The 111152-nt window shown below is 60.1% G+C and carries 116 protein-coding genes, 4 tRNA genes and 4 pseudogenes (1 of these 124 running past the window's edge); 71 read left to right on the forward strand and 53 right to left on the reverse strand.

Going from position 1 to position 111152, the window contains the following annotated elements; translation table 11 throughout:
- The 6 genes and pseudogenes from C8K44_RS18705 to C8K44_RS18730 all read right to left on the reverse strand — a co-directional run.
- A pseudogene (locus C8K44_RS18705) lies at nt 1–231 on the reverse strand (hypothetical protein); the annotation flags it as partial.
- Between the two features lie 805 nt (nt 232–1036).
- Nucleotides 1037–4822 carry a vitamin B12-dependent ribonucleotide reductase gene (locus C8K44_RS18710; protein WP_109577299.1) on the reverse strand — a complete coding sequence of 1262 codons (3786 nt, stop codon included), beginning with the start codon at nt 4820–4822 and terminating at the stop codon, nt 1037–1039.
- Between the two features lie 632 nt (nt 4823–5454).
- On the reverse strand, nt 5455–5946 hold the full coding sequence (locus C8K44_RS18715) for an NUDIX hydrolase (protein WP_109577300.1): 492 nt from the start codon (nt 5944–5946) through the stop codon (nt 5455–5457).
- A gap of 143 nt (nt 5947–6089) precedes the next feature.
- Nucleotides 6090–6587, reverse strand: coding sequence for a xanthine phosphoribosyltransferase (gpt, locus tag C8K44_RS18720; protein WP_109577301.1), 498 nt, complete (start codon nt 6585–6587; stop codon nt 6090–6092).
- A 116-nt stretch (nt 6588–6703) separates the two neighbouring features.
- Nucleotides 6704–7543 (reverse strand): universal stress protein, encoded by an 840-nt coding sequence (locus C8K44_RS18725; RefSeq protein ID WP_109577302.1) that lies wholly within the window; start codon nt 7541–7543, stop codon nt 6704–6706.
- 122 nt (nt 7544–7665) lie between these two features.
- Nucleotides 7666–8406, reverse strand: coding sequence for a competence/damage-inducible protein A (locus C8K44_RS18730; RefSeq protein ID WP_109577303.1), 741 nt, complete (start codon nt 8404–8406; stop codon nt 7666–7668).
- A gap of 183 nt (nt 8407–8589) precedes the next feature.
- Here C8K44_RS18730 and wrbA point away from each other — a divergent pair, with 183 nt between their 5' ends.
- Nucleotides 8590–9219, forward strand: a complete 630-nt coding sequence (gene wrbA / locus C8K44_RS18735; RefSeq protein WP_067961485.1) for an NAD(P)H:quinone oxidoreductase type IV — start codon at nt 8590–8592, stop codon at nt 9217–9219.
- A 120-nt stretch (nt 9220–9339) separates the two neighbouring features.
- Nucleotides 9340–10335 (forward strand): alpha/beta hydrolase, encoded by a 996-nt coding sequence (locus C8K44_RS18740; RefSeq protein ID WP_109577438.1) that lies wholly within the window; start codon nt 9340–9342, stop codon nt 10333–10335.
- Between the two features lie 49 nt (nt 10336–10384).
- On the opposite strand, the gene C8K44_RS18745 is transcribed toward C8K44_RS18740, so the two are convergent.
- From C8K44_RS18745 to C8K44_RS18765, 5 genes and pseudogenes are all read right to left on the reverse strand, one after another.
- Nucleotides 10385–10624, reverse strand: a complete 240-nt coding sequence (locus C8K44_RS18745) for a DUF2188 domain-containing protein (protein ID WP_109577439.1) — start codon at nt 10622–10624, stop codon at nt 10385–10387.
- Nucleotides 10625–11125: 501 nt separating this feature from the next.
- Nucleotides 11126–11734: pseudogene (locus C8K44_RS18750) on the reverse strand (transporter); the annotation flags it as partial.
- Between the two features lie 15 nt (nt 11735–11749).
- Nucleotides 11750–12079, reverse strand: coding sequence for a hypothetical protein (locus C8K44_RS18755; protein WP_109577305.1), 330 nt, complete (start codon nt 12077–12079; stop codon nt 11750–11752).
- Between the two features lie 263 nt (nt 12080–12342).
- A tRNA-Leu gene (locus tag C8K44_RS18760) sits at nt 12343–12427 on the reverse strand.
- 69 nt (nt 12428–12496) lie between these two features.
- On the reverse strand, nt 12497–12724 hold the full coding sequence (locus tag C8K44_RS18765) for a hypothetical protein (protein WP_146203966.1): 228 nt from the start codon (nt 12722–12724) through the stop codon (nt 12497–12499).
- A 197-nt stretch (nt 12725–12921) separates the two neighbouring features.
- Here C8K44_RS18765 and ade point away from each other — a divergent pair, with 197 nt between their 5' ends.
- Nucleotides 12922–14733 (forward strand): adenine deaminase, encoded by a 1812-nt coding sequence (gene ade / locus C8K44_RS18770; protein ID WP_109577307.1) that lies wholly within the window; start codon nt 12922–12924, stop codon nt 14731–14733.
- Nucleotides 14734–14808: 75 nt separating this feature from the next.
- On the opposite strand, the gene C8K44_RS18775 is transcribed toward ade, so the two are convergent.
- Together C8K44_RS18775 and C8K44_RS18780 are read right to left on the reverse strand one after the other, a co-directional pair.
- Complete coding sequence (locus C8K44_RS18775; RefSeq protein WP_109577308.1) at nt 14809–15888, reverse strand: alpha/beta hydrolase; 1080 nt, start codon at nt 15886–15888, stop codon at nt 14809–14811.
- A gap of 179 nt (nt 15889–16067) precedes the next feature.
- Nucleotides 16068–17525 carry a TrkH family potassium uptake protein gene (locus C8K44_RS18780; protein ID WP_109577309.1) on the reverse strand — a complete coding sequence of 486 codons (1458 nt, stop codon included), beginning with the start codon at nt 17523–17525 and terminating at the stop codon, nt 16068–16070.
- A 153-nt stretch (nt 17526–17678) separates the two neighbouring features.
- Between C8K44_RS18780 and ilvA the strand changes: the two genes are divergently transcribed.
- Together ilvA and C8K44_RS18790 are read left to right on the forward strand one after the other, a co-directional pair.
- On the forward strand, nt 17679–18935 hold the full coding sequence (gene ilvA / locus C8K44_RS18785; protein ID WP_109577310.1) for a threonine ammonia-lyase IlvA: 1257 nt from the start codon (nt 17679–17681) through the stop codon (nt 18933–18935).
- Nucleotides 18932–19471 carry a DUF1697 domain-containing protein gene (locus C8K44_RS18790; RefSeq protein ID WP_109577311.1) on the forward strand — a complete coding sequence of 180 codons (540 nt, stop codon included), beginning with the start codon at nt 18932–18934 and terminating at the stop codon, nt 19469–19471. Before ilvA ends, C8K44_RS18790 begins: the two co-directional genes overlap by 4 nt.
- Before the next feature lie 3 nt (nt 19472–19474).
- Here C8K44_RS18790 and gloA read toward each other — a convergent pair whose 3' ends face one another.
- Nucleotides 19475–19915 (reverse strand): lactoylglutathione lyase, encoded by a 441-nt coding sequence (gene gloA / locus C8K44_RS18795; RefSeq protein ID WP_109577312.1) that lies wholly within the window; start codon nt 19913–19915, stop codon nt 19475–19477.
- A gap of 249 nt (nt 19916–20164) precedes the next feature.
- On the opposite strand from gloA, the gene C8K44_RS18800 reads away from it, so the two are divergent.
- From C8K44_RS18800 to C8K44_RS18810, 3 genes are all read left to right on the forward strand, one after another.
- Complete coding sequence (locus C8K44_RS18800) at nt 20165–20737, forward strand: cold-shock protein (RefSeq protein WP_348626338.1); 573 nt, start codon at nt 20165–20167, stop codon at nt 20735–20737.
- Between the two features lie 155 nt (nt 20738–20892).
- The gene (locus C8K44_RS18805; RefSeq protein ID WP_109577314.1) at nt 20893–21408 is read left to right on the forward strand and encodes a DUF192 domain-containing protein; all 516 of its coding nucleotides are present in this window, start codon (nt 20893–20895) and stop codon (nt 21406–21408) included.
- A gap of 42 nt (nt 21409–21450) precedes the next feature.
- On the forward strand, nt 21451–22221 hold the full coding sequence (locus C8K44_RS18810; RefSeq protein ID WP_199227146.1) for an alpha/beta hydrolase: 771 nt from the start codon (nt 21451–21453) through the stop codon (nt 22219–22221).
- Between the two features lie 22 nt (nt 22222–22243).
- On the opposite strand, the gene C8K44_RS18815 is transcribed toward C8K44_RS18810, so the two are convergent.
- Complete coding sequence (locus C8K44_RS18815) at nt 22244–22834, reverse strand: hypothetical protein (protein ID WP_109577316.1); 591 nt, start codon at nt 22832–22834, stop codon at nt 22244–22246.
- A 1-nt stretch (nt 22835) separates the two neighbouring features.
- Nucleotides 22836–23618: an enoyl-CoA hydratase-related protein gene (locus C8K44_RS18820; protein ID WP_109577317.1), complete on the reverse strand. Its 783-nt coding sequence runs from the start codon at nt 23616–23618 to the stop codon at nt 22836–22838.
- Between the two features lie 130 nt (nt 23619–23748).
- Here C8K44_RS18820 and cysE point away from each other — a divergent pair, with 130 nt between their 5' ends.
- Together cysE and C8K44_RS18830 are read left to right on the forward strand one after the other, a co-directional pair.
- A complete protein-coding gene (gene cysE / locus C8K44_RS18825; RefSeq protein WP_109577318.1) occupies nt 23749–24597 on the forward strand; it encodes a serine O-acetyltransferase in 849 nt (282 codons plus the stop codon).
- A 238-nt stretch (nt 24598–24835) separates the two neighbouring features.
- Nucleotides 24836–25039, forward strand: a complete 204-nt coding sequence (locus C8K44_RS18830; protein ID WP_109577319.1) for a DUF3126 family protein — start codon at nt 24836–24838, stop codon at nt 25037–25039.
- 39 nt (nt 25040–25078) lie between these two features.
- Here C8K44_RS18830 and C8K44_RS18835 read toward each other — a convergent pair whose 3' ends face one another.
- Nucleotides 25079–25804, reverse strand: coding sequence for a hypothetical protein (locus C8K44_RS18835; RefSeq protein ID WP_109577320.1), 726 nt, complete (start codon nt 25802–25804; stop codon nt 25079–25081).
- Nucleotides 25805–26011: 207 nt separating this feature from the next.
- Between C8K44_RS18835 and C8K44_RS18840 the strand changes: the two genes are divergently transcribed.
- The gene (locus tag C8K44_RS18840) at nt 26012–26545 is read left to right on the forward strand and encodes a gamma carbonic anhydrase family protein (RefSeq protein WP_109577321.1); all 534 of its coding nucleotides are present in this window, start codon (nt 26012–26014) and stop codon (nt 26543–26545) included.
- Between the two features lie 363 nt (nt 26546–26908).
- Here the strand turns inward: C8K44_RS18840 and C8K44_RS18845 are convergent, their stop codons facing one another.
- The 3 genes from C8K44_RS18845 to C8K44_RS18855 all read right to left on the reverse strand — a co-directional run bounded on the left by C8K44_RS18845 (nt 26909) and on the right by C8K44_RS18855 (nt 29306).
- Nucleotides 26909–27427, reverse strand: coding sequence for a transglutaminase-like cysteine peptidase (locus C8K44_RS18845; RefSeq protein ID WP_245417554.1), 519 nt, complete (start codon nt 27425–27427; stop codon nt 26909–26911).
- A 509-nt stretch (nt 27428–27936) separates the two neighbouring features.
- Nucleotides 27937–28554: a PilZ domain-containing protein gene (locus tag C8K44_RS18850; RefSeq protein ID WP_109577323.1), complete on the reverse strand. Its 618-nt coding sequence runs from the start codon at nt 28552–28554 to the stop codon at nt 27937–27939.
- Nucleotides 28555–28667: 113 nt separating this feature from the next.
- Nucleotides 28668–29306, reverse strand: a complete 639-nt coding sequence (locus C8K44_RS18855; RefSeq protein WP_109577440.1) for a PAS domain-containing protein — start codon at nt 29304–29306, stop codon at nt 28668–28670.
- Nucleotides 29307–29683: 377 nt separating this feature from the next.
- Between C8K44_RS18855 and C8K44_RS18860 the strand changes: the two genes are divergently transcribed.
- The gene (locus tag C8K44_RS18860; RefSeq protein WP_109577324.1) at nt 29684–30415 is read left to right on the forward strand and encodes a rhomboid family intramembrane serine protease; all 732 of its coding nucleotides are present in this window, start codon (nt 29684–29686) and stop codon (nt 30413–30415) included.
- Between the two features lie 100 nt (nt 30416–30515).
- Nucleotides 30516–30947, forward strand: coding sequence for a CBS domain-containing protein (locus tag C8K44_RS18865; RefSeq protein WP_109577325.1), 432 nt, complete (start codon nt 30516–30518; stop codon nt 30945–30947).
- Between the two features lie 102 nt (nt 30948–31049).
- On the opposite strand, the gene C8K44_RS18870 is transcribed toward C8K44_RS18865, so the two are convergent.
- Nucleotides 31050–31307: a YjhX family toxin gene (locus C8K44_RS18870; RefSeq protein ID WP_109577326.1), complete on the reverse strand. Its 258-nt coding sequence runs from the start codon at nt 31305–31307 to the stop codon at nt 31050–31052.
- 341 nt (nt 31308–31648) lie between these two features.
- On the opposite strand from C8K44_RS18870, the gene gatB reads away from it, so the two are divergent.
- Complete coding sequence (gatB, locus tag C8K44_RS18875; RefSeq protein ID WP_109577327.1) at nt 31649–33151, forward strand: Asp-tRNA(Asn)/Glu-tRNA(Gln) amidotransferase subunit GatB; 1503 nt, start codon at nt 31649–31651, stop codon at nt 33149–33151.
- A gap of 4 nt (nt 33152–33155) precedes the next feature.
- Complete coding sequence (locus C8K44_RS18880) at nt 33156–33647, forward strand: GNAT family N-acetyltransferase (RefSeq protein WP_109577441.1); 492 nt, start codon at nt 33156–33158, stop codon at nt 33645–33647.
- 9 nt (nt 33648–33656) lie between these two features.
- On the opposite strand, the gene panC is transcribed toward C8K44_RS18880, so the two are convergent.
- From panC to C8K44_RS18900, 4 genes are all read right to left on the reverse strand, one after another.
- Nucleotides 33657–34502 (reverse strand): pantoate--beta-alanine ligase, encoded by an 846-nt coding sequence (gene panC, locus C8K44_RS18885; RefSeq protein WP_109577328.1) that lies wholly within the window; start codon nt 34500–34502, stop codon nt 33657–33659.
- Nucleotides 34499–35329 (reverse strand): 3-methyl-2-oxobutanoate hydroxymethyltransferase, encoded by an 831-nt coding sequence (panB, locus tag C8K44_RS18890; RefSeq protein WP_109577329.1) that lies wholly within the window; start codon nt 35327–35329, stop codon nt 34499–34501. Before panB ends, panC begins: the two co-directional genes overlap by 4 nt.
- A 135-nt stretch (nt 35330–35464) precedes the next feature.
- Nucleotides 35465–35938 (reverse strand): hypothetical protein, encoded by a 474-nt coding sequence (locus C8K44_RS18895; RefSeq protein ID WP_245417543.1) that lies wholly within the window; start codon nt 35936–35938, stop codon nt 35465–35467.
- An 85-nt stretch (nt 35939–36023) separates the two neighbouring features.
- Nucleotides 36024–36194, reverse strand: coding sequence for an LPXTG cell wall anchor domain-containing protein (locus C8K44_RS18900; protein ID WP_245417544.1), 171 nt, complete (start codon nt 36192–36194; stop codon nt 36024–36026).
- Between the two features lie 254 nt (nt 36195–36448).
- Between C8K44_RS18900 and C8K44_RS18905 the strand changes: the two genes are divergently transcribed.
- The 4 genes from C8K44_RS18905 to C8K44_RS18920 all read left to right on the forward strand — a co-directional run bounded on the left by C8K44_RS18905 (nt 36449) and on the right by C8K44_RS18920 (nt 38920).
- Nucleotides 36449–36847 (forward strand): NADH:ubiquinone oxidoreductase subunit NDUFA12, encoded by a 399-nt coding sequence (locus C8K44_RS18905; protein ID WP_109577332.1) that lies wholly within the window; start codon nt 36449–36451, stop codon nt 36845–36847.
- A 228-nt stretch (nt 36848–37075) separates the two neighbouring features.
- Nucleotides 37076–37591, forward strand: a complete 516-nt coding sequence (locus C8K44_RS18910) for a DUF2155 domain-containing protein (RefSeq protein WP_245417545.1) — start codon at nt 37076–37078, stop codon at nt 37589–37591.
- Nucleotides 37592–37659: 68 nt separating this feature from the next.
- The gene (locus C8K44_RS18915; RefSeq protein WP_109577333.1) at nt 37660–38037 is read left to right on the forward strand and encodes a hypothetical protein; all 378 of its coding nucleotides are present in this window, start codon (nt 37660–37662) and stop codon (nt 38035–38037) included.
- A 307-nt stretch (nt 38038–38344) separates the two neighbouring features.
- The gene (locus tag C8K44_RS18920) at nt 38345–38920 is read left to right on the forward strand and encodes a class I SAM-dependent methyltransferase (RefSeq protein ID WP_245417546.1); all 576 of its coding nucleotides are present in this window, start codon (nt 38345–38347) and stop codon (nt 38918–38920) included.
- A 19-nt stretch (nt 38921–38939) separates the two neighbouring features.
- On the opposite strand, the gene aat is transcribed toward C8K44_RS18920, so the two are convergent.
- The 6 genes from aat to C8K44_RS18950 form a co-directional block, all read right to left on the reverse strand.
- Nucleotides 38940–39557, reverse strand: a complete 618-nt coding sequence (gene aat / locus C8K44_RS18925) for a leucyl/phenylalanyl-tRNA--protein transferase (protein ID WP_109577335.1) — start codon at nt 39555–39557, stop codon at nt 38940–38942.
- A 12-nt stretch (nt 39558–39569) separates the two neighbouring features.
- On the reverse strand, nt 39570–40913 hold the full coding sequence (gene accC, locus C8K44_RS18930; RefSeq protein ID WP_109577336.1) for an acetyl-CoA carboxylase biotin carboxylase subunit: 1344 nt from the start codon (nt 40911–40913) through the stop codon (nt 39570–39572).
- Between the two features lie 17 nt (nt 40914–40930).
- Complete coding sequence (gene accB, locus C8K44_RS18935) at nt 40931–41398, reverse strand: acetyl-CoA carboxylase biotin carboxyl carrier protein (RefSeq protein WP_109577337.1); 468 nt, start codon at nt 41396–41398, stop codon at nt 40931–40933.
- Between the two features lie 29 nt (nt 41399–41427).
- Nucleotides 41428–41862, reverse strand: coding sequence for a type II 3-dehydroquinate dehydratase (gene aroQ, locus C8K44_RS18940; RefSeq protein ID WP_109577338.1), 435 nt, complete (start codon nt 41860–41862; stop codon nt 41428–41430).
- Between the two features lie 131 nt (nt 41863–41993).
- On the reverse strand, nt 41994–42812 hold the full coding sequence (locus tag C8K44_RS18945) for a DsbA family protein (protein WP_109577339.1): 819 nt from the start codon (nt 42810–42812) through the stop codon (nt 41994–41996).
- A gap of 49 nt (nt 42813–42861) precedes the next feature.
- Complete coding sequence (locus C8K44_RS18950; RefSeq protein ID WP_109577340.1) at nt 42862–44262, reverse strand: M48 family metalloprotease; 1401 nt, start codon at nt 44260–44262, stop codon at nt 42862–42864.
- A gap of 137 nt (nt 44263–44399) precedes the next feature.
- Here C8K44_RS18950 and C8K44_RS18955 point away from each other — a divergent pair, with 137 nt between their 5' ends.
- The gene (locus C8K44_RS18955; protein WP_109577442.1) at nt 44400–45548 is read left to right on the forward strand and encodes an aminotransferase class I/II-fold pyridoxal phosphate-dependent enzyme; all 1149 of its coding nucleotides are present in this window, start codon (nt 44400–44402) and stop codon (nt 45546–45548) included.
- Nucleotides 45549–45666: 118 nt separating this feature from the next.
- Here C8K44_RS18955 and C8K44_RS18960 read toward each other — a convergent pair whose 3' ends face one another.
- From C8K44_RS18960 to C8K44_RS18990, 6 genes and pseudogenes are all read right to left on the reverse strand, one after another.
- Nucleotides 45667–47343, reverse strand: a complete 1677-nt coding sequence (locus C8K44_RS18960; RefSeq protein WP_109577341.1) for a S8 family serine peptidase — start codon at nt 47341–47343, stop codon at nt 45667–45669.
- Nucleotides 47344–47353: 10 nt separating this feature from the next.
- The gene (locus tag C8K44_RS18965; RefSeq protein WP_199227147.1) at nt 47354–48127 is read right to left on the reverse strand and encodes a phospholipid phosphatase; all 774 of its coding nucleotides are present in this window, start codon (nt 48125–48127) and stop codon (nt 47354–47356) included.
- A gap of 1187 nt (nt 48128–49314) precedes the next feature.
- A complete protein-coding gene (locus C8K44_RS18975) occupies nt 49315–49551 on the reverse strand; it encodes a DUF1344 domain-containing protein (RefSeq protein ID WP_109577343.1) in 237 nt (78 codons plus the stop codon).
- Nucleotides 49552–49985: 434 nt separating this feature from the next.
- Nucleotides 49986–50807: an alpha/beta fold hydrolase gene (locus tag C8K44_RS18980; protein ID WP_109577344.1), complete on the reverse strand. Its 822-nt coding sequence runs from the start codon at nt 50805–50807 to the stop codon at nt 49986–49988.
- Nucleotides 50788–50943: pseudogene (locus C8K44_RS28200) on the reverse strand (DUF1127 domain-containing protein); the annotation flags it as partial. The gene C8K44_RS18980 and the pseudogene C8K44_RS28200, both read right to left, overlap by 20 nt.
- Nucleotides 50944–51161: 218 nt before the next feature.
- A complete protein-coding gene (locus C8K44_RS18990; protein ID WP_109577346.1) occupies nt 51162–51527 on the reverse strand; it encodes a hypothetical protein in 366 nt (121 codons plus the stop codon).
- Between the two features lie 349 nt (nt 51528–51876).
- On the opposite strand from C8K44_RS18990, the gene C8K44_RS18995 reads away from it, so the two are divergent.
- The 3 genes from C8K44_RS18995 to C8K44_RS19005 all read left to right on the forward strand — a co-directional run bounded on the left by C8K44_RS18995 (nt 51877) and on the right by C8K44_RS19005 (nt 56425).
- The gene (locus tag C8K44_RS18995; protein ID WP_109577347.1) at nt 51877–54120 is read left to right on the forward strand and encodes an ATP-binding protein; all 2244 of its coding nucleotides are present in this window, start codon (nt 51877–51879) and stop codon (nt 54118–54120) included.
- Nucleotides 54121–54176: 56 nt separating this feature from the next.
- Entirely contained in the window at nt 54177–54881 is a 705-nt protein-coding gene (locus C8K44_RS19000; RefSeq protein WP_109577348.1) for a response regulator transcription factor, read from the forward strand.
- A gap of 311 nt (nt 54882–55192) precedes the next feature.
- Complete coding sequence (locus tag C8K44_RS19005) at nt 55193–56425, forward strand: site-specific integrase (protein ID WP_109577349.1); 1233 nt, start codon at nt 55193–55195, stop codon at nt 56423–56425.
- Here C8K44_RS19005 and C8K44_RS19010 read toward each other — a convergent pair.
- Nucleotides 56371–56937, reverse strand: a complete 567-nt coding sequence (locus tag C8K44_RS19010; protein WP_109577350.1) for a hypothetical protein — start codon at nt 56935–56937, stop codon at nt 56371–56373. The genes C8K44_RS19005 and C8K44_RS19010 overlap by 55 nt on opposite strands.
- 124 nt (nt 56938–57061) lie before the next feature.
- On the opposite strand from C8K44_RS19010, the gene C8K44_RS19015 reads away from it, so the two are divergent.
- Nucleotides 57062–57268 (forward strand): AlpA family phage regulatory protein, encoded by a 207-nt coding sequence (locus C8K44_RS19015; RefSeq protein ID WP_109577351.1) that lies wholly within the window; start codon nt 57062–57064, stop codon nt 57266–57268.
- Nucleotides 57269–57278: 10 nt separating this feature from the next.
- On the opposite strand, the gene C8K44_RS19020 is transcribed toward C8K44_RS19015, so the two are convergent.
- Nucleotides 57279–57473: a hypothetical protein gene (locus tag C8K44_RS19020; protein WP_109577352.1), complete on the reverse strand. Its 195-nt coding sequence runs from the start codon at nt 57471–57473 to the stop codon at nt 57279–57281.
- 443 nt (nt 57474–57916) lie between these two features.
- Here C8K44_RS19020 and C8K44_RS19030 point away from each other — a divergent pair, with 443 nt between their 5' ends.
- The 4 genes from C8K44_RS19030 to C8K44_RS19040 all read left to right on the forward strand — a co-directional run bounded on the left by C8K44_RS19030 (nt 57917) and on the right by C8K44_RS19040 (nt 62818).
- Complete coding sequence (locus C8K44_RS19030; RefSeq protein ID WP_109577354.1) at nt 57917–58294, forward strand: hypothetical protein; 378 nt, start codon at nt 57917–57919, stop codon at nt 58292–58294.
- Between the two features lie 244 nt (nt 58295–58538).
- Complete coding sequence (locus tag C8K44_RS19035; RefSeq protein ID WP_109577355.1) at nt 58539–60899, forward strand: bifunctional DNA primase/polymerase; 2361 nt, start codon at nt 58539–58541, stop codon at nt 60897–60899.
- Between the two features lie 406 nt (nt 60900–61305).
- Nucleotides 61306–61452: a hypothetical protein gene (locus C8K44_RS27550; protein ID WP_158282761.1), complete on the forward strand. Its 147-nt coding sequence runs from the start codon at nt 61306–61308 to the stop codon at nt 61450–61452.
- Nucleotides 61442–62818 (forward strand): hypothetical protein, encoded by a 1377-nt coding sequence (locus C8K44_RS19040; protein ID WP_146203967.1) that lies wholly within the window; start codon nt 61442–61444, stop codon nt 62816–62818. Before C8K44_RS27550 ends, C8K44_RS19040 begins: the two co-directional genes overlap by 11 nt.
- 269 nt (nt 62819–63087) lie before the next feature.
- Here the strand turns inward: C8K44_RS19040 and C8K44_RS19045 are convergent, their stop codons facing one another.
- Nucleotides 63088–63813, reverse strand: coding sequence for a hypothetical protein (locus C8K44_RS19045; RefSeq protein ID WP_109577357.1), 726 nt, complete (start codon nt 63811–63813; stop codon nt 63088–63090).
- A gap of 503 nt (nt 63814–64316) precedes the next feature.
- Here C8K44_RS19045 and C8K44_RS19055 point away from each other — a divergent pair.
- From C8K44_RS19055 to C8K44_RS19115, 13 genes are all read left to right on the forward strand, one after another.
- Complete coding sequence (locus C8K44_RS19055; protein WP_109577359.1) at nt 64317–64787, forward strand: P27 family phage terminase small subunit; 471 nt, start codon at nt 64317–64319, stop codon at nt 64785–64787.
- 29 nt (nt 64788–64816) lie between these two features.
- On the forward strand, nt 64817–66403 hold the full coding sequence (locus C8K44_RS19060) for a terminase TerL endonuclease subunit (RefSeq protein ID WP_245417548.1): 1587 nt from the start codon (nt 64817–64819) through the stop codon (nt 66401–66403).
- 13 nt (nt 66404–66416) lie between these two features.
- On the forward strand, nt 66417–67691 hold the full coding sequence (locus tag C8K44_RS19065; protein ID WP_199227141.1) for a phage portal protein: 1275 nt from the start codon (nt 66417–66419) through the stop codon (nt 67689–67691).
- On the forward strand, nt 67678–68568 hold the full coding sequence (locus tag C8K44_RS19070; RefSeq protein ID WP_109577360.1) for a head maturation protease, ClpP-related: 891 nt from the start codon (nt 67678–67680) through the stop codon (nt 68566–68568). Before C8K44_RS19065 ends, C8K44_RS19070 begins: the two co-directional genes overlap by 14 nt.
- Nucleotides 68555–69775 carry a phage major capsid protein gene (locus C8K44_RS19075; protein ID WP_109577361.1) on the forward strand — a complete coding sequence of 407 codons (1221 nt, stop codon included), beginning with the start codon at nt 68555–68557 and terminating at the stop codon, nt 69773–69775. The genes C8K44_RS19070 and C8K44_RS19075 overlap by 14 nt, the downstream gene beginning before the upstream one ends.
- Nucleotides 69776–69825: 50 nt before the next feature.
- Nucleotides 69826–69999: a hypothetical protein gene (locus tag C8K44_RS27555; RefSeq protein ID WP_158282762.1), complete on the forward strand. Its 174-nt coding sequence runs from the start codon at nt 69826–69828 to the stop codon at nt 69997–69999.
- Nucleotides 70000–70002: 3 nt separating this feature from the next.
- The gene (locus C8K44_RS19085) at nt 70003–70281 is read left to right on the forward strand and encodes a head-tail connector protein (RefSeq protein ID WP_109577363.1); all 279 of its coding nucleotides are present in this window, start codon (nt 70003–70005) and stop codon (nt 70279–70281) included.
- 2 nt (nt 70282–70283) lie between these two features.
- Complete coding sequence (locus C8K44_RS19090; RefSeq protein WP_109577364.1) at nt 70284–70541, forward strand: hypothetical protein; 258 nt, start codon at nt 70284–70286, stop codon at nt 70539–70541.
- Between the two features lie 194 nt (nt 70542–70735).
- The gene (locus tag C8K44_RS19095) at nt 70736–71092 is read left to right on the forward strand and encodes a head-tail adaptor protein (RefSeq protein ID WP_109577365.1); all 357 of its coding nucleotides are present in this window, start codon (nt 70736–70738) and stop codon (nt 71090–71092) included.
- Complete coding sequence (locus C8K44_RS19100) at nt 71089–71553, forward strand: HK97-gp10 family putative phage morphogenesis protein (RefSeq protein ID WP_199227142.1); 465 nt, start codon at nt 71089–71091, stop codon at nt 71551–71553. The genes C8K44_RS19095 and C8K44_RS19100 overlap by 4 nt, the downstream gene beginning before the upstream one ends.
- 2 nt (nt 71554–71555) lie before the next feature.
- Nucleotides 71556–71972, forward strand: a complete 417-nt coding sequence (locus C8K44_RS19105; RefSeq protein ID WP_109577366.1) for a DUF3168 domain-containing protein — start codon at nt 71556–71558, stop codon at nt 71970–71972.
- A 36-nt stretch (nt 71973–72008) separates the two neighbouring features.
- On the forward strand, nt 72009–72449 hold the full coding sequence (locus tag C8K44_RS19110) for a phage tail tube protein (RefSeq protein WP_109577367.1): 441 nt from the start codon (nt 72009–72011) through the stop codon (nt 72447–72449).
- The gene (locus C8K44_RS19115; protein WP_109577368.1) at nt 72449–72808 is read left to right on the forward strand and encodes a GTA-gp10 family protein; all 360 of its coding nucleotides are present in this window, start codon (nt 72449–72451) and stop codon (nt 72806–72808) included. Before C8K44_RS19110 ends, C8K44_RS19115 begins: the two co-directional genes overlap by 1 nt.
- Before the next feature lie 202 nt (nt 72809–73010).
- Here the strand turns inward: C8K44_RS19115 and C8K44_RS19125 are convergent, their stop codons facing one another.
- A complete protein-coding gene (locus C8K44_RS19125) occupies nt 73011–73262 on the reverse strand; it encodes a hypothetical protein (protein WP_146203968.1) in 252 nt (83 codons plus the stop codon).
- 112 nt (nt 73263–73374) lie between these two features.
- Here C8K44_RS19125 and C8K44_RS19130 point away from each other — a divergent pair, with 112 nt between their 5' ends.
- On the forward strand, nt 73375–75762 hold the full coding sequence (locus tag C8K44_RS19130) for a tape measure protein (RefSeq protein WP_109577371.1): 2388 nt from the start codon (nt 73375–73377) through the stop codon (nt 75760–75762).
- 94 nt (nt 75763–75856) lie between these two features.
- On the opposite strand, the gene C8K44_RS19135 is transcribed toward C8K44_RS19130, so the two are convergent.
- Nucleotides 75857–76087 carry a hypothetical protein gene (locus C8K44_RS19135; RefSeq protein ID WP_109577372.1) on the reverse strand — a complete coding sequence of 77 codons (231 nt, stop codon included), beginning with the start codon at nt 76085–76087 and terminating at the stop codon, nt 75857–75859.
- Nucleotides 76088–76135: 48 nt separating this feature from the next.
- On the opposite strand from C8K44_RS19135, the gene C8K44_RS19140 reads away from it, so the two are divergent.
- Nucleotides 76136–76744, forward strand: coding sequence for a hypothetical protein (locus C8K44_RS19140; protein ID WP_109577373.1), 609 nt, complete (start codon nt 76136–76138; stop codon nt 76742–76744).
- 1 nt (nt 76745) lies between these two features.
- Here C8K44_RS19140 and C8K44_RS27745 read toward each other — a convergent pair whose 3' ends face one another.
- Complete coding sequence (locus C8K44_RS27745; protein WP_199227143.1) at nt 76746–76892, reverse strand: hypothetical protein; 147 nt, start codon at nt 76890–76892, stop codon at nt 76746–76748.
- A gap of 81 nt (nt 76893–76973) precedes the next feature.
- Here C8K44_RS27745 and C8K44_RS19145 point away from each other — a divergent pair, with 81 nt between their 5' ends.
- The 7 genes from C8K44_RS19145 (at nt 76974) to C8K44_RS19175 (ending at nt 84189) form a co-directional block, all read left to right on the forward strand.
- Entirely contained in the window at nt 76974–77639 is a 666-nt protein-coding gene (locus tag C8K44_RS19145; protein WP_109577374.1) for a hypothetical protein, read from the forward strand.
- On the forward strand, nt 77639–78058 hold the full coding sequence (locus C8K44_RS19150; protein ID WP_245417549.1) for a GNAT family N-acetyltransferase: 420 nt from the start codon (nt 77639–77641) through the stop codon (nt 78056–78058). Before C8K44_RS19145 ends, C8K44_RS19150 begins: the two co-directional genes overlap by 1 nt.
- Nucleotides 78059–78126: 68 nt before the next feature.
- Nucleotides 78127–80613 (forward strand): phage tail protein, encoded by a 2487-nt coding sequence (locus C8K44_RS19155; protein ID WP_109577376.1) that lies wholly within the window; start codon nt 78127–78129, stop codon nt 80611–80613.
- Nucleotides 80614–81027, forward strand: a complete 414-nt coding sequence (locus C8K44_RS19160) for a hypothetical protein (RefSeq protein WP_109577377.1) — start codon at nt 80614–80616, stop codon at nt 81025–81027. It begins immediately after the preceding gene.
- The gene (locus C8K44_RS19165) at nt 81024–81941 is read left to right on the forward strand and encodes a hypothetical protein (RefSeq protein WP_109577378.1); all 918 of its coding nucleotides are present in this window, start codon (nt 81024–81026) and stop codon (nt 81939–81941) included. The genes C8K44_RS19160 and C8K44_RS19165 overlap by 4 nt, the downstream gene beginning before the upstream one ends.
- A 23-nt stretch (nt 81942–81964) precedes the next feature.
- Entirely contained in the window at nt 81965–83794 is a 1830-nt protein-coding gene (locus C8K44_RS19170) for a carbohydrate-binding protein (protein ID WP_109577379.1), read from the forward strand.
- 77 nt (nt 83795–83871) lie between these two features.
- Nucleotides 83872–84189, forward strand: coding sequence for a hypothetical protein (locus tag C8K44_RS19175; protein ID WP_109577380.1), 318 nt, complete (start codon nt 83872–83874; stop codon nt 84187–84189).
- On the opposite strand, the gene C8K44_RS19180 is transcribed toward C8K44_RS19175, so the two are convergent.
- Nucleotides 84186–84869 carry a methyltransferase domain-containing protein gene (locus C8K44_RS19180; protein ID WP_109577381.1) on the reverse strand — a complete coding sequence of 228 codons (684 nt, stop codon included), beginning with the start codon at nt 84867–84869 and terminating at the stop codon, nt 84186–84188. The genes C8K44_RS19175 and C8K44_RS19180 overlap by 4 nt on opposite strands.
- A 37-nt stretch (nt 84870–84906) precedes the next feature.
- The gene (locus C8K44_RS27335) at nt 84907–85209 is read right to left on the reverse strand and encodes an NAD-glutamate dehydrogenase (RefSeq protein WP_146203969.1); all 303 of its coding nucleotides are present in this window, start codon (nt 85207–85209) and stop codon (nt 84907–84909) included.
- Nucleotides 85210–85290: 81 nt separating this feature from the next.
- On the opposite strand from C8K44_RS27335, the gene C8K44_RS19185 reads away from it, so the two are divergent.
- The 3 genes from C8K44_RS19185 (at nt 85291) to C8K44_RS19195 (ending at nt 86753) form a co-directional block, all read left to right on the forward strand.
- A complete protein-coding gene (locus tag C8K44_RS19185; RefSeq protein WP_109577382.1) occupies nt 85291–86091 on the forward strand; it encodes a glycoside hydrolase family 108 protein in 801 nt (266 codons plus the stop codon).
- A gap of 156 nt (nt 86092–86247) precedes the next feature.
- Nucleotides 86248–86445 (forward strand): hypothetical protein, encoded by a 198-nt coding sequence (locus tag C8K44_RS19190; protein ID WP_109577383.1) that lies wholly within the window; start codon nt 86248–86250, stop codon nt 86443–86445.
- Nucleotides 86442–86753, forward strand: coding sequence for a hypothetical protein (locus C8K44_RS19195; RefSeq protein WP_109577447.1), 312 nt, complete (start codon nt 86442–86444; stop codon nt 86751–86753). Before C8K44_RS19190 ends, C8K44_RS19195 begins: the two co-directional genes overlap by 4 nt.
- A 1160-nt stretch (nt 86754–87913) precedes the next feature.
- Here C8K44_RS19195 and C8K44_RS19210 read toward each other — a convergent pair.
- Nucleotides 87914–88924 carry a YdcF family protein gene (locus tag C8K44_RS19210; protein WP_245417550.1) on the reverse strand — a complete coding sequence of 337 codons (1011 nt, stop codon included), beginning with the start codon at nt 88922–88924 and terminating at the stop codon, nt 87914–87916.
- Between the two features lie 265 nt (nt 88925–89189).
- On the reverse strand, nt 89190–89978 hold the full coding sequence (locus C8K44_RS19215; protein ID WP_348626337.1) for an SOS response-associated peptidase: 789 nt from the start codon (nt 89976–89978) through the stop codon (nt 89190–89192).
- A gap of 394 nt (nt 89979–90372) precedes the next feature.
- Here C8K44_RS19215 and C8K44_RS19220 point away from each other — a divergent pair, with 394 nt between their 5' ends.
- The 4 genes from C8K44_RS19220 (at nt 90373) to C8K44_RS19235 (ending at nt 93619) form a co-directional block, all read left to right on the forward strand.
- Nucleotides 90373–90636 carry a hypothetical protein gene (locus tag C8K44_RS19220; protein WP_109577387.1) on the forward strand — a complete coding sequence of 88 codons (264 nt, stop codon included), beginning with the start codon at nt 90373–90375 and terminating at the stop codon, nt 90634–90636.
- 119 nt (nt 90637–90755) lie between these two features.
- A complete protein-coding gene (locus C8K44_RS19225; RefSeq protein ID WP_109577388.1) occupies nt 90756–91355 on the forward strand; it encodes a hypothetical protein in 600 nt (199 codons plus the stop codon).
- A 320-nt stretch (nt 91356–91675) separates the two neighbouring features.
- Nucleotides 91676–92794: a hypothetical protein gene (locus tag C8K44_RS19230; protein WP_109577389.1), complete on the forward strand. Its 1119-nt coding sequence runs from the start codon at nt 91676–91678 to the stop codon at nt 92792–92794.
- A 96-nt stretch (nt 92795–92890) separates the two neighbouring features.
- A complete protein-coding gene (locus C8K44_RS19235) occupies nt 92891–93619 on the forward strand; it encodes an Abi-alpha family protein (protein ID WP_109577390.1) in 729 nt (242 codons plus the stop codon).
- Between the two features lie 34 nt (nt 93620–93653).
- Here C8K44_RS19235 and C8K44_RS19240 read toward each other — a convergent pair.
- A pseudogene (locus C8K44_RS19240) lies at nt 93654–93884 on the reverse strand (helix-turn-helix transcriptional regulator); the annotation flags it as partial.
- A gap of 103 nt (nt 93885–93987) precedes the next feature.
- Here C8K44_RS19240 and C8K44_RS19245 point away from each other — a divergent pair.
- Nucleotides 93988–94338 carry a hypothetical protein gene (locus C8K44_RS19245; protein WP_146203970.1) on the forward strand — a complete coding sequence of 117 codons (351 nt, stop codon included), beginning with the start codon at nt 93988–93990 and terminating at the stop codon, nt 94336–94338.
- A gap of 7 nt (nt 94339–94345) precedes the next feature.
- A tRNA-OTHER gene (locus C8K44_RS27560) sits at nt 94346–94423 on the forward strand.
- A 165-nt stretch (nt 94424–94588) separates the two neighbouring features.
- Here the strand turns inward: C8K44_RS27560 and C8K44_RS19250 are convergent.
- Nucleotides 94589–94663, reverse strand: a tRNA-Asn gene (locus C8K44_RS19250).
- 200 nt (nt 94664–94863) lie between these two features.
- Here C8K44_RS19250 and C8K44_RS19255 point away from each other — a divergent pair.
- The 7 genes from C8K44_RS19255 to C8K44_RS19280 all read left to right on the forward strand — a co-directional run bounded on the left by C8K44_RS19255 (nt 94864) and on the right by C8K44_RS19280 (nt 101823).
- Nucleotides 94864–95127: a hypothetical protein gene (locus tag C8K44_RS19255; RefSeq protein WP_109577393.1), complete on the forward strand. Its 264-nt coding sequence runs from the start codon at nt 94864–94866 to the stop codon at nt 95125–95127.
- A gap of 249 nt (nt 95128–95376) precedes the next feature.
- A tRNA-Cys gene (locus tag C8K44_RS19260) sits at nt 95377–95450 on the forward strand.
- A gap of 82 nt (nt 95451–95532) precedes the next feature.
- Nucleotides 95533–96207 (forward strand): protein-L-isoaspartate O-methyltransferase, encoded by a 675-nt coding sequence (locus C8K44_RS19265; RefSeq protein ID WP_109577394.1) that lies wholly within the window; start codon nt 95533–95535, stop codon nt 96205–96207.
- Nucleotides 96208–96375: 168 nt separating this feature from the next.
- The gene (locus C8K44_RS19270; RefSeq protein WP_109577448.1) at nt 96376–97752 is read left to right on the forward strand and encodes a TolC family outer membrane protein; all 1377 of its coding nucleotides are present in this window, start codon (nt 96376–96378) and stop codon (nt 97750–97752) included.
- Between the two features lie 266 nt (nt 97753–98018).
- Entirely contained in the window at nt 98019–98744 is a 726-nt protein-coding gene (locus tag C8K44_RS19275; RefSeq protein WP_245417551.1) for a DUF2497 domain-containing protein, read from the forward strand.
- Between the two features lie 57 nt (nt 98745–98801).
- Complete coding sequence (locus C8K44_RS27565) at nt 98802–98975, forward strand: hypothetical protein (protein WP_158282763.1); 174 nt, start codon at nt 98802–98804, stop codon at nt 98973–98975.
- A 64-nt stretch (nt 98976–99039) separates the two neighbouring features.
- Nucleotides 99040–101823 (forward strand): valine--tRNA ligase, encoded by a 2784-nt coding sequence (locus tag C8K44_RS19280; protein WP_109577396.1) that lies wholly within the window; start codon nt 99040–99042, stop codon nt 101821–101823.
- Between the two features lie 11 nt (nt 101824–101834).
- On the opposite strand, the gene C8K44_RS27340 is transcribed toward C8K44_RS19280, so the two are convergent.
- The gene (locus C8K44_RS27340; RefSeq protein WP_146203971.1) at nt 101835–102143 is read right to left on the reverse strand and encodes a hypothetical protein; all 309 of its coding nucleotides are present in this window, start codon (nt 102141–102143) and stop codon (nt 101835–101837) included.
- 44 nt (nt 102144–102187) lie between these two features.
- On the opposite strand from C8K44_RS27340, the gene C8K44_RS19285 reads away from it, so the two are divergent.
- Together C8K44_RS19285 and C8K44_RS19290 are read left to right on the forward strand one after the other, a co-directional pair.
- Entirely contained in the window at nt 102188–103447 is a 1260-nt protein-coding gene (locus tag C8K44_RS19285; protein ID WP_109577397.1) for an outer membrane protein transport protein, read from the forward strand.
- A 730-nt stretch (nt 103448–104177) separates the two neighbouring features.
- Nucleotides 104178–104996: a tetratricopeptide repeat protein gene (locus C8K44_RS19290; RefSeq protein ID WP_109577449.1), complete on the forward strand. Its 819-nt coding sequence runs from the start codon at nt 104178–104180 to the stop codon at nt 104994–104996.
- A gap of 127 nt (nt 104997–105123) precedes the next feature.
- On the opposite strand, the gene xth is transcribed toward C8K44_RS19290, so the two are convergent.
- Complete coding sequence (xth, locus tag C8K44_RS19295; protein ID WP_109577398.1) at nt 105124–105915, reverse strand: exodeoxyribonuclease III; 792 nt, start codon at nt 105913–105915, stop codon at nt 105124–105126.
- 138 nt (nt 105916–106053) lie between these two features.
- Between xth and C8K44_RS19300 the strand changes: the two genes are divergently transcribed.
- Nucleotides 106054–107538: a nucleobase:cation symporter-2 family protein gene (locus C8K44_RS19300; RefSeq protein WP_109577399.1), complete on the forward strand. Its 1485-nt coding sequence runs from the start codon at nt 106054–106056 to the stop codon at nt 107536–107538.
- A 52-nt stretch (nt 107539–107590) separates the two neighbouring features.
- On the opposite strand, the gene C8K44_RS19305 is transcribed toward C8K44_RS19300, so the two are convergent.
- A complete protein-coding gene (locus tag C8K44_RS19305; RefSeq protein ID WP_109577400.1) occupies nt 107591–107974 on the reverse strand; it encodes a VOC family protein in 384 nt (127 codons plus the stop codon).
- A gap of 2 nt (nt 107975–107976) precedes the next feature.
- On the reverse strand, nt 107977–108324 hold the full coding sequence (erpA, locus tag C8K44_RS19310; RefSeq protein WP_109577401.1) for an iron-sulfur cluster insertion protein ErpA: 348 nt from the start codon (nt 108322–108324) through the stop codon (nt 107977–107979).
- 70 nt (nt 108325–108394) lie between these two features.
- Here erpA and C8K44_RS19315 point away from each other — a divergent pair, with 70 nt between their 5' ends.
- Nucleotides 108395–109615: a deoxyguanosinetriphosphate triphosphohydrolase gene (locus C8K44_RS19315; RefSeq protein ID WP_109577402.1), complete on the forward strand. Its 1221-nt coding sequence runs from the start codon at nt 108395–108397 to the stop codon at nt 109613–109615.
- A 62-nt stretch (nt 109616–109677) separates the two neighbouring features.
- A protein-coding gene (gene argS, locus C8K44_RS19320) for an arginine--tRNA ligase (RefSeq protein ID WP_109577403.1) crosses the window boundary here: on the forward strand, nt 109678–111152 show its 5' portion. 283 nt of this gene lie beyond the right edge of the window; the window shows 1475 of its 1758 coding nt (coding positions 1–1475); its start codon is at nt 109678–109680; the stop codon falls past the right edge of the window.

The raw sequence follows: 111152 nt of genomic DNA on the forward strand, positions 1-111152 counted from the left end.
GTCGGAGAACTTCCTGAAATAGTTCAGACCGACAGCATTCGCCTTCAGCGCTGCGGACAGTGTGTGGACGTTGTCGACTAACGGACGGCCCCAGAGCGCCACCTGGATTCCGGCGGCATAGGCCTTCTCCTCCTCGATCTGCTCGATGGACATTTTATCCGGAGCATTCTGCGCCGACGCCATCGGGACCAAGGCCAAAACAGCGGCTACCAACAGATACGCATGCTTCATGACTTCGCGGCCTCCTACTCGGTGCATATTTCTGCGGCTCGCCGACAAGGACTCCCGCGCTGCTGGCCGCTGCGAATTGCGGTTTACCCTGCCCACCTTTGGGTAATTTGGGAAGTACGCAACATTTAATTGGCGGCGGTTTGCGCTGCCTCAGCCGCCGACATTGCCAATCGAGGAAGGTCCCGGCCGACGTACGCCTTTTTTGGTACTCCACGGCAGGAGTCCGGCAATCTGGCTCCGCAATGGCGAACTGGAAGTTAACCCCTGCGAATATATGACATTCGGGGCTGTCCGGCCCATGGCTAAACACGGTGTATTGCGGCTTGATGAAAGCGTTCGCCGTCACCTTGTTGTTAAACTGACACCGAAGCCGAAGGGGATCGAATAATCGCTTCCAGGTTAACGTTCCAGATCGACGTCGAGCGAAGGTCGAACCCATCCTTGAGGTTGTTGCTAATGATCGGCTGGACCGTGGCAACTGAAGGTCGATGGCGCTGTCATCGCCACCGGTGAGCAGGACACTGGACCGGCTTCCAGCAGGTCGCAGACGAGACCTTCGACGTCGGTGTCGATACCCGAAGCGAAATCAACGACAAGGACTATCAGCTGCCGTTCCCCTTCACTGGAAAGATCGACACCAAGGCTGCTGCCGTCTTAGAATCAAAAGACCCGAGGCAAGGCGCTCGGGTCTTTTTTCTCAGTGGAGGTCGGGACAAACCTCGTTACTTTTTACAGTTTGAGGCAATCTTTGGTAATTTCTGACCAAACTATGCGTCCGCTCACATCATCACCGATCAGATACTCCTCACGAACACCCTGACGTCGCACCGCAGGTGTCGCACTTCTCGCAGGTACCGTTGCGCACCATGGTGAAGTTCTGGCACTCCGAGCAGGAATTGCCGGTGTAGCCCTGCAGCATCGACTTGGCGCGGCGGTCGGCGGCGACCTTCTTGGCGTCCGCCGCTTCCTGGGCCGCGGCGTCGGTGAACAGCGAGGTGGTGACCGTCGTTTCCTCACTGGTCTGTTCGACCGTGATTTCCTCGGCCAGTTCCTTGGCGCGCTCTTCATAGTCGCGCTTGTAGGCGGTGGACGCTTCAGCCGAAATCGCAGCCTTTGGCGCGAGCGACAGCACGTTGGAGCCGGAGAAGGCGGTCACGGGCGTAGTACGTGCCGGGCTTGCCGCAGCCGAACCCTTGGGATCGTTGCCGGTCACGCCGGAGACGACCTTGAGCGGGGAGGCGCCGCGGGTCAGGCCCTTGGAGAAGGGCAGGGCCTTGCCTTCGGTGATGCCCTTGCCGAGCGCCGTCTTGTCGAAATCCGACTGGTCGACATGGGCCAGGTCGTGGCGGCCGAGATAGGAAACGGCGAGCTCGCGGAAGACATAGTCGAGGATCGAGGTGGCGTTCTTGATCGCATCGTTGCCGACGACCATGCCGGCCGGCTCGAACTTGGTGAAGGTGAAGGCCTCGACATATTCGTCGAGCGGCACGCCGTACTGCAGGCCGAGCGAGATCGAGATGGCGAAGTTGTTCATCATCGCGCGGAAGGCAGCACCTTCCTTGTGCATGTCGATGAAGATCTCGCCGAGGCGGCCATCGTCGAACTCTCCGGTGCGCAGATAGACCTTGTGGCCGCCGACGACGGCCTTTTGGGTGTAGCCCTTGCGGCGGTTCGGCAGCTTTTCACGCTCGCGGTAGAGGCGCTCGATGACACGCTCGACGATCTTTTCGGTGACCTGCACCGCCTTGGCGGCGGCGGGGGCTGCGATCAAAGCCTCGACGGCGTCGTCTTCATACTCGTCCTCATCCGATATGAGCGAGGCGTTCAGCGGCTGCGACAGCTTGGAGCCGTCGCGGTAGAGCGCGTTGGCCTTGAGCGCCAGCTTCCACGACAGCATGTAGGCGCTCTTGCAGTCCTCGACCGTCGCCTCATTGGGCATGTTGATGGTCTTGGAGATGGCACCCGAGATGAAGGGCTGGGCGGCCGCCATCATGCGGATGTGGCTTTCGACCGAGAGATAACGCTTGCCGATCTTGCCGCACGGATTGGCGCAGTCGAACACGGCGAGGTGTTCTTCTTTCAGGAATGGTGCTCCCTCGAGAGTCATCGCACCGCAGACATGGATGTTGGCGGCTTCGATGTCGCGCTTGGAGAAGCCGAGTGCGGGCAGCATCTCGAACGAGAAGTCGTTGAGCTGTGCGTCGGTGAGACCGAGCACGTCCTTGCAGAAGTCTTCGCCGAGCGTCCACTTGTTGAAGACGAACTTGATGTCGAAGGCGCTCTTGAGGGCGGCGTTCAGCGCCTCGACCTTCTCGTCGGTGAAGCCCTTCGCCTTCAGCGAGCCGGGGTTCACACCCGGTGCCTGGTTGAGGTTGCCGTGGCCGACGGCATAGGCCTCGATCTCGGCGATCTGGGCCTCGCTGTAGCCTAGCGTGCGCAGCGCTTCGGGCACGGCGCGGTTGATGATCTTGAAGTAGCCGCCGCCGGCGAGCTTCTTGAACTTCACCAGTGCGAAGTCAGGCTCGATGCCGGTGGTATCGCAATCCATGACCAGGCCGATCGTGCCGGTCGGCGCAATGACCGTTGCCTGGGCGTTGCGGTAGCCATGCTTCTCGCCGAGCTCGATGGCACGGTCCCAGGCAGCGCGGGCATGCGTCACCAGTTCGGGCTGCTTGAGGTCGGAAGCGACCAGCGGCACCGGGTGGACCGACAGCTTTTCGTAGCCGCCCTTGTCGCCATAGGCGGCACGGCGATGATTGCGCATGACGCGCAGCATGTTCGACGCATTGCGGTCGTAGTCGGCGAAGGCGCCGAGTTCGGAGGCCATCTCTGCCGAGGTGGCATAAGCCACGCCGGTCATGATCGCCGTCAGCGCGCCGCCGATGGCGCGGCCTTCGTCGGAGTCATAAGGAATGCCAGAGGTCATCAGCAGGCCGCCGATATTGGCGTAGCCGAGGCCCAGCGTACGGTATTCGTAGGACAGCTTGGCGATTTCCTTGGACGGGAACTGCGCCATCATCACCGAGATTTCGAGCACGACGGTCCACAGGCGCACGGTGTGCTCGTAGGCCGCGATGTCGATGGTGCCGTCGGTGTTGCGGTAGGGCAGAAGGTTGATCGACGCCAGGTTGCAGGCGGTGTCGTCGAGGAACATGTATTCCGAGCACGGGTTCGAGGCGCGGATCGCGCCAGCCGAGGCGCAGGTGTGCCAGTCGTTCATCGTGGTGTTGAAGTGCAGGCCCGGATCGGCCGACGCCCAGGCGGCGTAGCCGATCTTTTCCCACAGGTCGCGTGCCTTGAGCGTCTTCAGAACCTTGCCATCCTTGCGGGCGGTCAGGTGCCAGTCGCTGTCCTGCTCGACAGCGCGCAGGAAGTCGTCCTTGAGCGAGACCGAATTGTTGGAGTTCTGACCCGAAACGGTGAGGTAGGCCTCCGAATCCCAATCGGTGTCGTAGGTCTTGAAATCGATCGAGGTGTAGCCTTGCTTGGCGAACTGGATGACGCGGTAGATGTAGTTCTCCGGCACCGAGTTCTTCTTGGCGGCCTTGATCTCGCGCTTGAGCGCGGTGTTGATCGCCGGGTCGAAGCAATCGTCGTCCTGGCCTTCGCAGTTGACGCAGGCCGCCATGATCTTGGCGAGGTGCTGCTTGACGATCTTGGAGCCGGTGACGAGAGCCGCGACCTTCTGCTCTTCCTTCACCTTCCAGTCGATATAGGATTCGATATCGGGATGGTCGACGTCGACGACGACCATCTTGGCCGCGCGGCGCGTGGTGCCGCCCGACTTGATGGCGCCCGCCGCACGGTCGCCGATCTTGAGGAAGCTCATCAGTCCCGACGACTTGCCGCCACCCGACAGCTTTTCGCCTTCGCCGCGCAGATGCGAGAAGTTGGAGCCGGTGCCCGAGCCGTATTTGAACAGGCGCGCCTCGCGCACCCACAGATCCATGATGCCACCCTCGTTGACGAGGTCGTCGGCGACCGACTGGATGAAGCAGGCGTGCGGCTGGGGGTGTTCGTAAGACGACTTCGACTTGGTCAGCTTGCCGGTGAAGGGATCGACATAGAAATGGCCCTGGCCGGGGCCGTCAATGCCATAGGCCCAGTGCAGGCCGGTGTTGAACCACTGCGGCGAGTTCGGCGCGACGCGCTGGGTGGCGAGCATGTAGGACAACTCGTCCTTGAAGGCGCGGGCGTCGTCCTCGGACTTGAAGTAGCCGCCCTTCCAGCCCCAGTAGGTCCAGGTGCCGGCGAGACGGTCGAACACCTGGCGGGCGTCGATCTCGGAGCCGTAGCGCTCGCTTTCGGGCAGCTTTTCGAGTTCGGCCTCATCGGCGACAGAGCGCCACAGGAAGGAAGGAACATCGTTTTCCTCGACCTTCTTCAGGCGGGCGGGCACACCAGCCTTGCGGAAGTACTTCTGCGCCAGAATGTCGGCCGCGACCTGGGAAAACTGCGCGGGCACGTCGATGTTGTCGAGCCGGAAGACTACCGAGCCATCCGGATTCTTGATCTCGGAGAGGGCCTTGCGGAATTCGATCTCCGCATAGGCCGATTGTCCATCCTTGGTGAAACGCCGCTCGATGCGCATCGGTCGATTTCCTTTTGTCTATATATAGCGTCTTTCGCGGGAAATTTCCCGTTGCTTGTGCGAAAGACGCAAGCCCGTTTGACCCGGCTGCCTGGACGGCCGGTTGCCTTTTCCCGAGCTAGCCGCCGCTTGCGTGGGAAACCTCCAGGTAGAGGTGTCTTCCTTCAAGCCTGCGGCCCATCCCGGGCCCGTCGAACTGAAACTTTGATGGCGACTCCCTCGATGAGGGACAACTCACACTATCTAGCGTCCAATCTGCCTGCAAACACTAAATATAGTATTAACAGAACATTTCCGCCAGTCCCCAATTTCTACCCGCAAACCCCTTGGACACTTCGGAATCGCACGCGACAGCGCCCCGCCTGGCAGGTGCAAATGCGAGCGAGAACTCACTAAATCTGGAGAAAAGGACCGGCCTCAAAACATTCCGGTCACGTGCTCTACAAGCGCGCTTGAGTCATAAAAAGCGACTCGGGGGGGAAGGTCAAGAATTCGTTTATGCAGATTTTGTGACCCCAACATCTTGTGTGTCACTTATGTGGATAACGGGGAGAACCGGTTTCGAAAACGAAGCCGGCGACCAACTAAACGGGCTCGAAAAAAACGCAGCCAGCCGGCCGCGCCTGATGCGCTCAGGCTGCGATTTTTCCCTGGGCCACGCCGAAAGACGAGATCAGCCGGCAAAGATCGGGTTCATTGACCATGCGCGAGGCTTCGTTGGGCGACACCCACTTGCGCGTGCGCTGGCGCCGCTCTTTCCATTTTTCGGCGACCTTGCGCACCTCGAGGGGGTAGACAAGCACCTCGCAAGCGACTTGTTCGCCGCTTGAAAGTTCCTTGAGATAGAAATAGCGGCCGGCTTCGCGGGTATCGACGGAGCCGCTAAGGCCGGCTTCCTCGCTCGCCTCGCGCGCCGCGGTCTCGCACAATCGTTCGGATGTTTCCGGCCAGCCCTTGGGCAGAACCCAGCGACCGGTGTCGCGACTGGTGATGAGCATGATTTCGATGCCGGCGGAGGTTCGGTGCCAGGGCAGCGCGGCAACCTGAAGCCTGCAGGCCGGCGCACCGAACAGTCGGCGCAGCCGTTCGACAAGATGGCTGTGGTAGACGGGTTTCATCAGCATCGGCAGGCCCTACCTGAATTGTAGAATCATGCGCCGTATCGCGAAGTGTACGGTTAATTCTCCGTAACAAAAGTAAATAGACTCCTAACGAAAACGCCCAGCTTGAGGGCTGGGCGTTGGTGACGTCGGAGGAAGAAGAGCGATCAGCCTTTGTGGTCGTCGGCGATCGGCTTCTGGTAGGTGAAACCGAGATCCCAGGGGAAATAGATCCAGGTGTCCTGGGAGACTTCGGTGACGAAGGTGTCGACCAGCGGCCGGCCCTTGGGTTTGGCGTAGACTGTGGCGAAATGCGCCTTGGGCATCACCGCGCGAACGATGGCCGCCGTCTTGCCGGTATCGGTAAGGTCATCGACGATCAGAACGTTTTCGCCTTCGCCTTCGAGCAGGGTCGGGGTGATCTCCTTGAGAACCTGCAATTGACCCTGCGAGGTGTAGTCGTGGTAAGACGCGATGCAGATCGTTTCAATCAGTCGGATCCCGAGCTCGCGCGAGATGATGGCCGCCGGCACGAGGCCGCCGCGGGTGATGCACACGATCGCCTTCCACTGCGGATTGACGCCGGCGAGACGCCAGGCGAGCGCGCGGGCATCGCGGTGGAATTGGTCCCAGGATACGGGAAAGGCTTTTTCGGGAAGAGACATGTGACGCGCACTCCGGCTCGGCGCGCCAGACGGCGCGGATATAAGGGAATGCAGGCGGAATTAGCCGGAAAGCCCCGTCCTTGGCAAGGGCGGGGCGAGGAGTTTCGCGGGCTTCATCAACGCGACAGCAAGATCGCGACGTCGCCGGCCTGCAGGACGCTGCGGGTGACGCCGCCAAACAGGAACTCGCGCAGCCACGAATGGCTGTAGGCGCCCATCACCAGAAGGTCGGCACCGGTTTCGACAACCTTGTTGTGAATGACCGCATCGACGGTATGGCCGCGGGACTCCTCGACGCTGACCGAAACCTTGGCGCCATGGCGCGCGAAAGCGGCCGCGATCTCAGCGCCGGCGGCGTCGATGCTTTGGGCCGCTGTCTCGATCGGGTCGATGACGAGGATTTCGGTGGAATCCGCCTCGAGGATGAAGGGCAGGGCGTCGAAGGCGGCGCGTGCCGCCTCGCGGCTGCCGTTCCAGGCAACGAGGATGCGGCGAAATGTCGAGATCAGAGGAGCAGAATGTGGCACCACCAATACCGGCCGGCCGGCCTCGTAGATCAGGGAGTCGATGTCGGCCGCGACCGAATCCTTGGCGTCGGGAGCGCCTTGGCCAACGATGACGATGTCCGCGCAGCGCGCACTTTCGACGCCGGAAAGGGCGCTGTCGCCGGAAAAGCTCTCGAAACTGCGCCATTCGAACGATACGCCGGCTCCCTCGATGCGGCCGAGGAAGGCCTTTTGAACCTTTTCGGCGCGCTCCTTGCAAAGATCGGCGTTGGCCTGGATGAACTCGGTGTCGGGGAAGCCTACGGCGGTGGTGTAGGGCATCGCCAGCGCTTCGGCGTGAACACCTATGAGGTGGCTTTCGTGCCGGTCGGCAAAGGGGATCGCCACATCGAGAACCCGGGCGACGTCGCGCTCGCTCTGGATGATGACGACGATTGTCTTGAATGGCATGGCGTCCTCCTTGGCGCGAGCCGAAATGCGCTCAGCAAAGAAACACTATCATGCCCGCTCTTGTTCCAATGTGACTTGGATCGAGGAGTTGGAATCATCGATTTTGGATCGGGTGTTTGGGTTCAGGCCGCTTTTGCTATGTCCGCAAGCATTGATTCGATGGCAACACGCGCGACATCCATGGCTTCCTGCGAGCGCGAGCGCACGACAAGTTCGGTCCAGAACGTGCCGTCGAGATATTTCGGATAAGAACCGATGATCGTGTCAGGGTGCGCTTCCTGGATTTCGGCGAGTGGGCCGCCGATGGTGCCTTCGCCATAGGGGCACTGCACGGTCGTCGACAAAAGCTTGGTGCCGGTTTTCAGCGTCGGCATGACATTGTCGAGCATTGCCTGGAAGATCGAGGGTACGCCGGCCATGACGTGGACGTTGCCGATGCGGAAGCCAGGTGCGACCGAAACAGGGTTTTCGATGAGTTCGGCACCGCGTGGCATGCGCGCCATGCGCTTGCGTGCCTCGGAGAACTCGATGCCGCGCGAGGCATAGTTGGCCTCAAGCATGGCATAGGCACGGGGTTCGTATTCGCACGGCACGCCGAACGCCTTGGAGATCGAGTCGGCGGTGATGTCGTCATGCGTCGGGCCAATGCCGCCAGTGGTGAAGACATAATCGTAGCGCGCGCGCACCGCGTTGACGGCGGCGGCGATCTCGTCTTCGTCGTCGGCCACGATGCGCACTTCCCTGAGGTCGATGCCCGAGGCAGTCATCATGTCGGCGAGGTGGCCGATGTTTTTGTCGTTGGTTCGGCCAGACAGGATCTCGTCGCCGATGACGACCATTGCTGCGGTGACGATTTCGGCCATTTCGAAAGCTCCATTGTGGGCCTCCGTCAGATAGCGCCGGCAGGCTTGGCGAGCAATAGTCGCCGATCTGTGAACGATGCGTCACGCATTGCAGTGCTTTCATTGAACGGGCTTTGCATTACATCTCTCCCAGACGCCAACCCAAGATGGCGCCGCGAGATTTTCCCGATTTGGAGCGATGAAATGGCTAAGATTCTTGTCCTGTACTATTCCAGTTGGGGCCACATGGAGCAGATGGCCAAGGCCGCTGCCGAAGGTGCGCGCGCCGCTGGCGCCGACGTGACCATCAAGCGCGTCCCTGAACTCGTTCCCGAGGCTGTCGCCAAGGCCGCCTATTACAAGCTCGACCAGGAAGCACCGATCGCCGATCCGCTTGAACTGGCCGACTATGACGGCATCATCATCGGCACCGCCACCCGCTATGGCACCATGGCTTCGCAGATGAAGAACTTCCTCGACCAGACCGGCCCGCTCTGGGCCAAGGGCGCTTTGCTCGACAAGGTCGGCTCGGTGATGGTTTCGACCGCGACCCAGCACGGTGGCGCTGAACTGGCGCTGATCAACGCCCAGATCCACTTGCAGCACCACGGCATGGTTATCGTGCCGCTGTCTTATGCCTACCAGGGCCAGATGGGCAACGACGTGGTCCGCGGCGGCGCACCTTACGGCATGACCACCACCTCCGATGGTGACGGCTCGCGCCAGCCTTCGGCGCAGGAGCTCGAAGGCGCCCACTTCCAGGGCAAGCGCGTGGCCGAGATTGCCATTCGCCTGCACGGCAAGGGCTCGAATGCTGTGAAAGAAGTCGCCTAACAGGCTTCAACTAAAGTGATTTTAGCAACGGGCGGTCGAAAGGCCGCCCGTTTTGTGTTTCGTGGGCTTTGTCGAGGCGCCGCAGGCGGCTAAGCTGCTGCGGTGTTCGGCGGAGGTTCGATGGCGACGGCATTCACGGTTTTGGGCTGGGTCGCCAGCATTGCCTTCCTGGCTGTGGCATTGGTCGTCGGCTATTTCGTGCTGGCGACAAGCCGTATCGCGAAGGAAGCCGAACGCGCGGTTCCGGCTTCGGGCAGATTTCTCGAATTTGGCCGCCATCGCATCCACTACGTCGATCAGGGGCAGGGCAGGCCGATCGTCTTCCTTCATGGGCTCGGCGGACAACTGCACCATTTCAGCGGCACGCTGTTTTCGCGGCTGGACGGTGAGTTCAGGCTGATAGCACTTGATCGGCCGGGTTCGGGCTACTCGTCGCGACCGTCTGATTTCGCGGGCAGCCTGCGCGAGCAAGCCGAGGTCGTGTACCGCGTCATCAAGAAACTGGGGTTGGAAAAGCCGCTGGTCGTCGGCCATTCGCTCGGTGGGGCGGTGGCGCTGACGCTGGCGCTGGAACACCCCGAAGCTATGTCCGGTCTGGTCTTGCTATCGCCCTTGACCCATCTCGAAGATGAGTTGCGGCCGGAATTCAGGTCGCTTTACGTCCGCTCAGCGCTTCTGCGTCGCCTCATGGCGCAGACCGTGTGGGTGCCTACATCCCTCAAATATGCCCCGCAGACGCTAGGCTTCGTTTTCGGGCCGCAAGAGCCGACGAAGGATTATGGCACCGTCGGCGGCGGGCTCGCCGGACTTCGGCGTAGCCACATCTATGCGACTTCGGCCGATCTCGTGGCGATCGAGCGCGATCTCGGCGACGTAGAGGCGCGTTACGAAGAGATCGCCGTGCCTGTGGGCGTGCTCTTTGGCACGTCCGACCGTGTCATCGACTATCGACTAAACGGCCAGTCGCTCACCGGCCGTATCCGAAATATGGAACTCGATCTGGTCGACGGTCTCGGGCATATGCCGCAGTTCATCGAGCCGGATCGGGTCGCAGCGTTGATCGTGCGCACGGCAGCAAAGGCCTTCGCATTGTCCGCACGGACGCCGATGCAATAGCTACAACACCGATCGAGATTGCGGTCGCAAACACCGCGCCCGAACCGCTCTATTCGGAAACTTCGGTATCGGGACGGTCGTCGCCCTTGGCAAGTTCGTCATGCCAGCGGCCTTCGCTGTCCTCATACTGGATACCATCGGTCGAGCCGGACACCCGCTGTTCTGCGGCGGCAGTTTCGGCGGCGCGAAGAGCATGATCGTGGGTGGGAAAGGTCTCGGAGAACGTGTCACCGACCTTGTACGCCCAACCACCGTCGTGCTGGACGACTTCATAGACGAGCTTTGCCATGATCTCCCTCACGGATGATGAGATGTCGTTGGCCACCAGCACTTCTGCATCCATCGCAGCCTATGCGGGCTGCCCGGCGCGTCCTCGACGGCGGTCATGCCGGCTCAAACGTTGCCGGGCGCAATTGGTTGCATCGCGCGGCTAAGATCGTCTGCTCTGTCGGGTCTGGTTGTGCGATGTCAGGCCGGAACTATGAAGAGCACGATCCATGCCCCGCATATCGCGACTGCGAGCCCATAACAGGCGTTACGGTGTTTTTCCCAAAAGTTTGGTGCACGTTCCCAATTGTACTGCATACCCAACTCCCCACTTTCACTCCCGCCACCCCGGTAAATTTGTATTGCACTCAGGAGCAGGCTTCAATTTTCAGGCGTGGGGTTGACGTGGCGAAAAACACGTGGTTGTGGCAAAATTACCACGAATCACAGGGTTTGGTCGCATGGCACCCGTGCCAGCGGGCAAAATTGCCCGCTTTGGGGCGCATCCGATGGGTATTCGGGGTCAGAACTTACCTGCAACGTCGAAAAAGACCGCATCGCCCTTCATGCGGTTCTCGACGTCAACCTCGTGAACCCATTTTAGGTTGAGGTCGAGCTCGGTGTTTTCTCCGAACTTGGCCTTGTAGCGCACAAGTGGCCCCAGCCCAATCGAACGTCCCTTGAAGCCGTCGTGGGCATCGGCGAACGTGCCCCGATCGTCCTCGAATTGATACAGAAAGCCTGCGACCGCGCCCAGGGCAAAATTCTCGGTCAAGTTCTTCGTGACGGCGAGATCGAGGTGGGCCGTCGCGCCGCTATAGTAATCGGTGGCAGTGTTCTTGGTGTTGATGTCGATACCTAGATTGGCCGAGAGGTCGAGGCCGTGCTCCGGTACCAGATAGGTAAACGCAACCGCAGGCGTGAAGGTCCAGTAGTTCAGGCCGACGAAGGCTAGGGCCCCCTTCTCCCATTCTCCGGTGGGCGCGGTTACCGTTAGCGAGGTCGAGAAAAACGTATTCATGGCGTCGTTGTGCCAGCCGAGCAAGATCGGCGCGAAGGCGATGTCGCCCAACCCGGCCACTTCGTCGACTGAAGCCAGGGGACCGACATCGGCCTCGGCGCGGACCCAGCCGACAGGGACAGCACCCTAGACGGCGTAGGTCCAGTTGCCGGGCAGATCCTGTTTGGGAACGTAGATCCCCGCCAGTGCGGTGGTCCAGATGTCGGCCTTCAGGCCGACGGCGACCTGATTGTCGCCAAACGGCACGTTGCCGCCCGCATTGCCGTGATAATAGACATTGGCGATGTCAAAATACGCTCCCGGGACGGGTGGCACGATCCCGGCACCGGGGCGGGCATAGGCACCCGGTATGTAGCGGCCGGCAACGGCCTCGGTGGCATATGCCTGCTGAGTGGACGGGATGGCTGCAGCCAAAACGGACGCTGCCGCGAGCACCCATGGGAACGGTCTGGTCATACTTTGTCCCTCTCCAGCTGCGACCGGCACATCGCGGATGTGTCCGGAATTCCCCGATAGTGAGAGTAGCACGGCTTGCCGCGCCAAGACATTTCTTCCGATTCCGCTGGGTTTGTCGACTTGCCCATGAGCCTCAGGGCCGGTACGCCAGCGCGGCGCCTGTCATTGCAACCTGCTCATTTTCAAAGGCCTGCCTTGAGCCAGCGAGTCCCAAAAGGTGGCCGAAGGCGTGGCGCCTTGTTGATAACGTAATGATTTCAATGTGGTGCGGACGGCGGGGATCGAACCCGCATAGCCGAGGCTGAGGGATTTTAAGTCCCTTGCGTCTACCAGTTTCGCCACGTCCGCTCGCGCCGACTGGTAAAGCAGCCGGGCAAGATTGCAAGTCCCGTCAAGCGCTTGAAATGAAAGCCGTGCCTATGCCTTGCCTGGCTCATCGGGCGAGGAGCTTGCCTGGCTGGTGTCGAGTGGCAACAGTGGCGATTCGGCGGTCGCGGGCTTCGCAGTCTTTCGAGCCGCCTTTCGGACAGGCTTTTTCGGTGCGTCCTTGGCCACGACCTTTGGTGCCGCCGCATCGGCCGCTGCCTTGGCAGGTGTCGGTTTTGCCGCGACCGTGGTTGTCTTTTCGGTGAATTTGATTGCCATCAGGTCCGCCATTCAACAGCGCCGCGAGTCGCGGCTTTGATTCTGCATACACCATTTGGCCGGAGAGGGGCGGCGAAGCGGGGTATCACTTGAACAGCGCTGCCAAGGTGTGGAAAAATCCTTCCGCCTAGCAAGCCCCTGTATTCCGCCGTCGCTTCCGCTACAGTTGCGATAGAGAATTCAGGAATCCCCCAGACATGCCCAGCAAAACCAATTTCGCCAAGACGCTTCCATGGACCGAGACCGCGCCGCTTCTGGTCGACGTCGCCATGGGGCGACGGCCGGCCGATCTCGTCATCCGCAACGGTCGCTGGGTGAACGTGCATTCGGGCGAGATCATTGCCGGCACGGATGTCGCCATCGTTGCCGGGCGCTTCGCCTATTGCGGGCCCAACGCCAGCCACGCCATCGGCCAGGGCACCAAGGTCGTTGACGCCGGCGGGCGCTACCTCGTGCCCGGCCTGTGCGACGCTCACATGCATGTCGAGAGCGGCATGGTGACGGTCACCGAGTTTTGCCGCGCGGTGATCCCGCACGGCACGACTTCGATGTTCATCGACCCGCACGAGATCGCCAACGTGCTTGGCCTGCCCGGCGTCAGGCTGATGCATGACGAGGCACTTGCCATGCCGATCAACGTGCATGTGCAGATGCCGTCCTGCGTGCCGTCGGCGCCTGGGCTGGAGAATGCCGGTGCCGCGCTGACGGTCGAGGACGTCGCCGAGGCGATGACCTGGGAGAACATCATCGGCTTGGGCGAGGTCATGAATTTCCCCGGCGTCGCCGCCAACAATCCGGTCATGTCGGGCGAGATCGCCGAGACGGTGAAGGCCGGCAAGACGGTGGGCGGGCACTACGCCTCACGCGATCTCGGCCTGCCGTTCCACGGTTATGTCGCCGGCGGCCCAGAGGACGACCACGAGGGCACGCGTGCCGAGGACGCCATCGCCCGCGTCCGCCAGGGCATGAAGGCTATGCTGCGGCTCGGCTCGGCGTGGTACGACGTCGCCAGCCAGATCAAGGCGGTGACCGAGCAGGGCATCGACCCACGCAGCTTCATCCTGTGCACCGACGACAGCCATTCCGGCACTTTGGTGCATGAGGGGCATATGGACCGCGTCGTGCGCCACGCCATCCAGCAGGGCCTGAAGCCGGTGACGGCGATCCAGATGGCAACGATCAACACCGCCCAGCATTTCCGCATCGAGCGCGAACTCGGCTCGATCACACCGGGCCGGCTGGCCGACGTGCTGATCGTCTCGGATCTCGCCGAACTCAAGATCGACGAGGTTTATGCGCGGGGCGTGCGGGTGGCCAAGGCTGGCAAGCTCGACATCGACATCCCGGCCTATGCCTATCCCACCGAAGCGAAGAAGACGGTGAAACTGGGCAAGAAGCTCAAGGCAGCCGATTTCGACATCAAGGCACCCGAAGGCGCAAACGAGGTGCGCGTGCGTGTCATCGGCGTCATCGAAAACCAGGCGCCGACGCGCGCGCTGGAGGCCGATCTTGCCGTCGAGGACGGGCTGGTCGTCATGGATCGCCGCAACGACGTCTGCCAGATCGCACTTGTCGAGCGCCATCGCGGCACCGGTGCCGTGACCAACGCCTTTGTCTCAGGCTTCGGCTACATGAAGGACTGTGCGCTGGCCTCGACGGTGGCGCATGACAGCCACCACATGATTGTGGTCGGCACCAACAAGGCCGACATGGCACTCGCCTCCAACAGGCTCGGGCAGGTGGGCGGGGGCGTGGTGCTTTTTTCCGGAGGCAAGGAACTGGCGCTGGTCGAAATGCCGATCGCCGGCCTGATGTCGGACGAACGCGCCGAGATCGTCGCCGCCAAGGCCGACAAGCTGGTCCAGGCCATGCGCGACATGGGCTGCAGCCTCAACAATGCCTACATGCAGCACTCGCTGCTGGCGCTGGTGGTCATTCCCGAACTCAGGATTTCCGACGTCGGGCTCGTCGACGTCAGGACTTTCGAAAAGGTCGATCTTTTTCTCTAGGTCGGATCGCGGACCGTTCGGCTAGCAAAAAGGGCGGCCGAGGGCGCCCTTTGTTGTTTCTCCAGGCAAGCGGCCTTACTGCAGCCCGCCGCCGAGATTGTTGATGCGGTCGGTGACCTCGCGGTCGCTGGCAAATCCGTCGTCGGCGCGCAGGCGCTGGCCGAGCAGCTTCACCATTTGCGGGTTGTCGGCGAACTTGGTGTGGTTGAACGAGTCGCCGCTCTTGGCATCCGACAGGTCGACAACGATCACGCCATATTCGGCAAGATCCGCGGCGTTCTTGTAGTCGCCAAGGCGCGGCTTGGAGCCGGCCAGGATGCCCGACAGCTTGAGCGCACGGTCGTCGCCCGAAGTCATCAGGAAGAACGGCTTGGTCGGCTTGCCGTAGCGGCGCATCTGGCTCTTGAATACGTCGACATCGATGTCGGGCGAGGCGAGCACGACGTCGCCGAGCTTGCCGCCAAGGTCGCGGTCGCCGGTCAGCGCCAGCTGGCGCAGCGCTTCCATGGTCACCCAGGTGCCCATCGAATGCGCCACGATGTCGATGCGGCGGGCGCCCGACTGGGCAAGCATGCGCAAGGTCACCTCAAGCTGGTCGCGAGCGGCGGCGGCGCTTTCCTTGTCGTAGACATAGTCGGTCGTGCTGCCGCCTGAAGCCCAGGAAAACAGCACCGGCGTGCCGGTGTAGCCTGAGTCATGCGCGATCTGGGTGGCGCGGTAGACGCCGGCATCGAAGGACGTGTTGTAGCCGTGCACGAACAGCATGGCCCGGCCGCCGCGCGCGGCGATGTCGGCACTGAGCGCCCTGGAAAATTCCGGCTGCGTTGCGTAGCCGGTCGCGTTGGTTGCGGTGAAGTACTTGGTCGGATCGGGATCCTTGCGATTGCGCAGTTCGATCTGGCCGGTCTTGTGGGTCTTCGGCACGGTGACGTCGACGCGCGCGAAATTGAGCGTCGCCGAGCGGTCGCGATCGAAGACCTGCTTGTCGTCAACGGCGCGCTCGCGGGTGGAGGCGACGAAGATCGCGTGGTTGCCGGCGATTTCCGAGACGGGGACATTCACCACCGCGCCCGTCAACAGCGCGCCGGACGGCTGCCCGATGCAACCGGACAGCAGGAGGGCAGCGATGGCTATGCAGAACTTCGACGAAGACAATTTTTGATCTCTCTGACGGGCAAGGCGTACAGCGTGCCATCCTCGGGAGGGCCTGATAGTGGCGGAAGTAAGTCGGGTCCAGCCGAAAAAGACAGGGCGGGCGGACATCGCTGGCCGAGTGTTGCCGGAATGCCAAAATTGTGGCGGAAACAAGGACTTCCGCACCTGAGTTCACAAAGTTAGCGGCCCCAGAAAGTTGGCGTGAAGATCACCAGGACGGCGAGGATTTCAAGGCGCCCGAGCAGCATCGCAGCCGAGCAGATCCACTTGGCGGCATCGGGTAGCGAGGAAAAGTTACCCATCGGCCCGATGACCGGGCCAAGACCTGGACCGACATTGGTGAGCGATGTCAGCGAGCCGGTGACCGCAGTGATGAAGTCGAGGCCGGTGGCACTCAGCAACACAATGGTGATCGCCCACAGCACCATGAAAGAGGCGATGAAGAGCACAACGGCGCTTTGCATGTCAGGCGCGATGGTGCGGTCGCCGTAACGCACCGGTGTCACCGTGTTGGGGTAGATCAGGCGGCGCAGACCGTTCGACAGGAGCTCGAACAAGACAAGGAAGCGATAGGCCTTGATGCCGCCGGTGGTCGAGCCCGAGCAGCCGCCGAGGAACGTGGCGACGAAGATGCAGCCAATGGCAAACGGCCCCCACAGGCTGTAGTCGTCGCTGGCAAAACCTGCGGTGGTGATGATCGACATCAGATTGAAGGTCGAATGGGTAAGTGCGGTGAAGAAGGGCATGCCCATGCTGACGCGGAGATAGACCGCCACAGCCACCGCAAAGACAATGCAGTAGCCGGCATAAACGCGGATCTGCGGATCGCGCAGTGCGTCGAGCCGTCCGCGCACGGCAAACAGGATCATGATCGAAAACGGCAAGCCGCCGATGAACATGAAGACGATGCCGGTCCATAGGATAGCGGGGTTGTTGGCATAGCGCAGAAACGAGGTGTCGTGGGTCGAGAATCCGCCGGTGGCGACCGTCGACATGGCGTGGTTGATGGCGTGGAAGCCATCCATGCCGGCCGCCGTGTAGGAGATGGTGCAGGCCACGACCAGCACCGTGTAGATGCCGATCAGGCTGACGGTGAAGGTCTGGAAGCGTTCGAACGGGCGGTCCTCGATGTCGGAGGATTCGATCTTGAAATAGGACACGCCGCCGATGTTGAGGAACGGCAACAGGAAGAGGCCCAGCGCGATGACGCCCAGGCCGCCCATGAAGCTGAGCAGCGAGCGCCAGATCAGGATGCCGGGCGGTGCAGTGTCGAGGCCGTTGATGACGGTTGAGCCGGTGGTGGTGACGCCGGACACCGATTCGAAGAAGGCGTCGGTGATGCCGAGATGCAGCGACGAGGTCATAAACGGAACCGCACCGGCGATCGCCAGGGTGATCCACAAGAAGTTGACCAAAAGGAAGCCGAAGCGGGTATTGGCTGGCGGTACACGCCCTTGAGTTGCGAGCGCTACCGCCAACGCCAGGCCGCCCATGAACATGGCCGTGAAGGCGAAGGACCGCCAGTCGTCATTGCCATAGTAGAGGTCGACGGCCGCCGGGATGAGCATGGCTACGGACAGGTAGATGGCAAAGACGGCCGCGATATGGATCGCAGCACGAACGGCAATTCTGTTCACCGAGACAGGTCCCCAATAAGTATCGCGGCGAGCCAATAAGCCGGTTTGTAGCTGACGGCGAGAGCCGACAGTGGCTTCGCTGCGCTGAATATGCAATAGCGCGGTGGCGCGGGCCACAGCATTTGCCCGGTCGATTTCAGGAGTGCCCAAGCCATGACCAGTTTTGCCGAAAGGGTTTCGCTGGCAGCCAAGGTGGTGCGGCAACTGTTTCCCGAGACACCGCTGCAGGAGAACGATTATCTTTCCCGCAAGACTGGCGCGCGCGTGCTTCTCAAGCGCGAAGACCTGACGCCGGTGCGCTCCTACAAGATTCGCGGCGCGTTGAACTTCTTTCGCAAGACCCTTGCGGCCGGCAACAAGGCCGAGCTCTTCGTCTGTGCTTCGGCCGGTAACCACGCCCAGGGGTTTGCCTTCGTTTGTCGCCATTTCGGCAAGAAGGGCGTGGTGTTCATGCCTGTGACGACGCCGCAGCAGAAGATCGACAAGACCAGGCTGTTTGGCGGTGAGTTCGTCGAGATCAAGCTGGTCGGCGATTTCTTCGACGATTGCTACCGTGCGGCGCTCGAATTTGCCGAAAGCTCAGGCGGACACATGGTTCCACCCTTCGACCACAAGGACATCATCGAAGGCCAGGCGACGGTTGCCCTTGAGATCATGGCGCAGATGCCTGGTGGCAAGGCTCCCGACATGGTGCTTTTGCCCGTCGGCGGCGGCGGATTGTCGGCCGGTGTCACACGCTACTTTGCCGAAACCGGCAGCTCATCGCGTTTCGTCTTCTGCGAGCCGGCCGGCGCCCCCAGCCTGCGCGACAGCCTCGCCACCGGCAAACGCGTGAAACTCACCAAGGTCGACAACTTTGTCGATGGCGCAGCGGTTGCCGAGATCGGGCGCGAGCCGCTGCGTCTGCTCAAGGAATTTGCTTCCGACACGGTCAAGCTGGTGCCCGAAAACCGGCTCTGCGCCACCATGATCGAGATGCTCAATGTCGAGGGCGTGGTGCTGGAGCCCGCAGGCGCGCTGGCGATCGACGCGCTCAAGGATTTTTCCAAGAAAGAGCTGAAGGGCAAGACGGTGGTTGCGGTGGTGTCGGGAGGCAACTTCGACTTCGAGCGCCTGCCCGATGTCAAGGAGCGCGCCCTGCGCTTTGAGGGGCTGAAGAAGTATTTCATCATCCGTTTCCCTCAGAGGCCCGGCGCGCTTCGCGACTTCCTCGAGCTATTGGGACCCGAGGACGACATCACCCGGTTCGAGTACCTCAAGAAGTCGGCCCGCAATTTCGGTTCGGTGCTGATCGGCATCGAGACCAAGGACCGGCGCAATTTCGACCTGCTCAGGGCGCGCTTCGATGTCGAAGGTGTGCAGTATCAGGACATCACCGACAACGAGACGCTGGGCGGCTTCATCATATGAACGTCTTCGTTGCGCTGTTTTCAGGCATCAATGTTGGCGGCAACCGCATCGTCAAGATGGCCGAACTCAGGGCGTTCTTCGAGGAACTCGGTTTTGCCAATGTCGAAAGCTATATCCAGAGCGGCAATGTGGTGTTCAAGGCAGATGCCGCCGATGTCGTGGCGCTGACCGCAACGATCGAAGCGGCCTTCGAAAAGCGCTGGGGCTTCCATTCGCGCATCGTGGTGCGCGATCTCGGCTGGTACGAGAGGCTGGTGACGGAAAATCCCTATCCCGAAGTGGCGGACGACCACAAGAAACTGCACGCCTATGCGCTGGAGCGCGCACCCGCCGTGGCTGAGATCGCGCCGCTGAGCGAGCGCAACTCCGGTCCCGAGCGCTTTGAAGTCAAGGGCGACATCCTTTATCTCCACGCGCCGGACGGGCTGGGCAGTTCGAAATTCGCGGAAATTCTGCCGCGCACGCTCAAGGTGCCGGGCACGGCGCGCAACTGGCGCACCGTGCTGACTTTGCTGGAGATGGCTAGAAAGGCCTGAGGGCTACCAGCTGCCGGTGTTCGGCATCGACAGCCATGGTTCTGCCGGTGCCTTGCGCTCACCCTTCTGCAGCAGCTCGATCGAGATGCCGTCGGGGGACTTGATGAAGGCCATGTTGCCGTCGCGCGGCGGGCGGTTGATGGTGACACCCTTGTTCATCAGGTCCTGGCAGGTGGCGTAGATGTCGTCGACCTCATAGGCGAGGTGGCCGAAATTGCGGCCGCCCTGATAGTCTTCCGTGTCCCAGTTGAAGGTCAGTTCGAGCAGCGGCGTCTGTCGCTCGGTGCCCGCGCCCACGTCTTCGGAGGCGGCGAGGAAGATCAGCGTATAGCGGCCCTTCTCGTTGGTGGAGCGACGAACCTCCTTCATGCCGAACTTGTTGCAATAGAAGTCCAAAGAGGCGTCGACGTCTTTGACGCGGACCATGGTGTGGAGATAGCGCATCGCTGTTCCTCTGATGTTTTAGGGATGTCGCGCCGATACATAGGGCGGCCGGCGCGCTCTCGGCAACCGCTGCAACCACTTTTCTGCGGAACTGGTGTGAAGCTTGTGCCTATCTCGGGGCCAAGTCGAAAAATGACTGGCCGGCCCTTGCGTAAGTCCAAAGTGGAAGTGTTAATCTAATCTCAAGAATCAGTAATGGCGTTTGCAAGGAAAGGGGGCGTTCTGATGGGGGAAAAGGCCTCTCTCTTGATGCACAACGGCTCTGGCCGTGATGCACTCGAACATGGCGACAGCAGTGGCGATGCCGGTTTGGTCGAGATTTCCGGCGCCATTAAATGGTTCGACGTGGCCAAGGGCTACGGCTTCATTCTTCCCGACAGCGGTGTTGGAAGCGACGTGCTGCTGCATGTTACCTGCCTGCGACGTGACGGTTTCCAGACAGCGCTCGAAGGTGCGCGCGTCGTTTGCCTGGTCAAGCAGGGCGACCGCGGCCTGCAGGCTTTTCGTGTGCTCTCCATCGACAATTCGACCGCCGTGCATCCCGCCGAAATGCAGGAACAGCGCACCCATGTCGCGGTGACGGCGGAGAGTGGTCTCGAGCGCGCGCTGGTCAAGTGGTTCAACCGCACCAAGGGCTTTGGTTTCCTGACGCGCGGCGAAGGCACCGAGGACATTTTTGTCCACATGGAAACGCTGCGCCGCTTCGGCGTGACCGAGCTTCGGCCCGGGCAGGTGGTGCTGGTTCGTTTCGGCAAAGGCGACAAAGGCCTTATGGCTGCCGAAATTCATCCCGATCTAGGGACCTTGCCGGTCTCGCACTAAAGGTTTCAGGTGAGGCCGGCCTGCAAATGGCGGCTTCCTGCGCTTCCGGTACTCACGTACCCGAATGTACGCTCCGTTCCGGTTCTCGGAATCCTCCATTTTCGGCTCGGCCTGACCAGAAACCCCAACACGCCCCTGATGTGGCAAGGGATTTTATGACCTTACGCAGAGTTTTGATCGCCGGAGCGCTCGGTGCTGCATTGCTTGCGGGGCCGGCTTTTGTCGTTTCGTTGGCCGTATCTTCCGCGAGCGTCGCGCAAGAAGCGATGGCCTTGCCCGTCGATGCCGAGCCGTTGATCGCGGTGACGGCCAAGAGGGATGTGCCGTTCCGCATCGAGATTGCCGACGAGCCGGGCGAGCGCGCCATGGGACTGATGTTCCGCAAGGACCTTGCCGACGATCAGGGCATGCTTTTCGTGTTCGAACAGACCCAGCCGGTCGGTTTCTGGATGAAGAACACGCCGCTGCCGCTCGACCTGGTTTTTGCCGGGCCTGACGGCAAGGTGCTGGACGTGCTGCCGGGCACGCCATTTTCCGAAGCGGTCATAGCACCCGAAGAGCCGGCGCGTTTCGTGCTTGAACTCAAGGCGGGAACCGCGGCCAAGACGGGAATCGCCAGGGGCGTCATGCTCAAGCACAGGGCGATCGCAGCGGTAGCCGGCAACCCCTGAGACGCGGCCTCGGGCCAAAGACCATTCGGAGCGACGATGGCTATCGATCACTTTTCCCATGAAGGTTTCGACCTGGCGTTCCTCGACCTGCCGCCGACAGGTGCGGGAAGCGGCGAGCCGGTCTTGATGATCCATGGCTTTGCATCCAGCCACTTCGTCAACTGGGTGTCGCCGGGCTGGTTCAAGACGCTGACCGAGGCGGGCTATCGCGCCATCGCCTTTGACCACCGTGGCCATGGCGGCTCGACCAAGAGTTATGACGAGGCCGACTATACGCCGAGCAAGATGGCAAGCGATGCACTTGCGCTGCTCGACCATCTGGGCATCGAGCGCGCCCACGTCATGGGCTATTCGATGGGCGCTCGCGTCTCAGCATTTTTGGCGCTGGAAGCGCCCGACCGCGTGGCGACCTTGGTGTTTGGCGGGCTCGGCATCGGCATGGTCGACGGCGTAGGCGACTGGGATCCGATCGCCTCGGCCCTCCTGGCTGAAGACCCCGAGACGATCACGCAGCCGCGTGCGCGGATGTTCCGCGCATTCGCCGACCAGACGCGCAGCGACAGGCGGGCGCTTGCGGCCTGCATTTCCACTTCTCGCGAACTGGTGACGGACAACGACATCCGCCGGATCACGCAGCCGACCTTGGTGGCCGTCGGCACCAAGGACGATATAGCCGGCTCGCCGAGCGAACTCGCCCGGCTGATGCCGCATGGCGAAAGCTTCGACATCGAAGGCCGCGACCACATGCTGGCCGTTGGTGACAAGGCCTTCAAGAAGCGCGTGCTCGAGTTTCTGGCCGAACATCCGATCTGAGCGTGGTCGATCTTCTCGTCACCTATTCGGAAATGACGGCGAGCGAGCGTTCCATGTTGGCCCGGGCCTGGGTTTCGAAGCGCTTGGCAAAAATGGCGGTGTGAAAGATTCGCGGCCGCGAGAGGAAATTACGCAGCACTGCACCGCGTCCGGCGCGCCAGTCGGGGTCGCTCACCCAGCTATATTCGCGCCTGACGGCGTCCTCGTAGGCGTCGAAGGTTTTTGCAGGCGCGCCGAGGATCGAAAGATCCATGTCGAGCAGCAAGGCAGCGTCATTCCTCGCGGCCGCATCGTCGAAGGCGGGGACCTCATGCATGGCCGTCGCCTCGATCATTTTTACGATGCGGGCAAGGCGAGGGGCGTCGACCAGAGCTTGGAGCCTTTCGGCGGCGAGGGCGGCACTTAGTGCTTCGTTGTCCTTGCGGCGGCTGTCGTAGACCGCATCATGGAACCAGATGGCAGCCTCGACAGCCTCGGGGTCGCTCAACTGGGCGTGGTATTCTTGTGCGAGCGCCAACAGCGCCTCGATGTGGCGTATGCCGTGATAATGGCGGTCTTGAGCCTGATAAAGCTTGGTCAGTTCAGCCTTTGTGCCTTCGTCGATCAAGGACATCTTAGCGTCCTTTGAATGCCGGTTCGCGCCGATCGGCAAATGCGGCGCGGCCCTCGGCATAGTCGTCGCTGAGGAAGGTGGCATCACCGGCCGCCTGGGCAAGAGCGGCCTCGGCCGGATCGTGGCTCAGCGCGGAACGAATGGCGGCCTTGGAGGCGCGCACCGACAATGGCGCATTCCCGGCGATTGTCCTGGCGATCTCGTCGATGCGGGCGTCGAGGCGTTCGGTTTCCACGATTTCGAGCAGGAAACCGGCTGAAAGAGCGGCCTTGGCGTCGATGCGGCCGGCTGTGTAGGTGAGATAACGCGCCATCTGCTCACCGGCTGCCCAGACGATGTCGCCCATCGCATCTTGCGGATAGGCAAGGCCGAGACGCGCCGCTGGCACGGCGAATTGGGCGTCCGGCGTCGCGATGCGCAGATCACAGGCAGCAGCGAGCCCAAATCCACCGCCGAAACAGATGCCCCTGATCGCGGCTATGACAGGAACTGTCGCGTTGCGCAGTGCTGCGAACGCAGCCGAATTGGTTGCTTCGTAGGTGCGTGCGCTCTCGGCGTCGCCGCGCAAGGTGTCGAACTCGCCAATGTCGGCGCCGGCGGAGAAATCCTGGCCCGCGCCGCGCAGGACGATGACCCTGGTGTCGAGACCTGCCGCCAGACGGCTGACATGACCGGCAAGATCGACCCACATTGCCTGGGTGACCGCGTTCTTGCGCGCCGGACGGTTGATGACGATGGTCGCCACGCCATCTGCCACGGTGACCAGCAAGGGTTCAGTTTCCATGACGCCTTGAATATCCGCGAACCAAATCCACTTGAACGAGCACTAAGGAAAATTGAGTTCAATCGTGCTAGCATGTGGCTTATATGTGCCGCGCGGGATTGTACAAGCCGGCACTGAACGGAGACCGTCGATGAACACCATATCCGCTGCGCGCCACGGCTCGCTGAAGCCGGTCGATCCGATCTGGCAGTCGGTGCGCGACGAAGCGGCAGACGCTGTGGCAGGTGACCCGCTGCTGGCGGCTTTCCTTTATGCCACGATCCTCAATCAGGACACGCTGGAAGAAGCCGTGATCCACCGCCTGGCCGAGAGGCTGGCGCATCAGGATCTTGGTGCCGATCTCATCCGCCAGACATTCTACGCCATGCTTGAAGATCGTCCGGATTGGAGCGACACCGTTCGAACGGACATCCAGGCCTATTACGACCGGGACCCGGCCTGCGACCGCTATCTGATGCCGGTGCTCTATTTCAAGGGCTTCCACGCCATCCAGACACACCGTCTGGCGCATTGGCTGTTGAACCGTGGTCGCAAGGATTTCGCGCTCTATTTGCAGAGCCGGTCGTCGTCGGTCTTCCAGACCGACATCAACCCGGCCGCGCGCATGGGCAAGGGCATTTTTATCGACCATGCCACCGGGCTGGTGGTTGGCGAAACCGCCGTCATCGAAGACGATGTCTCGATCCTGCACAATGTGACGCTGGGAGGCACGGGCAAAGCTGGCGGCGACCGTCATCCGAAGATCCGTTACGGCGTGCTGATCGGCGCCGGCGCCAAGATCCTCGGCAACATCGAGGTCGGCCATTGCTCCAAGATCGCCGCCGGTTCTGTGGTGCTGTCGCCTGTGCCGCACAACAAGACGGTGGCCGGGGTTCCGGCGCGCGTCGTTGGCGAAACCGGCTGCGACCGTCCGTCGAGCCAGATGGACCAGTTGCTGCCGTCGCAGACCATGGATCACGTCGTCAGCTTCGATATTTGAAGTCGACAAGTGCCGGTATCCACGTGATCGGGGGGCGGCGCGAATTGCACGGGGTAAGCCGAGCCTTGCCTTTACATGGCCATGCTTGGCATGTCAGAAGCGCGTCTCTAAGCGCATCGGGCCGAAAAATCGGGTCTGATTTTCGGACAAGTACGATGCGCAGTCATTGCAATGTGGAGCGTTCCGAGCGCGTCGGAATGGACGAACGGCGCTCCTAGCCACAAGCCGGAGAAAACAGTTGAAGCCGGAAGAAATCAGAAAACTCGACGCCTATTTCAAGCGCCAGTTCCAGAACCCCAACCTTCAGGTCAAGGCGCGTCCGCGCAAGAACGACTCGGCCGAAGTCTATATCGGCGACGAGTTCCTCGGCATCGTTTTCAAGGACGAGGACGACGGCGACTACAATTTCTCGATGGCGATTCTCGACGTCGATCTGGCCTGATCTCGATCGGTCCTGACGCCGCGCGCTAGGCGCGTGGCGTCACTTGACGTGCAGCATGGCATTCGTCTTGGCGACAACCGCCCGATCCAGTTCACGCCACTCTCCCAAAAGCTCTCTAGGAAATCTGTAGGTCAGGCTCAGATCCTTGCCGACAAAGACGTCGCGCTCGCAAGGTGCAAGCGATTCCTCGGCCTCGATGCCACTGAGGCAGCGGGCGACAAAAGTCGGCTCCCCGGCACGCGCGGCAACCGCGAGCACCTCGTTGAGGTATCCCGAATTTTCCCTGAAACCGAACAGGGTCATCCCCTCGGGCCCCGGAATCCCCGGCTTGACCGTCAACGCATTGTAGATCGGCGCCAGGCGCCCGCTCATGTCGCGCGTCATCATGCGTGGCTCAAGGCCCAGGAAAATGATGCGCTTGCTGCCTTCGGTGTTGTTGAAGGCTGAACGGGCGGCCTCGCTGTAGCCGTCCAACTCTGGCCAGCGCAGATAGAGGTCGAGCCGGTTGGCGACGCCGTCGCGGCGGGCCTTTTCGAAGCGGATCATGTTGGAAGGTGCTGCAATGACGTCGTTGCCGATGACGACTTCATGCGGTTTGACGTCGTCGGTATAGCCGGCAAGTGCAATATTGTGCCCAAACCAGCGGCCGCCGACGCTGATTGCCACCGAAAGCACCGCAAGTACGGCGACGCCGTAGAAGGCCTTCTTCAGCATGGAAGAATCGACAACGTCAAAGCCGGAGCTGTCAGTCGCCTCTTGCTTCATCTGTTGTCTCCAGGGTCGCCGGCCGCTCGAAACTTTGTCGAGCCTTGGGGTTTCCACGATCGCCGTGCGCTGCGTAGAGACCCACCTGCGGGCCGTTATCTGGTCGACATTGCTCCTGCATGGTTAATGGCGAGTTAAAGATGCGCCGTACTTGCCTAGAGGGCAGTTGCTTCATAGTTTGCGCGCGACTTGCACAGGGAGGAAACAATGCCGCTTTACGCCCTCGACGGAGTTGAGCCACAGTTTGAGGATCGCGACAGCGCATGGATTGCACCAGACGCCGCCGTGATTGGCGACGTCAGGATCGGACGCGATGTCGGCGTCTGGTTTGGGGCAGCGATTCGTGGCGACCGCGAGCCGATCACCATAGGCGCGCGCTCCAATGTCCAGGAGCACACGGTCATGCACACGGATCCCGGTTTTCCTCTGACCATCGGCGAGGGCTGCACCATCGGCCACCGGGCGATCCTGCATGGCTGCACGGTTGGCGACAATTCGCTGATCGGCATGGGAGCGATCGTGCTCAACGGCGCCAGGATCGGCAAGAACTGCCTTGTCGGTGCCGGCGCGCTGGTGACCGAAGGCAAGGAGTTTCCCGACAATTCGCTGATCGTCGGCTCACCCGCCAAGGTGGTTCGAACCCTTGATGAGGCAGCTTCCGAACGGCTGCGCAAATCGGCGGCGGATTATGTCGCCAACCAGCGGCGCTTCGGCGCGGGGCTCAAGAAGATCGCGGACTAGGCGAAATAGCCCGCCGCAAAAGGCTGCCGCGATCAAGAGCGCGAAGCCAAGTTTTTGAAGCGTCTTTGTGCCTCGGCCTGCCACGTCGAGCGCGCTTGCGCCGGACGGAAATTCATCCAGCGACCTCAGGCGTTTCTTGAACTTGACCACGAGCCGCCGGACATCGCAAGTCACCATGGATTTTCCTGGAAAGGCGGAGCCGGCCCGGGACTTGGGCCGGCTCCTAGAACCCGGTCGTTGGGGACGGGGAGGGTGGGGACGCGACCGGGCTTTCTCGGTGATGCATGGCCTGCGAAAGGTCATGCATCGTTTCAAAGTGTTTCTGCATCCTGTGCGCCCAGGGAGAGCGCGGCGCTGCCAAGGTTAGCGAACGGACGCGACTGCGTCGGCGCGACCGTCGTTGATGCCGATCCAGACGCCCGAATTCTGCTCCGACTGGCGCTTGAGGTAGGTGTATTCGGTCTCGTTCCAGGCCAGAACCCGCGTGTCGAGATTGTCGAGAATGTACTCGCCGAGGGTGGTGCGCACGGTCAGAACGGCGTGGCCTTCACCATTGGTCTGGCGCACGACGGTGATCAGCAGGCTGCCCGCAGGCACGCCGAGCTGCATCAACTGGCGCCGCTTTTCCATGGCATAGTCTTCGCAGTCGCCAACACCGTTGTCGGGATAGGACCAGTATTCTTCCTGGCCCCACGCTTCCATGTCGGTGCGCGGTGCCACGGCGGTGTTGACCTCGTCGTTGATGGCGATCATCGCCTTCCACAGCGTGCGGGTCAGTTCGACCGGAGCCCTGCTGGCGGTCTTTTCGTTGCATTCGATCGGCGAGCGCTTGCACAGCTCATAGTGGCCGATGGGCTGCGTGGTGCGGCCGTTGGTCTTCATGACGGCAGGAGCGGCAAGGGCGCTGCCCAAGGTGCCAGCCTGAAGTGCCGCAGCCAGAACCAACAGCCATCCCCGACGCTTGATCATTTTGTAGTCTCCTTGTTGAGGGAGACAATGACAGGCGCGGATTTATTTCACGCAAAGTAGCGAAGTAGATGTTGAGTAAAAACAAGAGAGAACTCTCGTAAACAAAGAATAGAATAATAATAAAACTTGCAGAAGATTTGATTACAATTTTACCGATGTGGGGCTGTTCCGGATGGGTTGGCGTGTCGCAGCCGAGGGGGGCAAGCTGCCGGGGCGTGTCAGAAACAGCCCTACGGATGGCAGCTGTACTGCATTGCTCCGCCGCTTGCCGCTGCGGTTCATTGCAAGGTGTGCTGGTTTGGGGCGGTGCTGGCCCTTGCCCGCGCCCTCCGCTCCTTGTGGCCAGCCGCAGCGCTGAAAGCCCGGTCTTCCAGGGGAAGCCGGGCCTGACGGGCAGCGTCGGAGGATATGCGGCCGCCTGGCTAGGTGCGCGGGCGGTTGAACTCGGTATCGAGCGAGTCGGGGCGCTGAACGACGGCGAATTCGACCGCGACACCGTCTTCGAAGTGTCGCACGACCTGGCCGCGCATGGTGCCGAGCGTGACCTGCACGCCGATCGCCGGCTTAACCTCGATCTCGATGGCGGCGCCCGAAAGCGACAGATCTATGATCCGGCAGGGATATTGCCGGCCGTCGATGAGTTGCAAGACGTTGATCGGGTTGCGCGGAGCGACACGCTCGTGGCGGCGATCTTCCGGCAAGTCGAGTTCATGCTTGTTGGCGAGCCAGGTGAGCTGGGCCGCCAGCTTGTCCTTCTTGCGCTCGGAAGCGATGACCGTCATGGCAAAGCCGTCCGGCAAGGTGCGGGTGATGACGCCTTCGATGCGGCCGATATGATCGATGTAGGCGATCACCTTTTCACCGGCGGCACCCGAGCGATCAGTACGGAACGCCACGTTGCCGGGCGACATGTCGACGACCTGGCCGGCATGCTCGGTGCGATCCTCAAGCATGAATCGGCCGTAAATCTTCACACGGACGCGCTGGAAGTTGCGCCGTTCCGCCCGTGACGGCGCGTAGTCGATCGCCGCTGGCCTCATGCTACCCTCTTATCTGTCAGCTCCCTACGAACCCCATCGGGGAGCAGCGGAAAAATACCGCCAAAGAGGTTAACAAAACGCGTAAACGCTGCCGTTGCTTGAGGGCTGGGACGCTATTCGTCGCGCCCGCCTTCGAGAACGAAGAGGTGGCGAATGCGCCGTGCGCCATCGAGCGGGTTCGTCCCGCCATCCAGCGTTGAATCACTCGGTGCGAGCGAAGGCACTGTGACTGCCGGGCGGTTCCTGAGGAACATCGGTTCAAGGTCGGGATCGACCACACGCACATTGTCTATCGTGGCATCGTTGAGCGGATCGGAGCCAAGCCAGAACGGACGCTCGACACTCGACAGTACGCCAAGGCAACGCGGATTTTCGACGCCGCCGTCGAGCGGCAAGAGCAACATTTCGAAGGTTGTTGCCCGCCGGCTGGCGGTAAAACCCTCGAAATTGATGACAACCACGGATTTCTGCTGAAACACGCCATAGGCGAGGCGGGCCATCAGGCGTTGATCCTTCTGGCGCCACAGCGAGGGGAACGAAAACCCCTTGAGCTCGCGGCCGAAGGTGGCGCAAAGCCGCGTGCCGGCGAGACGGAAGACCGCTTCGCCGCGGGTATCGCGCTCGAGAATGAAAGTGTCGGCAAGCAGTGCCTTGATCTCGGCGGGCTCGATGTCCGTGCGTCTGGGCGCGGGCCGGCCGTCGCGAAGGCGGTTCCAATATTGGAACAGTGCCAGCGATCCTTTCTGTTTCATATTGCTCCGCTCCGAGCGCTTCTGTGCCTGATGTGCCATCGTCGGACAGAATCGCTTCAATCTTGAGGACTACATGAAATGCGGAGCAGGACGCGTGCCAGTCTCAGTAACAGTTGTTAACGGATCGGGGACGTTAAGGTTAACAAAGGGTTTACGTTGCCGCCTGCCATGATCCGTGGCACGTTCAACTCACTCCAGAAGTGGCCGCATAGCTGCGGCCTGCAGCACTTCAGTCAGAGTTTTTTTGGGGACGGGCAGGGGGGCTCGACCAGCCGTCCGGGGGAAACCCTGGACGGCTTTCTTTTTTGCGCTTTCAGCCACGCTGTTCTAGATGGGGTCCGGGCGTCTTCCGCCCGCCACAACCGGATCAGAGGCGCATGAGCGAACCAGCAAGCCCCCGCGACGAGAGTGAAATCGTCGATACAGAGCCGCAGCGCCGCGAGCCCGTGTTCAACCTGCCGCCAATTGTCGTTGCGATCATCGGTGCTTGCGTTTTCATCCATTTGGCGCGCGAATATGTGCTCAGCCCCGATCAGGATTTCGCGCTGCTCGTTCGTGCCGCCTTCATCCCCATTCAATACTCCGGGCAGTATCATCTCGACATCTGGGCCTTCACCAGTCCGCTGACCTATGCCTTTCTACATGGCGGTTTCGCCCATCTCTTCATCAACATGGTGTGGCTCGCGGCATTCGGTTCGCCGCTGGCCAACCGGCTCGGCGTATTGCGGTTCTCATTGTTTTTCGCCGTCACTTCGCTTGCCGCGGTCGCGCTGCATTACATCTTGCATTCGATGGACCAGGCGCCACTGGTTGGCGCTTCAGGCGCGATTTCAGGCATGATGGGAGCGGCCGCGCGCTTCAGCTTCCAGATCGACCGCTCGCAAGGCAAGCCGGCCTTCGCGGGTGCGCCGCTGCCGATCCGCGACGTCTTCCGCTCGCGCACTGCGATGACCTTCCTGGGCGTGTGGATGGTCATCAACCTGGTGACCGGGATGGTCGGGTTTACCCCCGGCGTGGACAACCAGATCGCCTGGGAAGCCCATATCGGCGGTTTCCTTGCCGGGTTTTTGGGGATCAGGTTCTTCGACCGCCGGAACGAATTCGCCTGAGCGCGTTTTACTTGAAAAGCTGCCTAATGCAGCGCACGATGCATTTGGCCCGAGGGCCTTGTGGAGTGAATTGACTGGTCGATAGCAGCAGGAGAACCCGATGACAGTGAAGGCAATTCTTGAGAAGAAGGGCCACGACGTTTTTACCATTGGGCCCAATGTGCAGCTGTCGGAAGCGGTTCGGATTCTTGCCGAACACCGCATTGGTGCGCTTGTCGTCACCAATGGCGACCGCAAGATCGTGGGCATCCTGTCTGAACGCGACGTGGTTCGCATCATCGGCAAGGACGGCGGTGCCGCGCTCGAAAAAACGGTGCGCGAGGTGATGACTCCCAAGGTCAAGATCTGCAACGAAAACCACACGGTCAACCAGGTCATGGAAATCATGACCAACGGCCGATTCCGGCACCTGCCTGTCGAGCGCGACGGCTATCTCTATGGCATCGTGTCGATCGGCGACGTCGTCAAGCGTCGCATCGAAGATGTCGAGCGCGAAGCCGAGGAGATCAAGGCCTACATCGCCACCGCCTGAACGACAGGCGAGACGCCGGACCCGCAAGCACATTGATCCGAAAATCGGCGTCGATTTTCGAAAGTTTGATCCCCTGCTCTGCCACGGATCCGGCGTTGGTCGCTATCGGTTGTCGAGTTCAGGTCGCACCAGTTTCAGGCCGACCCTGGTGATGCGGTACGGCCCGCCTTGCGACGAGGCGACTGCCTTCCTTCGCCTTAGCTTCCTGAAAAGCTCGAGATCGAAAGCCGGATATTGCCAACCCTCGCGGGTAAGGCACATCACGGCTTCAATCTTGTTGTTATCGTCTTTTTCGATTTCGATGCGCCCGCCCTGGGCGAGCAGGTGCAGAATGCGCTGCTCTATGCGCGATATGTTCATTGCTGGATGAGTCCTGGAAAACCAGGCCGAACAGCCTAAAGACCGAACAGCCAAAACAAAAAGCCGCAGCTGCGATTGCGCACAGCACGGGGTTTTAGGTTTTCACACCCCGCCTTCAGGAGAAGGTCGGGGCTTTAGCGGGACTCAGACAAGTTAAACATCCACACTCCATCGGGATGGGAGCCTTATAAGGCAGCCTTTTCGAAAGTGCCAGAGATCGCGGCTAGAGCGCGCATTTCCAACGCGACGGTTGCAACAACGCAACGATTGATCTAGCGAAACGGAACGATTTGTCGTTCGCCGCAAGGCGACAAAACAGACACGGACGTATTCGGATTACCATGACCCTCATCGACACCCGCACGCCCGACGCCAAGCGCCTCATCCCCGGTGCCACCGGTGACTGGGAAGTCATCATCGGCCTCGAGGTTCATGCCCAGGTAACGTCGGAAGCAAAGCTGTTCTCCGGCGCCTCGACCGCCTTCGGCGCCGAGCCCAATGCCAATGTCAGCCTTGTCGACGCGGCGATGCCCGGCATGCTTCCCGTCATCAACGAGGAATGCGTCAAGCAGGCGATCCGTACCGGTCTCGGCCTCAAGGCGCAGATCAACCACAAGTCCGTGTTCGACCGGAAGAACTATTTTTATCCCGATCTGCCGCAGGGCTACCAGATTTCGCAGTTCAAGCAGCCGATCGTCGGCGAGGGCAAGATCACCATTTCGGTCGGCCCCGACCGCAAGGGCGAGTTCGAGGACATCGAAGTCGGCATCGAACGCCTGCATCTTGAACAGGATGCCGGCAAGTCGATCCACGACCAGCATCCGACAATGTCTTATGTCGACCTCAACCGCTCGGGCGTGGCGCTGATGGAGATCGTCTCCAAGCCTGACATGCGCTCGGCGGACGAGGCCAAGGCCTACGTCACCAAACTGCGCACCATCGTGCGCTATCTCGGCACCTGCGACGGCAACATGGACGAAGGATCGATGCGCGCCGACGTCAACGTCTCCGTGCGCCGTCCCGGCGGCGAGTTCGGCACGCGTTGCGAGATCAAGAACGTCAATTCAATCCGTTTCGTTGGCCAGGCCATCGAATACGAGGCGCGGCGCCAGATCGCGATCATCGAGGACGGCGGCACAATCGACCAGGAGACCCGGCTGTTCGACCCGAACAAGGGCGAGACGCGCGCAATGCGCTCGAAGGAAGAGGCGCACGACTACCGCTACTTCCCCGATCCGGACCTGCTGCCGCTTGAATTCGACCAGGCCTATGTCGATGAGCTGGCAAAGTACCTGCCGGAACTGCCAGACGACAAGAAGGCGCGGCTGGTCAACAGCCTCGGCCTGTCGGTCTATGACGCCTCGATCCTGGTCTCGGAAAAGGCGGTCGCCGATTATTTCGAGAAGGTGGCCGCTGGCCGCGACGGCAAGCTTGCCGCAAACTGGGTCATCAACGACCTGCTGGGCGCCTTGAACAAGGCCGGCAAGGACATTGAAAACGCTCCTGTAACGCCCGATCAGCTTGGCGCCGTGATCGACCTGATCAAGGAAGGCACGATCTCCGGCAAGATCGCCAAGGACCTGTTCGAGATCGTCTGGAACGAGGGCGGCAACCCGCGCGAGCTGGTCGAAAGCCGAGGCATGAAGCAGGTGACCGACACCGGCGCCATCGAAAAGGCCGTCGACGACGTCATTGCCGCCAACCCCGACAAGGCCGAGCAGGCCCGCGCCAAGCCGACCATGGCTGGCTGGTTCGTCGGTCAGGTGATGAAGACGACGGGTGGCAAGGCCAACCCGCAGGCCGTCAACGACCTGGTCAAGGCCAAGCTCGGCATCGAGGAGTAAAGTGGTGTTTGTCCGTACGGCGAGCGAACGCGACCTTGAAAACATCAAGGCGCTGCTAGCCGAAACGTGGCATGCGACCTATGACGCCATCTACGGCATCGAGCGGGTCAATGAGATTACCACGGAATGGCATTCGCTGTCCGCGCTCAAGGCGCGGCTGACCCGGCCCAATTCGGAATTCCTCGTGGCCGACGACGGCAAGAAGATTTCCGGAATGGCATTTGCAGCCGCAACCAGCGGCTCAAAGATCGTTGTGCTCTACCAGCTTTACGTGCGCCCTGAGAATCAGGGCGCCGGCATCGGCCGCATGCTGCTCGACGAGATCGAGCAGAGCTTTCCCGAAGCCCATTCGATTCGCCTCGAGGTCGAAGAGGCGAACGCTCAGGCGCTGGGCTTTTATCTCGCCAATGGCTTTGTGAAGTCTGGCGCCGACCCGGACCCTGAGGCCGAGCAGGCGGGGGTATCTTCGCTGGTTCTGGAAAAGCCCCTGGGCTGAAGCTGCAGCCTAACTGGCGGCTATCTCGACATTGTCGATCAGACGCGTCTTGCCCAGGCGAGCCGCGACCAGCACGCGGCCGTCGCTATTCATCTGCCACGGGGCGAGCGTGAGGCTTTCGCGCGCCTCGACATAGTCGACCGTATCAAAACCGGCGTCGAGAATCGCCTTGCGAGCGTCGGCCATTGTGGCCTTTTCCTCGGCACCCGCTTGCAGTGACGAAGCAGCCTTGCGCAGCACCTTGTTGAGTTGCTGGGCTATCGCGAGTTCGGCGGGGCTGAGATAGGCGTTGCGCGACGACATGGCGAGGCCCTCGGCATCGCGGACTGTCGGCGAACCCAGAACGTCGACCGGCAGGTCGAGATCGCGACACAGCTTCTTGACGACGCAGAGCTGCTGGTAATCCTTTTCTCCGAACACGGCGAGATCGGGCGCCACCTGGATGAACAGCTTGGCGACAACTGTGGCGACACCGTCGAAAAAGGCCGGGCGGAAGGCCGTTTCAAGCCCGGCGGAGGGCCCGCCGACTGCAATCGAGGTGGCAAAACCCTTCGGATAGACCTCGTCGACACCGGGCGTGAAGGCAAGGTGGACGCCGGCTGCCGCCAGACGGGCGAGATCCTGAGCCAGCTGGCGGGGATATTTGTCCAGGTCTTCGGTCGGCGCGAACTGGCGCGGATTAACGAATATCGAAACGACGCAGCGGTCGGCACGCTCAAGGGCGGCGCGCATCAGCGAAATGTGGCCGTCATGCAGGGCACCCATGGTCGGCACCAGCGCGACCTTCAGGCCCTCGGCGCGCCATGCCTGCACTTGCGCGCGGAGCGTGGCAATGGTTTCGACGATAATGGTCATGCCTTGTCCTTGTTCAGGGAAAACAGGTGCTCGGGACCGGGGAAAGCGCGGCTGCGGACGTCACGTGCGTAATCCGCCGCGGCTTTGGAGACCGTGTCGCGCAAGAATGCGTATTCCTTCACGAATTTAGGCACGCGGTCGACTGTGAGGCCAATGGCGTCGTCGATGACCAGGATCTGGCCATCGCAGGCGGCACTGGCGCCGATGCCGATGGTCGGAATGGCGATGCGCCGGGTGATTTCCGCAGCCACCGGCTCTACGGTGCCTTCGATGACGACCGAAAACGCGCCGGCTGCTTCGACAGCCCTGGCGTCGGCGTAGAGCGCTTCTGCATTGGCCTCGGAGCGGCCCTTGATCTTGTAGCCGCCTTCTTTTTCGACCGACTGCGGCAATAGCCCGATATGGCCCATGACGGGAATGCCTGCGGCAACGATGGCAGCGATCTGGGCAGCGATGGCGACACCGCCTTCAAGCTTGACCGCATCGCAGCCGGTTTCACGCATGATGCGCTTGGCACAAGCGACGGCGTTTTCGACCGTGTCCTCGTAGCTGCCGGCCGGCATGTCGACGACGACGCAGGCGCGGGCCGATCCACGCATTACCGCCTGGCCATGCGCGATCATCATGTCCATGGTCGCACCGAGCGTGTTTGCATGACCGTGCAGCACCATGGCGACGCTGTCGCCGACGAGCAAAAGGTCGACATGAGGGTCGAGCAGGCGGGCGATGGGGTAGGTGTAAGCGGTCAGACAGGCGATGGGCTCGCCACGCTTGCGGGCCAACAGCTCGTCGGGCGTGATGCGGCCGGCAGGCGCGTCAAAAGCCATGTCTTTTCCTCCCTCGACCGGTTCCGGCCTAAGCCAGTCCGAGAGCCCGAGTTGGGCCAGAGTCCATTAGGGACCGGCTAAGAATTTTGCAAGTGCGAGATGAAGGCGTGAGCAAGTGCGAGATCACATCGTCCATCAGGACGAGAGGCGCGCTGCCTCTTCTTGCGCGAGGCGGTGGATGTAGACGGCAAATTCAGGATCTTCGCCGGGCAGCAGCTGGGGCAGGGCGTTACGAAAATCTTCGCGCCGACACCATTCGCGCATGAAATCCTCCCACGACGCCCAGTGGCGTTTCTTGCGCTCCGGCATGTCAGGTTCGTGGGCGACGAGATAGGCGCGTTCGAACAGCGCGATCAGGATCGAAAACATGCCCATAAGCCGATCGCGCTGCTCATCGTTGAGATCAACCGTCGCATTTGCCGACTGGAGCCTGAGGTCTGAGTGGTTGAGCGACAGCTTGAGGAAGTTCGTATAGCCGTCGGCGAGCATCTGGTAGATCTCTTCTTCTTCGTTGATCCGCTGCTTGCGCTGCTCGAAGACGAAGACAAAAATGGCGAGCGGCAGGCCGAAGATCGTGACCAGCATGCTCAGCATTTCAAGGGTTTGCATGAAGGGCATCGTCTATGCGGCCGCGGTTGGCGTGCGTCCGCTTTCCGAACTTGACCTTCGGCAAAGGACTGTCCTCATCCAGACCTCAGAGCTGTCCGCCTTGATTGCGACGGGCGATCTTGGCCAGCAGCAGGCCAAGGCCCACCGCCAGGACCACGATGCCTAGGATGATCAACCAGCTAGATCCAGATCTGTAGCCTTCGGCAGCTACCAGGAAGCCAATGATGATTGCGATCAGACCTGTGAGTTTGTTCATCAAAGGATGAACTCTTTCCCCGCTTACGGCCATGTCGAACCTCCGCGCCAGTAGTGGAGCTACAGCCTGACGCCAGAGTACAGTGCTGGACCGTGCGCGTCGAGTTCCCGCTGACAGCCGGGCAACTCTTGCAAGCTGTCACTGATTGCCTGCCAAACGTCGCATACCCCAAGATTGGGCGTCTAAAGCCTTGCCTTCGGCACGGCCTGACGCCATAAGCAGGAGACTTTCGACGCGCCTGCCGCGAGGATCCGATGAAGAAATTCCTTGTTCAATTTTTCACCTGGTGGAACGGCCAGACCCTTGGCACGCGTTTCCACACCTGGCGCAAGGGCACCAAGGTGGGCCAGGACGAATTCGGCAACGTCTACTATGAAGGCGGCAAGGACTCCGAGGGGCGCACGCGCCGCTGGGTCATCTACAATGGCGTTTCGGAAGCTTCGATGATTCCGCCCGGCTGGCACGGCTGGATGCATCATCGCGTCGATGTAGCGCCGCCGAGCGACAACTACATTCCGCGCGACTGGCAAAAGCCGCATCAGCCGAACCTGACCGGTACCGGCGGCGCTTACCGTCCGAAGGGCTCGGTGCTTGGCAACACGCATCGTCCGCAGGTCACCGGCGACTATGACGCGTGGACGCCTGGCGCATAAATCAGCTCATCGGCGCGGACATTTGTCGCCACAATTGGCGGCTAACTCCTTGCCCATAGGCACCAGGCGATTAGCCTTGGCGCGTGGGAATCACCGGGTGCACAACGCTCCGGGCGCAACGGCGGTAATGACTGCATGACATTTTTTGGCCGGTATCCCTCGAGCGGACGATCGAAGGCAAAAGCTCTGCTTGCCACGGTTGCGCTGTGTGCAGGGCTTGGCCATGCGATGGCCCAGGACAGCATAGAGCGGCTTCCGCTCGATCAACAGGTCGAGCAAGGCGACGATCTTCCGGCAATCGATGTACAGCCGTTGCCTGGCGAAGCGCAGCCGGTTCCAGGCGAAGCCCAGCCGGTCCCGAGCGAAGCACAGCCTGCGCCGCAAGTCGCGCCTAAGCCTCAGCGCATCAAGAATCCGATCGCGGAGTTCGCCGGCATCGACAAGATCACCGGCCGTATCATCACCTTCGACGTCTATGTCGACGAAACGGTGCAGTTCGGTGCCCTGCAGGTAACGCCGCGCGTCTGCTACTCGCGGCCTCAAAACGAGGAACCCAAGACGGATTCCTTCGTCGAGGTCGACGAGATAACGCTCGACCGCAAGATCAGGCGCATCTTCACCGGCTGGATGTTTGCCGAAAGCCCGGGCCTTAACGCCGTCGAGCATGCCGTCTATGACGTCTGGCTGAAGGCATGCAAGCAGAAGTCGGACGTGCCGGCACCGGAAGCCGCCAAGACAAACTGATCTTTGTCGGAACCGCATCGACCTCATGGCGTTTGTCGTTGTGAACAACGCCAGCGGAGGATGCTGCGGTGACCATCAATCGTGACGAACTTCTCGAACTCGAACGGGAATTCTGGACCGGCAATCAGGCGTTCTTCGCCGAAAACGCCGACAGGGAGTGCCTCGTCGCGTTTCCCGATATGGCCGGCGTGATGAGCAACGCAGAGATTGCCGCGACCGCCACGAAACCGAACCGCTGGCGGAACCTGGAAATGAAGCTGCAAGGCATCGTCGAGCCGGGCAGCGACATCGTCATGCTGACTTACCAAGCCAAGGCAATCCGCGACAATGGCGAGCCTTACTCAGCCCTCGTCAGTTCAGGCTATGTGCACCGTTTGCAGGGCTGGAAGATGATGTTCCACGCGCATACGCCGACCAGGCCGGAGGCCAGCAAGGCCAGTAGCTAGTAGCGGTGGTCTCATAAGCTTTCCCTGCAGCAATCGCATCGCAAGTCGCGGCCCGCATCCTCCAAATGAGCTCGGGAAAACATTGTAGCCGCCCAGATTAACCATCATGACACAATGTTCACCCAGTCCATTAATCTTCTGTTAACCAGAAATACGAATGGACCGTGGAGAATTGTAATTGATTTCGAACGAGCAGATCATAGACGCCGCAGTAGCAACGCGTGATCCGTATGCCGACAGCAACAGTCTTGAGTTCAGATTCAGGTCTCGACGCTTTGTCAAAATACGTCAAATCATCGAGGATATCTTGGGCGAGCGCGGCCAGGCTCACATCCTCGACATCGGCGGGACCGAGACATACTGGCTGATCGGGCGCGATTTCCTCCGTCAGAACAGGAGCAGGATCAAGATTACGCTGGTCAATACCGAGCCCGAGAACGTCAAGGACGAAATGATGTTCACGGCACTCATCGGCGACGGAGCCGACCCTCGGCTGTTTGCCGGCAGCCAATTCGATCTCGTGCATTCGAACTCGGTGATCGAGCATGTCGGCAGTTGGGACCGGATGTGCGCCTTCGCGGAGAACACCAAGCGACTGTCTTCGCGCTATTATGTCCAGACGCCGAATTATTGGTTCCCCTACGAGCCACATTTCCGCTTTCCCGGCTTCCAGTACCTGCCGGAAAAAGTCCGTGTTGCACTCATCATGCGCTATTCGCTCGGGTTCTTCAGACGGATTGACGACGTCGCAGAGGCCCGCGATATCATCCATCATCATCAGTTGATCTCAACGAGGCAGATGCGGGAACTTTTCAGCGACGCCGAGGTCAGCCACGAGAAGGTGCTCGGCCTCAACAAGTCGATCATCGCAGCCAGGGCGTAGCAGCTAGACCAAGACGGTTTCAGGGTGCGAAAGTAGCTTCGCCGATTAGAGCCTTGGCCAGCATCTTTTCGTATTTGTCGCGTGGGACATCGACCGCGCCGAACCGTTTCAGGTGGTCGGTGGTGAATTGCGTGTCGAGCAAAAGGAAACCACGCTGCTTGAGCCGCTCGACCAGATGGACGAGGCAGACCTTCGAAGCGTCTGTCTCGCGCGAAAACATGCTTTCGCCGAAGAAGCAGCGGCCCAATGACACGCCGTAGAGGCCGCCTGCCAGTTTGCCGTCGCGCCACGCCTCGACCGAATGGGCGTGGCCGATACGGTGCAGGTGGGTGTAGGCTTCACGAATCGGCGCGTTGATCCAGGTCGACAGGCGCCCCGCGCGCCGCTCGGCGCACGCGTCGATGACTTCTTCAAAATCGCTGTCGAATCGGATTTCGAAATGGCCTTGCCGCATCTTCTTGGCAAGGCTGTGGGGCACATGGAAGGTGTCGAAGGGGATGATACCGCGTGTCTCGGGTCGGACCCAGAAGACCTCCGGATCCGACGCACTCTCTGCCATGGGAAACACGCCCGACGCATAGGCCTTCAGCAGAAGGTCCGTGGGTATGGTGTAGCCGGGCGCATAAGGACGGGTCATGCGACCCCCAGTCTACTCGCCTTTCGCGAGGTGTTTTTCCAGCCAGTGAATATCGTAGTCGCCATTTGCAATGTCGGGGTTGCCGACGAGATCACGAAACAGCGGCAACGTCGTCTTGATACCATCTACCACAAATTCGTCGAGTGCGCGGCGCAGACGCATCATGCATTCGACGCGGTTGCGTCCGTGCACGATGAGCTTGCCGATCAGGCTGTCGTAGTAGGGCGGGATCTTGTAGCCGGAATAGACGCCCGAATCGACGCGGATGCCCAAGCCGCCGGGTGTGTGGAAATGCGTGATCGTGCCGGGCGAGGGCACAAACGTACGGGGATCCTCGGCGTTGATACGGCATTCGATGGCGTGGCCATGGAAGCGGATGTCATCCTGAGTGACTGACAGCCCGCCGCCAGAGGCAACGCGGATTTGCTCATGCACGAGGTCGATGCCGGTGATCGCTTCAGTGATCGTGTGCTCCACCTGAAGACGGGTGTTCATTTCGATGAAATAGAACTCGCCGTTCTCGTAGAGGAACTCGATCGTGCCAGCACCGGAATAGCCGAGATTGGCCACGGCGTTGGCGCAGATGTCGCCGATGCGCGAGCGCTCTTCGGCATTGAGGGCCGGCGAATTGGCTTCTTCCCAGACCTTCTGGTGGCGGCGCTGCAGCGAGCAGTCGCGCTCGCCGAGATGGACGCCCTTGCCGGCACCGTCGCCAAAAATCTGGACTTCGATGTGGCGCGGCTTCTGGAGATATTTTTCGATGTAGACGGCATCGTCGCCAAAGGCAGCACCGGCCTCCGAGCGTGCCGTGGCAAGCGCGATCTCAAGGTCTGCCTCGGTGAGTGCGACCTTCATGCCGCGGCCGCCGCCGCCGGCGGAAGCCTTGATGATGACCGGGTATCCAATCTCGGCGGCGACGCGCTTGGCTTCCTTTTCGTCGCTGACGGCACCTTCCGAGCCTGGAACGACCGGAATGCCCAGGCGCTTGGCGGTGCGCTTGGCTTCGATCTTGTCGCCCATGATGCGGATATGGTCACCCGAGGGGCCAATGAAGGTGATGTTGTGAGCGGCCAGGATGTCGGCGAACTTGGCGTTCTCCGACAGGAAGCCGTATCCGGGGTGGACGGCGTCCGCTCCGGTGATCTCGCAGGCCGCGACGATCTGGTGGATGTTGAGATAGCTGTCGCGTGACGGCGGTGGGCCAATGCAGACGCTTTCGTCCGCAAGGCGCACGTGCATGGCGTCAGCGTCGGCGGTGGAGTGCACGGCAACCGTCTGGATGCCGAGCTCCTTGGCCGCGCGCAGCACTCTGAGGGCGATTTCGCCGCGATTGGCGATCAGGATTTTCTGAAACATGCGCGCAGCCTTCCGGCTTACTCGACGACGACGAGCGGCATGCCGTATTCGACAGGCTGCGCGTCTTCGATCAGGATCGCCGTAACCGTGCCGGAGCGTGGCGCGGGAATCTGGTTCATCGTCTTCATGGCTTCGATGATCAGCAGGGTCTGGCCTTCCTTGACCACCGAACCGACCTCAACGAACGGCTTCGCGTCGGGCGAAGGCGCCAGATAGGCGGTGCCCACCATTGGCGAGGGCACGGCGTTCTTGGAAATGTCGATGACCGCGGGAGCCGCGACCGCTGCGACCGGCGTCGAGTTCACAGCCATAGGTGCGGCCATGACAGGTGCGGCAACCGCATGCACGGCCTGCGCCTGGCGCGACACGCGCACCTTCAAGTCGCCGAGTTCGACTTCGATCTCGGTCAGGTTGGTGTCGTTCAGAATTCCTGCGAGGTCGCGGACGAGCTGTTGGTCAACACCATCGGTCTTCTTCGTCGCCATGTTTAAGCCTTTTCTCTTCCTGTTTCCGGTCAGAGCCGGGCGGCCAGCGCCTGAAGCGCCAGCGTATATCCGAGCGGCCCGAAGCCGCAGATCATGCCCACCGCCACCGGTGCCACCATCGATTTATGGCGGAACGGCTCGCGGGCGTGGATGTTGGAAAGGTGCACCTCGGCGACCGGTAGCGGCGAGACGGCACGAATGGCGTCCTGCAGCGCGATCGAGGTGTGGGTATAGGCGCCAGCATTCAAGATGATGCCGACAGCCTTTTCGCCCGCCTCGTGAATCCAGTCGACCAGGTCGCCTTCATGGTTCGATTGGCGGAAGTCCACCGCGAGCCCAAGCGAAGCGGCTGCTGTCTGGCAGTCGGCCTCGATGTCGGCCAAGGTCTTGCCGCCATAAATCCCGGGCTCGCGTTTGCCCAGCATGTTAAGGTTCGGACCGTTGAGGACGAAAACTGTTTTCAATGTACAGACCCTTCCACCCGCCAGATCCTTTCTGGCGCGGCGGACCCTCTATAATTGGCATAAGCCGTCGCGAAAAGAGCGCAAGCGACTTCTTGCGCTGTCCACAACGGCTCGCGCTGAACAATCGTTGTTCAGCAGGTGGAATCAGCCTGGCAGGCCTTGGCCGCGGCGATCTTCTCGGCGAGCACATCCTGGCCGAGCGCACCGAAGACGACTTCGTTGCCGACGACATAGGATGGGGTGCCGCTGATCTGCAGCCGGTTTGCAAGCTCATAAGTACGGTTGAAGGCTTCGGCGATCGCCGGATCGTTCATCGCTTCGCGCAGTTTGGCTTCGTTCGCACCGAGCTCAAGCGCGATCTTGATGGCATTGTCTTCGCCGGCGCGGCCTTCGCCGCCGAGCAGCTTGTCATGGAATTCGCCGTACTTTTCCGGCATCAGCTTGCGGAAGGCCATCGAAACGACATGGGCCTTCTGGGAATCCGGTCCGAGGATTGGGAATTCCTTGAGCACGAAACGCAGGTCGGGATTGGCCTTGGTCAGGGCGTGCATGTCGGCCTGGGCGCGCTTGCAGTAGCCGCAATTGTAGTCGTAGAACTCGACGATGGTGGTCTTGCCGTCGGGGTTGCCGACAATGCCGTCGAAAGCCGAGTTGAAGAGCTCGTCCTTGCTCTGCTTGATCACCTCGACATGGGCGACGCGCTGCTCTTCCTTCTGCTTGGCTTCGAGCGCGCCTTGCATTTCGAGCAGCAGCTCGGGATTGTCGAGCAGGTATTCACGCACGATGGTCTCAATCTGCTTCTTGTCGAGGCCAGCGGCGGCAGCGACCGCGGCCGGCTGCTTGGCGCTTTCGGCATGGGCCGTTCCGGGAGTGCCCGAGATGTAGCCTGCAGCCAGCATCGCAAAAGCGACAGCGATGCCAGTTGTGGCGAGAAGAATTGCTTTTTTCATAGTCTCAAACTCCAGCCCTTTTGGCTATGTCGCTGCCTGCGGTGCAAGGTTACTTCTTCTTGCCCGGCTGCTTGTAATTGATGATGTCCTGGGCACGCACCCAACCCGGCGAGCCGCGCTGCAGCTTCATTTGCGCGCGCATCGCGAAGATCTTGGCGTCCTGGTAGGCGCCGCTGTAATAATGGCCGTCGGCGGTTGCAAGGTCAGCATCGGCGACATCGCCGAGCATGCCATAGGCCTGCGCCAGATAGCGGTAACCGGAAGCGTTCTCGCGGTCACGGTCGAGACCCTTGCGTACTTCGACCACCGCCTTCTTGAGCGCGTCGGGTGTGCCGATAGCGAGATAGGCCTGGCCGAGAGCGATTGGCAGTATTCCCGAGTTGGCCGGGTCCAGTCGAACTGCGGTGGAATAGGCTTCCGCCGCCGCAGCCGGCTTGTTCGATTTCATCAGGATGTCGCCGCGCAATTCGTAAAAATAGGCGTTCTTGGGTTGCGACTTGATCAGCGCGTCGGTCTTGCTGAGAGCTGAACGCAAATCGCCGAACAGATAGGTTGCCTGCGCATCGCCATAGCGGCTGGCGAGCCCACCTGGGTCCTTGCGCAGCAGCCGCGACGCGGCGGCCTGGCCTTGTGTGTAGACGGCGATCTTTACGCGCGCCATGTCGTGACGCAGCTGCAGTGCTTCGGGATCGGTCTTGTCGAAGTAGGGGCTTTGATGCGCCAGCGTTTCCAGGTTGGCGATGCGATCGCGCGGCATCGGGTGGCTGACCTGATAGGGGTCGATCCGCGCGCCCGACAGCGAAAGTGCCGATTGGAAGCGCTGGAAGGTCTTCAGCATGCCTTGCGCCGACTGGCCGGTGGCATTGAGATAGGTGATCGCGGACCGGTCGGCGGTGGCTTCTTCCGAGCGCTGGTAGCCAAGCAGGCTGCGCCGGGCCATTTCCGAACCGCCCGCAATGACGCCGGCGCCTGCGGCACCCATGCCTTTGGTGTCGGTCGCAGCCCCCGCAATCATCGCGCCCGCCCCGAGCAATCCCGCCACGATGGCCATGGTCTGCGCGCGTGCGAGCTGCTCGCGCAAGCGTTCCTGGTGGCCGCCGGCGATGTGGCCGGCTTCGTGTGCGAGCACGCCGATAACTTCGTTCGGCGTCTCTGATGTCATCAGGGTGCCGGTGTTGATGAATATGCGTCGGCCCGCGACGAAAGCGTTGAAAGACGGGTCGTTGACGAGCACGATGTTGATGTTCGAATTGGCCAGCCCCGCGGCCTTGAGGATCGGCCGCGCGTATTCGCGCACCAGGGCTTCGATCTCGGCATCTCGCACGATAGGCACGCCCTGCGCATGGGCAGTGCCAGTCGATCCGAGCGCAAGGCAAGCCGACAGCGCGAGCGCGGTGACCGCGCGCGCTGATCTTGCGATGAAACGCGAAAGACTTTTGATGCTCTGCATGGCGGGAAACACTCGTAAACGAGCCGTCGGGCTGTGAAAAGACGGGCTGAGAAAACTCATCAACTTGTGATCCCCATATCAATCAGGCATTTGTGCGGCGCGTTGCCCCTATGTATGGCAAGGAAGAGTGGACGAAGATGGCGGTAGCGATTTCACGGCGCGGCGAGGTTGAGCCGTTCCATGCAATGGACATTCTGGCCGAAGCCAACAGGCTCAAGGCATTGGGAACGCCTGTCATTTCGATGGCAGTCGGTCAGCCTTCCGACCCCGCACCGCAACGCGTGCGTGATGCGGCCGCGGCGGCACTCGAGGTTGGCCGCATCGGCTATACCGACGCGCTCGGGCTCGCCGAGTTGCGCAAGGCGATTTCGGCGCATTATGCCGAGCATTACCGTATCAGCGTGCCCGTTTCGCGAATCGCTGTCACCACCGGCTCGTCGGCGGCCTTCAACCTTGCCTTCCTTGCGATGTTCGACGCCGGCGACCGCGTGGCGATCGCTGCGCCGGGCTATCCCGCTTATCGCAACATCATGGGCGCGCTGGGCCTCGAGGTCGTGGAGATCGAACTTGATGGCGCCGCCTATCTTCATGCCGAGCACCTGCGCGATGCACATCGCGTTAAGCCGCTCAAAGGCGTGCTGTTTGCGAGCCCGGCCAATCCGACCGGTGCCGTCGTGCCGGCCGGCGATCTCAAGGCGCTGGTCGACACCGCGCGTGAGCTCGGCATCGCGGTGATATCTGACGAGATCTATCACCGGCTTGCCTACGGTGCGCCCGATGTGACGGCACTTGCCTACGATGACGATGTGACGGTCATCAACTCGTTCTCAAAATACTACTGCATGACCGGCTGGCGCATCGGCTGGATGGTGCTGCCGGAGCGCCTGGTACGGCCGGTCGAGCGTATCGGGCAGTCGCTCTACATCTCCGCGCCCGAACTTTCGCAGGTCGCCGCCATCGAAGCGTTCAATGTCACCGACGAACTCGAGGCCATCAAGGCACGCTACGCCTGGAACCGCGAGCTTCTGGCCAAGCGGCTGCCTGAACTCGGATTCGCCTTCGCAGCCCCAATGGACGGTGCGTTCTACGCTTTCTGCGATGTGACGAAACTGACCAATGACAGCATGGAGTTTGCCCGCCGCATGCTGGCGGAAGCGCATGTGGCGGCAACGCCCGGCAGGGACTTCGATACCCTCGCTGGCCACCGGTATATGCGGTTCTCCTATGCTGGCAGTCATGACGATATGGTCGAGTCCATGGACCGCATCGAACGCTGGCTGCGCTGAGGGCAACAACTCAACCGCCCCGTCGGCTAAGCCGACGGGGCGGGCAGGAATGAGGGGAGGATGGTCTCACTCCTGGGTGTCTGGATGCCCGCGCCCCCGCTGGCGGCATCCTGACGATTTAAGCACCAAGCACTGTCGCGACGGCCTTGCCGGCGTCGAGCAGTCCGGCGCCGAAGAAATAGCCCTTGCCCTTCGCAGGTTCGTTGTCGGCGTTCATCGGATCAGGTGTAAGCGGCGTCTCGCCCGGCTTTACCGCAGCGTTCTGGTTGCAAGCCGCGACCAGTATGGACTTCGATGACAGGCCATCGAGTTTCGCAGTTGGCCCATGCTTGGCCTTGTTGGCGCGCGCCACAAGTGCGGCAACGCCTGCAACCAGGGCTGCGGCACCCGATGTTCCCCCAAATGCCGTGTAATAGCCTCCGCCTATACCTGGATTGTCGAGTGGCGGCAGGATGGAGGAGTGAGGGTCGGAACCGCCGGCGTTGCCGAAGACGCCGGGCAGGTCGGTCGTCAGAAGCGAAAAATGGCTGTGAGGAATGACCTCGCCAGTGCCCGGATGGTAAAAATGCTGATCGACCATGGGGTCGGTCCGGTCGACGCGCAGTTGATGGCGTGTGTAGACCTCGAAATCGTCCGAGGGCGCCACAAGCGTCAGTTTTGCACCGTAATTGCTGTAGCCCGAGCGATAGCCATGGGGCGTCACGGCGCCTACGGCGATGATGCCATTGTTGGCGGCCGCAAGGTTGGCCGGATAGATGAGCTGGCTTTCTCCACCGTTTCCAGCCGCGCATATGACTGGCACCTTGCGGCTGATGGCCACGATCAGCTTGGCCAGGATGTTCCAGGCAATCTCGCGGTTGGCGGTCTTGCCGACGGCGTGGGGGCGAATTTCGCTGGCAAGCGGTGTTGCCTCTTCAAGCCGGGCGAACAGGTCGGCGCGTTCCCAATTCACGCGCTCATCGAGGTCCTGTGAGAGCTCGGGCTTGGGATTGATGATGCTGCGGACCGGGTCTGGAAGGCCGCGCGGCAGCAAGATCACGTCGACGCCGTTCGTGTAGGCGTAGAGAAAGGCTGTAATGAACTGGTCGGGCTGTTGCTCGAAGCCAGTGCGGATCGAGATGAGCCGCGAGAACGGATCAACGCCAAAATAGGGAATTGTGTGGCGGTTCGGGTTGGGCAGGGCGGTGCCATCGGCGCTTTTCAGCACGTCGGCAGGGGCCGGCGCAGGATCGCCTTGATGAGTGATGGCCGGCTCGCCAATTGCCAGGCCCGCGACGGCGGTGCCGTGACTGCCGAATGTTTCGTCACCCTCGATGAGGGTGTGCACAATGCCTTCCGAAGCCATCAGGTCGGCGATCAGGCTGTTGAGATAGCCTGTCTCGGGTCCGCTCAGGTTCAACGACCCCAGTCCGGCAGTCGATAGATCGGCAAAGAATGGGGCTTTCACCTCCGGATCATAAGGATTGGCGGCCGGTGCGGCGACATACTTTGCACCATAGGGATGACTGACGAGGTCGATCGACCTTACGGTGTCGAGCCTGCTCTTCAGGTTGGGGTGGCTGCGGCTGACGCCAACGTCGATCAATGCGATTGTCGCAGGCGTATCCGCCGCGGGAAAAGCTTGGGCAATCGTGTCCCAGACCGTGCCGCCGATGGCGGGCGAGGAGTAGTCCGTCTCACTTCCGGGGCCGGGTGGCGCGAAGGTTGCGTCGATCACACCCAGGGCCGCGAGGTGCCACAGGTAGTAATAGGGCTGTGGCGCCTGGAATGAGAATTGCTGATTTCCGTTGAGCATCTCGGTTTTCTCAGAGCCATTCTCGCTGTGCGGCGAGATAACTCGCCATGAACGCGTCGCGCAGGTAGGGCTGGAAGCGCTGTGCCAGGGCCCGACCTCCGTTGGTGTCGCTCGGATAGTGCAGGCCTGCCCATTCCCGGTTTTCGGCAATCTTGCGGGCGATGCGCGACAATTCCTCTGTCGCGTAGTGCTCGGGCAGGATCGCGTTGAAGGCGAAGGCGATCGAGTGGCACTTGAACGAGTGGTTGCTCGGATAGGTCTGGTGGGCCGGATTTGGCAACATCAGCCTTAGCCGTGGCTCGATCTGGTTGGGGGGCGTGCGGTTGACCTTGGCCTTGTAGATCAGGCCGACATACTCGCAGGCAGTCAGGATGGACAGAATCAGGCCTTCGGTCTGTTCGAACCCAACGATGCCGTCGATGCCAAGAGGCTTGGTGAAATCGCTAACATCAAGGCTCGCTTCGCGCTCGATGTCTTCTTTGCGCCGGCTGCGCTCGCGATCGCGCGCTTGCAGCGAAAGCAGTACCGATGTCTCAAGTCGCGTCACGTCAGGGCCCGGGGGCAAAGGGATGTCGAGTTGCTCCCAGGTGAATTTTCGAGCGGCCGTGAATGCATGCGACGAAGGCGAGGCGTGCATCCGGCGAAGTTCGAAGACCGGGATCAGGCTGCTCTGCGCACCGCTGACACAGCCGGATTGAAGCGCGCTGCCTCGGTTCTTGTTTTTGTTCTTGGCTTTGCTTTTGTGCTTGTTGAGCGACGCCATGTTATGCAGGCTCGCGATCATGATGGGCGCAGGCTTCTCGCCCTGGGCATCGCCGGCCACTGACTTCAATTCCAGCGGTGGCCGGTCGAACGCCGTGCAAGGCACCACATCGTCACCGACGATCTTGAAGCGATATTGATCCAGGAAGTGTGAAAAGCTGCCTTGTTGCGGCGAAAAACTGTCGTTGCCAGCCACTTCATTCCCCTTTGTCTGGAACTAGTGTTGCGGCACTTGGCCCGCCGCGCAGGCTTGACGCCGGCCCAGATCAGGCCGCAATCGAATTGGCGCCGCCATCGCTCTGCTTGAGATTTAGCGCGCATGGATCAGCTAGCTGATCGAGACCAGTATTTCGCCAAAGCTGCCTGAGGCGATTCCAGCCTATTTCGACGGACTTTACGGCTGAGGGGTGATTGCAGCGTGATCCAAACGTCAAAGCAGCCAAAAAAATCAAGGCTGTTGCGATCGTGGCGCGTGTTGGCGCGCCAGCGGGACTGGGGCTCTGCCGGGTTAGGATGCGCGCCCACGCAGAGACAATTTGAGGAGGAAAACTAGCGGTTATCGAACACGGCAGGATGATGTTGGCAATGGAGTCGCTTTTGTGGCGGCACGTCAGTCGTCCGACTCAATCAGATGATGCCGGCGAGCTCCTCAGTGGCGCTTGATCCCGAGACATTGCCGGTCAACCGCAACTGACGTCGCTCCAGACGTCAGACGGCGGAATCCGGACTATAACGTCCAAAAAAACAGCTGGTTAGCCTAGTCGGCCAGCCATAACCTGGCGACGCGGGCCGGCCATTGCTCGGCCCAATGAGAGCGCGTCCTGAAGGTCGGTGGTGTATTTCGCAGTGTCTTCCAGCCCACCAAAATGATTGAGTCGGATGGTTTCGCCGCGCTTGCTCACGACGACCCCGATGCTCCGAAGGGTCTCGCGCACATCTGAAAACCGCATGGTCGCTTCCTCTCTCGGTTGCGTTGCGTGAATATTAGCGATCCCTTGTAACAGCGCCATGTTGCACGCAACGTGATTGTTACGTGAATCGATACGAGAAAGGTTTCACGGTGACGCCATCTCACTGGCGTTCCGGACCCTTCATCGGCACTGAATACAGTCGCTGTTCCGTCAGAGAAAAAAGCCATGGACGGAGCGGGCGTCCATGGCTTTTTGGCTGCCTGTCAGGCGGCCTTCAGCAGAGATCCGGGGATCAGATCTACCGCAGGACGTCGGTGACCCTGTCACCTTCATCGTTAAGCTGGATCGAAACCTGTTCGCCGACCTGAAGAGCCGGGAGGGGAACATCGCGCGGAATAGTGAAGCTCTTGCCGCCATCGAGCGTAACAACGCGCGTGTACGGGTTGAACTTGGCGATCATGCCGTTCGAGCTCGAAGCCAGGGCGACGCCTGACATGAAGGCGAGCGAGGCGGCGGTGAGAATAAGGGTCTTCATCGAGTGCTTCCTTCTTGGGAGGTGACGCCAACATCGGCGACGTCCCCTTTTTAGCGGCCCTCCGTTTCGTATCGTTTTCTGAGTTCGAAAATATATGTTTCGTTTGTTTCAGAGGACGAGTGTTTGATGAAAAGTAACAGGCCACTTCGACACAAAGACGTTTCTGTACAGTTCGATGTGATTTTGGGATCTGCTGGGTCCGAGACATTTGGAGGCGGAACAGACAGGCCGCCAATACAACTGGTGCTGGGAACCAGTTCGACGACGTAGCTTTGCGGGGGAATGAACAGCAAAGAACCATCCGGCGCGGCCGTTCTGGTTTTGGCGAGTTCTGGACGGCAAGTTTAATCGTTGGGAGGGGAGTTGGCGCCCGCATGAGCAGCGGACGATGCAAGCCGTCGTGGCACCGGTTCCCGGATTTTGGGCGGCTAGACTCAGGCCTGGGCTGTCTGCCTCGTCAGGAAGACGCGTCCTGATTGGTTGGCAGCTTTTAGATGAGCCGCAATCACGGGAAACAGTATGTGGGGATCGGCAAGCGGCGCCAGATGTCCGGCATCCGGAACCATGATCAGACGGGCGTCCGGGATCACTTCAGCAATCATTTCTGTGACGCGCATGGTGGCAACTGGGCTTTCGAGCGCCATAACTGCAAGTGTGGGGCAAGCGAGCCGGGCGCAGTCGGGCAAAACCCATGGTCGGGCGAGAGAGTCGGCCAGGTTCGAGGCCATCCGCGCCGCTTGCGCCGCAAGATCTTGCGTCAGGGGCTCACTGGATTCCTCCCATGTTCCTTGGCCATGCCAGAAGTCGACATAGGCGCGCATTGCCGCTGCCGAGTCAGCGGCCGCGACAGCGTCATCGATACGTTTGGATAGTGCGGCTAACTCGTCGAACAAGGTTAGATCGTTTGGATCGCCGTCACGCAGCAGGTGAAACGCCGCGCCATTTATCAATATCAGGCTCCGCACCAGATCCGGCCGCAACAGAGCGACTTCCATAGCAATTGCAGCGCCATGCATACACCCGATGACATGCATTGGCGCGTCATTGCGCTCCAGAGATGCGATCGCGCGTTGGACCATCTGCCCGGCGCCGGCATCCCAGTACGGTGTGTGCAATCGATACCGGCTTGCGAGACAGTTTAGGAGGCCATGCCATTGGCCGCCGGCGTTGGCATTGTCATCAAGCACCAGCACCGGCGGCCCGAAGATAGCCTCGGAGAGGCAGTGTTTGTTCAAGTCAGGCCAGATCGTCAGCATGACCACGTCTCCGGTCGGAACCACCGTAGGCGGCCGAGTCTATTTCGCACCGCGAGACGCCAATGTCTTTCAACAGGAAGTCGTCCAGTTCGGACAGGTGCCGAACGGCACGGTAATGTATCCGCCGCGCGCGGTATGCATGAAAGGCGTGCCGAGCCCTCGTAAACCAGGACGAGGCAAAGGCCGAAGCTGGTGAGCGAATGGTGAGCGTGGACATTTTTGACGACTCCGTCCGTTTGAGACGCTGGAGCAGCGACGTGTCTTTCTAGTTCATTTCCATTTCAGCTCGTTTTCTGAGGTGGCTGATATGTGTTTCGTTTGTTTCAAATGCGGGCCGCACAGCCACGAAGGTGCTCAGTCGGCATGCAGTGGTGGATCCGCGCACGGAATGAGCGGCTTGGCGCCCAGGCGTGCCGCGCTGTCCGTCAATGTATCCGAGGAAGTAAGACCGAATGCGCGCGTTGGGTTGCGTGTCGTGGAACGCATCGGCGCATCCCGAAACAGGTATCTCATTCTCCCTGGCATTATCGTTTCACCCAACGACGCTTCCGAAGCGAAATTGGGAACCTCGCCCGGGATGGTCGTGTGGGGAGCCGTAAACGGCTGCCTGACAGGCAAACCATCGATGCTCGAAAAATGCAGGAACCAGCCGGGATCGTTGGCATCTGCTGCGCCGAATGTCGGCAAGACAACGGACAAAGCGAGAAGGGTCAGCTTCATCTTTTATCTCCTCATCGGATGTTGGGTGGGTTGACGTGCGCGCGCGATGTCGCGTGCGAAAACCGTCAACAGACCCATGGTTTTTTGGTAGGCTCCATCGGCTGCGGAAAGCGAGCGAGCGAAGCATATGTAATTGAGGTTAGCGCGGCCCTGTTTCGGCCGGACCTCCCGAACGGAGGAAAAAAGTTTCGTTTGTTTACGAGGGCGGCCTCAGCGTCGGAATAATTGAAACAATGCGGGGTGCGTTCGGCGTGAAACCGAAACAAAGCCCTTGTATTCAGCCCGACTGGCGATCACGCCGCCGTGAAAGCGATGCGGAGGCTTCGGCCTGACATCGAGGAGATGGCGCATGCAAGCTGACGGCAAGAAAGCCGAGGCAGTTGAACGCGAGGCCACAGCCCTCATGCAAAAGGTGCTCGACGCCTGCCCGGTGCCCACGCGCATGTCGACCATCGAAGGCGAAACGCTCTACCGCAACCCGGCCAGTAGGGAACTCTACGGCGACCGCGCGTACATCGACGACTATTATGTCAATCCCGACGATCGCAAGATGCTGGTCAAGGTCTTGCTGGACAAGGGCTGCATCGATGATTTCCGGGTGCGCCAATACGATGTTAACGGCAACGTTTTCTGGGGGTCGATCTCGGCGCGGCTGATCGAATTCCAAGGCAGGGCGGTGATCGTCTCCAACGCGACGAACATCACCGACATCATCAACGCTCAGGATCAGGCGCGGCAGGCGAGCGAGCGCTTGGCCGACGGCATCGAATCCCTGGCTGAGGGCTTTGCGCTCTATGACAAGGATGATCGCCTGGTTCTGGCCAATAGCCAGTACAGGAAGATGCATTCGGTCAGCGCGGACGCCCTAGTTCCAGGCGTCAATTGGTTTGACTTCCTTCGCGTGGCGGCGCAGCGCAACCAGTTTCCCGTTTCAAGCGACAGTATCGACGACTGGCTGATCGAAAGGGCCAAGGACCGGCGGGAGTTTCGCCAGCAGGAGTTTCGACATAGCGATGGAGGCTGGTTCTTCGTCTCGAACTGCCCGACCCGCGAAGGCGGCTTCGTGGTCACACGGGTCGACATAACCGAGCGCAAGCGCTCGGAGCTGGCTGCGAAAGAGGCTGACGAACTGGTGCGCAAGGTTCTGGAAGCCTGCCCGGCCAGTATCCAGATGACCAGGGTAAGCGATGGCAAGATGCTCTATCGGAGCCCTGCCACCGAGCAGTTGCACGGTGAAGTCGACAGCGCCTTCGACAGTTACCTCAACCCGCTGCACCGCAAGCAATTCGTCGAGCACCTTTTGCGGGAGGGGGCGATCGATGATTTCGAGACTCAACTTCGCCGCAAGGACGGCCAGCCCTGCTGGTGTTCAATCTCGGCAAGGCTGATCGATTTCCATGGCGAAAAAGTCATTGTCTCGCACACCTATGACCTTTCCGACCGCATCGACATGCAGCAGCAACTGGAGCGACAGCGCGAAACGCTCCACCAGAACGAGAAGCTGTCCGCGCTCGGCGGCTTGCTTGCCGGTGTGGCACATGAGTTGAACAATCCGTTGTCCGTGGTGCTCGGCATGTCCTTGACGCTGAAGGAGACCGCTTCCGACCCCAAGACTGTCGAGCGTGCCGACAAGATCAGCAAGGCCGCGGAACGTTGCGCAAGGATTGTGAGGACGTTCCTCGCCATGGCCCGGCAGCAACCGACAAGAACCTCGAATGTCTCGATCGACGACATCGTGATGGCAGCGACGGAAGTCGTGGGCTATTCGATCAAGTCTTCGGACATCAAGCTGTCGCTTCGGCTCGACGCGGACCTTCCGGCGGTCTGGGCCGATCCCGATCAGCTCAGCCAGGTCTTGATCAATCTGCTGGTCAATGCCGAGCACGCACTGCACGGATGGGATGGCGAAAGGCAGATTACCGTTTCGACTCACCGGCACCCGGAAAGCGGCAACATCGTCGTCAAGGTCGCCGACACTGGCCCTGGAATTCCCGATGAAATCCTGCCCCGGATATTCGAGCCTTTTTTCACGACCAAGGATGTCGGGGCGGGGACCGGTATAGGCCTGTCGTTCTGCCATCGCATCGTGCAATCCCATCAGGGAACGATCCGGGTCGAAACCACGCGCGGCGGCGGGTCGACTTTCGTCATTTCGTTGCCGGCGTCTGACAGGATCGTGGAACGGGCCGAGTCAGTGACCACCGAGCCTTCCAAATCGACGGGGCGCGTCTGCCTGGTGGTGGAAGACGAAAAGGACGTTGGGGAACTGATAGCCGAAATTCTCACCCAGGACGGCTTCAGCGTGATTGTCGCCAGATCGGGCAAGGAAGCGCTGATGCAGCTGAAGCTACGCACATTCGACATCATCCTCTGCGACCTCAGAATGCCCGACATGGACGGCCGCAGGCTCTTCAATCACGTCTCCGATTTCCATCCGGCCGAAGCGGAGCGGCTCGCTTTCCTGACTGGCGATACGATCAGCCCGGACGCGCAGGTCTTCTTGCGTGCGACAAAACGGCCTTATCTCGAAAAGCCGGTCAAACCATTCGAACTCAGGACTTTCGTCTCCAGGCTGGTCAACAGGGACGGCTGAAAGGCGTTTGCCTGCATTCTGGAAGAGGCGTATTTTCAACCCGAGGTGAGGAAGCGTTGACCGCCAACCCGCACATCGTTGTCTGCGATGACGAGCCGGATATGCGCGACACTGTCGTCGAGTATCTGGAACGGAACGGTTTTTCCGTCACGGCGGCCGATGCGGGCCCCGCCTTGCGCGATATCGTCGACAGTCGGCCCGTCGACGTAGTTATACTCGACATCCGCATGCCGGGCGAAGACGGCCTCTCGCTGGCGCGGTACCTGCGCGAGCATTACAAGGTCGCGATCATCATGCTGACGGGGTCCGCCGAGATCATCGACAGGGTGGTTGGTCTCGAGGTCGGTGCCGATGACTACATCGCCAAGCCCGTCGACCTCAGGGAGTTGCTCGCGCGCGTGAAGGCCGTTCTGCGCCGGACCTCGGGCCAGGAGCAGGCACGGGGGGAGCATCTGGGGCCGCACATAATCCAGTTTGGCAGCTGCCGCCTGGACCTGGAGACCCACAAGCTGCTCGACGCCGACGGTGCCGATGTCGCCATCACGCCGATGGAGTTTCAGCTATTGAAGGTGTTCGCCGACAATCGCGGGCGAACGCTCAACCGGGATCAGCTGCTGGAGCTTGCCCACGATCGCGGATGGGACCCCTTCGACCGCAGCATCGACATCAGAATTTCCAGGCTGCGAAAGAAGATCGAGATCGATCCGTCCAAACCGGAGGTGATCAAGACAATCCGCGGGGTGGGATATCTCTATTCGTAGGCCCGATTCGATTGTGACGACGGCCTATGGGCGCCTGCGCCCTTTCGCTTCCATAAGTGCGATCGCAACAAGGCAAGCGCCGACGATGGTTCCAAACCCGATATCGCCACGGCATCGATTACTTCTGACGGGAAAGTTCTTGAGCTAGAATGGCTCCCCGGGCCGGATTCATTCAAGTGACATTCGCGACATTGATGTCAACCGAATGGCTCATAAATGGTTGAAATGAAAAGACTCGCTTGTCAATTGTAACATTACTGTCTACCACTAGCGCATACCCCAATAGCGGGGAAAAAGCGGGGAAAGGCAGGATGGGGAGCCATACTCGAAACGTCCTCACAGTAAGAGCTATCGCGTCGAGCAAGGCAACTAAGCTGCGTGACGGCGGAGGATTGTGGCTCGTCTCCAAAGGGAACGGTAGGTACTGGATCCTTGACTATCGGTTCGACAAGAAGCGTCGGGAACTGGGTTTAGGACCGCTTCATACTGTCGGCCTGGCCGAGGCTCGCCAGAAAGCGGAAGCCGCCCGCGATCTGGTGCGTAAGGGAATCGACCCTATTGAACACCGTCACGGCGTGGAGGCCATCGAAGCGGCAATTGCGAAGTCGGCAGTAAAGACGTTCGGCCAGTACGCTGATGGATACGTTGATGACGCAGTAAAAGCTGGCCGCTGGCGTGGCGGAAAGACGGAGGCGAGGTGGAGGAACATGCTGACCAATCACGCCGCAGGCATCCGTGACAGAGCGTTGGCGGGCATAGGCGTAACTGAGGTGCTGTCTGTGTTGCGCCCGCTCTGGGGTGTAAAACAAGAGACAGCCGAGAAGCTCCGCGAGTGTATCGAGCGCGTCCTTGATTCAGCCAAAGTCGAGGGTCTCCGGGCAGGGGAGAATCCAGCCGCCTGGAAGGGCAACCTCGAACATGTACTCCATAAACCGGACGCTCTGACCAGCAAGAGCAACCACGCGGCGATGCCTTGGCGGGCAGTCCCGGCACTCGTGAAGGCTCTGGCCGGCCTAGAGACCATCGGCGGTAGAGCGTTGGAATTTACCGTTCTCACAGCTGCTAGATCTGGCGAGACCCGCGGCGCTATCTGGTCGGAAATCGATCTGGACGGCAAACTATGGACTATCCCGGCCGAGCGCATGAAGGGCGGGAGGCTGCATCGTGTGCCGCTGTCTGATCGCGCCGTCGCCATTTTGGAAGGAATGAAGGCGACGCGCATCAACGACTATGTGTTTCCTGGCGCTCGGGACAAGCGGCCGATTTCGGAAAACACGATGGCGAAGGTGCTAGCTGACAATGGCGGCAACGGCTTTACCGTTCATGGCTTTCGCAGTTCTTTCCGTGACTGGGTGACCGAGGGGACGAGTCACGACGGGGATTTGGCAGAAATGGCGCTGGCCCATGCCGTGGGCGATGCCGTTACGCGTGCATATGCACGATCTGATGCGCTCGAAAAGCGGCGAGTTGTGATGACCGATTGGTCGGCCTATTTGGCGAAACCCTCAGCTATAGCTTCGCCGACGAAACCCAAAGTGATCTGAGAGAAGCGTACGGTTCGCTTAAGATCTATAATGCGACCAAAGGGTTGGCCGTACTCGAAAGTAAACGGCCCTCCGTTCTTCTGTAACATGATCTCTGCCCGCGGTTCCGGGCCGAATAGGGTAACTTCAGCGGCCATGTGGTTGGGCTCGTCTTCATGTGCGCTGAATTCCACACGTGAGGCTGCTACAGATTCAATCATATTTGCTAGAGCGTCACCGAATGTGACGCCCAGGAATGTCTTATCACGACTAGCGCTTTCGCGTAATCGCCGGACCTGTAGATCACCATATTCGTTAACGAGCCGCACAGCGTCTTTCGGACCGGCGCCTAGTGCGGTTGCGATAATTAAGTTCGCTCCGTCGCGGTAGCTCATCGGCGTATTGCCGCGGCCACGGAGGGCGCGTGTGCGCAATCCTGCTTCGGCGAGCAGCCTGTCCATGACTGTAACGGTTTCGATCGGGACGCCCATGTGCTCGGCGACGACGGCCACCAATTCCTTTTGCGATGCCATTCTTTCGCTCTCTCCGTTCGATCGCTCATTTGGCATAAAATAATAATGCGCGCAATACGTTATTGACATTTAACTTTTAATGCACTATAGACATTATTGGCATCCTGCCTTGGAGATTCGATGAATGGACTCAGCCAACGACAACGAGCCGCGGCTCGTCAGCCTGAATGATGCATGCGCGATGACCTCGATGTCGCGCTCTATGCTGAACAAATATCGCGCCGAGGGGCGCTTCGCCGCCGCAGTACCGCTCGGGGACAGACGCATAGCTTTCGTTCGAAGCGAGGTTCAACAGTGGATCACCGACCGGATCGCAGCGAGGGCGGCCTAACCGCCAACACCTATTTCAACCCGCGCCGCCTAGCGTCTTGAAGGTTCAGCAGGTCGACCAAGTCGTCGGCCTGCTCCATTTCCAACCAAACCTGCTCAACGCCTTTCACTCGAGCCGGCAAGCCGGTGAACACGTCATAGACTGTCCACGTGCCGTTCGCTTCCTTCCGCAAATTGTAGCGCGCCTCGCTTGCGGGCAGGGCCATGCACGCCTCCTTAGGAGTAGCAATGTCTAATTATACCATGAATTCAACCATCTCGACCAAAGCCACTACGGGGTGGGCCGCATAGATGGGAAAGATGAATTGGAGGCGAGCGAACGACACTCGCCTAACCCAGAACAACAGTATCGTCACGGTCAAAACTGGCTACGGCGTCGTACAGTTTTCAGTTGAAACGGACAAATCGAGCCAAACATCACTGAAGCGCGTCACTAAAAGCACGCCACCCAAGGGGCGTCTGTGGCTATCTGCCCAGAAAAAGGAAGGCTAACCATGGCTACCAGAAACACTCTTTGCGCAGATCGCAACGCGCCTCGCTTCCAGGCTGGGTCATGCTCGACCTCCTTAGGAGTAGCAATGTTTAATATTACCATGAATTCCACTGCCGCGATCAATTCCCCCTCAACCATCGCAGCGAGGGCGGCAGCATGAGCGACATGAAAGCGGTTGCCGACATCTACAAACGCCAGGGCTATTCGGCGGCTCGACGGGAGCTGAAACGCCAGGCTGCTACCGTGTGGTCGGGCTGGCGGATTTACGTGGCGGGTTTCGAGCCCGACCTGGTCGATGGCGCGACAGAACTGAAGGTATTCGCTTCCCGCTTCCCCACTAGGGGCGGCAACGACCTTGGACTCACCTTCCTCGTCGGGCGCGGAAACTCCGAGCGCCTCGACGCTCTCACCCGTGCTGTTGGTCTGGAAAAGCTACATGACCCACGCCAACTGGAAGGGCGCTATTTTTCGGTTCGGGACTGGGGTCGAACTGCGGCAGATTTTGCGCCACTCGAACGCTCGATCGGCCAATAGGGTTCGATAGCAATGCACATCCTAGCTATTCGGCCGGCGCCTGCGGGTGCCGGCGGGCGGACGCTTGCGCATTTTGATGTGCAGCTGACGCCGGACTGCCGGCTTTTCAATTTGAAACTTGTCGACGGCCACTCTGGACGGCTGGTCTACGCCCCTAATGCCTTCGGGGAGCGTGTGGCAACGTTCAGCCCATCCTTCGCAAACGATCTGGTGCGCGCCGCTGGCGTAGCTTTGGGAGCTCTGCATGCCTCAACCCGCCGAACAGCCTGAGTCCACGCCTTCCGACCTTCGCCTAGCATTGCTCGCGAATGGCTACCTTCCGATCCCTGTCAACGGTAAGCGGCCTCTTGTTGTGGGATGGTCATCGCTGAAGGCAACGCCTGCAATGATCGCGTCATGGGAGCACGGTCATTCGGACCATCAGAATACTGGTATTTTGACGGGCGATGTTGTTGCCATCGACATCGACGCTCCGGATCCTGCGACAGCCGAAAGGCTGATCGACCGTCTGCTCGACATCAACGACGCAGGACTCGCACCTTGCCGAACCGGGCGCGCGCCGAAATGCTTGTTTGTATTCCGAGCAGCTGAGCCGCGGGACAAGCTCAAGACCGGCGAATACGTCGTCAATGGGCAGAAATGCCAGATTGAGGTGTTGGGCATTGGCCAACAATTTGTGGCGTTCGGGATTCATCCAGAGACGGAGAAGCCTTACACGTGGACCGGCGGCGACCTTCTTTCGATTCCGTATGCAGATCTGCCTGCGATATCGCCGGGCGACATTGACGCCTTCCTCGCGGACGCTGAAACAATCTTGGCGAAAGCAGGCACGCCACTGCGCAAGGCGCAAGACAAGAGCGCTCGACCAACTGGCGGCGAAACATTCTGGCAGCGTGTGAACACGGCGGCCCTCGGGAACACAGGCCGATGGGTTCGTGACCTGTTCCCAACCGCCGGACAAGAGGCCGGAACCGGCGCGTGGCGCGTGTCCTCGAAGGATTTGGGCCGTGGCCTTCAGGAAGACATCAGTGTCCATGCTGATGGCATTCAAGATTTTGGGCTCGAGCGACCGGAAACGCCGATCAGTCTTGTTCAGCAGTACGGTTCGGCCACCAATGCTAAGGAGGCCGCCTTCTGGCTGTGCGAACGGTTAGGCATCAATCCGATCGACCTGGGGTGGAATGTTGCGCCGGTGTCGGTGCGCTTCGGCACGTCGACTGCGGTTCCCGTTGCCGCCAACGATGACGACGCTGACGAAGTTGACGACGCACCGGTTGTGGAGATTCCCCGTTCAAGAGGCCTGCCGGAAAGCCTGTGCTACCCGCCTGGAGCCGTGGGGGACTTTGCGCGCTTCATCGTTTCGTGTGCGCGGTTCCCATCGCCTCACCTTGCGCTGGTGGCGTCCCTTGCGTTCACTGCGGGGCTGATCGGCCGCCGTTACAGGGGCCCGACCGGTCTTCGGAGCAATTTGTATGTCGTCGGCCTGGCGGAATCCGGCTTCGGCAAAGATGTGACAATTCGTGTTTCATCGGCACTCGCGGACAGCACCAGCTGGGGTGGTAAGGTTTCCGAATGGCTTTTTATGGACCAGATCCGCAGCCTTCCTGGGCTTACGAATAAGCTCCGCAAATCTCCAACCTCTGTATGCGTGCAGGATGAGTTTGGCCGCTGGCTGGCAGACCATGCGGGGCGGAACGTTGCCACTCACCGCGCCGAGATCGCATCGGCGCTGATGGAACTGACGGGTGCGCCCACTGGCTATTGGGGCGGGCAGGAAAAGGCCGCTGGCAACGTGGCGCGGATCATTGCGCCATGCTTCACGCTTCACGGAATTTCGACCCCTTCGACATTTTGGGCGTCGCTTTCGTCAGGAAACATTTCTGAAGGCCTCCTTGGAAGACTGGTGCTGATCGATGTCGGCGACTCCGAGCCCGTCAAGGTCAGACGGCCAGAGGGGTCGATCGACGACATTCCAGGCGAACTATCCGACAAGGTCGCTGCACTGCTTGGGCTGGCTGCTGGGAAATACACTGGGCCATTCTTCGCTCTGAACGCCAAGTCCGACGAAAAACCCCATCCAATCATGACGGCAGAATGGGGTGAGGGCGTCGACGATTTCTTTGAGGAGTTCGACGATCGTATTCGAGCCATGAAGGGCACCATCAACCCGTCCTACCGCCCAATCTTGAACCGCGTTGGCGAAAATGCGGCTCGGTTGGCTCTGATTGTCGCTGTCGGGTGCGATCCGAAAGACCCGATCATCACCCGCGAAATTCAGGAGTGGGCAAATGCAGTGGCGGAGCATTCATTGCAGGTCATCATCAGCGGCGCGACGGACAACATCGCCGACAACGACAAGGCAGCCGAATACCTCCGTGTTCGTGCACAAGTGGTCCGACGCGGCGACCGTGGCATCACTATGCGCGACATTGTGAAGAACCTGCGTGGGGCGATCGACAAGCGCCGGCTTGAAGACATCATCACGATGTTGATGCAGGCGGGTGAGATTCATTTCGCCAAGCTAGTCGCCGAGAGCGGCCAGGCCAAACTCCGATATTGGGCTGCCGAATACCTTCCCAAAGGCGCGGAACCTGTACCGAAATAGGTGGGTGCAAGACTGGGGTGAGGACCGCCGTAAGGCTGGGTTAAGACCGGGGGCAAATTCAGTATCCGGAGCATTTGAACGCTGGTTTGCACCCAGTCTTCCGGCGGTCTTGCACCCACCCTTACACCCACCCTTTGCCCCAGCCTTACGTATAAAAAATATAATAATATCATATAGATAACTGAAGAGAGGGAGCAATGCAGCAGAGGTAGACCCTCGGAGGGGTTTTTGAGCGCGAAATTAGCCCCGCACACTCACGCGCGCGAAAAAACGGACGGCCCTACGAACGGAGGACCAACATGACAATCGAACGTAACCTGCTGGGAAGCAAACTATGAGCCTCGGTCCGCCCCGTATGCGCACTCATCGCAATCAAGGTGCGCCTGCTTCAAACGGTAGCCCTGCCATGCGTCACGACTTCCACTTGCCTGACGACGGCATCACCAGCCTCGACCGGTTCCTCGCTAAGGCAGCTGGCGTCCATGTTTCGACCCCGCGACCGCACGTTGCAGCAAATGACAATCTGAAGAAGGAGGAAAGCGATGTCGCTTAAGGCCAAGAGCTTAGAAAACGTCTTCGACGCGCCGCCAGCGGCCAATGATAATGTGACCCGCTGGAATCGTTGGGACAATCTACCGAAGGGGCATCGCTTCTATTCGTCACCGGATTGGGTGCGCTGGTATCATGGCATGGGCAAGCCTGAGACCTGGTCGTTTGTCGAGGACGACGATTGGGAACTGCGCCCGGAATTGCCGCTCCACTACCATGTGCTCGACCTTGACAGCGAGCCCACGGAAAAGGACCCGCTTGCTTGGCGCTATATGTCCCTCACGCAGCGGTTCGAGCGGTTCTGCGACATCATCTCCGCCGCACGGCATCCGGGCACGCGCTATCCACGCCCCACGGGTGCGGTCGTGAAGCTTGGGGAGTACGGCCCGTCCGCGGAATGGCGCGAGCGTGCACAGGCTATCTGGGCAAAGCTGCCAAAGAATGATTCCGATATCTTCGACCGTCCGGCCCGCCCCGTAAGCCCGAAACACGGGCAGATGGCTGAGCAACTCTCTCCTTTGCTGAGGTGGGCAAAAGCTAGCCGGCCGCTATTGTTGGACGGCACCAATTGGCTGCAGCCCGACAATGACGGCTATTTCGATGGGGAGGAACCCGCGCCGAAGCCGGCAACGAACTGGGAACGGCGCATGCGTCCGGGTTCGTCCGATGCCGAACTGAAAGCATTTATCGGTAAGGCCCGAGCGGGAAAGTTGAAACCCAGCAACGGCAGCCAGCACGAGTCCTGCCATGTCAGGAAGGGCGGAAAGACTGTGAAGGGCAGTGTAAGGATGCCGCTCGGGGCGATCCTCTATCAGGAAGACCGCTTTGCCGAACTTAAGGGGGAAGAGCCGGACTACAAGGAGATTGAGCGGCGTCAAGGATACTGGACCAGCTTGTTTAGCAGCGCTCGCGCCTTCAGGTCTCACGACTATTACAATCAGGAACTGGAGCCCGTTCGGTACGTAAAAGCGGGGCGTATACGCCGCAAGGTAAAGCTCACCAAGGCCGAACAGCTGGAGCTTCTAGCCGGGCCGCTGCCACCTGTCACCTACTGCAAGCCGGGCCTGCCATGTGGTCATGAAGACATCGGCGCCAGCTTTCTCGGCGGCTGGATATCTGCAACCAAGGGTGCGCGGGGCATGGACCGATGGGAGGATTTGTCAGATGAGTTATCCCGGCAGGAGGAGCTTGAGGTTTGGGCAGATGCGCTCCCCCCAGAGCAACAAAAGGCTCTCAATCTCGGCGCCGGGGCTGCGAACTTCCGCGAGATCGGCGAGGCTTTCGCAAAGACTGGCAAGGCTGCTGAGCGATACGGCAAGGCCATCGTCATTGCCTCCAATGATAACTTGCGCAAGGCAATAGCCGCATAGTCCCCTTTTTACACTTCGGCGGCAAAGTCAGTAGAGGGGCCTACGCACCACTCGCCTTCCTCATCGGTGCAGCCCTTCACTATCACGACAGTCTTATGGCATTGCCACGGGGACAGGCTTTACGCATGTCCGCTGTCGTTTCCCATCGCCCCCTGCGCGTCCCTCCGCGCTGCATTGGGCGAACAGCGGCAGCCTCCCTGCGAAAGCGGGTTGAGGCTGCCGCTTTTGGACCGACGCGTGGCCATGTCATCGCGAGAAAGCGCGCAGTACTACTCCGACGTGACAGAAAAGAAATCTTGGAACGCACCAAGGTGTTTTTGTTCGAGATTATCCTCTTCAGCGCCGTAGATTATTGGGTCGGAATCAAAAGTCATTTTTGTAAGAGTCGCGCGCGGCTTAAAATCGGGTGTTTCCCGCACATGCTCCGTAACTTGCTTAAATATCTGGAACATTGCTAGTGAACTACCAATAAGATATTTCTTATTTAGCGGAAAATGATGTTTGTTAATTTGGCAGTCGTCATATGTATCTGACGTAAGGAAATGAAACCTGATAATGAACTGAGACAGTTGCGGGCTGATATAGGCGATATCTTTCATTAAATCTGCCGGAGGCAAAGGGATTGACGCCGGAATCTTCGTCGCAAATCGGATTTTACGGTAATACTCTCCTACGTCTGCGCCAACTGTGTAAACGCTATCAAGAGCATCATCAATCTTTTCTCTCTGCTTAGATTCTCGCAGATGCTGAATTTGCTCTCGGCCTGAAACAATAACGAACGCGCCCGCGCCCAGGGCTGCAATGCCTGCAATTAGGGTTTGAAATTCCTCTACCCAACCAAGCAGAACGACGTGGCTTAATCGCTGCCACCCGAGCCTGAGGCAGTCGCCTGTAAAGAATGCGCCGCATGTTGAACTAGATTGCGCGGCTGTGAACGCAAGCAATGCCCATACGCAGACCGCAAATATGAGCGGCTGCTTCAGTTTTTGAAACATATGATTCCCCAGCACCAAATGGAGGAACCATGACACCGCAGTTCATTGCTCACAAGGCGACCGAACAGGCTGCCAATGACTTCGCCGCATGACAGATCACCGCTCCGCCGAAGCTGCCGTTTACAGGCGACTTTATAAAACCGCCCGTTGGCAGCGCACCCGTGAACACCAACTGGCTCTGCAGCCTCTGTGTGAGCGCTGCTTGACGATGGAAGTTGTGGAGCCGGCGACCGTCGTGCACCACGCAGACGGTGGGCATAAGGGCGACGAGGAGAAGTTCTGGTCTGGCCCGTTCGAGTCCCTGTGTAAACCGCATCACGACAGCGAGGGCCAACGAGAGGATCGCGGTCAGGTCATCGTGACCTTCGGGCTGGACGGCTGGCCTGTCGAAGACCCCACCCCCGGTCAATAAGTTGCCATCCAGCCGCCTGCAGGGCCGGCGGGGAAATGAAACGCGTTACGCCGCAGGTTTCGCTTTAAATTTTTGAAATGAGATTTTGACCATGGGCGTACGAGGACCGCGCCCCGAGACGCCAGAAATACAGGCGCTGAAGGGCAATCCCGGCAAGCGCAAAAAGCGGCCGGCATCGATAAAGCCGAAGAGCGACGTCTACATCCCGAATTACCTGACGGGCGATGCCCGCGAGTGTTTCGAAATGATCGTCGGCGCGATGCCTCCGGGCACATACGCAGCCACCGATACCGGCGGCGTTGCCGTCTATGCTTCAGCCTGGGCCGATCACAAGCGAGCCGCCGAGGCGCTTTCCGTGGAGCCGGCAATCGTGCCGGGTTCAACCGGAAACATGCAGCCCAACCCATGGTTCAAAATCAAGAACGAGGCGGCCCGCATCATGATGTCGATGGGTGACAGGCTTGGCCTGGATCCAAAGGCTCGCGCTGCTTTGGTGCCGCCTGAGGAGAAGCCAAAATCGAAGTTCAGCGGCCTGATTGGGCGAAGCGCGGAGACGGCGTAACCAAGAAGGGCCTGACACGCGCACAGAAAGTGATTGAGTTCATCGAATTGCTGCGCGTCCCAAGCGGCGAAGGGCAGGGCGGGCTACTCAAGCTTCGCCCCTGGCAGAAGCAGTTTGTGCGCGATCTTTACGCGCCGCACGATGATCACGGCCGGAGGAGAGTTCGCCGAGCTATCCTTTCGGTTGCTCGAAAAAACGGCAAGACAGCGCTGATTGCGGCTCTGGTGCTTGCCCATCTAGTTGGACCGGAAGCCATCCCAAATGGCGAGATTTACTCTGCCGCGACCGATCGCGAGCAGGCAGGCCAGGTCTTCAAATTTGCCCGTCAGATCGTTGAAGCTGACCCTGAGTTGGATGCGGACGGCGGCGGGCTAGTCACGGTCGTTCCATCGACCAAGACGTTGGTGGTCAAAAGCAATGGCTCGTTTTATCGCGCGCTGTCCGCCGAGGCCGGCACGAAGCATGGCTTGAACCCATCGGTATGGATTTACGACGAACTCGCACAAGCGCGTGATCAGGAGCTTTACGAGGTCATGAACACCTCGCAGGGCGCACGTCAGGAGCCTCTCGGCATTGTCATTTCAACTCAATCGCCTGACCCGGAACATCCGCTTTCTAAGCTGATCGACGACGGCCTCGTTGCAAACGACAACACTGTGCTGGTGCACCTGTATTGCGCTTCGGATGATGCCGAAATCATGGACGAATCCGCCTGGCGTCTGGCCAATCCGGCTCTCGGCGACTTTCGCTCGGTTGATGATTTGCGCGCCTTGGCCGTGCAGGCTGAGCGCATGAAGACCTTGGAGGCTTCGTTCAGGAACCTCTACCTCAACCAGCGCGTAGACCAGAACTCGCCGCTCATCCCGAGATCGGAATGGAAGGCCTGTCAGGTTGCTGACACTGAAGCAAATGCTGCGACAGGCCTCCTTGTGTCTGGAGAGCGCATCTATCTCGCCCTCGACCTCTCTGGGGTCAACGACCTGACGTCGCTTGCCGGTGTCAGCGCGGAGCCAAAAGAGGATCGCATCGGCGCCTGGCACTGGAAGCCTGGCGAGTGGCTTCATGAGCATTCTCGTCGCGACAGGGTCCCGTACGATGTTTGGGCGCGCCCCGATGAGGGCTGGCTCGAGACACCGCCGGGAAGGGCAATCGACTACGCGTATGTCGCGGGTCGAATTGCGCATATCCGCGATGACTTTGAGGTCGTTGGATTGGCGTATGATCGTTGGCGCATTGAGCAATTGCTAGTTGAGTTCAATCGTATCGGCCTGGACGCCTACATCGACGGCAAAGACAAACCCTTCGATGGCGCCCTTCGGCTAGTTCCTTGGGGGCAGGGTTTCCGAGACATGGCTCCGGCGGTGGAAGCGCTGGAGGCATCGGTGGTTCACCGACGGTTCCGGCACAATGGAAACCCGGTACTCGGCTTTTGCTTCGCCAACGCAATTGTCGTTTCGGACGCGTCTGGCAACCGAAAATTAGATAAATCCAAGACGCGTTTCCGCATAGATGGAGCGGTTTCAACCGCAATGTGCCTCGGTCTCAAGGCGCGGGAAGTGACGGAAACGGTCGAGTCCTCCATCTACAAAACGCGCGGCATCCGAATGGCCGGCTAACCGGAAGGAAATCATGGGAATTCTTGACTTCTTCCGGTCCAAGCCGGAGGCGGTGGCGCCTAAGCGCGCCCCGCGCGCGGACTGGGTGGAGTTTACGGATCTAACCGATCCGAGGCTTGCCACGTTCATCCAATCCGGCGCCAGCACCGAAAGCGGCACCATTATCACGCCATCGAAGGCGCTGTTTAACACCGCCGTCTTCCGATGCGTCGATCTGATCTCGGGCAGCATAGGCATGTTGCCGATGTATCTGATGAGGAAGGGCGCAAACGGTGCCCTTGAGCCGGATGAAGAGCACTCACTGTATGACGTTCTTCATTCGCAGCCTAACGGCTGGCAGACGGCATACGAGTTTCGCCGATTGATGCAGGCGAATGCCCTCAATGAGGGCAACGCTTACGCCCAGATCGTCCGAAGCGGCAAGCGCGTGATCGCTTTACACCCACTGCAGCCGTCGCGGGTTTGCGTGGAGCAGCATGACGACCTCAGCATCACCTATACGGTCACGCGCAAGGACGGTCGGCAAGTAAAGCTGGCGCAGTCTGACGTTTTCCACCTTCGGGATATCTCGGTCGACGGTATCGTTGGCCTTTCGCGGGTGAGGCAGGCGAAAGAAGCCATTGGCTTGGCCATGCAGACGGAAAAGTCCGCTGCGCGCTTGTTCAAGAACGGCACAATGGTTGGCGGGGCGCTTACACATCCCGGCAAGTTGGGCGATGACGAGTTCGAAAACCTCGACACCAGCCTGAAAGACAAGTTTTCCGGCGCGGAAAACGCCCACAAATGGCTGATCCTCGAAGAGGGGATGAAGGCCGAGCCATTCTCGTCGACGGCGCGCGATTCCCAGCAGATCGAGACGCGAAACCATCAGATTGAGGAGATCGCCCGCGCCTTTGGCGTGCCGCGGCCGCTTCTAATGATGGACGATACCAGTTGGGGTTCGGGCATTGAGACCCTTGGTCTGTTTTTCGTCCGATATTCGTTGGCGCCGTGGTTTGTCGCCTGGGAGCAGGCCGTTTCGCGCTCGCTACTGACAAAAGATGAGCGAAAAACGCACAAAGCAGACTTCGACGAGCGCGAATTGCTGCGTGGATCCATCAAGGACCAGGCCGAATTCCTTACTAAGGCGCTTGGCGCTGGCGGCTCAAGGCCGTGGATGACGCAGAACGAGGCTCGAGACTACGTCGGGCTCAGTCAGCGGGACGACGAAGACGCCAACAGCCTCAAGAATCCTATGACGCAGCCTACGGGCGCGCAGCCTCAGGACACCAAGAATGAGCCTAAATAGGGCGCCAGTCGGCGCTATTGAGCGTCCTGGCGCCTATCGCTGGGACGTTCCTAAGTCTGCAATGGCCAAATGGGGCGTTGCCCCTCTTGCCGCCGAAGCGGACGAGACGAACACCATCTCGATCTACGACCAGATTGGCGAAGATTACTGGAGCGGCGAGGGCTTCACCGCCAAGCGGATGGCTGCGGCACTTCGAAACATCGGTGCGAACCCCGTTACGGTGAACGTCAACTCGCCCGGCGGCGACATGTTCGAAGGCTTGGCGATCTACAACCTGCTTGCCGAGCACCCGGCCGAAGTCACCATCCGCGTTATGGGGATTGCGGCAAGCGCGGCTTCCATCATCGCTATGGCCGGCGACAAGGTGCTCATGGGTACCGGCACCATGATCATGGTGCACCGGGCATGGGGGCTAGCACTCGGCAATCATCACGATTTTGCCGAAGCCTCATCGCTTTTCCAGAAGTTCGACGAGGCTATGGCCTCAATCTACGTCGAACGCACCGGCCTGTCCGAGGCGGAGATTTTCGCGCTACTCGACGGCTCCAGCAAGAGTTCTGACGGCACGTTCATGACCGTCACGGAAGCCATCGACAAGGGTTTTGCCGACGGCAAGTTCGAGAAATCGAGCGCGGCCGACGCCAAGGCGTCGGTGCCGACGAAGGTGCTGGCCAAGCGGCGCGTTGAAGCCGCTTTGGCCGCGCAAGGGATGTCCCGCAAAGAGCGGTACGAGATCCTGAATGAGATTGGCGGCGAGCGTGATGCAGCCCCCACAGCCAAGCGAGATGCTGGCGAAGACGAAAAGAACCTGTCCGCCATCAGCGCGGCACTCACCAGCAATCTTTGTATTCTAGGAGGTCCAATTGGACGCCACTGAAATTAAGTCCCTGATCGAAGACCAGGGCCGTGCCTTTGAGGCATTCAAGGCCGAACACAACGCAGCCCTCGCTGACGTCAAGAAGGGCACGACAGACGTCGTTCGCACCGACAAGGTCGACCGCATCAACTCCGCCATCAGCGACCTGCAGTCGGCACTGGACGAGCAGGCTGTGAAGCTTGCCGCAATGCAGACCGGCGCCCAGACCGGCGACAACAAGACGCGCGGCGAGTACGCAAAGGCGTTCGACAGGTTCTTCCGCAAGGGAGACGAGGCCGGCATTGATGCCGCTATCGAGGCTGCGATTGCGGCTGGCCCGAAGGCTGCGATGAACATCACCACTCCTGCGGACGGCGGCTACACCGCTCCGCTCGAGTGGGATCGCACCATCACGGACAAACTCAAGATCGTCTCGCCGATGCGCCAGATTGCTTCGGTGATCACGATCGGCGGCAATGGCCTCTCGAAGCTCTACAATGACCGTGCCACGGCTTCCGGCTGGGTCGGTGAATCTGCGGCTCGCCCGGAAACCACCACTGCAAAGTTCGCAGAGGTGAAGTTCAACACTGGCGAAATCTATGCCAATCCGGCCGCTACCCAGCGCCTTCTGGACGATTCCGAGCTCAATCTCGAGAGCTGGCTTGCCGGCGAAGTCGAGGCCGAGTTCGCATATCAGGAAGGTGTTGCATTTATCTCCGGCAACGGCACGGACAAGCCCAAAGGCATCCTGACCTACACCACGGCGCCGTCGCATCCTTGGGGCGCAATCCCGATCGTCAATTCCAACGCTGCGGCCGCCCTTACGACCGACGGCTTGATTGATCTGGTTTACGACCTTCCGAGCGAGCGCACGCCCAACGCCCGGTTCACTCTGAACCGCAAGACGCAGGGCGCGGTACGTAAGCTGAAGGATGGCCAGGGCAATTACATCTGGCAGCCCGGCCTTGTCTCGGGTCAGCCGGCAACGATCCTTGGCTTTCCTGTCACCGAACTGGCCGCAATGCCAGATATCGCAGCCGACGCCATCCCGATCGTGTTTGGCGACTTCGCTCGTGGCTATCTGGTTGTTGATCGTACGGGCACCCGCATTCTGCGTGACCCATACACCAACAAGCCGTTCGTGCAGTTCTACACGACCAAGCGCGTCGGCGGCGGCGTCACCGACCCGACTGCGCTGCGCTACCACAAGGTCGCTGTTAACCCGTAATCTTTGATCGGGGCGGCTTCGGCCGCCCCTTTCCCAACATGGAGGCGCAAATGGAAGCGCGAGTTACCAAGGCGTTCCCCGGCGTTCCCGAGGGCGAGATTTACGGCAGGCAGTTCGAGGTTGGCGAGGTGATTTCCGGCCGAATGGCGGAAGTTGCTCTGGCCGAAGGATGGGCCGTCAAAGAGGGCGAAAAGTCCAAGGACGCCGCACCTAAGCGGGGCTGACCAATGGCGCTGACCCTTGAGAAGGCCAAGAAGCATCTTCGCATCGAGTTCGACGACGATAACGAGATGATCCAGCTTTACCTCGACGCCGCCAAGTCATGGGCGTTGAGGTATTGCAATAGGCTGACGGTGCCGGCGGAGGCAGAATTCGCGTTTGATGCCGCCACTTTGCTCACGATGGCAGATCTTTACGAGAACCGTGAGGCGCAAACAGCCAACGCCCTGCATGAAAACGTCAGCGCGCGTCGGCTGATCGACCCCTATCGCCTGTTGAGGGTCTAGCCGTGTGGCTTCGCTTCACCGCCGACATGGACTTCAAACCCGCGGCCGGAACCACGATCGAATACAAGGCCGGCATGGTGCAGAACGTCACCCGCGACTGCGCAGACGAAGCGGTGACCGCGGGCAAGGGCGTGCGGTTGAACGCACCGCGGAAGGGCGAGGTGGCGGATAAAGCCGTTGATCGCCTAGAAGCAAGGCTTGACCGGGCTTTCAAGCATAACGACTATCGAACCAATCAAGCGTTCTCTGCGTCAAAGTAGATTCAGGGTCGCGTTGAGAAAACCGAGCGCGTGCAGCAACCAGAACCTGGGTGATCCCGCTTTCAGGGATTTGCTCAAGGGTCGAAATAATTGCCATCAACGCGATCTCGGTGGCACGTAATCTAGCCTCTAAATCCTCGTCCATTTGCCCCTCCCATTTTTGGGCAATCAACCACATTGGCTGAGAGGTGTCTATGTTGGCCAAGCGTAGTGGCGCTGGAAGCCTGAGCGAGCGCGTGACCTTCCAACGCAAGGACGCGATCGACGATGGTTACGGAAATCCTGTAACCGGTCCTTGGCAGGATATTTTCACTGAACCTGCCCGCCTACAGCCCCGCCTCGGTTCCGAGCCAGTAATCGCTGCCCGGCTCACCGGAATCCAGCCCTTCACCCTCACAGTTCGCAGCTCCACCCGCACGCGCGAGGTGACGCCTGCCTGGCGCATCGTGAATGCGCGAAGCGGCGCGACCTACAACATCAAGGCAATCACCAATCCCGACGAGCGGAATGTGTGGCTTGATTTGCTGGTTGTTGAGGGCGAACCGTCGTGACGCGCATACTTGGCTTGGCCAAGCTACAGCGCAAGTTGCAGCGCATGCCGGAAGTCGCCAAGGCGCGCATTCAAACTGCGATGGAGCAGGGCGCCAACGAAATCGTCGACATGATGAAATCGCTGGCACCCGTCGATGACGGCGACCTTCGCGACAGCATCGGTTGGACGTGGGGCAAAAAGCCCAAATACGCCCAAGCGATGGCGACGGTGAAGTCGAGCCTCGCCGGCGACCTGACACTCACGATCTACGCCGGCAACAGCAAAGTTCGGTACGCCCATCTAGTCGAGTTCGCCACGCGAGCGCACCAGAACGGCGGCCAGTTCGCGGGCACTGAACACCCCGGCACCGCTGCTCAACCCTTCTTCTTTGTGTCGTGGCGGGCTTTGCGCTCGCGGACCAAATCCCGCATCACTCGAGCGATCAACAAGGCTGCCAAAGACGTGGCCGCCGGGAAGTAGCCATGGACCCAATTTTGGAGCTTCAGGGCGTCATCGTGGCGCGCCTGCGATCGTTCGCGGCCGTAACGGCGCTCGTCGGGCAGAAATCATACGACCAACCGCCGCTGGATCAGAATGGCAAGGTTCCGGCGACTACGTTTCCCTACATCAGCATCGGCCCGTCAAACTACGTGACCGAAGATGCGGATTGCATCGACGGTGGCGAGGTCATGATTCAGATCGACGCCTGGTCGGTCGAACCGGGTCAGCCGCAAATGCGGCGGATGGCTGATGCTATCCGCAAGGCTTTCCGCGGATACGAATTCTCGCTGACTGAAAACGCGCTGGTCACCTTCGACCATTGGCGCACCGACTACATCGTCGACGGCACGCTCAAGCATGCGTCGGTTCGCTTCACGGCGATCGTCGAGCAACCTTAATCACAACATCGGCCGAAAACGGCCAAGGAGACAACAATGGTAGCTGCTACCACCATCAAGGGCGGTAAGGTCAAGGTTCTCCTTGGCAATGACTCGACGCCTACTGTTTACACCGCACCTTGCGGTTTCACGTCGAAATCCATCTCGCTCAGCAAGGCCTTGAACGAAGTTCAGGTGCCCGACTGCGATGACCCGGACAAGGTTGACTGGCTCGGCCGCGATTCAGTTTCGCTGTCGATGGGTGTGAGCGGCGAGGGCGTTCTTGCCGCACAGAGCGTGGAAACCTGGCTGGATGCCTGGGAATCCGTGGACTCGGTGCCCGTGAAGGTCGAGTGGGAATTCCCCGCCAAGACGATCACTTGGACTGGCCGAATGCACGTGGAGTCCGTCGAATCCACAGCCCCGAACGGCCAGCGCGCCACCATCTCTGTAAGCATGCAGTCTGATGGCGAAATGGTTCGGGTGGTCACTCCGTAATGAGCCGGGACGCATCCGTTGAACTCACCTGGGCGGACAACGACTACTCGTTCCGTCTAGGCTGGGGAGAGCTCGAAAAGCTGCAGGAGGCGACGGAGAGCGGCCCGTGGGTGGTTCTCTACCGTCTGCAGAACAAGCTGTGCAACGTGGGCGAGATTGCCCACGTGTTGCGCCTTGGCTTGGTCGGCGGCGGGCTGGAACCGGTAAAGGCGCTTGGGTTGGTTAGGGAATACGTCGAAAAGCGCCCGCCAGCCGAAAATCTGCTTCACGCCATCGGCGTTTTGCAGGTCGCGCTACACGGCGCGCCGGAGGAGAAACTGGGGGAAAGCGACGCGGCAAATCCACAGGCGACCGCCTAGACCCATTGCCTAACGGCAGGGTCAGGTTTGCCGCAGTCTACGGTAACTGCGCGGCCATGGGGTTCACGCCTCAGGAGGCGCGGGCGATGTCAGTATGGCAATACATGGCGGCGCTGGAAGGCTTTACGGAAGCCAACTCGCCCGACGACGGCGGCCTTTCCGAGAAGGAAAAGGACGAACTTTGGGGGTGGTTGGGGGAGGGCTAGTGAGCCTTGTCGACTAAATCATCGAGGTCAGATTTGGCCTCGATGAGAAGGTTTTCGCAATCCGATGTATCGATTGGAGTTGCCAGTTTCATGGCGCCGTCTCGTAATCCGCGGTCCAATCCCGTGATGTCTCGGGCCGTGTAGTTCGAAGGGTCGTATTGCTTGATGGCCCTTAGTGCCGCCGCTTTGGATGCGCGATACGTACTGCTTGCACCATCGCAGGCAAATGAAAGCTTCATGTATTCCATGTGCGCCGCAATCACGGCGTCGTTTTCCTGAGGGGAAGACGGGGTCGACAGGCCCAACAGTAGTACAGCGATAGCAAGCATATTCCACCACAATTAGAGCGGACCCAGACCTATGGCGACAGATCTGGAACGACTTGTCGTTCAACTTTCGGCCGATTTCAAGTCCTTCGAAAAAGGGCTTGCTAGAGCACAAGGCGTTTCAAATCGCCAGTTTAGCGCAATTGAAGCGCGCGCTCGCAAGCTAAACACCAATCTCGACAGCATTGGGCGGCAGGCAGCGAATAGTCTGATTGCCCCACTGTCAGGCATCGGGGCCGCATTGGGCGTGCGCGAAATTGCGCGATACGCTGACACTTGGACCGAGGCCGGCAACAAAATCCGCGCTGCTGCACAAATCGCGGGTGTTTCCACACGATCACTCGATGTTCTCAAGGATAGCGCGAACGCAGCACGTGCGGATTTTTCCACTTATGTTGATCTGTACGCCAAACTCATACGGTCTGCATCTGGGGTCGCAAAGTCCGAACTTGAAGTTGCCACGGCAACTGATGTTGTCACGAGGGCCTTCAAGGCAGGCGGAGCGAGCACCCAGGAGCAAATCGCTGGCATCATGCAGCTAAGCCAGGCCCTTGGGTCCGGCGTGCTTCAGGGTGACGAGTTGCGATCGCTCCGCGAGAACGCCCCTCTGCTGGCGAAAGCGATCGCCGACGAGTTCAAAACCACCATTGCCGGCCTCAAGGATCTTGGCGCTGAGGGGAAGCTCACCAGCGAACGAGTATTCAAGGCAATTCTGGCCGCTCAGAAGCCGATCGGGGCCGCGTTCGCCGTGACCAACGCGACTATTCAGGACGCGATATCGAGGATCAATAACGAGTTCACGGCCTATATCGGCAACGCTGATGCATCGGCTGGCGCAAGCCGAAAGCTCGTTGAAGCGCTGCAGTATCTGGCTGACAATTTTGGAGCCGTTTCTGACACCGTATTGCAGTTCGCAACCGTGCTCATCAGCGCGCTGACGGGCCGCGCCATCCTTGGCGTGGTTGCAGGGCTTGGCAATGCAGTGGTTGCGCTCGGGGCTTTCTTGACGGCCATGCGTGCCGGCACGCTTGTTGCGACCGGGTTCACTGCAGCACTTGGACCTATTGGGCTTTTGGCTGGCGCTGCTGCGGCCGCGATCTTCTTGCTCTCCGACAGCCAAGCGGAAGCCAAAGGCGCAGCGGGATCGTTTCAGATCTCTATCAAGGACAATGAGGCTGCGCTTCGCAGTGCGACCGACGCTACGCATGCTCAGGTCGACGCATTGCGCCAGTTGATCGCCATGCAGGTTCAGGCTGCAAAGACGGCTGCGATCGATGCGGAGGCCCAGTACAACGTCGCCAACAATCGCAGCAAATCGTTCAAAAAGGCCACCGGCCTTGAGTTTGAGCCGTTCGAATATTCAACGCGGAACGCCGGCCAGAAGCTAGCCGACCTTCAGGCTGCACAGTTCCAGCTAGAGGATCAGCTTGCGGCGGCCGACAAGCTGTTGGCAACCAAGCCTTCTGGCTTCGGCATCGGGTCCGGCACTCTGCCTGACAAGGATAAGAAGTCCAAGTCGCGCAAAAAGACCGCCCAAAACCGCCTCGACGAAGACATCCAGGCAATTCGCGACCGCACTGCGGCGCTGTTGCAGGAACAGGAACTCGTCGGCAAATCCTTCTACGTGCAGGAAAAGCGCCGTGTTGCGCTGGACCTTGAGCAGTCAGCGCTGAAGGAGCTTAGGGAGGAGGCGCGCAAGAAGGGCGCCACCGACCTTGAGAGCATCACGCTTTCAAATGCGCAGGTGGCAGCGATCGATGCTGCGTCCGAAGCCTACGCGCGCCAGGCTGACGCCTTGCGGCGGGTTGAAGAGACCCAAGAGCGCATCGAGCAGGCGGCGAGTGATGCCTACGAGGCGTTCAAGTCTGGCGCGATGGACGCCATCCTTGGTGCGGATAGCCTGCAGGATGCGCTTTCGGGGGTGCTGAAGCGGTTGGCCGAAATTGCCATTAGCAGCGCGTTCGACGGGCTATTTAAGCCTGCAACCGGGGGCTCGTCGGGCGGTGCATTTGGCGGTGTGTTTAGCGCGATCGGGAAGTTTTTAGGCTTCGCCGAAGGCGGCTACACCGGCGACGGCGGCAAAAACACACCTGCCGGCACGGTCCACAAGGGCGAGTATGTGTTCAGCAAGGCCGCGGTCCAAAAGGCCGGCGTTGCCAATCTGGATTCGATGCATCGCAACTTGAAGAGTGGCTACGCCTCTGGCGGCTATGTCGGTGCGCCGGTCATGCCGCGCATCCAAACGCCGGCCAACCAGAACGCCGCTGCACAGTTCACCTTCGCGCCTCAGATCGATGCGCGCGGAGCTTCTGTCGAGGCGGTTGCAAGGCTGGAGCAGGTAGTGGCGCGGCAGCAGCGCGAGTTCTCGGCGAACGTCGTCAACACGGTGCGGAAGATGCGGCCGGCAAACATGAAGGTGTAGCCAATGGCAAGCGAACACGAGTTACGCGATATGGAGGAGCGGCTGGCCGCTCTCTCCCACGCAGTTGTCAATCTGACTGCGGATATGGAGAAACTTAAGCGGCAGATCGGAGATGAGCGGCAATCGCCTCGAGAAGGTCGGCGAGGGCGGCTTTCGACAAGGCGGTAACTTCGGACTCTTTCAGGTCGCCCGACGTCGGAACCGGCAGTCTTCCCATGATCGATGCAGGTTCATCGTCAAGCCTGCAGGTAATGTTGAAGTTTGCCGCATTGGCCGTCGAGTCATGCGACAGGCCTTTGATGGCAATGTTGGTCAAGTTCGACATGAAGAATCCCCGTTTGTTGCAATTCAACATTGCAGATAGCGAGAAGCAATGGCAATTACCTATCCGCTAGACCTTCTCGCGGGCTTCCCCGGCTGGTCGACTGAGTTCGACCTGTTGTCTCGTGATGAGTTTTCGCGAACCGCCAACGGTCGAACGATTCCGAAGAACTTAGGCTCGCCGCTGTGGCGGGCCTCCTACACTACGCGCAGCTTGAGGCCGAACCAACTCGATGAGTGGCGCGCGAGGCTAAGCTCGCTTGAGAACGGGCAGAAGACGTTCAAAGGCTATCCGACTTCGAGGTGCCGGCCGATCGCACATCCGGGCTCGGCGGTACTTCCCACTGGCTCGCTGTTTTCGATCGATGCAAACCGCAAGGCTATCCGCATAACAGCCTTGGCCGGCGTCTCGTTGAGCGTTGGAGACATGATCCAGATCGGCACCAAAGACCTGCATCAGGTCATGGAGCCAGTGGACGGCCCAGTGACGGGCTTGTTTGAAGTGCGGCCACATATCTGGCCGGGCGTCGCCAATGGCGCGGTTGTGACCATAGTGAGGCCGACCTGCATCATGGCGATCGTGCCGGGATCGATTAGCAGCACGGCAGACAAAGAAACAGGCCGTGGTGTTGTGTCGTTTCAGGCTATTGAGGCGCGGTAGATCAGTTCTGCTGAACCGATATCCCGTTTTCATTCAGCTTGATCTCGACTCCTTGAGGCTTGCTTTGTTCGCGCACAACGTAAGCGCCAAGGGCGATCACTGCGACGACCAAGGCGCCGATTATCAGATAAAGGCGGTTCTGCTGCATTCTGATTCCTCGTCGAAACGTTGACCCGCCTTAGCACATCCCGCCCGGCCCGCGCGGGGCTTTTCGAAGGTTTCCCATCCCATGCGCAATATCTCAGCCGCCAACTTGGCGGCCCTACAGGCGCGCGCCTTGGTTGCCCGCGACTTCCTATGGATTGTTGCGCGAAACCGCGTGACGGGCGGCCCTGTGGCCGATGGCATGTGGTCTGACGTCGGCAATGTGTCGGCGTCGGTCATCCATCCCGATACCGGGCTTGAGGTGACGCGCGATTGGTTCGGATCCGGCACGCTGGTTGCGATCGACGACATTCCGCTCGTGTCGAATCTCACGGTGCAAAACGTCAACATCCGGCTCAGCCAGGTTGATGACCGGGTCGAGCAGCTTGTGCGCGACTACGATTGCAAACAGGCGAGGGTGGAGATTTACCGCGGCCTGTTCGATCCGGACTCGCGCCAGATGGTTGCGCCGGCCGAGTGCCGCTTTGTCGGGTTCGTCGACACCATCGAAATCAAGACACCTGATGAAAACGAGGAAGGCGGCGTTACGCTGACGTGTGCCAGTCATACGCAAGAGATGACGCGCGCCAACCCCGACACGCGCTCGCACGAGACGCAGAAGCTGCGCAGCGCGAGTGACACGTTCTTCAAGGACAGCGCGACGGTTGAGGCATGGGAAGTCTTTTGGGGTTCCGTTAAGGGAGCCGTGCCCACCCAGAAGAAGCGCAAGAAGTTTTTGGGGATCTTCTGATGGTGCGGCGAGCCAATGCCAGCGACCGGCTTGCAGTCGTCAGATTGCTCAAGGAAAGCCATGCGGCGGCCGGTTTCACCTTTCCGTTTCACGCCGCCTACGCCGAGCAACTGTTCAAGCAGCACATGGCCGACGGTCTCGTGTTGGTCCTAGGCGAGCCCGCCCAAGGCGTTCTTATGGCCCGTGCGTTCGAGCACCCATTCGGCGCCGGTCTCTGGGCCAAAGAAACCTGCTGGTACATCGCACCAGCAGCGCGCGGCCGCTCTGCGCTCCGCATGCTCGACTCCTACGAGGCTTGGGCGCGTGAGCAGGGCTGCGTCACCATCGGCATGGCTTCGCTAGCCACCAATGACGTCTCCGGTCTGTACGAGCGGCGCGGCTACGCGCCCGCCGAGACGCACTTCCTGAAAGCGCTTTAGGCGCCCGGCCTGCGGCTGCCTTGCGCTCTCGTTGGCGCCGCACGCCCCGACCAAAACCAAGGCACATCATGGCAATTTTCTCGGCGATCGCTTCGGCGGTCGGCGCCGTTGCGTCGTTCATTGGCGGCCTTGGCGCAATTGGCTCGTTCGTTCTCAAGACCGCAGTCGGCATTGGTCTCAACCTTCTTGCCCAGTCGATTGCCGGCAAGCCCAAAGACCCAACCTTTTCCATCAATGGGTCTCTCCAGGCGGGCGGCGACCTTCCGCGGTCGTTCATCCTCGGGCGGACGGCAACTGCCGGCTCGCTCGTTTGGGCGAACACCTGGGGCAATGTCGACGACACGCCGAACGCGTTTCTGACGCAGGTTATCGCGCTCGCGGATCTGCCTATCGCCAGCCTCGACGAGGTCTGGGTGAATGGCGAGCGCTGCACGCTTGGTGCCGACACCGGCTACGGCCGGAACGTCAACGAGTATCACGACAGCCTTTGGGTCAAGTTCTACGACGGCACGCAGACGTCCGCCGATCCTTTCCTTGTCTCGACAGCCTCCAACGGCCAGCGTCAGTGGGAAAGCACGCGCGTTGGACTTGGCGTCGCCTACGCCATCGTGACGGCAAAGGTCACGAAAAACCTGTTCTCAGGCATCCCGTCATTCAAGTTCGTTGTCAGCGGCACCCGGCTTTACGATCCGTCGCGCGATTCCAGCGTTGGCGGTTCCGGTCCACAGCGGTGGAGCACCCCAAGCACATGGGGCGGTGACGGTGACCACCTGCCAGCCGTGCAAGCCTACAACCTGCTTCGCGGTCTGACCTTCGGCAACAAGTGGTTCTATGGCCTGCAAGGGCTGGCCGCTGCTCGTCTGCCGGCGGCGAACTGGATTGCCCAGATCAACAAGTGCCGCGCGACCATCGGCGGCGCGTCCGGCCCTGAGCCAACTTATCGTTCGGCCGGCGAAATCCAGATCGAAGCGCCGTTGGCGTCTGCGCTCGAGGCTATCCTGACGACGTGTCAGGGGCGCATTTCCGAGATTGGCGGCGTCTATTCGATCTATCTCGGCGCTCCTGACCTGCCGACGTTCTCGTTCACCGACGGCGATATCCTGTCGACCGAAGAGCAGTCGTTCACGCCGTTCTTCGGGCTGGCCGACACCATCAACGGCATTTCGGCGACCTATCCGTCGCCTGCCGATGGCTGGGCCGCCAAGACCGCACCACCGCTCTATCGGTCGGACTTGGAAGCGCTGCACGGCAACCGCCGGCTTATGGCCGATGTGCCGTTGGACTTCGTACCATATGCCGAGCAGGTGCAGCGGCTCATGCTCTCCGCCCTACAGGAAGGGCAGCGAGCTCGCCGGCACACATTGGTGCTGCCGCCTGAGTTCTGGCCCTATGCGGTGCCTGGTGCGGTGCTGTCGTGGACATCGGAACGCAATGGCTACATCGCCAAGCTGTTCCGCATCGACGGTGTTGCCGACCGCGCCAACCTCGACGTGATGATCGACATCACCGAAGTTGACCCATCCGATTACGACTGGGATAGCGGCGACTTCCAAGAGCCGGTCGACGGTGCGGTTGGCCCTATCCGGCCACAGCCGCAGCCCATCATTGATTGGTTTGCCGAACCGTCGAGCATCAAGGACGATGCCGGATTGGATAGGCGCCCGGCGATCCTTTTGACATGGGACAACACCGCAAGTCGCCTTGTCGATGTCGTGGGCATCGAGTTTCAGGTGCGAATGGCGGCCACGCTTGAGACCGTCTACGGCGGACGCACAGATCAGCCAGAGACAGGTTCGCTTCTGATCAGCCAAGGGCTGCTACCCGACACTCTCTACGGAGTGCGCGGGCGTTACCTGCCTGGCGGCGACCGGCCAACGCTCTGGTCGGATTGGCTTCCGGTTCGGACGCCTGACATTCGCATTGCCGATGTCGAAGTCGGGCTCGCCGCGCTACGAGACGATGTCTACAAGCGCCTGCTTCAGCTTGCACAGGAGTCAGACGAGTTCCGTGCACGCCTTGAGCAGTTGGCCTTGGCGGCTTCCGATGCGGCGGGCGTGATCGTTGATGAGAACTCGGTTTCTGTCCGGTTCCGCAACGCCACGGCTGGTGCGCTCACCGGCATCAGCGCTTCGATTGAAGAAATCGACGGGGCGATTGAAGCTCTCGCGACTGCCTACACAGCTGTGTCGGCCACGGTCGGCGATCTTGCTGCTGATGGTCTCTGGCGCATGCAGGCGCAAGCCGGCAGCGGCGGAAATGTCCAGGCCAGCGTTGTGCTTCAGGTGCGCGCAACCACCGGCCATGACTGGGTCACTGCCGGCACCCTTTGGGAAGTCGGGTCAGTTGGCGGCGTGCCGTTCTCGCGCGTCGTCATCTACGCAGATCAGTTCATCCTGACCAATGGTTCCGGCACGGCGCTGCCCTTTGTCTATGACGGCGGCGGATTGCGGCTGGCCGTAGCCAACATCGGCACGGTAACCGCCGGCACGATCCGAAGCCCAGACGGCAAGTTCGTCATCACCCTTTCTACCGGTTCAATAGAGTGGTTTGACTAAATGTCGCGTGGGTTCCTGAAGGACATCGGTGGCACCAAGCGCATGCGCTTTGTGAAGCCCGGCTATGATGCCAACAACCTCAATGTGCCGCCCAATGCCGTCATCTTCGACAGCGAGGATGAAGGCGGGCTGTTCATCTACCGGTCGGGCACTTGGTCGGGTGCAATTCCGGGTGGGGCCGGGGCCTACATCGCCACTTGGCCCAGTCTGGGGTACACTCCGCTGGCGGTTGTCCAGAACGGTACGCCGGGCGCCGTGTGGCCGTTCTTCGACTACTACTACAACTCGGCCAGCGCGCCGCGCCTGATCGTCTACCCCGGCGGTTTGTGGCTGCGGAATGGCCGCAACGGCGTCGCACCCGATGCCACGGTCTTCAACATCACCTATCAAATCTATCGGTTGAGGGCTCAATGAAGCGCGGAAAAATCAGGCTTTCCGGCCCAGCACCAATCTTTCGCGTGTCAAAGCCCGGCGTTGACGTGGACACCGCAGCGCCAAATGAGTTTGTTGCGCACGAAGATTTCCTATTCTCGCAACCCTACGCATTCGGCTACGTCCAGTGCCCGTTCATTGGATTCACCGGCGAGGCCTACCGCGATGAGTCAGTGACGGTGACGGTGCCCAATCCGGGCGTCACACCCGTCATCCACCTGTTCCCGGTCGACCACAACAACCAGATTTCGTTTCCAACGCACTTCTCGGAGGGCGGCGGCAACGATCAGTCTGGTTATGCCGTTACCACCTACGTTGTCGACGGCACCACTTCAGGCAGCAACCTGACAATCCGGTTTCGCAAATCCTTCAACGGCCTGCGTTCGCCGAATGGCTGCTATTACATGCTCTCCAGAAACGCCAACGTTGGCGGCGCACCAGGCCCAGGCGGAAGCGGCCGGCCACGGATGCGCATCAACAAGAACGGCATCAAGATTGCTCGGCAAGGCTACGACGTCGACACGGCAGCCGAACAGGATCTCTACTTTTCCTCAAGCGGCATAGCGGCACGCGTGTTCGCAACCGGGCTCGTTGGCGTCAGCAACGCTGGCCACGAGCGCTACAACCAGGCGCGGGTGAACTTCTCCAAGACGTTTTCGCGTCCGCCGCTGGTTTTTGCTGCGGGGCTTCGTTCTGACGGCGGCGCAGATGTGACGCCGGTTCGCTATCGCGTCATTGGCAACAACATCGCCCGCATTCACCCCCACTACTGTTTGAAGATCGACACGACGGGCTTCGACATCATGGTCGTCAAGGACTACGGCCCCGGCGACTTCTATGTCGATGTACCCACTACCTGGAGGTACTGGGTCTTGGACAACACCCTCGACGGCTAGCCACACTCAACTAGGCAAAAATCATGACATCATCGGTTTATTCGACCGGCACGGTTTCCGTGTCGAACGGCTCGCCTATTGTGACGGGCACAGACACGGCTTGGGACGTCGCGCTTGTCACTGGCGGCATGTTCAGCTTCGCTGGGTATGCGGTGCCGATTGCCAGCGTTGAGGGCGACACGTCGCTGACACTTGCCTACGGGTGGCCCGGTGCTACGGCCAGCGGCGGCTACGCCATCGCCCGTGAGACCTCAGAAGCGGTGCGGGCGGCCTGGATAAACGATCGCCTCGCGCAAATCCTAACCAAGCTTTCGCTGGCTGGCATCCATCCCGACGGTGCCGGCACCCTAGCCGAGCGCAATGCGTTGTCGCCGCAGCCGGCCGCTGGTTACCTCTGGCTGCGCGTCGAAATCGGCTATGGGCTCGACATCTACAAGCGCACCCCGAGCGGCTGGGACGGCCCGTTTGGTATTACGGGGCCGGAGGGTCCGGCTGGAACCTTGCGCTGGATCGAGGCGGGTTGGGCTTCGGGCACTGCCTACGAATACAACGACGGCCTGACGCGCAACGGCACGTCTTACCGCTGCTTTGTGGCACACACGTCCGGCGCTGCCACCGAACCGGGTGTCGGTGCCAATTGGCAGACTGTCTGGAAGGTTACCGCAGCCAAGGGCGATAGCTTCAGGTTCCGTGGCGCCTATAGCGGCGCGACTGCATATCTGGCCAATGACGTTGTGCGGGACGGGGGCTCAAGCTGGGTGGCGCTTCAGGCTACCACTGGCAACGCTCCGCCGGCCTTGCCGGCGACGACAAACGCCTACTGGGAACTGATGGCCGTGAAAGGCCAGGACGGCACCGGTACGGGCGATGTTGTTGGGCCGGCCGGCGTTGCATCGAACCGCATGGCGCTGTTCGATGGCTTGAGCGGGAAGCAGATCAAGGCGGGCACGCTCACCGAAGTGCTCGACATGGTCGGCTCGCCTGCCGAAGGCGATATCCTCTATCGCGGGGCGTCTGGTTGGACGCGGTTGCCGAAGGGTGCTGCGGGGCAGGTGTTGAGGCAGAACACAGCGTTGACTGCGCCTGAGTGGGGTGCGCCTGCGCCGCGAGGGCATCTGACTGGGATCCAATTGGCAAACAACGCAGCCGACGCCACGAACGACATTGACTGGACGGCAGGCGATTGTGCGAGCTCGTCGATAAGTCCGATCCTCATGGTCGTGTCCGCAGGGACCATGCAGTTAGACGTGGCCTTCGGCACAGGGAACGGCGGTCGATTTGACGCTGCGATGAGTGATGGCTCATGGCACTGCTTTGTCATCAGCAATGGTGTAACTGTTAAGGTCGGCATGTCGAAGTCGACGGATCCGACATCTCAGCCAAACTATCCTGTCGGCTATGCTCACCACAGGCGGGTCGGCTCGATCATTCGCGATGGTGGTGTAATTAGGCCGTTTATGCAGGCTGGCGACATGTATTTATGGGCGACAGAACGTATCGATAGAAACTCAAATGCAAATCAGGCCAGTGTTCTTCTGACAGTCAGCGTCCCGACTGGAATAGTTGTTCAACCTCTTTTGAGGGTTCAAATGAGCGCATTGGGGGTGGTCGGGGTCGTCAATCAAGCGACTGTACTGGGATCCGCAATGACTGGCTTAGCCAATTTGGTTGTAGCTCAAATATACACGAGCGCGGCCTCCGAAACCGCCGTAGTGACTGCAACCCCACCTCCTAATCTGTCCACCAATACAAGTGGACAACTCTGGTTCGCACATACCCCCTTCGGCGGCGCCGCGCCTTCAGCCAGCACCCTGTATTGTTACGGGTACATCGATAGTCGCGGGAGGGTGTAGATGCGTTTTACCATCGCCAGGGCGGCACGATAGTCGGCGACTACTCGAATTTACTGGCAGGAGTAGCCCAAGAGCAATTGCCCGATAACCACCCCGACGTTGTCGCTTATTTCAACCCTCCGCCACCGGTTAACTCCTACAAGACCGCGATCGTTGCCCATCTCGACGCCAAGGCGCAGGAGCGGCGTTACGACAACGCAGTATCGATCGCGACCTATGTCGGCAGCACCAACTCACAATGGGCAACAGAAGCGGCTGCTTTCGTTGCCTGGCGCGACGCGGTCTGGGCTTATGCCGAGCTCGACAAGGTCATGAACGGTGAGCGCCCGCAGCCGACAGTAGTTGAATTCGTGACAGAGTTGCCGTTGCTGCCTTGGTCAGGCGATCAGGCTTAGGAACTCTGATCCTTCCCAATCAGTGCGTTGTATTCATCGCTCGCGAGAATGCCGTCGACGAACTCTGCGCGACCTTTCTGCTCGATGAAACCAATACTGTGTTCGAGGCCGCCAACATCGACCGGGCGGCCAAGCTTGGTGAAGTAGGTGTGGTGTACGAACTCTTGGTCCGTCAGAAGGTCAGGGTTGTCGCCCTTTCGGAACCACACTTCGTAAAGCCATTCATCGCGAAGACGAGATTCGCAAACGATCAGTCCAACTTGTTGACCGACATCCGCAAGTGTCAGTGCGGTATGTCCAGCCAAATGGTAGTCGCCGTTGTATGCTTGCGTCCCATAAATCATGTGAACCAATTGTGAATGCTTCTCAAGCGTTTGCCACGATGGCTGAAGGCCGAGCTTCAGCATATCGAAAAGACTTGGAACCCTGATGTAAAGTCGTCCAGTGGGCGAAAGAAGCCTTGCCCACTCTTTCAGCGCCGGCAGCTGCTTTGCGCGCTCCACGTGCTCTAGAACATCCTGGGCGACAATTTCTTGGTAGTGACTAGAAGGCAATCCTTCAAGGTTGAGAATGTCTGCGACCAAGTCGGGTTTTGTAAAATCATGTAAATCGACATTTAGAAATCCCTCCCTGATATCCCATCCACAGCCTAAGTTAAGCTTCGTCAGCGATAAGTCCATTCAATTCTCCTCGCCATGTATTCCTCAAGGATTGCCCTTAAAGACAAAGTCCATTGTCGTCTAGGCGTGACGGTCTTCGTCTGGTCGATTGGCATATCCCCCGCACCGCCCAAAGGTCGGCGAGCGCATCATGCCGCGTGTGATTGTGGCCGTCGCCGATCTCTTCGATGACTTCGGCCAAAGCGGCAAGGGTCGCATTTAGCCGGTCAATGCCGTCGGCAAGATCGGCGCTGGCCGGAGTTCGCGCGGTCGCGCGCAGCACCAAGCGCCTTGCCTCAGTGACGGGGAATGGATGCCCCGCACGTTCGATTAGCCTGGCGATCGCTTCGAATTCGTCCACCTGAAATCCCCCGCCGCCAAGGTCGCGCGGCTTCGGCTAGCCGTCAATCGGCACCAATCCCACAAAATCTTAGGAGCCGTTATGGCTAAAGAAACGCTACCCGCAGCGCTTAAGCTGATGTTCGGGCATGAGGGCGGTTATTCAAACCACCCGAGCGACCCCGGCGGGCCGACGAAATACGGCGTCACGCTCAAGACGTTGCGTGCGCATCGTCGCAACCCCAAACTTACCGCAGAGGACGTCAAGGCGCTTACCCTTGCGGAGGCGGAAGACGTCTATCACAAGTCCTATTGGACGCAGTCTGGCGGAGACCTGCTCCCGGCTGGCCTGGACTATTCTTCTTTCGACTACGGCGTGAACTCTGGTCCGGCAACCGCCATCAAGCGGCTGCAGAAGGTGCTAGGCATCGGGCAAGACGGCATTGTCGGCGGGCAGACGCTCGCTGCGATCGATGCCTACCCTGGAGGCCTAGCTGAGCTGATCGTGGCTTATGCCGAAGAGCGCATGCGCTATCTGCGCGGCCTTGGAACTTGGGGCAAGTTCGGTCGCGGCTGGACCATCCGGGTAACCGGCAAGGATCCAAAGGGCCAGTACAAGCCGGCCCTCGGTGTTGTCGGCAATTCCCTGCGCATGGCTGCGGGTCGCGTCACAGCACCATCGGCTTCGCCTGTCGGAACGCCGAAGGCGCCTCCATCGGACGCAGGCATCGCCGAGATCCTGAAGAAGCCTGAGGCATGGGCGCCGCTTGGCGGCTTGCTGTCCGCGGTTGGCGGTATGGCGGCCGGGGCAGGGCCAGTGCAATGGGCGCTGGCCGTCGTGCTGGTGGCTGGCGTTGGCTATGGGCTCTATCGGCTTGTTAAGCGCGAACGGGCAACAGCATGATCGCCCTATGGACCGCAGCCCGCTCGCGAATAGCGGGCTGGCTTGCCGCAATAGGCATGGCCGCCATGTTGCTTGGCGCCGCCTACACCAAAGGCCGGCAGGACGCCGCGTCGCGGCAGACCGAAGACCGGCTCAAATCAATTCAGAAAGCTAGACATGTCGAAGATGAAGTGGGTCGCCTCGATCCTGCTGCTGTCGACGCTCGCCTTAGCAGGTGGATGCGTGACCGGTAACTATTGCGACGTGGCGCGTACCGTGAGGCCGAGCGTCGAAGATCGTCTGACCGAAGGAACGGCGACACAAATATTGGCGGAAAACACCAAGCTCGAGCGGTTGTGCGGGGTGCGGCCGTGACCGGGCCCGAAATTATGGCCGTCGTCGGCTTCTTCCTCACGCTCGCCTACGCCATGTGGTTCGCGTGGGGTCGGGTAGAGGGCAAGGTGAAGATCGCCGAAGACAAGGCGGACAAGGCCCTTGGCAAGATTGCCGACCACAAGCTCCACGTCGCTGAGACCTATGTCAGCAAGCAGGGGCACCGCGAAGCGACCGATCAAGTGATGGAGGCCATTGGCGCGGTGAAGACCGCAGTCGAAGGCACCAACCTCCGGATCGATCGCATGTGGGAGAGCCACGGCAAGCCGGCGCCACGGGCGAGACAGTAGCCGGGTTTACCTATCGTTAACCGTGACCGGAAGGCGAGGTGAATAGGGCTTAATCGGGCCAAATGGGGCAACTACCGACGAAAGCGAACGTAGCCCTATGCAGGAACTGCCGAATGGATGACGAACCGAAAACGACCTCCGACAGGTGGGCGCCATTGAAGTGCATAGCAAATGTCGCATTGCTTTTTGCGCCTATCGCGATCGGGCTTGGCGTGTTGGTGATGGTGTCGGCGGGCAATGACCGAGTGGACCCGGTGGTGACGAGCACGGTCCAGCAAAGGTAGCGAAACGGGACTATTGCCCGCGAAATCCAACTTTCAACACAATGCGCCATCATCGGGCGACCGCGGGTGTGATTTAGCCCGCCTCAGGCAACAGCCCCGCTGCCGAAAGGTGGTGGGGCTTTTTGTGTTTCAGGTCCAGTTCCGAATTCGCTTGCTTTATGAACCTCGAACCTCCATACGAGGTCATCGGCTGCTGATCGGCTGGGAACGCTCTTCGAAATACGTTGGTGGGTTTCCCCTTTATGCAGCCGGATTTGCCCTGATTGATGGTGCGCCGACCACGAATGTACCGGCGGTTCACATGTCTCAGGAATGAAGGGGAAGCGGGCATCACGGCCCGCTTTTTTCATTTCTGACTCCGGCTTTGGATCTGGGTCCGATAGCCGTCGTATTTGATCTCATGCGTCCAAGCTTCGCTCTCGGGCGGCTTGTCGACCAGAGTCGGGATGCAAGGCGGGATGAATATCCCCATGCCTCAAGGATAGGGCTGTGCGGCCATGACCCTATCGAGCCGCGGGCGAGACGGGCCATATAATTTCATTAGGCCTAAAGCCTGCCCGCGCGAGAGCCCGTACTTTTTCGCGAGCGCTCGGTCGGTGTAGACGTCGGCTGGCACATATAGGAACTCGAACATTTCGAGTTGGCGCTTGTCGGGTACGCTAAACATGGCTGGTTCTTCCCAACGCTTTCGACGCGTTGAAACGCCTAAGTCGTCAAATCGATCCATCGATATAACTTGGCCGGCGCCTCCCGGCTGAGTCTTCCAAAGCAGCGCCGGCCTGCGGACAGATTGCCGCCGCACCGAAACGCTATCAGGGCGTTGCTAGTGGTTCAAGAATTCGGCAGCGGCATTTTTGCGTCTTGGGCAACTAGACCCTATTGCTGGAGGCCAGGATAGGCCCATACGCCGGAGATGCGCATAAGATCGCGATAAACGACCATCCGTTCGTCGACCGAGACGGTAGCCGCCTCAGCAATTGACGGTGCATCCAAGGCAGCCACAGGTACAATACTTGTCGGCAGATCATATTGGCGAAGGGCTTCTTCAAGTAGGGTTCGCGCACGCCGCATATGGCTTGAGCTCGTCACCAAAATCACCGTATCGGCGTTGTGACGCGCGAGCAAATTGGCGACGTTGAGCACATTGCCGACGGTATCTTTGGACTTGTCCTCGATCAGGATGCGGTCGCGGTCAACGCCCTTCTCGACCAGCCACTTAGTCATGACGTCACCTTCTGTGACGCCACTTTTTGGAACGCCGCCGGTGACCATAATGCGCGCCGACGGGTTTGCCTCGGCCACTTTGAGCGCGACGCCAAGACGGTCGAGCAAGGGCTGCTCCGCGGTTCCATCGTCAGCCAACGCGTAGCCAAGTGTGACTACCATTACGTTACCAGGCACCACAGGAACGTCAAAATTCTGCTTGTCGGCCATGATCTGCTCGGCGCGAATAAAGCGTTCGCGGTACGCTTCTGCCTGGTCGCGATCGAGTCCGGCCAATGCTTGATGAGCGAGGATTGCGATGGTTTCGTCATTGCGGATGCGGGCGATCGCCTCGAGCCAAGCCTGCGCATTGAAGGCGGTCGGGTCCTTGGCCAGAATTCCCTCAAAGGTGGAACGCGCATCGTCGAGCTTCTTCTGGATCACCTGTGTTGCGGCGACAGCATAGAGGAAGTCCAGACGTTCGGGAGCTAGCTTAGCCGCTTCGGCGAAAGCCTGCTCCACAACGTCGTAGCGGCCGTGCAGGGTTATACCCTTAAAGACTTCCGCCTCGGCCTTCTTAACGTCGCCACCAGACCAATAATACTTCATGCCTGTGTCGACCAGTTCCTTGATGCGTGGAGCATCGGCCTGGTCAAAGGCGTATGCCGGCGACAAGGCGATCAACGCAAGGAATGCAGCGGATCCGAGCAGAGCAAGTCGTTTGATTTCAAATCTCCCAAAGACAACCTAGCGCTATTGGCGATGAGTAACGAGAAAATGACAGCCCGCTGCCATTCACCCTTCCGATCTGCGATACCCAGAACATCCCATATGCCCTGAGCTAGGGTGATCGTAGGTGCGGCCGGATTTTCGTCAATACGAACATCAAAGGCATGCTGCAGTCTGAATAGGGGAGGCCGCGCTGCGCAAGTCCGATCACGGAGGGCCGTCAGATCAACGTCGGTTGGGCTCGACCCTCAACGATCTGGCTTGGTGGGAGATCAACAATCGTCAGCAATTCGTCGGGCAGGGGGCGCTGCAGCGCTTTCGCTTCTTGCCAGGGCGCCGTCAGCCAGGTCTCGATTTCCTCAGGCGTGGTCAGTATGACCGGCATTGCCTTGGAATGGATAGGCCGAACAACGCCGTTCGGATCGGTGGTCAGAAAGGCATAGACCTCCCAATCGAGCACGCCGTCGCGGATGGTTCGGGCACCCCGCCAAGGTGTCCAGAGCCCGGCGAACACCGCCAGCGGCTTGCTTTCGTTGAGGGCGAACCAGAAGTTCCGATGCTGGCCGGTGTCTGGATCTTTGTCGCCATCCGTCGGGCTAGGCTCTGCGAAGCTGGTAAATGGGACGACGCAGCGATTGCCGACGCCGAGCCATTGAGCCCAGTGCTTGCTGTCGGTCTTGCGGATATTGGTGACGCCGCGGTCGGGCTCCTTCGCCAACAGATCGTTGAAATCGACCGTCTGGCCTTTGGCCTGCAACTTCTGCGCGCGCTTCTTGGTTGCCTCGAACATCACCTTCAACGAGGTCGGCATGCCCCAATTCAGCATTGCCAGCTGGCGGCGCCCTTCGAAGTTTCTCACCACTGGCCCATTGCGACCGGGATAGACGTCAAGCGAAGGCTCAAGGTTGCCCGCGATATCGTCGAATAGCTTGGCCAGTCCACGGATGGCGTCCTGGGTGGTGGTGATGTTGTAGAGGTTGCACATCGGCCAAAGCCTGCCTTGTCTCATAGCCTTAGGTCAACGGGAATTTGCCAGTTGTGAATTGACTCGGCAAGGCAAATGTTCCTATTTTGTTCGCATGCCCTCGCCGTACAGATCAAAGCCATATCCGCTCTCCAACCTAAATGATGGGAGGCAATTTGTTCGCGTCCGTTGCGCCTATTGCAGTCGCACGCACCACTACTATCCGACTGACCTTATTCAGGTTTTCGGGGATGTGGACGTCGATTCACTGATGGGGCGAATAAAGTGCGAAGCCGGGGATCACGGGCAAATGAGGGTCGACACGGTGTATCCATCCGGCGCGGAGGCGGTAGGGATGACGATCCGACGTCTGGTCTCGATCGAAATAAGGCGCATACCTGTGTGGCGGGAAAAATGACGGGCGCGAGGGAATAGCCCAATGCCGATGCTGTCTGAATTCCCGTCCGAAAAGGTCATTGTCTCGTGCGAAAAATGCGGGATGTGGAAGCAGTACGACCGAGACGCGATGGTCCGAACCGGGGGAGATCGCACACTGGCGCACTTGCTCGATGAGATTGTCGCGCGCGTGGGCTGCCCAAAAGCTAAAAGCCTGAGCGTCTATGACCGGTGCGGAGCCAAGTACGAGGATCTGCTAGCCCTGATGGGCGGCGGAAATGCGTATGCGAAGGCGAAGGGCGGGTGAGGGCTGTTGGGGCTGCCGTGTTCTTTCGGGTGCATGGGCAGTAGTTCGATCGAACACGAGGCAGGCCGCTGCTTGTCAGGTTGCGCCGCGTATGTTTTTTCAAGGGGGGGGGGATTCACATGCTGACCAAAACCGCGCTGCTCGAACTCGACGCTGAAACGCGAACCTTTGCTCTTGTTGGAGCCTTCATCGGCTATTTTGCCCTTCTCGAGCAAGGCATTGAGAGTGCACTAGGCGAAGTAGTCGGCGTGGATGGAGTGCGTCGAGCGATTATCGGCCGGAACATGGGGTTCGATGACAAAATCAAGACCCTGCGTACGTTGGTCGATCTTTTTATTACTGATAAGGTGGAAGCAAAGCGATTTGACGATTTGGCCAAGCGCGCCAGAAAGTGTGGCGAACTCCGCAACATAGTGGCGCATACGCCATTTCGTCAGAGCTCCACTTCAGATGGAGCAGAGTTTTTCCCAATTTCCGCGAGCAGCAAGCTTGAGTTTCCTGACATGGACTGGTCGATCGACGACTTCCTGATGCAAATCGACAGCATCAATCAGATCGACAACGACTTAAGGTCTCTCGAGAAGCGCATGTCACTACAACGTATTGCTGAAGCCCTTATGCAGGTGCCCGACGCCAACGATGCTCGTGGGGAGCGGGCTGCTGCCGTGGGCGGCCTCTTCGGCCTCGGCTCGGCTCTCCTGAAAGACAATGACCCCTGATAAGCCTTGGCTTCCACGTCTGATTACCTTCTTGTCTTTACATCACCGCCGGGACTTTTTCAGAGGGAATTGCAAATGGCTCGACTTGGACAGAAGCCGCACATTAGAAACATCAAGGGTAAAAGCGGTTCGGCCACGACCAGAACAATCCGCGCGGGCGGAAAGCCGAAGCCTACGAAGTCAGCGCTAAAGAAGAGCTAGTTGCCTTAATCAGCAGATCGGCCAGGTTTGAGGGATGTCCCGCTGTTCTTCGATGCGTTCGGCGTCGGTCATGGGGTGTCCTAACTCGCTGTCAATTGTCTGCAGCTACACGCTCGGCGATGACGACTATCAATATTTCCCGTCGAGAACTCTACGAAAAGGTCTGGGCCGCTCCACTGCAAAAAGTCGCGGATGCCCTCGACTGCGACTACTGGCGGTTGAGAGCGGCCTGCATCGAACGGCATGTCCCTCTCCCGCCAAAAGGCTACTGGATGAAGGTAGCTCACGGGAAAGCACTCCCTGAGCGTCCGGCTCTTCCCGACCATCCTAGTGGGTATAACGCGGTACCGCTTCACGTTGGTGATGCGGCCGAGAAAGCGCAGATCGCGGCCCGACGTTCGCTTGCGCAAGAGATCGTCGAATCGCTTGGCCCCATCAGAGTTCCATCTCGCCTGGTCAACCCCCATCCCGCAGTTGCCGAGATAATCGCAGATCCGTCTCGTTGGCCAATCCCGCGCGAGATGCGCGCTGCTCTGACCAAACCTCCGAGCGATTGCCTTCGGCGCGCGTTCCGTTTCTTAAATGTTATTGCTCGGGCCGAGGCGCAGGGCTTTACGGTTCGCGGAGGGGCAGACGGTGGTCTGATTATTTCGTCTGAGTATCGCAACACGACCATTCGCGTACGAGAAAAGCTGAAGCGGGTAGCAATTCAGCTGCCGAGAGATCCACATGATCGCTATGCAGATCTAACGTCAAAGAACCGGTCGGACGATGGCTACCAACTGCAACCAAGCGGTTTGCTGGAAATCCAGCTTTACGGTGGTAAGTGGGCTGAGGAGCCCAAGGACGACTTGGAGGCCAGCCTTCCGCACTTGATTGCGCGTCTCGTCAGCGACCGTGAGTATGACAAAGAACGGGCTGCATCGGCTGCGGAGCGGGAGCGGCTTCGCCAGATAGAGTCGCGCAAGCGGGCAAAAGCGAAGAAGATCGCGGATCAAGAGGCGTTGGCCTTTGGCGAGTTCCTCGAGATGTCTGTTCGTTGGACAGCGACGACCCAAGCGCGTGCATTCGTTGCCGCCATTGGCGCTGCCGGACCAAGTTCTGCAAACACTTCAACCTTGGAGTGGCTTGTCAGTAAGCTGGATGCGCATGATCCCCTACAGGATGGCCCTGACAAAGTGCTCGAAAGGCTCAGTGCGGTGCGAGACGACATAGGAGAGTGGAAGGATATGGACTAGGGCGTCGAAAGCCATCGCTTTGTTGTGGATACCGTCGATTGCAGAGGACATTGCATTTGGGGCGTGAGTGAATAGTCCGAGCGATATGGGGCAGCGATGACCGAAACCAAGTCGAACACTGGTCCTGGTGGTCTCATCCTCAGTGATGAGGAGAGCAAGGCACTCCAAGAAGTGGCCAAGACCGCAAGCAAATATGAGCAGGCGGCTCGTGAACTCGGCGCATTCGTCGGGTCCGTAATTGGGCACCCCCTGCGACAGGCCGGTGGTCTATTGGGCGATTCACTTGGAATACTGCGTCTTGAAATGGCCCTCCGATACAAGGGGCGAGTAGATCGGATCATGCACGAGCGCGGCTTAAGCGGCCCACAGCGTGAAATTCCCTTATCGGTAGCCTATCCGTTGCTTGAGGCTGCCTCAATTGAAGAGGACGAGCAGCTTCAGGAAATGTTCGCCCAATTGCTGGTGAATGCGATCGACGGCAATGTCGGGGGGTACATACCAAAATCATTCGTTGAAACCATTCGCAAGATGTCCCCCTTGGAGGCACTGATCTTGAACCGGATGGTAGATGCACCGCCCACAAGTGTTGGCGATGGGGGCATGATGTACACCGGGCGCCTGCCGGACGACTATTTAGATAGTCCAGCGGCAATTGACGGAGGAGAGCCGGAACCTAGGGCAGATGTCGCTTTGGCTCTATCATCCCTCATAGCGGCTGGGTGTGTTGGCGCTATGCTTCGCATGAACGGCTCGTACGACATTGCTGAGGCGCGGGTGACAGAGTTCGGTCAAGCATTGGTGCGGGCCTGCAGATCGCCTGCGTAGGCATTCACTGTTGCTGGCGCGGGGCTCAGCCCTGCCGCTCTTTGAGCCTCACGCCAGGGCCATTGCCGTTCTGATCGATGAACATCACGCCGGCCGCCTCAAGGGCGGCGCGGATGTCACGCAGCGTCCTTTCATAGGGCGTCGACTTTTCAGCTTCGAAATTGGCGAGCGTTGCTCGACCGACTCCCGCTGCTTCGCAGAGATCGGATTGCGACCATGCTAGCAGGGCACGTGCGGCGCGGCATTGTGCAGCTGTAGTGGGCATTATGGCTAACTCGATACTTTTTGCATTGACTTGGCATCGGACGATGCAATATGCATTGAGTCATACCAAATGCATCGCATCGACGCAACGAGGAGCCCGCATCATGCTTAACAGCCCGTTACCGCAGGGAACATACGGACAGTCAGTCACAGACCTGGCTAAGCGCTATCACGCAGTTACGGCTCTCTACGCGATGTGCCCTTGGGTCGACGATGCGATGGACCGGATATGCGAGGCGGCCGAGATCGTTGAGCATGAGATTTTCAATACGGCTTCCGCTGACTTCAGCGAGATCGCAATCAAGCTCCGCATCCTTGCCGACAAGGCGGATGATACATCGTCGCTCCATGACATGCAGGGCAGGGTGAGAGACATTGCTGGCGAGTGGGACAGGCTGCTCGGCGTGGGGCAAGCGGCCGTGCATAAGCTGGACGCCTTCTTGAAGGCCGCTTGATCGAATCGCCCCTGTACCGGCGCGGGACTTCTAGCCCGTGAGCCGTAATTGGATGATGCGCGTTCGAATCGCGCCAGGGGCTCCAATCAAAGCTGACAGCTACCAACTGTCGGCAAGGGCCGCACTGAACGCTATTTCGTTTAGTGGCACCACCGGCCCGCTACAATGCCCAAAGCGGGGAGGGAAAGCGGGGAAGACCCGGCTCGCTTTTCAGAAAATGTAAGGAAAACAAACGCTTAGCCAAATGAAATGGCTCCCCGGGCCGGATTCGAACCAGCGACCAACCGGTTAACAGCCGGTTGCTCTACCACTGAGCTACCGGGGAACAGCGCTCTCATGTGAACGAGGCGGCGTATAGCAACGGCTTTCCGATTTGCAAAGCGCTAATCTGAATTTTTTCGAAGTTTTTCACTGCCAACTTTCTGGTAATTGCCCCGCATGGCGCTCATATGACGGCTTCGCAAGGGGTGCGGCTGGTTCGCTGCGGCATTCCGGCACAGACCAACGAGCGGAAATGCAGGGCGAATGATCAAACAGAAACCTCAGCAGCCCCCAAGGCGGAAGATTTCGATCCTGGGCCGTGAATTCGCCATGCCGCAATCGCGCGGCGTGCGGATCGGGCTTGGGATCGCACTTTGCTTCCTGGGACTGCTCGGCTTCCTGCCCGTGCTCGGATTCTGGATGGTGCCGCTTGGCCTGCTGATTCTTTCGCACGAATTCCACGTCGTACGCCGCATACGTCGCAGACTGATCGTCTGGTGGGAAAGGCGTAAGCGTCCGACGAGCTGACCTTCTGAGCGAATAGGGGCTTGGTCCGGGATTCGGGCGCGTCGCGCCCAAAATGCTCATTGGGTGCGGAGTGCTGCGGCGCACGTGTAGCGAGGGGCAGGGCATGCTGATTGTTTCCACGGGTTCGCCTCGACGCCGGCGTTGTCGTTTCCTGTAGGGCACCTGCAAAACCAGCGGGAAAAAATCTTCCCCGCTTGACGGCGGAATCCTGGCAACCTATTGGAGCCGTGTAGACGCCCGAAGCGGCGAGGCCTCGTGGCGGAGTGGTTACGCAGAGGACTGCAAATCCTTGCACCCCGGTTCGATTCCGGGCGAGGCCTCCAGCTTCCTCGGCAACCGCCGCCGAGGACCCATTCGGGTACAGTCAATTTGCGCGTCACGCGCCGAAGGCGGGCCGGTTTGAACATGAACGCTGATTTTTCCGAACGTCGTGTGAAGATGGTGGACGGCCAGGTCCGTACCACCGACGTGACCGACGCAGCCATCTTGTCGGCAATGCTTTCGGTGCCTCGCGAGGCGTTCGTCGACAATGGTCAGCGCGAGCTCGCCTATATCGACGAGGATCGACGCTACGCTGCGACCGCCGATGCCGATCAGCCACGCTATCTCATGGAGCCGTCGCCTTTCGCAAAGTTGGCGCAGCTGGCTGAGATCAAGTCCAGCGACTTCGTGCTCGATGTCGGCTGCGGGACAGGTTATTCGTCCGCGGTGCTGTCGCGCCTGGCAAGTTCGGTCGTCGCCTTGGAAAGCGATGCAACGCTTGGCGCGCGCGCTGCGGAAACCTTGTCTTCGCTCGGTTATGACAATGTGGTGGTGGTCTCGGGTGCATTGCCTGCCGGCTATCCGTCCGAGGCGCCATACGATGTCATTTTTGTTGGCGGAAGCGTCGAGCAGGTTCCTGAGAAGCTGCTTGCCCAACTCAAGGAGGGCGGCCGTCTGGTCGCCGTCGAGGGGCGAGGCAATGCTGGTGTAGCGGCAGTTTATCTCAAGAACGAAGCGACAGTAACGGCCCGAAAAGCCTTTAATGCGGCAGTTAAGCCACTACCCGGCTTCAATCGTACACGCGAATTTGAGTTCTGATCTCCTTTTTCTTGCGGCGCGTCGTTTGTCGTGATGATCTAACGCCCGGACGAGTGCGACTGATTCCGGACTGATTTGGTCCGATATGGTTGCTTTGGGTCGGATCCGGCGAGGGGCATTTCAGATTGCCTTCGGGCAGTCCGCCGCAGAATCAATGAGGGACGCGTGTTGCCGTTTTTCCGTAAAAGTTTGTTTGCCGTAGCCTTGGTTTCAGCCACGGCCCTTTCGCCGCTGTCGGCCTCGGCGGAAACAATCCTAGGCGCTCTTTCAAAAGCGTATCAGAACAATTCGGCGCTCAATTCGGCCCGTGCCGGCGTGCGTGTGACCGACGAAAACGTGGCCATTGCCAAGTCTGGCTGGCGCCCGACCGTAAGCGCCAACGCCGGCATCGACTATACGGCAACGCGGCTCTCGGGAGTGACCACCAATCTTTCCGTCGGTGCTTTCGGTGTCGCGATCAATCAGACCCTGTTCGATGGTTTCCAGACCAAGAACAATGTCGCTGCTGCGGAGTCGCGGGTGAGGGCCTCGAACGAGTCTCTCCGAAACACTGAGCAGACAACGCTGTTCAATGCCGCGACCGCCTATATGGATGTCATTCGCGATCGCCAGATTGCAGTGCTGACCGAGCGCAATCTCCAGTTCCTGACCGAGCAGGTGCGCGCGGCGCGCTCGCGTTTCGATGTGGGTGAGGGCACGCGCACGGACGTGGCTCAGGCCGACGCATCGCGCTCCGCTGCCGTCGCAAGCCTGGCAGCAGCGCGCGCCCAGGCCGAGTCCAGCGCGGCCGTTTACCGCCAGATCGTCGGTGACGATCCCAAGAATCTGAAGGCAGCATCACCGGTTGCGAAACTTTTGCCCAAAAGCCTCAACGGGGCGATTGCTATCGCAGCCGAGCAACATCCAGCGATTCTCGCGACCGAGTATCTTGTCGACGCTGCCGGGTTCTCGGTGAAGTCGGCGGAAGGCCAGTTGTTGCCGCAAGTGACCGCTCGCGCGGGGGTTTCGCAGACTTATCGCACCACGTCGCCGGACACCTTGGCCGATGGCAATTCCGCTTCGGCTACCATCGGTGCCACGTTGACCGTGCCCATCTACCAGGGCGGCCGTGTTGCCGCCCAGGTGCGGCAGCAGAAGGAAACGTTGGGCCAGGCCCGGATCGAGGTCGATGTCAGCCGGGACCAGGTTCGGACGGCTGTGACCGCTGCCTGGACACAATACGTTGCGGCACGTGAAAGTGTAGCGGCCAATCGGGCGCTTGTTTCGGCGCAGCAACTTGCGCTCAACGGTGTCATCGAGGAGCGCAATGTGGGGCAGCGTACGACGCTCGACGTGCTCAACGCGCAGGCCGATGTGATTACGGCCCAGATCAACCTTGCGACATCCGAGCGCGACACGGTCGTGGCAAGTTACGCCATTCTTTCGGCTACGGGCAGCCTGTCGGTCGATCGGCTTGGGCTCCAGGTCGCAAAGTACGAGCCGAAGGAGCACTACAACGCCGTCAAGGACAAGTGGTACGGTCTGCGCACGCCCGACGGCCGCTAATCGTATCGTCCAAGTGACAGTATAGACGGGCGTCTGCTTCGATGAAGCAGACGCCCGTTTTTGTTTTCCGGCAATGCAGCCAAAGTGCAGGGCTGTAATCTGTTGAAATCGGCAGAGCTGTCCAATTGGGGATTCTCGAAGAGGAATCAGTAGGCTACGCTTGGGTTCTGATTCGAAGCCCGTTTCAACGGGCGGGTTTGTAACCTGTCACGAAGGCGGCGGATGTGACGATGGCCCAGGCTAACAGCGCTCAACGGGAACCCTCGATGGAAGAGATTCTCGCTTCCATTCGCAGGATCATCGAAGACAACGACACCGGACGCCGTCCGGCAGTCGATTTCGAGCAGTTGCGCCCGGAACCTGAAGCCGATGGTGGCGACCGGAACATCATAGAAGTGGAGGCTTTCCGCGCGGAGTTCCAGGCCGCCAAGCCAGCGCCACTCGAGTCCGAACCGGCAATTGTAGAGCCCGTCGTAGCAAAGCTCGAGACCCCTCGTCGCGACGAGACAAGTGCACCGCTTTGGCCGTCGGTCGAGGCAAAGGCACCGGTAGTCTCTGATGAGGTCAAGGCACCTGTAGCCGTTGAGGCGCCGGAAGCGGCAGCGGAAGCACCTGTCGTGGCGCGCGCGTCCGCTGCAAGCTGGACACCGAAGTCGACTTTGGCCGTCGAGCAGATGGAGCGTCTGGCTGGTCCAGCACGCGAGCCGGAAAAGGTCGAGGTCGCTGTCGCTGCCAAGCCCGCCGAGCCTGTCGTTGCGGACGAACAGTTGCTTGCGAAGCCGGCGATCCTCTCCGAGCAGGCGGGCCGTCAAGTGTCGGCGGCATTCGGCGAGCTCAATGATGCCTATGCGGCGCGCAGCCGCAAGTCTTTCGACGACATCGCCGCCGAGATGATGCGGCCGATGCTGCAGGATTGGCTCGACAACAACCTTCCCACACTCGTCGAGCGACTTGTGCGTGAAGAAATCGAGCGTGTGGCGCGCGGCGCCTGACGGCCGCCTGCTCGGTAGTATAGCGATACTTCATCCAGGAAATACGATTCTTCGCCAATGGCTTGCGCTGATTTGTGCTCGGCGTGGGTGAAGTCCGTCGACGGAATCCTGCGCTTTGTCGTAGTCGACGCAGCACTGAAAGCGTGCTCGACCTGCCATGAGCTTGCCATTCGCCTCGGCAACTATGAAGTTGCACGCGCCCTTGGCGCTGCGCGCGGCGCCAATGGTTGACTCGCTCCCACCCATCCGATTTACACCGGACCAGTAAAATCCGGACCAAACGGAACCAATTCCGATGCTTGAGAAGACCTACGACGCCAAATCAGTCGAACCCAAGATTGCCAAGGCCTGGGAAGATGCCGATGCCTTCAAGGCCGGCGCGGGGGCTGCAGAAGGCGCGGAACCATTCACCATCGTAATCCCGCCGCCCAACGTTACCGGCTCGCTGCACATGGGCCACGCGCTCAACAACACGCTGCAGGACATTCTTGTCCGCTTCGAGCGCATGCGCGGCAAGAACGTGCTCTGGCAACCTGGCATGGACCATGCCGGCATCGCCACACAGATGGTGGTCGAGCGCAAGCTGATGGAAAAGCAGATTCATCGCCGCGACCTGACGCGCGAGGATTTCATTGCGCGCGTGTGGGAGTGGAAGGACGAGTCGGGCGGCATGATCTTCAACCAGCTCAAGCGGCTGGGTGCTTCCTGTGACTGGTCGCGTGAACGCTTCACCATGGATGAGGGGCTGTCCAAGGCCGTCATCGAGGTGTTTGTCACGCTGCACAAGCAGGGCCTGATCTACAAGGACAAGCGCCTTGTGAACTGGGATCCGAAGCTGTTGACCGCCATCTCCGATCTCGAGGTCGAGCAGCACGAGGTCAATGGCAACCTATGGCACTTCCGCTATCCGGTCGAAGGCGAGGTCTACGATCCTGAGGATCCAAAGACCTACATCACTGTAGCAACGACACGGCCGGAAACGATGCTCGGCGACACTGCCGTCGCCGTTCACCCGGACGATGAGCGCTATTCATCACTCGTTGGCAAGAATGTCGTGCTGCCGATCGTCGGCCGCAAGATTCCGATCGTTGCCGACGAATATTCCGATCCGGAGAAAGGCTCTGGCGCGGTCAAGATCACGCCGGCCCACGACTTCAACGATTTTGAGGTCGGCAAGCGCCACAACTTGCCGGCGATCAACATCCTGACCGTCGAAGGCAACATCAACATCGTCGACAACGAGGAATTCCTCGAAGGTGTCGAGCGCAGCGAGTTGCGCGACGGTGTGTGGGCACAGCTCCACGGCCTCGACCGCTTCGAAGCCCGCAAGCTGATCGTCAAGATCATGGAGGAGGGCGGTTTTCTCGACAAGGTCGAACCGCACAAGCACATGGTGCCGCATGGCGACCGCGGCGGCGTGCCGATCGAGCCGTACCTGACCGACCAGTGGTGGGTCAACGCCGCCGAGATGGCAAAGCCCGCGATCCGCAGCGTGCGCGAGGGCCGCACCAACTTCGTCCCCAAGAACTGGGAGAAGACCTATTTCGACTGGATGGAAAACATCCAGCCCTGGTGCGTGTCGCGCCAGCTGTGGTGGGGGCACCAGATCCCGGCATGGTATGGCCCTGACGGCCATGTCTTTGTCGAACGCACCGAAGAAGAAGCGCTCGCCGCGGCGATCCAGCACTATCTCGCACTTGCCGGACCGTGGAAGGCCTGGGTCGAGGAGCAGCTTGAGAATTTCGAGCCCGGCAAGATCCTGACCCGCGACGAAGACGTGCTCGACACCTGGTTTTCGTCAGCGCTTTGGCCGTTCTCGACGCTCGGCTGGCCTGACAAGACGCCGGAACTCGACACTTACTACCAGACCGACGTTTTGGTGACCGGCTTCGACATCATCTTCTTCTGGGTCGCCCGGATGATGATGATGGGCTTGCACTTCATGGAAGAAGAGCCGTTCCACACGGTCTATGTCCATGCGCTGGTTCGCGACAAGAGCGGCCAGAAGATGTCGAAGTCGAAGGGCAACGTCATCGATCCGCTCGAGCTGATCGACGAGTACGGTGCTGATGCCTTGCGCTTCACCTTGGCCATCATGGCTGCGCAAGGACGCGACGTGAAGCTCGACCCGGCCCGCATCGCCGGTTACCGCAACTTCGGAACCAAGCTGTGGAACGCCACGCGCTTTGCCGAGATGAACGGTGTCGCGCGCAATGACGAGTTCTGGCTCAACGACGCCAAGCTTACGGTCAACCGCTGGATCCTGACCGAACTCACCCGCGCGACGCGCGAAGTGACGGCGGCCATTACCACCTACCGCTTCAATGAAGCCGCGGGCGCTGCCTATCGCTTCGTCTGGAATACCTTCTGCGATTGGTACCTCGAACTGCTGAAGCCGATCTTCATGGGCGAAGACGAAGCCGCCAAGGCCGAAAGCCAGGCTGTGGCCGCTTTTGTGCTCGATGAGGTCTACAAGCTGCTGCACCCGATGATGCCGTTCATGACCGAGGAGTTGTGGGCGCATACGGCGGGCGAAGGCAAGGAGCGGGCGTCGCTGCTCTGCCATGCAGCCTGGCCAGCGCCTGACTTCGAGGACACTGCTGCCGCCGCCGAGATCAACTGGCTGGTCGATCTGGTCAGCGGCATTCGCTCGGTGCGTTCGGAGATGAACGTGCCGCCAGCGGCTATTGCGCCGCTGGTCTTTGTGGGCGCCAATGATGAGACGCTTGCGCGCCTCAAGCGTCATCAGTCGGCAATCGCCCGGCTGGCGCGTGTCGGCGAGATCACGCACGAGGCGGCAGCGCCCAAGGGGGCGGCGCAGATCGTTGCCGGCGAGGCCACCGCATGCCTGCCGCTCGGCAGCCTGATTGATCTCAGTGCGGAAGCCGCGCGCCTGCAAAAGGAGCTTGCCAAGACAACCGAAGAGATCGCGCGACTGCACAAGAAGCTGTCGAACGAAAAGTTCGTTGCCTCTGCTCCCGAAGAGATCGTCGCGGCCGAGCGTGAAAAACTCGAGGACTATCGCCAGATGCAGGAAAAGCTCGATACCGCGCTTTCCCGCGTCAGGGACGCCGGCTGACGATTCGAAGTTCAACCCCTGCCGTGGCTTGACGCTGCGGCAGGAACTTCTTTTTTCTCGCTGTATACATGCCGCTGCGTAAGCTGAAGCTGATGTATCCATTTTTCGCCTGATTGTTGCCATAATGTAACAAAGGACTGAAATGGCGGGAAAATGCCTGTTTCCGCGCAATGATCCATGGGTATTCCTGGAAACTCTGTTCGCGAAAACAGCGAAATCACCAAAATTGACGTTTGCGTAAGCGGAAGGTCTGCGGCGATCACGCCGAGAGGCGCATTCGGCGCGGGCGTTTGTGAAAAATCAATGTTGCGTGAAGACAATGAAATCGTTCAATTCGGCTCACGAGCATTCGGGAGAGGACCTAATGAATTTTTTGCGTTTCAAAGCGCTGCTGGGGGCAACGGCGCTGACAATCGTTGCGGCAAGCGCGGCGCAGGCCGGTGGTTTTGACCGCGGCGGTGTCAATATTGACCAGTTGTTTGATGCAGCACCTTACTCGTTTGAAGCCGGCGTGACCTATGTGTCGCCTCAGCGCACGTTGAAGAATGTCCGCCGCCTCGACCCCTCAGGTCTGAAGTCACCAGAGGTCAAGGTCGAAGGCGATTATGCCGTGCCGCGCGTCGGCCTGAAGTTCAACGTTGTCGAACCTGTTGACTGCTTGGCTTCATATACAAAGCCATATGGTGCTGACGCCGACTACGGTCTCAACAATGCCTATTCCCCGACAGCCGTGAAATTTTCGATTGATACTAACGACTTCGGCCTCACTTGCTCTTACAAGGTGGCCGTCGGCAAGGGATCGTTCCGCTTCATTGGTGGCGTATCCTATCAGGATGTAGACGCGTTTCTATCGCGCCAGACACTTCTCGGTTTGAGCGCTATCGGTGGTCCGCTCCCCGCCGGCAATTTGGGCAATACCGGCGTTGGGACCTTCAAACTTTCTGATTCAACCTGGGGCTGGCGCATCGGCGGCGCTTACGAAATGCCTGAAATCGCCCTCCGTGCGAGCCTGATGTATTATTCGAAATACAATTATGATGGCCTTTCGGGCACTGTCGACACGACCGGATTCAGTGGCCGTGGTTTCCCCGCTAACTTGCGTCCGGGTTCAACCGGGGTCTTCCCGGTGTCGGCGTCCGCCGAGATTCCGCAGGCCCTCGAGTTTAAGTTCCAGACGGGTATTGCGCCGGACTGGCTGGCATTCGGCTCCGTCCGCTGGCAGGAATGGAGCAAGCTTGGCGTCATTCCGATCACGGGTGTCCGGAGCCCCGTTAATGGCGCTGCATCGAAGGTGTCCTTCGATCCGCTCTATCGCGACGGCTGGACGGTTGCCGGCGGTATCGGCCACAAGTTCAGCGACATGATTAGCGGTGCTGCCCAGATCACCTGGGATCGCGGCACGTCCACCATCTCGGGCTATCAGTCGGACACCTGGAACTTTGGTGCCGGCGTATCCGTGGCTGCGACCGAGAACATCGAATTCCGACTGGGTGGGTCGATCGGCATCATGACCAGCGGAACGTCGGCCTATAACGGCGTCGGCGACGTAGCAAATGCCGTCATTTACGAATTTGACAGCGATCCGGTCTATGCGGGCGCGGCGTCCGTGAAGATCAAGTTCTGACCAAATCGCCATGATCCCTTGCTCCCTGTAGATACTATGGGGAGCAGGACAATTGAGCCGGGCGTCATGCCCGGCTTTTTGTTGCCCGGGGTCCATTTCCATTTCGGAAACCATGGCGCGGCAAGTCCGCAACAGTTGTGACGATTCAGCAACACTTTTCCAGCAAGCTTTCAGCTATGGAACGAAGCGGGACAATTGCCCATTTCCCGCCATAAACCCGGCGCACCCCGGATAGGTCTTTTGATCAGTACCCGGATGTCGGGCGTAACAGGGCCGCATTGATGCGGCAGGAACAGGAATGAACGCCAAGGCGATCTTCAAGGCCAAGCTTTCCAGCCCGCGCGAGGCGGCGGCCCTGGCGCATGCGGCTGCCTGTTCCTATTTCTCAGCGAGAACGCCTGCCGGTTGCGGAAGTGATCTTGCGATGGCCACCACACAGGCTCGGCCGATGAGGACCTTCTTCGATCACGATTGCTTGCACCAAATTGGCCGTACTTTGGTCGAAAACGGCGAGCATCTTAGCTGCATGGATGCTCAGGACATGAAGCGCCCGGCCAAAATCCTTGGCATGGTGCAGTCCGAGGCAGAACTGGCGGAGAGGGTGAAAGACTTGAAACCGTGCTCGACCGGCGGTCGGTTGGGCGCGACGTGGAATTATGTCCGAACCGAGCGGCCAAGCCGTGACGGTACGGTCATCTCCCATCCCGGTGGGCGAAAGAAACGCACTGCTATGCGCATCTCTGAGTTGGTAAGAGCATCAGCCTTTTCGGCGCTCGTCGCGGCCAGTCTTCTGGGTGCCGCTGGCGAAGCGCTGGCGTTCGACGACAAGGTCTTCGACGACAAGACCGGGGTGAAGCCGCAGTCGAGCCCGTGGGCCGTGTTCCAGTTCGGGTTCTCCGCCTACAAGAGCGGCCACAAGGACCAGGCCGTCGAGGCCTATCGCTATGCCGCTGAAAATGGCCAGATCGGTGCCACCTGGAAGCTCGCGCGCATGTATGCCGAAGGCGACGGTGTGGCCCAGAACGATTACGAGGCCTTCAAGTTCTTCACCGAGATCGCCGAACAGGATGTCGAGCCCGGCTCGCCCGAGGAGAGCTACGTCTCCGATGCGCTCGTGGCGCTTGGCGGCTACATGAAGGAAGGCATTCCCGGCAGCCCGGTGTCTGCCAACCCGGTCGCTGCGCAGGAATACTACATGCGCGCCGCCGCCAACTACCGCAATCCCAACGCCCAGTACGAAATGGGCAAGATGTTCCTCAGGGGCGACGGCGGCGTGAAGGTGTCGGTCAAGCAGGCCGGTCGCTGGCTGCAGCTTGCCGCCGAAAAGGGCCATGCCGGTGCACAGGCGACCCTTGGCAACTTGCTGTTCCAGAGCGGCAAGGTGGTACGTGGCCTTGCGATGATGACCGCGGCCCTCGAACGCGCACAGCCCTCAGACCAGCCGTGGATCCGCGGCATGCAGGAAGAGGCGTTCGCGCTGGCCGACGAATCCGATCGCCGCACGGCTATCTCACTGGCCGAGGACATCCTGACCAAGGGCAATCAGTAGGCGTTATGCTTGCTGCAGCAACATTGCAGTAGTCTGACGCCGAGACTGCCGATAGGCAGTCCTGAGCTTTTTCCAAGTCTGATCATGGCCAGGTCCGCCGGAGTCGAAACTGCGGCGGTGCCTTGTTTCATGCCGCTTGAAGATTGAGATCGATCGCGACCGGAACGTGGTCGGAGGGTTTTTCCCACCCGCGAACGTGCTTTTCGATCGATGCCGAGGCGAACCGGTTCGCAGCTTCGGGCGACAAGAGCAGGTGATCGATGCGGATGCCGTTGTTCTTCTGCCAGGCACCGGCCTGATAGTCCCAGAATGTGTAGACGTCGGGCTGGTCGGTAACCGCGCGCACGGCTTCGGTGAAACCCAGGTTCAACAGCCGGCGGAATGCCTGGCGCGTCTCGGGTTGGTATAGTGCATCGCCCAGCCACATTTCGATGTTGCGGGCATCGACGGCCTCCGGGATGACGTTGTAGTCGCCGGCCAATACGAGAGCTTCTTCCAGCGCCAGTCGTTCCGCCGCCCAGCGTTCAAGCCGTGACATCCAAGACAGCTTGTAGGGGAATTTCTCTGTCCCTACGGGGTTGCCGTTGGGCAAGTAGAGCGAGACGACGCGCAACGCGCCCTTGTCGGTTGAAAATACCCCCTCGATAAATCGCGACTGTTCATCGGAATCATCGCCGGGCAGGCCGCGATTGACCTCGTCGAAGCGCAGCTTGGACAGTATAGCGACGCCGTTGAAGCCTTTTTGGCCATGTGTTTCGACGTTGTAGCCAAGCGCTTCGATCTCAAGTCGTGGGAATTGATCGTCGACCGTCTTTATTTCTTGCAGGCACACGATGTCGGGCGCGCTTTCTCTAAGCCAATGCACCAGGTTCTCGATGCGGGCTCTGACGCCGTTGATGTTCCAGGTTACGATCTTCATGAATTTCACGCGATTATTTCAAATAAATCTTGATAGCCTGCGCGGCCGTTCCGGACGATCCTGCACCATCCCTTGGGAGAAGGGAACCGGTCCTCTTCGGCATTCTTTGGACCGGCTGGCAAAAGGGGAACAAATGCCATGTCCAACAGTCCACATCCTGTGGACGAGGTGCTACCAGCGCCTCGTCTAGCCGCGCTTGGAATCCAGCATGTGCTGGTCATGTATGCCGGCGCAATCGCAGTACCTCTCATCATCGGTCGCGCGCTCAAGCTCGACCCGGAGCAGGTCGCCTTCCTGATTTCAGCCGACCTCTTCGTCTGCGGCGTGGTCACCATCATCCAGTCATTCGGCGCGACGCAATGGTTCGGCATCAAGCTGCCGGTGATGATGGGCGTGACCTTCGCCGCCGTCGGCCCGATGGTGGCCATGGCCAACGCCAACCAGGGACCGGATGGCGCCCGCATGATCTTCGGCGCCATCATTGGCGCGGGCATCGTGGCCTTTTTGATTGCACCCTTGGTCAGCCGGATGTTGCGGTTCTTCCCGCCGGTCGTTACCGGCACCATCATCGTGGTGATCGGCGCATCCTTGATGCGTATCGGCATCAACTGGATCTTCGGCAATCCCTTTGGACCTACCGCACCGAAGCTCGTCGCGCCCGAGCATGCCGAGTGGCTGAAGACGGTAACCGACATGGCTGCTGCCACCGGCTCGACCATTCCGCCGATTCCAGCCAAGCTGGCACTCGCCGCAACAGCACCGAACGCTGCCTATGCGCCGCTCGTCAATGTCGGCGTCTCGGCAGTGGTGCTGGTCTCCATCCTGGCAATCGCCAAGTTCGGCAAGGGCTTCCTGGCCAACATCGCCGTGCTGCTCGGCATCGTCATCGGCGGCGTGCTTACCGCCTCGCTTGGCATGATGCATTTCGACAAGGTGGCGTCTGCCGGCTGGTTCGAACTCATCACGCCGCTACGTTTCGGCATGCCGATCTTCGATCCGATCCTGATCATTACCATGGTGCTTGTGATGATCGTCGTCATGATCGAATCGACCGGTATGTTCCTGGCCCTTGGCGACATGACGGGTAGGAAGGTGACGCAACCGATGCTTTCGGCAGGCCTGCGTACTGATGGACTTGGCACCATCATTGGTGGCCTGTTCAACACCTTCCCCTATACCAGCTTCTCGCAAAATGTCGGTCTCGTCGGCGTCACCGGCGTCAAGAGCCGTTTCGTTTGCGTCGCTGGCGGTGTGATCCTGATCATTCTCGGCCTCGTGCCCAAGATGGGAGCGCTGGTCGAATCGTTGCCTACCGTCGTGCTGGGTGGTGCCGGTCTGGTGATGTTCGGCATGGTGGCGGCGACTGGTATCCGCATTCTGTCCAATGTCGACTTCAAGACCAACCGCAACAACCTGTTCGTCGTCGCGGTTTCCATCGGCTTTGGCATGATCCCGCTGGTAGCGCCCGACTTCAAGATGTGGATGCCGCACGACATCCACCCACTCATCGAGTCGGGCATTCTGCTGGCGTCGGTTTCGGCAGTGGTGCTGAATGCCTTCTTCAACGGCACCAAGGAAAACGAAGCCGAAATCCGCGAAGCGGCGATGGCGTCGGAAGCCTGATTGCTCGCAGGGTCAAGAGAAAGGGCCGTCCCACGGGGCGGCCCTTTTTCGTTCAGCCAGGCTTGCGCTCGACAAGCCCGACCGTGTTGCCGGCGGGGTCTTTTAGGAAAGCCATCCATTCGCATTCGCCGGCCGGGCCGAACTCGCCACTGGAGTCCCGGTGGACGAGCGTTGGCGCAGTGGTGAATGCAACGCCGTTGTCGGACGCCGTTTCGTAGAACGTGTCGAGTTCGATGATGTCGAGATAGACGGTTGCCTGCGGCACGCCGCCGGTGAAGAACAACCTGGTGGCTCCTGCCATGATGAAGGCGATGCCAGGTGGGTCATAGCGGGCGTGTACGGACAAGCCGAACACCTCGAGCCAGAAGGCGAGGGTCGCGTCGATGTCGCGGCCAGCCGAGAGCGCAACCTGACGGAGCGCTCCGACTCGGCGCATGGCTAGATGGAGAAGCTGGTGCCGCAGCCGCAGCCAGCGACCGCATTGGGGTTCTTGATCTGGAACGACTGTCCCATCAGGTCGTCGACGAAGTCAACAACCGAACCGCCCATGTAGACAAGCGACAGGTCGTCGACGAGCAGCGTCGCGCCATCGCGTTCGATCGCTACGTCGTCATCGTTGCGGGCGTCGACGAGGTCGAACTTGTAGGAAAAGCCGGAACAGCCACCGCCTTCGACGGAAATACGCAGTGCTATCTTGCCGGGATCGCTGGCCACGATCTTCGCAATCCGCTTGGCAGCGGCTTCGGTCATGTCGACTTTCATGGCAGTCTTGGCGTCAGCGCCCATCGGCGTCACCTTGCTTTCGGTTTCTTATGATAGGTATGAAGCCACCTGTGGCAAGTCAACAGGTGGGAGTATGGCAAGCGAGCGGCAACTTGGCGATATCGGCTTCGGCTACCGGCCGCGCGCGGCCTACGCCTGCGATCCCGCGCGTTCGCGGGGCCGCCTCTTCGACGAGGTCGAGAGCCCGACGCGCACGCCGTTTCAACGCGACCGCGACCGCATCATCCATTCGACCGCCTTTCGCCGTCTCAAGCACAAGACGCAGGTGTTCGTTGCCCATGAAGGCGATCATTTCCGCACACGGCTGACGCATACGATCGAGGTCGCCCAGATCGCACGCGCCTTGGCGCGCGCCCTGCGCTGCGACGAGGACCTGGCCGAGGCGATCGCGCTGGTCCATGATTTCGGCCATACGCCGTTTGGCCACACCGGCGAGGATGCGCTGAACGACAAGATGGCGGCCTGGGGCGGCTTCGACCATAACGCCCAATCCTTGCGCATCGTGACTAGACTGGAGCGGCGCTACGCTGAGTTCGACGGGCTCAATCTGACCTGGGAAACCCTTGAGGGGCTGGTCAAGCACAATGGGCCGTTGACCGACGCTACCGGAAAGGGCCTGAAGGGGCCGGTCCCGCAGGCGATCCGCGACTATTCGGAACTGCATGACCTCGAACTTGACCGCTTCGCCAGCCTGGAGGCCCAATGCGCGGCGATCGCCGACGACATCGCCTACAACACCCACGACATTGACGATGGGCTGAGAGCGGGGCTGCTGACCCTCGACATGCTCGACGCGGTTTCGCTGCCTGCCTCGATCCTGCGCGGCGTACGCGAACGCTATCCCGCGCTTGATGTGGTGCGTACCGGCCACGAACTGATGCGCCGGCAGATAACGATCTTTGTCGAGGATGTGATTTCGACCGCCGCCGCCAAGATCGCGCGTGCGGCACCGCAGAGTGCCGACGACATCAGGGCGGCCGGTGAGGCGATGGTGACCTTTTCCGATGCAATGGCGGCGTCGGAGAAGGAGTTGAAGGCCTTTCTCTACCGCAACATGTATCGGCATTCCGAGGTGATGCGGGTGCGCGCCGATGCCGACAGCATCGTGCGCGACCTGTTCGATGTCTATTTCGCCGATCCGCGCGCCATGCCCGAAGGCTGGCGCGAGGGGCTCGACCGGGCCGAAGACCGCATCAAGGCACGCGCCGTCGCCGACTTTCTGGCCGGCATGACCGATACCTATGCGATCAAGGAACACCGGCGCTTGTTTGACCATACGCCCGATTTGGGTTAGGCCGAGCGCAATTTCCGGCATATTTTGCCGGTAGCCACGCAATGCCAGCCAGAGCCGAGCACATGAACATTTTCGCCGATTTCAGCGAGCGGATCACCAAAGCCGTCGAAGCGCTTGAATTGACTCCCAAAGATGGCGGCGCACTCGATCTCACGCGTATTGCCGTGGAACCGCCGCGCGACGCCACCCATGGCGACTTGGCGACCAATGCGGCGATGGTGCTGGCAAAGCCGACAGGGCAGAATCCACGCGCCCTGGCCGAGCGTCTTGTTGCCGAACTGGCCAAGGACGCCGACGTGGCGAAGGCCGAAGTCGCCGGACCCGGTTTTGTCAATCTCAAGCTCCATGATGGTTTCTGGCACAAGCATCTGGCAGAGTTGCTGTCGCGCGGCACCGAGTACGGCCGCTCCGGTTTCGGCCAGAAGAAGCGCGTCAACGTCGAATACGTCTCGGCCAACCCGACCGGTCCGATGCATGTCGGCCATTGCCGGGGGGCGGTTGTCGGCGATGCGCTCGCCAACATCCTCGGCTTTGCCGGCTACGACGTGACCAAGGAATACTACATCAACGACGCCGGCGTGCAGATCGACGTGCTCGGCCGCTCGGTGATGCTGCGCTATCGCGAAGCGCTGGGCGACGAGATCGGCGAGATCCCGGCTGGGCTTTACCCCGGCGACTATCTCGTTCCTGTCGGTCAGGCGCTGGCCAAGGAGTTCGGCCGCGAGCTGTTGCAAAAGCCCGCGGACGAGGCCCTGGCGCTCATCAAGGACCGCACCATCGATGCCATGATGGAGATGATCCGCGAGGACCTGGCGCTGCTCAACGTACGCCACGAGGTGTTCTTCTCCGAGCGCACGCTGCATGCCGACAACGCCAAGGCCATCCGCTCGGCGATCAGCGATCTGACGCTGAAGGGCCACATCTACAAGGGCAAGCTGCCGCCGCCCAAGGGCGAGAAGCCCGACGACTGGGAAGACCGCGAGCAGACCCTGTTCCGCTCGACCGAGGTCGGTGACGACATGGACCGGCCGCTGGTCAAGTCGGACGGGGCCTTCACCTATTTCGCCGCCGACGTCGCCTATCTCAAGGACAAGGTCGATCGCGGCTTCGAGGAACTGGTGTTCGTGCTGGGCGCCGACCATGGCGGCTACGTCAAGCGCATGGAAGCATTGGCGCGCGCCGTTACCGGCGGTGCAGTCAAGCTCGACGTGTTGCTGTGCCAGTTGGTCAAGCTGTTCCGCGACGGCGAGCCGGTACGCATGTCCAAGCGGGCAGGGGAGTTCATCACCCTGCGCGAGGTCGTCGAGGAAGTCGGCCGCGACGCGATCCGCTTCATGATGCTCTACCGCAAGAGCGATGCGCCGCTGGACTTCGATTTTGCCAAGGTGACTGAACAGTCCAAGGACAACCCGGTGTTCTACGTGCAGTATGCTTCGGCGCGCTGCCACTCGGTGTTCAGGCAGGCCAAGGAGCAGCTTGGTGAAGCAGAGTTCGCGCGTTCCGGCCTGATTGGCGCTGTCGAGCGGCTGACCGATGA

Source organism: Aminobacter sp. AP02, assembly GCF_003148805.1.
Taxonomy (GTDB): Bacteria; Pseudomonadota; Alphaproteobacteria; order Rhizobiales; family Rhizobiaceae; genus Aminobacter.

Bases quoted from the DNA above. Each gene is read 5' to 3' on its own strand.
- C8K44_RS19150 (WP_245417549.1), top strand. From the start codon at position 77,639: ATGGTGCGGCGAGCCAATGCCAGCGACCGGCTTGCAGTCGTCAGATTG.
- C8K44_RS18910 (WP_245417545.1), top strand. From the start codon at position 37,076: ATGGCCCAGGACAGCATAGAGCGGCTTCCGCTCGATCAACAGGTCGAG.
- C8K44_RS18710 (WP_109577299.1), bottom strand. From the start codon at position 4,822: ATGCGCATCGAGCGGCGTTTCACCAAGGATGGACAATCGGCCTATGCG.
- aat (WP_109577335.1), bottom strand. From the start codon at position 39,557: ATGACCCGTCCTTATGCGCCCGGCTACACCATACCCACGGACCTTCTG.
- gloA (WP_109577312.1), bottom strand. From the start codon at position 19,915: ATGCGCTATCTCCACACCATGGTCCGCGTCAAAGACGTCGACGCCTCT.
- C8K44_RS19280 (WP_109577396.1), top strand. From the start codon at position 99,040: ATGCTTGAGAAGACCTACGACGCCAAATCAGTCGAACCCAAGATTGCC.
- C8K44_RS19140 (WP_109577373.1), top strand. From the start codon at position 76,136: ATGGCAATTACCTATCCGCTAGACCTTCTCGCGGGCTTCCCCGGCTGG.
- C8K44_RS19035 (WP_109577355.1), top strand. From the start codon at position 58,539: ATGCCTCAACCCGCCGAACAGCCTGAGTCCACGCCTTCCGACCTTCGC.
- C8K44_RS27745 (WP_199227143.1), bottom strand. From the start codon at position 76,892: ATGCAGCAGAACCGCCTTTATCTGATAATCGGCGCCTTGGTCGTCGCA.
- C8K44_RS19185 (WP_109577382.1), top strand. From the start codon at position 85,291: ATGGCTAAAGAAACGCTACCCGCAGCGCTTAAGCTGATGTTCGGGCAT.
- C8K44_RS18745 (WP_109577439.1), bottom strand. From the start codon at position 10,624: ATGGCAAAGCTCGTCTATGAAGTCGTCCAGCACGACGGTGGTTGGGCG.
- panB (WP_109577329.1), bottom strand. From the start codon at position 35,329: ATGGCTTTTGACGCGCCTGCCGGCCGCATCACGCCCGACGAGCTGTTG.
- C8K44_RS19180 (WP_109577381.1), bottom strand. From the start codon at position 84,869: ATGGACTTATCGCTGACGAAGCTTAACTTAGGCTGTGGATGGGATATC.
- C8K44_RS18945 (WP_109577339.1), bottom strand. From the start codon at position 42,812: ATGAAAAAAGCAATTCTTCTCGCCACAACTGGCATCGCTGTCGCTTTT.
- C8K44_RS18990 (WP_109577346.1), bottom strand. From the start codon at position 51,527: ATGAAGCTGACCCTTCTCGCTTTGTCCGTTGTCTTGCCGACATTCGGC.
- C8K44_RS19275 (WP_245417551.1), top strand. From the start codon at position 98,019: ATGGAAGAGATTCTCGCTTCCATTCGCAGGATCATCGAAGACAACGAC.
- C8K44_RS18805 (WP_109577314.1), top strand. From the start codon at position 20,893: ATGACCTTACGCAGAGTTTTGATCGCCGGAGCGCTCGGTGCTGCATTG.
- C8K44_RS19165 (WP_109577378.1), top strand. From the start codon at position 81,024: ATGAAGCGCGGAAAAATCAGGCTTTCCGGCCCAGCACCAATCTTTCGC.
- C8K44_RS27555 (WP_158282762.1), top strand. From the start codon at position 69,826: ATGGAAGCGCGAGTTACCAAGGCGTTCCCCGGCGTTCCCGAGGGCGAG.
- C8K44_RS18850 (WP_109577323.1), bottom strand. From the start codon at position 28,554: ATGAGGCCAGCGGCGATCGACTACGCGCCGTCACGGGCGGAACGGCGC.
- C8K44_RS19030 (WP_109577354.1), top strand. From the start codon at position 57,917: ATGAGCGACATGAAAGCGGTTGCCGACATCTACAAACGCCAGGGCTAT.
- C8K44_RS18855 (WP_109577440.1), bottom strand. From the start codon at position 29,306: ATGAAACAGAAAGGATCGCTGGCACTGTTCCAATATTGGAACCGCCTT.
- C8K44_RS19215 (WP_348626337.1), bottom strand. From the start codon at position 89,978: ATGAGACAAGGCAGGCTTTGGCCGATGTGCAACCTCTACAACATCACC.
- C8K44_RS19305 (WP_109577400.1), bottom strand. From the start codon at position 107,974: ATGCGCCGAGTCGGAGCGCTCCGTCAGGTTGCGCTCTCGGCTGGCCGC.
- C8K44_RS19155 (WP_109577376.1), top strand. From the start codon at position 78,127: ATGGCAATTTTCTCGGCGATCGCTTCGGCGGTCGGCGCCGTTGCGTCG.
- ilvA (WP_109577310.1), top strand. From the start codon at position 17,679: ATGACCAGTTTTGCCGAAAGGGTTTCGCTGGCAGCCAAGGTGGTGCGG.
- accC (WP_109577336.1), bottom strand. From the start codon at position 40,913: ATGTTTCAGAAAATCCTGATCGCCAATCGCGGCGAAATCGCCCTCAGA.
- C8K44_RS18900 (WP_245417544.1), bottom strand. From the start codon at position 36,194: ATGAACAAACTCACAGGTCTGATCGCAATCATCATTGGCTTCCTGGTA.
- C8K44_RS19070 (WP_109577360.1), top strand. From the start codon at position 67,678: ATGAGCCTAAATAGGGCGCCAGTCGGCGCTATTGAGCGTCCTGGCGCC.
- C8K44_RS19010 (WP_109577350.1), bottom strand. From the start codon at position 56,937: ATGGCATCGCAAAAGGAATTGGTGGCCGTCGTCGCCGAGCACATGGGC.
- C8K44_RS18950 (WP_109577340.1), bottom strand. From the start codon at position 44,262: ATGCAGAGCATCAAAAGTCTTTCGCGTTTCATCGCAAGATCAGCGCGC.
- C8K44_RS18730 (WP_109577303.1), bottom strand. From the start codon at position 8,406: ATGGCCGAAATCGTCACCGCAGCAATGGTCGTCATCGGCGACGAGATC.
- C8K44_RS19255 (WP_109577393.1), top strand. From the start codon at position 94,864: ATGATCAAACAGAAACCTCAGCAGCCCCCAAGGCGGAAGATTTCGATC.
- C8K44_RS18840 (WP_109577321.1), top strand. From the start codon at position 26,012: ATGCCGCTTTACGCCCTCGACGGAGTTGAGCCACAGTTTGAGGATCGC.
- C8K44_RS19105 (WP_109577366.1), top strand. From the start codon at position 71,556: ATGGACCCAATTTTGGAGCTTCAGGGCGTCATCGTGGCGCGCCTGCGA.
- C8K44_RS18895 (WP_245417543.1), bottom strand. From the start codon at position 35,938: ATGCAAACCCTTGAAATGCTGAGCATGCTGGTCACGATCTTCGGCCTG.
- C8K44_RS27565 (WP_158282763.1), top strand. From the start codon at position 98,802: ATGGCTTGCGCTGATTTGTGCTCGGCGTGGGTGAAGTCCGTCGACGGA.
- C8K44_RS19265 (WP_109577394.1), top strand. From the start codon at position 95,533: ATGAACGCTGATTTTTCCGAACGTCGTGTGAAGATGGTGGACGGCCAG.
- C8K44_RS18975 (WP_109577343.1), bottom strand. From the start codon at position 49,551: ATGAAGACCCTTATTCTCACCGCCGCCTCGCTCGCCTTCATGTCAGGC.
- C8K44_RS19065 (WP_199227141.1), top strand. From the start codon at position 66,417: ATGGGAATTCTTGACTTCTTCCGGTCCAAGCCGGAGGCGGTGGCGCCT.
- C8K44_RS19130 (WP_109577371.1), top strand. From the start codon at position 73,375: ATGGCGACAGATCTGGAACGACTTGTCGTTCAACTTTCGGCCGATTTC.
- C8K44_RS19230 (WP_109577389.1), top strand. From the start codon at position 91,676: ATGACGACTATCAATATTTCCCGTCGAGAACTCTACGAAAAGGTCTGG.
- ade (WP_109577307.1), top strand. From the start codon at position 12,922: ATGCCCAGCAAAACCAATTTCGCCAAGACGCTTCCATGGACCGAGACC.
- C8K44_RS19115 (WP_109577368.1), top strand. From the start codon at position 72,449: ATGAGCCGGGACGCATCCGTTGAACTCACCTGGGCGGACAACGACTAC.
- C8K44_RS18965 (WP_199227147.1), bottom strand. From the start codon at position 48,127: ATGATCGCGAGCCTGCATAACATGGCGTCGCTCAACAAGCACAAAAGC.
- erpA (WP_109577401.1), bottom strand. From the start codon at position 108,324: ATGGGCGCTGACGCCAAGACTGCCATGAAAGTCGACATGACCGAAGCC.
- C8K44_RS18820 (WP_109577317.1), bottom strand. From the start codon at position 23,618: ATGGAAACTGAACCCTTGCTGGTCACCGTGGCAGATGGCGTGGCGACC.
- C8K44_RS18960 (WP_109577341.1), bottom strand. From the start codon at position 47,343: ATGCTCAACGGAAATCAGCAATTCTCATTCCAGGCGCCACAGCCCTAT.
- gatB (WP_109577327.1), top strand. From the start codon at position 31,649: ATGACCCTCATCGACACCCGCACGCCCGACGCCAAGCGCCTCATCCCC.
- C8K44_RS18955 (WP_109577442.1), top strand. From the start codon at position 44,400: ATGGCGGTAGCGATTTCACGGCGCGGCGAGGTTGAGCCGTTCCATGCA.
- C8K44_RS18995 (WP_109577347.1), top strand. From the start codon at position 51,877: ATGCAAGCTGACGGCAAGAAAGCCGAGGCAGTTGAACGCGAGGCCACA.
- C8K44_RS19005 (WP_109577349.1), top strand. From the start codon at position 55,193: ATGGGGAGCCATACTCGAAACGTCCTCACAGTAAGAGCTATCGCGTCG.
- C8K44_RS18790 (WP_109577311.1), top strand. From the start codon at position 18,932: ATGAACGTCTTCGTTGCGCTGTTTTCAGGCATCAATGTTGGCGGCAAC.
- C8K44_RS19040 (WP_146203967.1), top strand. From the start codon at position 61,442: ATGTCGCTTAAGGCCAAGAGCTTAGAAAACGTCTTCGACGCGCCGCCA.
- C8K44_RS19225 (WP_109577388.1), top strand. From the start codon at position 90,756: ATGCTGACCAAAACCGCGCTGCTCGAACTCGACGCTGAAACGCGAACC.
- C8K44_RS18905 (WP_109577332.1), top strand. From the start codon at position 36,449: ATGAAGAAATTCCTTGTTCAATTTTTCACCTGGTGGAACGGCCAGACC.
- C8K44_RS18800 (WP_348626338.1), top strand. From the start codon at position 20,165: ATGCACAACGGCTCTGGCCGTGATGCACTCGAACATGGCGACAGCAGT.
- C8K44_RS18765 (WP_146203966.1), bottom strand. From the start codon at position 12,724: ATGGCAATCAAATTCACCGAAAAGACAACCACGGTCGCGGCAAAACCG.
- C8K44_RS19095 (WP_109577365.1), top strand. From the start codon at position 70,736: ATGTTGGCCAAGCGTAGTGGCGCTGGAAGCCTGAGCGAGCGCGTGACC.
- C8K44_RS18845 (WP_245417554.1), bottom strand. From the start codon at position 27,427: ATGAAGACCAACGGCCGCACCACGCAGCCCATCGGCCACTATGAGCTG.
- C8K44_RS19315 (WP_109577402.1), top strand. From the start codon at position 108,395: ATGGCAAGCGAGCGGCAACTTGGCGATATCGGCTTCGGCTACCGGCCG.
- C8K44_RS19290 (WP_109577449.1), top strand. From the start codon at position 104,178: ATGCGCATCTCTGAGTTGGTAAGAGCATCAGCCTTTTCGGCGCTCGTC.
- gpt (WP_109577301.1), bottom strand. From the start codon at position 6,587: ATGTCTCTTCCCGAAAAAGCCTTTCCCGTATCCTGGGACCAATTCCAC.
- C8K44_RS27550 (WP_158282761.1), top strand. From the start codon at position 61,306: ATGCGTCACGACTTCCACTTGCCTGACGACGGCATCACCAGCCTCGAC.
- C8K44_RS18715 (WP_109577300.1), bottom strand. From the start codon at position 5,946: ATGCTGATGAAACCCGTCTACCACAGCCATCTTGTCGAACGGCTGCGC.
- C8K44_RS19160 (WP_109577377.1), top strand. From the start codon at position 80,614: ATGTCGCGTGGGTTCCTGAAGGACATCGGTGGCACCAAGCGCATGCGC.
- cysE (WP_109577318.1), top strand. From the start codon at position 23,749: ATGAACACCATATCCGCTGCGCGCCACGGCTCGCTGAAGCCGGTCGAT.
- C8K44_RS18835 (WP_109577320.1), bottom strand. From the start codon at position 25,804: ATGAAGCAAGAGGCGACTGACAGCTCCGGCTTTGACGTTGTCGATTCT.
- C8K44_RS19015 (WP_109577351.1), top strand. From the start codon at position 57,062: ATGGACTCAGCCAACGACAACGAGCCGCGGCTCGTCAGCCTGAATGAT.
- wrbA (WP_067961485.1), top strand. From the start codon at position 8,590: ATGGCTAAGATTCTTGTCCTGTACTATTCCAGTTGGGGCCACATGGAG.
- C8K44_RS19045 (WP_109577357.1), bottom strand. From the start codon at position 63,813: ATGTTTCAAAAACTGAAGCAGCCGCTCATATTTGCGGTCTGCGTATGG.
- C8K44_RS19170 (WP_109577379.1), top strand. From the start codon at position 81,965: ATGACATCATCGGTTTATTCGACCGGCACGGTTTCCGTGTCGAACGGC.
- C8K44_RS19285 (WP_109577397.1), top strand. From the start codon at position 102,188: ATGAATTTTTTGCGTTTCAAAGCGCTGCTGGGGGCAACGGCGCTGACA.
- C8K44_RS19085 (WP_109577363.1), top strand. From the start codon at position 70,003: ATGGCGCTGACCCTTGAGAAGGCCAAGAAGCATCTTCGCATCGAGTTC.
- C8K44_RS18865 (WP_109577325.1), top strand. From the start codon at position 30,516: ATGACAGTGAAGGCAATTCTTGAGAAGAAGGGCCACGACGTTTTTACC.
- C8K44_RS19190 (WP_109577383.1), top strand. From the start codon at position 86,248: ATGTCGAAGATGAAGTGGGTCGCCTCGATCCTGCTGCTGTCGACGCTC.
- C8K44_RS19300 (WP_109577399.1), top strand. From the start codon at position 106,054: ATGTCCAACAGTCCACATCCTGTGGACGAGGTGCTACCAGCGCCTCGT.
- C8K44_RS18815 (WP_109577316.1), bottom strand. From the start codon at position 22,834: ATGTCCTTGATCGACGAAGGCACAAAGGCTGAACTGACCAAGCTTTAT.
- C8K44_RS18755 (WP_109577305.1), bottom strand. From the start codon at position 12,079: ATGACCAGACCGTTCCCATGGGTGCTCGCGGCAGCGTCCGTTTTGGCT.
- C8K44_RS19135 (WP_109577372.1), bottom strand. From the start codon at position 76,087: ATGTCGAACTTGACCAACATTGCCATCAAAGGCCTGTCGCATGACTCG.
- C8K44_RS19110 (WP_109577367.1), top strand. From the start codon at position 72,009: ATGGTAGCTGCTACCACCATCAAGGGCGGTAAGGTCAAGGTTCTCCTT.
- C8K44_RS18740 (WP_109577438.1), top strand. From the start codon at position 9,340: ATGGCGACGGCATTCACGGTTTTGGGCTGGGTCGCCAGCATTGCCTTC.
- C8K44_RS18860 (WP_109577324.1), top strand. From the start codon at position 29,684: ATGAGCGAACCAGCAAGCCCCCGCGACGAGAGTGAAATCGTCGATACA.
- C8K44_RS19145 (WP_109577374.1), top strand. From the start codon at position 76,974: ATGCGCAATATCTCAGCCGCCAACTTGGCGGCCCTACAGGCGCGCGCC.
- C8K44_RS18725 (WP_109577302.1), bottom strand. From the start codon at position 7,543: ATGCCATTCAAGACAATCGTCGTCATCATCCAGAGCGAGCGCGACGTC.
- C8K44_RS18870 (WP_109577326.1), bottom strand. From the start codon at position 31,307: ATGAACATATCGCGCATAGAGCAGCGCATTCTGCACCTGCTCGCCCAG.
- C8K44_RS19020 (WP_109577352.1), bottom strand. From the start codon at position 57,473: ATGGCCCTGCCCGCAAGCGAGGCGCGCTACAATTTGCGGAAGGAAGCG.
- panC (WP_109577328.1), bottom strand. From the start codon at position 34,502: ATGACCATTATCGTCGAAACCATTGCCACGCTCCGCGCGCAAGTGCAG.
- C8K44_RS19055 (WP_109577359.1), top strand. From the start codon at position 64,317: ATGGGCGTACGAGGACCGCGCCCCGAGACGCCAGAAATACAGGCGCTG.
- C8K44_RS19125 (WP_146203968.1), bottom strand. From the start codon at position 73,262: ATGGAATACATGAAGCTTTCATTTGCCTGCGATGGTGCAAGCAGTACG.
- C8K44_RS19220 (WP_109577387.1), top strand. From the start codon at position 90,373: ATGCCGATGCTGTCTGAATTCCCGTCCGAAAAGGTCATTGTCTCGTGC.
- C8K44_RS19245 (WP_146203970.1), top strand. From the start codon at position 93,988: ATGCTTAACAGCCCGTTACCGCAGGGAACATACGGACAGTCAGTCACA.
- xth (WP_109577398.1), bottom strand. From the start codon at position 105,915: ATGAAGATCGTAACCTGGAACATCAACGGCGTCAGAGCCCGCATCGAG.
- C8K44_RS19235 (WP_109577390.1), top strand. From the start codon at position 92,891: ATGACCGAAACCAAGTCGAACACTGGTCCTGGTGGTCTCATCCTCAGT.
- C8K44_RS18980 (WP_109577344.1), bottom strand. From the start codon at position 50,807: ATGCTGACGATCTGGCCTGACTTGAACAAACACTGCCTCTCCGAGGCT.
- accB (WP_109577337.1), bottom strand. From the start codon at position 41,398: ATGGCGACGAAGAAGACCGATGGTGTTGACCAACAGCTCGTCCGCGAC.